This window comes from Pseudomonas versuta, assembly GCF_001294575.1.
In the GTDB taxonomy this organism is placed as follows: Bacteria; Pseudomonadota; Gammaproteobacteria; order Pseudomonadales; family Pseudomonadaceae; genus Aquipseudomonas; species Aquipseudomonas versuta.
Genome location: NZ_CP012676.1, coordinates 2,405,669 through 2,521,011 on the forward strand (window position 1 = coordinate 2,405,669; position 115,343 = coordinate 2,521,011).

Sequence of the window (115,343 nt, forward strand, 5' to 3'; positions counted from 1 at the left end):
TGCAGGGTCAGGCGCGGCGCCGGCGCAGGGTTGCCATGCAGCCCCAGGCGCAAGGCGTCGCCCCGGGCCGGATCGATCTGCTCGTGCTGCCAATAGGCACGGCCCTGGGCCGCATCAGCATCGGCGGCCATGTCCTGGCGCCATTGCACATAGTGTTCGTAGCCCACTTCGCTGACTGTAGGGGTTTCACCACCGGCCAGCGTCAATACGTCAGCGGCCAGTTGCTCCAGGCTTGGCGGGTCCAGGGCCAGGGCGGCGGCAACAAACTCCAGCTCGATCACGCCGTTGGCCAGGGCACGCTGGCTGACCGCCAGCACTTCGTCCGGGGCCAGGTTCAAGGCCGGTGCCATGGCGTCCAGTTCGACCCAGCGCACCGCGCCCCCCTGATTCGGCACCGCCTGGCGCCAGCCACGCAACCCCGTGACTTGCAGCCAGCGTGTGCCGAGGATCGGCTGGCTTGCCCCATAGCGTTGCAGCGCCGCCCGGATGTCCGCCGGCAGCTGTGCCGCGCTCAGCCCCAGGCGCAACCGATGGCTGCCGGCATCAGCCCGGGCCGGATCATGGCCAAGCAGGCAGGCACGCTGCTCGGGGCTCAGGGCCAGGGTCTGTGGTGCGCTCAAATCAAGACTCAAATCGTTCATCGCAAGTGTCCTTAAACAGGCAGCCCGGCCGATTGGCCCGAGCGCTCTGGGTTGTCTTGGGCAGCGCCATCGAACACGCTACGGTCGGTCATTTCGCCCATGGCCACGACGATCCGCCGCGGGCCTTCGAACGGATCGCGGGCGTGGGCCACCAGCATGTTGTCGAGCATCACCACGTCGCCACGCTGCCAGTCGAAGCGCACCGCGCAGGTTTCATAGAGCTGACCCAGTTGTTCCATGACCACGTCGTCGATGGGCGTGCCATCACCGAAATACACCTGGCGCGGCATGAACCCGGCCCCGACGATGCCCAGCAGGTCGCGGCGCACATCGGCTTGCAGGCAATAGTCGTGGTGCAGTTGAACCTGGTTGAAAAATGACTTTTCCCCGGTGTAGGGGTGGCGGATCACTGCCGGACAAGGGGTACGGGTTTGCAGGCCGCCATTGGCCAGCCATTCGAACGCCACGCCCTGCTCGCGGCAGGCCGCCTCGACCACGGCACGCTGGTCGGTCTTGTAGAAATCACGCCAGTCCACATCGAAGCCCGGGGTGAAGGTGCGCACATACAACAGCCCCTTACGCTCGAAGGTCTCGGCCAGACTGGCCGGCAACGCGCGGTACATCGCCCGGCAATCGACGATGGGCGTGGCACCGCCGACCGGCGACGGCTGCTCACAGAAGAACCACTGCTTGCGCGGCCAGCGCCGCAGGTGCGCGCTTTCGTTGTGGAACAGGATCATCTGCCGCTCGGGGTATGGCGTGGAGCGGTAGGTGTTGCGCCCGCCCTCTTTCTTCGGCAAGTCGCCATAGGCGCCATACAGGCCCGGCTGGATGGCCTCGGCGAAAGCTTCGAAGTCTTGCGCGGTGCTCAGGCCGAAGCCACGGAACAGCAGGCCGGCATGGCGGCGCAGGCTGGTTTCAATGAACTCGCGGTTCTGGCTGGCCCACACGCAGGGGTCGAGATCGGCACTGACCGGCTCAATCACCAGCGGCAACTCGCTACCCACATTGAGCGGCCTGCAGCGCACGGCAGCCATCGCCACCGGCGACGTTGCCGGGCGGGTGAAGGACTTCAGCTTGTCGCGTTTGGCATCCAGCCGCGAGCGCCCGCTGACCGGGGCGACGGGCGTGGGCTGCAAGGCAGCGAGGGTCAATGCGTCCAGGGGGCGATCGGGATCGGCGAGGATTTGCCCGAGCAGGTCGACCCAGGCCTCGGCCCAGCAACGCACCCGCGCCTCGTCAAGGATCGACGTGGCGAACACCCACTCGCCGCCCAGGCCACAGGCATTGGGCGTCAGGAACAGGGCCATGTCGAATTTTGAGGTTTGCGCTGGCGCGCCGAGCAGTTCGGCGCTCAGCCCCGGCACCGCGAACTGCCCGCGGGGCATGCTGTGCAACACGAACAGCGCCTGCACCAACGGGTTGCGCTGGCGGGGCACACCGCTGGCCTCGACGATCTGTTCGAAGGGCAAGTCCGCCTGCTCGAGGACCCTCAATGAATCCTCGCTGACCCGGGCCAGCCACTGGTTGAACGATTGCTGGGGGTGTACCCGGGCGCGCAGCGGCACGATGTTGACGAAGAAGCCGATCAGTTGTTCCAGCTCGGTTCGCGGTCGACCGGCGATATCGGTGCCATAAATCAAATCGTCCTGGCCGGTGAGGCGATGCATCAGCCAGTCGAAAGCACCGCGCAGGACCATGAACAGGCTGGCGCCGTGGGCACGGCCCAGGGCTTCGAGACGCCCGACCTGCTCGGCGTCGAGCTGCAAGGCCACGCTGGAGCCCCCTGTGTGCGGGGTCGATGGACGCGCACGATCAGTGGGCAAGGCCAGTTGCTGCGGTGCGTCTTGCAGATAGTTGCGCCAAAAATCCTCCTCGCGCTGGCGCTCGGCACTGCCGGACCGGGCGTTCTGCCAGGCCGCGTAGTCGCTGTATTGAATGCTCAACGGTGCCAGCGCCGACGGGCTGCCCGCCAGTTGCGCCTGGTAGCCCGCACCCAGTTCCTGGACCAGCACGCCAAACGACCAGCCATCGCCGATCAGGTGATGCATGCTCAACAGCAGTCGATATTCCTGGTCGCTCAGGCGCAGCAGCGTGGCGCGCAGGAGCGGCGCCCGCTGCAGGTCGAACGCCTGCCCCGCCGCTTCGGCCTCGGCCACCGCCAGCGCAGTGGCCTGTTCGGCATCGCGCAGGCCACTGAGGTCGAGCACCGGCAAGGCCAGTTCCACCCGGGCGGCACAGTGCACCAGAGCCACGCCATCCGGGCCCGGCACGAAAGCACTGCGCAAACTCGCCTGACGCTGCAGCAAACCCGTCAGTGCCGCTTGCAGGGCCTCCACCCGCAGCTCGCCACACAAGCGCAACTGGGCAACCATGTTGTAGGCCGCGCCACCCTGTTCTGCACCCAACTGCTGCGCCAGCCACAGGCTGCGTTGTACCGGCGACATGGCCTGCGGCCCGCTGGCGTGCAGTGCCTGCAATGGCACCCCGGCGGCCAGACGTGGTGCGGCGTCAACCGAGGCGGCCAGCAGGGCCAGGGGGCTGGCGGCGAACAGCGCGCTCAACGGCAATTCGACGTTGAATTCGCTGCGCACTCGCGCCAGTACTTGCACGGCGGCGAGGGAGTGACCGCCCACCGCGAGAAAGATGTCGTCGCGGCTGATCTCGGTGCCTTCAAGCACCTCGGACCAGATCGCCGCCAGACGCTGTTCGGTATGGCCCCGGGGTGCGGCACCGGCCTGCCCGGCTGCACGCGGGTTTAACAGCGGTCGACGATAGACGTGGTAAGCCCCCAGTTCACCGCTCTCCAGACGCTGGCGGCAGGCCGAGCGCTGCAGCTTGCCGCTGGTGGTCTTGGGCAAGGCGGCCGGTTCGAGCAGGGCGATGACGCTGGCCGGTTCCTGCTGGGTGTCACTGACCACCCGGTCGATGGCTTCGATCAACACTTGGGGGTCGAATTTCTTTTGCACACTGCGCCCGATCTCGGCGGCGATGCCGATGCACTCGCGACCGTCGACCTGCACCGGGAACGCCGCGACACGCCCCTTGCGCACCGCTTCGACGCCCTGCTCCACAGCTTTTTCGATGTCTTGCGGGTAACGGTTCTGGCCGCGAATGATGATCACGTCCTTGGCCCGCGAGGTGATGAACAGACCGCCCTGATGCAGGAACGCCAGGTCACCGCTGCGCAGCCAGCGGCCGTCGGGCAGGTCGAGGAAAGTCCTGGCGGTGGCCTCGGGGTTGCGCCAGTAGCCACGGGCCACGCTGGGGCCGCGGACCCAGATTTCACCCACGGTGTTTTCAGCCACCGGCTGCAAGGTCTGCGGGTTCATCAGGCGCACCTGATCGTCGAACAGCAAACCGCCGCTGCTGACCATTTCGGTGCCGTGCGGATCGGCAACCACCCGGCCCAGGGCCAATTGGTCGTGGTCCACATGCAGGGTGTAGTACGGGCCGCCACGGGTGTTGCTGGTGACCATCAGGGTCGCTTCGGCCAGGCCGTAGCACGGGTGCACGGTGGTCGCCGCCAGTCCTGCCGGGGAGAAGCGCTCAACGAAGTCGGCCAGGGTGTCGGCCCGTACCGGTTCGGAACCGCAAAACGCAACGCGCCACTGGCTCAGGTCGAGCTCGTCAAGCAGGCTGTCGCGCACGCTCTCGGTACACAGGCGGAAGGCAAAGTCGGGGCCGCCGCTGAGGGTACCGCCGTAGCGGTGAATCGCTTGGAGCCAGCGCGCCGGCCGGGCGAGGAAGTGCTGGGTGGTCAACAACACCAGCGGCACACCGGCATAGATCGGCTGCAGCATGCCGCCGATCAGGCCCATGTCGTGGTACAGCGGCAGCCAGCTGACAAATACATCCCCGGGGCGGGTGCCGAAGCCCATTTGCAGCAGGCGCTGATTGTCCAGCAAGTTGGCGTGGGTGACTTCGACGCCCTTGGGTTCGGAGGTGGAGCCGGAGGTGTATTGCAGCATGGCGACGGCATCGCCCGGCACCGTACGCGGTTGCCAGGCCCGGGGCGCTTGCGCCTCAAGGTCCTGGACGCTGGCCACGGCCGGCAGGTGCGCCAGGGTCAGGCCATCGCGCAGCAACCGGGAAGCGTCGAGGGCCGCATGCTCGCAGAGGATCAACGACGGCTCGGCATCCATGGCCATGCCTTGCAGGCGTTCGGTATGGAACTGGCGGTTGCGTTCCGGCGGATAGGCCGGCACTGCAATCAGACCGGCATACAGGCACGCGAAAAAGGCCACGATGTAGTCGGGGCCGTTGGTCAGCAGCAGGAGCACCCGGTCGCCCTCCCCGGCGTGCTGCCCCAGACAGGCAGCCAGGTGCCGGACCCGGGCATCCAGTTGCGCGTAGGTGTACAGCTCGGTGGTCTGGTTGCCGTCACCGAGAAAGCGCAAGGCCAGTTGTTCGCCTTGCTGCTCGGCGCGCTGCGCCAGCATCTCGATCAGGGAGTGGGGTTGAGGCTGATGTGGGATGGCCATGGGGCGTCCTCCTGCAATCGCAAAAAATCAGAAAAGAGTCGAGGGGTACTCAGCGCACATCGGCGCCGTGAGGTTCGGCCATGGCCACTACCACTTTGCGCGGCCCCTGGAACGGCGCGCGACCGTGGGCGGTGAGCATGTTGTCGAGCATCAGCACGTCGTTGTCCTGCCAGGAAAACTCGACCTGCTCGTGCTGCATCACGCCGCGAATGTCTTGCAGCAGGCTTTCTTCCAGCGGGCTGCCGTCGCCGTAATAGACGTTGCGGGGCAAGTCCTCCTCGTCCACCAGATCGAGCAGGGTTTCACGTACCTCTTCGGGCAAGTTGGACACGTGAAACAGGTGTGCCTGGTTGAACCACACGGCGTCGCCGGTACGGGGATGGGTGGCTACCGCCTGGCACACCTGGCGCGTGCGCAGGCCGCCATCGTCTTTCCATTGCAGGCTGATGCCGTGGGCCTGGCAGTAGGCGTGCACGACACTGCGGTCCTGGGTGTTGAACACCTGCTCCCAGGACACGTCCAGGCCGTTGCCGTAGTTGCGGGTGTACATCAGGCCTTTGCTGGCGAAGCGCTGGCGAATCTGTTCACCGACCCGGCGATAAATCGCCCGGCTATCACCAATCGGCGTCGCACCGCCTACGGGCGAGGCCTGCTGGCAGAAGAACCAGATTTTCATTGGCCAGTCGCGGGTATAGGCCTGTTCGTTGTGCAGCGGGATGTGCTGGTGCGGCGGATATTCGGTGGAGGTGTAGATACCGGCGGTGACGTTACTGCGCGGGGTGGAACCGAACTCGTAGGTGAGCAGGTCCGAGCCGAAGCCCGTGGCGAAAGAGCGAAAGCGCTCGGCGGTCTGCACCTCGAAGCCGCGCAGCAATACGCCACCGGCGACCAGCAGTTGCTGGTCGATCAGCGCCCGTAGCGCGGGCAGGCAAGCCTGCAGTTCAAGGCCGGGCTCGCGGGCTTCAATCAGCAGAGGCAAGGGGGTGTCGGCATGGCGCAGGGGCCGGATATCGAAGCGTGAATCAAGCATGGAAGACTCCGCGAAAAAAGGACGGCGCTACGACCCGGATCAACCCAGGGCGTGCAATGAAGGGAGCGAGAGACGCGGTGCCTGCTCGCGTAAATCCAGGCACAGCCTGAGCAGGCGCTCGAGGAAATCGGCGCGCTGGCGGTGCAGGAAAAAATGCCCGCCGGTGCACATTTCAAGATGGAACGGGCCGCTGCATTCGGCTTCCCAGGTCGTCAGGGCACTGACCGCGACACTGTCGTCGCGCCCGCCGAACACATGCAGCGCGCAAGGCAAAGGGCTGCGCTGAGGCGGCCGATAGCGGTCACCGAGGAGAAAATCGGCGCGCAGCACCGGCAGCACCATGGCCAGCATTTCAGGGTCATCGAACACAGCCCGGGGCGTGCCGTCGAGGCGATGCAACTCGGCGATCAGTTCGGCATCGGTCATGGGCCGGGCATCGGGATTGCCATCGCGCTGGCCGGGGGCAGTACTGGCGACGGCGATCAGCGCGCCGGGCGGCTCGACCCCCAGAGCGACCAGGGCATGGGCCACCTCCAGGGCCACCACGCCGCCGATGCTATGGCCGAGCATCAGGTAAGGGCCGTTGATCATCGGCGCCAGCTCTGCCGCCAGGCTTGCAGCCAGGGCGGGCATATCCACCTGCAACGGTTCATCGCCACGCCAGCCGTGGCCGGGCAATTCGACCGGTTGCACATCGAGCCAGGCCGGCAAGGCTGCACGCCACGGAGCGAAAGCCATGGCGCTCGCGCCGGAACAGGCGAAGCAGAAAAGGCGGATGGGATGGGGGGCGACGGACACTGCGGATCTCCTTAAAAGCAGTCGACAAGCCGGACCGGCCTTGCCTGAAACACTGCTAATAAGGACGAAAGAAATACGTAGGGAATTAACTGCCTTTGATAAATATTATTATTTGCAAAGCCCCAGACATGCCCGGAACCCGTAGTCGCTGACGAGCCGTGCGAGGCTGTAATCGGGCAACGCCCGTAGCGGCTAAGACCGCGGTGTACCTGACACACCGGGGTGCATGATTGGCGACGGCTGCGCCGCCGATCGCAGCCTCGCAAAGCTCGTCAGCGACTACAGGGGCGGTTGGGATTTTTGATCGGGCAACGCCCGTAAAACCTCAATCCGTGATGTACCTGACATACCGAGGGGCAAGGATTTGCGACAGCGACGGTGTCGATCTCCCTGCGGCAAGCAATACCTGTAGTCGCTGACGAGCTTTGCGAGGCTGTGATCGGGCAACGCCCGTAAAACCTCAATCCGTGAGGTACCTGACATACCGAGGGGCAAGGATTTGCGACATGGACGGTGTCGACCTCCCTGCGGCAAGCAATACCTGTAGTCGCTGACGAGCTTTGCGAGGCTGTGATCGGGCAACGCCCGCAATCCCTCAACCCGTGAGGTACCTGACATACCGAGGGGCAAGGATTTGCGACAGCGACGGTGTCGACCTCCCTGCGGCAAGCAATACCTGTAGTCGCTGACGAGCTTTGCGAGGCTGTGATCGGGCAACGCCCGCAATCCCTCAACCCAGGATATGCCTGACACACCGGGGTGCATGATTGACGACGGCTGCGCCGCCGATCGCAGCCTCGTTCCTCGTCAGCGACTACCGGCTGACGATCTGGCCGCGCTCGAGTTTGATCAACTGGTCGGCCAGGTGGAAGTAACGGTCATCGTGGGAGATGACCAGCAGCGTCTTGCCCTGGGCACGCAGCTCAGGCAGCAGTTCGCAATAGAACACTTCGCGAAACGCCGGGTCCTGGTCAGCGGCCCATTCGTCGAAGATGATCACCGGCCGCCCTTCAAGGCAGGCAACGATCAACGCCAGGCGCTTGCGCTGGCCCTGGGACAGTTCACGGGTTGAAAACGAACCGTTGCTGACGCTGACCTTGTGGTCCAGGTGCAGCTTGCTCAGCCATTGCGCCGCCTGGCTGTCCAGGCTGGAGTCCGGCGCTTCGAGCAGGGTGTCGAACAGGTGGAAGTCCGAGAAAACCGCCGAAAACAGCTGGCGATAATCGTCCCGCTCTTGCGCTGCCACCGGCCGGCCATCGACCCGCACTTCGCCGCTTTCCGGCACGTACAGGCCGGCAATCAGCTTGGCCAGGGTGGTCTTGCCGCTGCCGTTGCCACCGACCAGAAAGGTAATCTGGCCGGGCTTGAGGGTCAGCGCCACCGGGCCAAGGGTGAATACTTCATCCTCGCGCTCGCTGAAATAGCCATGGGTCAGGCCATTCAGCTCCAGGGTTACACCCTTGGCCTGGACGGCAGGTGCCGGGGTCTGCGAGCAGGTTTCAGCCTGCAATTGCGCAAGCGTCGCTTCAATGCGCGCACTGGCGACTCGCGCCTGGCTCATCTGTGGCAGGTTCAGCAGTACGCCTTCCAGCGGGCCCATCATGTACAGGAAGACCATCACGTAACCGGTGATCACGGCAGTATCGGAAGGCACCCACAGGCGCAGGAACAGCACCAGGCCAATCAGTATCAGAAACAGCAGGCGGCCCCAGCCACCGGTAATGGCAAACAGCATCAGGCCCTTGGCCCGGTTGCGGCGTACTTGCTCGACAGCGCTGACCAGCACTTCATCAAGAAAACGCCGGGCCTTGGAGCGGTTGAGCTTGAGTTCCTTGGCCCCCGAGACCATGGCGTCGAAATGACCGAAGAGTTCGTCCTGGCTGGCACCGGCCTTGCGGAAGTACTGCAGCATGTGGGAATGGCACAGGTGATAGCCCAGGGAGCCAAGGCCGATGGCCAGCACTGAAACCAGAAAAATGACCCAGGACAGGTACGCCAGGTACCCCAGACACCCGAGCACCACGACGGCACTGGTGACCAGCATCGGGAAGCCGGTGAAGAAGTTCGACAAGGTGGTGGTGTCATCGGCCAGGGCCGCCTGGATCCGCCCGCGTCCGGCCTTTTCCAGCCCGCGCAGGGGCGCCGCGACTACATGCCGTGAAATGTGCATGCGCAGGGTCGCCAGGCCTTGTTGACTGAGGTAGGCGAACAACGCCCTGGACAGCACCTGGCTGCCCATCACCAGGGCTATCACCAGCACGAAAGGCAGCGCGTAGCTGGCCAGGCCGTCCAGTGGAGCATTCAGGGCCTGGTTGATCAGCGCCACCAGCAACACGTTGGCCAGGCCGCAGACCAGGCTTGCGCCAATGGCCACGGCCAGCCGTGTGTGCGAGGTGCGAACCAGCATACCGAACAATGACATGGTGTCTCCTTGGGGGTCGGCTGGCGCAGGCCGTCACGCCGGCGCCATCGATAAATTGGGTTCCCGGAATAGACGAAGCCTGTGGCGGATTCTTTAGGACGCGGCATTATTGCAGGTATTGGGAATCAGGTGCTGTTGCTATAGACTCTCATTCTCGCCTGGAGGCGACCTGTCTGCTTCGGAGTCTGTTGCAATGCCCATTACCCGCCGTCGGGCCCTGACCGGCCTCGCGTTGTTGCCGGTCGCGCTGTGCGGCTTGCCTGTGGTCCGCGCTGGCGACCCGACATTGCCGAAAGTCGATATTGTCAGTTTCGAGCCTGCCCTTACCGAAAGCCTGCTCGGCCTAGGGGTGGCACCCCGGGCGGTGGTCAACGCCGGGTTCTATCGCGAGTTCGTCGCCAGCCCGCAATTGCCCGGAGATGTCATCGACCTGGGCCCGAGCATCGAGCCCAACCTGGAGTACCTGCAACGCCTGGCGCCCGAGCTGATCATCGGCACTTCGTGGCAGCTGGAAGGTACCTTGCTGTCGCGCATCGCGCCGTTGCGCACCTTCGATATCTATACCGCGAACGCACAGCCCTATCGCAATGCCGGCCAGGTATTGCTGGACCTCGGGGCTCTGGTGGAGCGGCGCGCCGAGGCACAGGCGTTGCTGGAGCAGACCGACCGCCTGCTGGAGCAGTTGCGCGTCAGGCTGGCACCTGTCAGCCATCGCCCGGTGTACATCGCGCGCCTCAACCCGGACGGTCGCCACCTGTTGCTGTTCGGTGCCAAAGGCATGTATCAGGCAGTGCTCGAGCGCCTGGGTTTACGCAATGCCTATCAGGGCCGGACCAATGCCTGGGGTGGCAGCCCCGCGGTGGGCATCGAGACCCTGCTTGAGCAGCCCGACGCCTCGCTGCTGTATTACACCAACCCCCGCGAAGCTCTGGCCGCGCAGCGCCGGCTGGATAACAGTCCGATCTGGCGCGCCTTGCCGATGATCCGCGAAGGCCGCGCCCTGGGGCTGCCACGGTTCTACCCCAGCGGCGGCTTGCTGACCGCGCAACGCCTGGCCCTGTCCATCACCGAACAACTGCTCGCCATGGAAACCAAGCATGCCTGACCACTCTTCACGCCTGCGCCGCCAACCGGTCTGGCTGGCCCTCGGGCTGCTATTGATTGCCTTGGCCCTGAGCGTCCACCAGGGTAATTCGCTGCTGGCCCAAGTTTCATGGAGCACCGCCATCGGCCCGGCGTCGCCCGACGATCTGCCCGCCCTGCTGGTGCGCTACAGCTTTTTGCCGCGCCTGGTGATCAGCCTGCTGGTGGGCGCGGCGCTGGCCCTGGCCGGGGTGATATTCCAGCAAGTGCTGCGCAACCCCATTGCCGAACCGACCACCCTGGGCGTTGCTTCAGGTGCCTACCTGGCCCTTTCCGCCTGCGCGATCTATGCCCCGGGCCTGCTCGATGGCGGCCAGGAAGGCGTGGCCCTGGCCGGGGCCACCCTGGGCATGCTCGCGGTGCTGGGCCTGGCCTGGAGCCGGCGCCTGTCGCCGGTGGCGCTGATTCTCTCCGGGCTGATCATCAACTTGTATTGCGGGACCCTGAGCACCTTGCTGGTGCTGGCCAACCACGAGGTCTTGAGCAATCTGTTCATCTGGCAATCGGGTTCGCTGAACCAGAACAGCTGGCAGGACGTGTATCACCTGGCGCCGCGCCTTGGCGTGGCCGCACTGCTCGCCGCGCTGCTGGCCCGTCCGCTGCAACTGCTGGGCCTCAACGATGCAGCGGCCGGCAGCCTGGGCCTGTCGCCCAACCGCCTGCGCCTGATGGCTCTGGCCGTGGCCGTGGCATTGAGTGCCAGCGCCATTGCCAGTGTCGGGGTGATCGGCTTCGTCGGCCTGGCCGCTCCCGCCCTGGCCCGCCTGGCCGGTGCCCGCACCCTGCGCCAGCGTTTGCTCTGGGCACCCTTGTTCGGCGCCCTGCTGCTGTTGCTGGCCGATCAGGTGGTGCAGGCATTGGCGCCGCTGCTGGGGGGTGAAATTCCCACCGGCATCCTGACTGCGTTCCTCGGTGCGCCGCTGCTGCTGGTGCTGCTGACCCGCCTGCATGAAACCCGCCTCAACCCGCCAGCCCCGCGCGCCAGCGCTCACGTCGCGCCGCTAAAGCGCATCGGCTGGATATTGCTCGCGGCACTGGCCATTTCCCTGTTCCTCGCACTGACCTGGGGCCGCGGCCCGGATGGCTGGTATTTCAGCAGCGGGGCAGCATTCGACGCCCTGCTGCCATGGCGCGCGCCACGGGTAGCCGCGGCCTTTGGCGCCGGTATCCTGCTGGCCTTGGCCGGTACCTTGATGCAACGCATGACCGGCAACCCCATGGCCAGCCCGGAAATGCTCGGGGTGAGTTCCGGTGCCGCACTGGGCGGCATTTTTGCCCTGCTGCTGGTGCCCGGCTTCAGCCCGCTGGTGCTGTTGCTGGCCGCCACTTTGGGCGCCCTGCTCGCCTTGCTGGCCATCGTCGCCCTGAGCTGGCGCAGCGCCTTCGCACCGGACCGCATGCTGCTCACCGGCGTGGCCCTGAGCACGCTGCTCAATGCCTTTGCCGCGCTGTTCATGGTCAGCGGCGATTCGCGGGTGCTGCTGATGCTCAGCTGGATGACCGGCTCGACCTATCGCATCGACGCCAGCCAGGCAGTCCTTATCTGTGCCCTGGCCGCGCTGTTCCTGCTGGTCACGCCGTTGTGCAACCGCTGGCTGGCGATCATGCCACTGGGCGCCGAACGCACCCGGGCACTGGGGATTTCACTGGGCGGCAGCCGTCTGGTGTTGCTGCTGCTCACTGCGGTGATGACCGCAGCAGCCACCCTGGTGGTCGGGCCGCTGAGTTTTGTCGGCCTGATCGCACCGCACATGGCACGCTTGCTGGGCGCACAACGGCCGGTCGCGCAATTGATGCTTTCGGCCCTGCTGGGCGGCACGCTGCTGGTGCTGGCTGACTGGCTGGGGCGCAACCTGGTGTTCCCGTGGCAAATCCCCGCCGGGATGTTCGCCACGTTCATTGGCGGCCCGTATTTCATGTGGTTGCTGGCGCGTAAACGCTGAGTCGGGACCACGCAAAGGCTGGTTCGAAATAAAATCTAAATAGTTCTGATTCCCATTCGTTACAGTTTTACCTAAGCTTCGCCTGGATGAACTGCTCCGGCCACTGCCGGGCAGTTGTTTTCGGGCCGGCATACGCGAGAAAACACTAACGGAGAAGCATCATGACCACGCCAAACTTCACCCTTCTTCTGGCTGACGGCCGCCGCGTGATCGCCCGGATGGCGGACGATGGTAATGCCAGCCTGACCATCGAGGGTGTTGCCCCCGTGTATTTCCGCCGCCAGGACGCCCATGTGCAACTGGAAAACCTGTCCGAGGCGTTCCCGGTCAGTGGCCTGCTGGCGCTGCTGGGCCAGGTCTTCTGCAATTCGTCTCGCGTCCCGCTGCTGGAAGTCAGTGCCCCGCTCTCCCTCGACCGCGCACGCGATGCCATACGCCAGGGGGTGTTCGACACCCTGCTTGGCCATGACGGCCACACGGCGCGCCTGGCCTGCTCGCGCAGCAGTTTCTGGCAACACCCGCTGCCCTGGCTTACCACCAGCTCCGCCGCCGGCATGCCGCTGCGCTACACCTTCAGCGGCGAAAAGCGCCACCCGCAGCGGCCACCGATCCCCCACGGCGAGGTCTATCGCCGCGAACTGCCCGGCCTCAATACCACCTTCAGCTTGCGTACCGTGGACATCGCTCAGGACCTTGAGCGTTTCAACCGCTGGATGAACCTGGAGCAGGTCGCGTTTTTCTGGGAGCAGACCGGCAGCCTGGATGAGCATGCCGCGTACCTGCAACAGATGCTTGACGACCCGCGGGTGTTGCCACTGATCGGTAGCTACAACGACGAGCCGTTTGCCTATTTCGAGATCTACTGGTGCAAGGAAGACCGCATCGCCCCCTATTACGATGCGCAGGACCATGACCGCGGCTGGCACGTGGTGGTCGGCGAGAGCAAGCACCAGAGCGCGGGCAAGCTCAAGGGCTGGTTCCGCTCGCTCATGCACTACATGTTCATCGACGAGCCGCGCACCCAGCGCATTCTCGGCGAACCGCGGATCGACCATACCCGCCAGATCGGTTTCCTTGAGTCCCAGGGTTTCGGCAGGCTCAAGACCATCACCCTGGCGCACAAGAAAGCCGCCCTGCTGCGCCTGGAACGCGAGACTTTCTTCGACGACTTCCACCCTTGACCGACCGCAATACGGCCGCGTGCTGCCTGATGGGGATCGGGCAGTGCGCGGCTTGCTTCATACCTACTAAAAAAATCACTCCACACTCCGGAACCTCCATGCACGCAAAGAACCTCTTCGCCTACCATCCCTTGGTGCTGGCCCTGTGTCTCAGTGGCCTGCCACTGAGCGCAGCCCTCGCCGCCGACCAACCCAATGCCGTCGCTCCTGGGGGGGCGCTGGAGCTGCAGGAAACCAACATCAATGCCAAAGCAGTCGAAAACCCCACCGGCCATGTGCGCGGCCCGGTGGCGACGCGCAGCACCAGCGCGAGCAAGACCGACGCAGCGATCAAGGAAATCCCGCAGTCGGTGTCGATCATCACCCGCGATGAAATGGACGAACGCAAGGCCGACACTCTGGCCGAAGTCCTGAGCTTCACCCCGGGGGTGATTACCCAGCCAGGCGGTTTCAGCCGTGTGGGGGATGACTTCGTGATCCGTGGTTTCAACGTGGGTTCGGGCACCGGCGGTATTCTGCGCGACGGCATGAAACTGCAAGGCAGCGTGTATGACGGCGGTATCGAACCCTACGGCCTGGAGCGCGTGGAAGTGGTCAAGGGCGCCTCTTCGGTGCTGTACGGCCAGCTGTCGCCCGGCGGCCTGATCAACACCATCACCAAGCGCCCGACGGATGTCCCGCTGCATGAAGTCAACGTGGAATACGGCAGCCATGCGCGCAAGCAGTACAGCTTCGACCTGGGCGGCCCGCTCGACGACGAAGGGCAGTTTTCCTACCGCCTCACGGGCCTGTGGCGCGACAGTGACACCCAGACCGTCGACGCCCCCGATGACCGTCGCTACATCGCCCCGGCCTTCACCTGGCGTCCGGACGAAGACACCTCGCTGACCTTCCTCGCCAGCTACCAGGAAACCCGCACCGGCTTCGCCCCGCCGCTGGACTACGACCTGACGACGTCAGCCAGCACCAGTTACCCCAAGGTCGACCGCGATTTGTTCACCGGCGAGCGCGGCTTCGATCACTACAACAACTACTCGACCACCATCGGCTACCTGTTCGAGCACAGCTTCACGCCTGACCTGAAAATCCTCCACTCGCTGCGCCACTTCGATGCCAACCTGAGCTGGGACTACATGCAAATTGCCGATACCGGCAGTGCCGCCTTGCGCAAGCAGGGTCTTCTGGCCCGCAGGGCGAGCATCCGCCGTGAGCACTCCGAAGGCTGGACCAGCGACAATAACGTGCAATGGACCCTCAACAGCGGCCGCTGGCAGCACACTCTGCTGGCCGGCGTGGATTACTACCACAAGACCTACGACTCGCATCGCTACGCTGGCGCCACGTCCCTGTTCAACCCCGACGCACCGGTATACGACGCGCCGACCACCATTACGTCGGCCGATAGCGGATCAGACCTGCACAGTTCGCAGACCGGTCTGTACGTCCAGGATCAGATCAAGTTCGACGAGAAGTGGATTCTGGTCCTGGGGGGTCGCCAGGACTGGGCCGAGAGCCGCACCTATGCTAATGCCACCGGCAAGCGCACGCCACGCGAAGACAAGAAAGCCACTGGCCGCATAGGCCTGGTGTATGAAGCAGACAATGGCCTGGCGCCGTACATCAGCTGGAGCCAGTCGTTCCTGCCGGCCAACGTGTTCAACGCCAACGCCGATACCTCGTTCGAGCCAACCGAAGGCGAACAGTACGAAATGGGCGTGCGCTACACCCCGCCAGGCATGAATGCACTGTTGAGTGCTGCGGTGTACGACCTCAAGCAGAAAAACTCCCTGAGCACCGACCTCACCGGCAACACCGTGCAGTTCGGTGAGACCCGCTCCCGGGGAGTCGAGCTGGAGGCAAAAGCCGATATCACCGCCAACCTCAGCACCACTGCTTCCTACACCTACACCGACGCCAAGATTACCGAAGACTCCGTGGCCAGCCGGGTCGGGACGCGCATCGACGGCGTGCCTTACCACATGGCCAGCCTGTGGGCCAACTATCGCCTGAGCGCCCTGGGCCTGCCCAAGGTCGTGGTCGGCGGTGGCGCCCGCTACATGGGCACCAGCCGCACCTCCAGCTCGGACCTCGACGAGAAGGTTGACGCCTACACCCTGTTCGACGCGAAAGTCAGCTATGAAGTCGACGACAACTGGACCGTGGCCATGAAGGCGCAAAACCTGTCCAACGAAAAGTACCTGTTCTGCAACGTCTCTTGCCGCTATGGCGACGAGCGCACGTTGATCGGGTCGGTCAACTATCGCTGGTAAACCAGACATCAAATCCTGTAGGAGCGAGCTGTGTGCGTATGGCAAAGCTCGCGAGACAAGCTCGCTCCTACAGGAGGTGGGGTGTTGAATGTGCAAAAAACGCCGCTGCCCATTTCGGGGCCAGCGGCGCTTTTCTTTGTAGGAGCGAGCTTGCTCGCGAGCTGTGTCTGTCTAGCGCCGCAATGTCATCAGGCCCGCATCGCCTCGCGCAGGCTGGCCGGGCGCATGTCGGTCCAGTGGGCTTCGATGTAGGCCAGGCAGTCAGCCTTGGAGGCCGCGGCACCTACCGCCGACCAGCCGAGCGGCACGGCCTTGAACTCGGGCCAGATCGAGTACTGTTGCTCCTCGTTGATCACCACCAGAAACTGCGTGTCTTCACGGTCAAATGCCATCAGTCTTGTCTCCTGCAGATAGTTGGGCGCGCCTGTGTCACAAACACAGGCCTGCCCATGGAAGACGCACGACACAGCCCGCAAATTAGTCCCGCCCCCGTTCCCCTCGTTACATTTCAGCCTTGGCCACCAACCGGCGCTCAACCAGATTGTCTCGATTCAAGCCGTAACGACGGGCCGTCAATACCCCGACCAGGCCCATCATCGCGCAGAACATTACGCACACCCAGGCACTCCAGGGCATCAGTGCAATCAGCAGCAACGGCGTGGTGCTGGCCCATAGCGCGTAGGCGATGTTGTAGGTGAAGGAAATCCCCGAGACGCGGATCGGCGCCGGAAACAGGCCGACCATGACCGAAGGCACTACCCCGACAATCCCGCAGGTCAGGCCGGCGAAGGCGTAGGCCAGGCCGGGCAATGCCCATTGACCGACCAGGCTGGCGTATAGCAGGCCAATACCCAGCGGCAGCAGCACGCTGTACAGCACGATGCTGCGCCAGACGCCGATGCGGTCGACGATCAAACCGGCCAGCACACAACCGACGTTCAAAAACACGATGCCCAGGCTGCTCAGGGCAAAGGTATGGCTGGCCGTCATGCCAAAGCGCTGCTGCATCACGGTCGGGGTGATGACCACAAACACCACCACGGCACTGGTCAGCACGCAGGTGAGCAAGGCCGCCGGCAACAATGACGCGCGGTGATCGCGCAAAACGGTACGCAACGGGAACTCTGCCCGGCCTTCCTTGCGTTCGCGCAAAGCCAGAAATACCGGGGTTTCGCTGAGCCAGCGGCGCAACCACACGCCAATCACGCCAAATACCCCGCCGAGCAGGAACGGGAAACGCCAGGCGTAGTCGAGAATTTCTGCCGGGGTAAACAGTTGTGCCAGCAGGGTCGCGGTCAAGGCCCCGATCAGATAGCCGAAGGTCAGACCGGCCTGTAGAAACCCCAGGGCAAAGCCCCGGCGCCCTGCCGGCGCATGCTCCGCGACAAACACCCAGGCGCTGGGCACCTCCCCGCCAACCGCTGCCCCCTGCAGGATGCGCAGTGCCAATAGAATCAGTGGCGCGAAATAACCGATATCGGCGTAAGTGGGCATGATGCCGATCAGCAGGCATGGCAGTGCCATCATCAGGATACTGAGGCTGAATACCCGCTTGCGCCCCAGATGGTCGGCAAAGTGCGCCATCAGGATCCCGCCCAGCGGACGCGCCAGATAGCCGGTCACGAAAATGCCGAAGCTTTGCAGCAGGCGCAGCCACTCGGGCATGTCCGGCGGAAAAAACAGTTGGCTGAGGGTCAGGGCAAAGAATACGAAAATGATGAAATCATAGATCTCCAGCGCCCCGCCCAGAGCTGCCAGCCCCAGGGTTCTGTAGTCGGAACGGGAAAAACGCACCGTTGTGGCTTGGGTATCGGCAGACATAATTACGCTCAATGTGAACTGGACGCGCCTATGTTGGCGCTTGAGGTCGAGGGCGCGAGCATAACAAATCCGACCCTCTTCTGTGACAGCCACCTTGCCAGCGCTGCTTCAGACACAACGGGGCGTCCTTATCGCTGGCAAGCCAGTTTCCAGCAGCAGACATCTATCCCTGCCAGCCCCCGCCCAGCGCGGCGTATACATCCACCAATGACAACGACACCTGGGCCGTGCTCTCGACCAGCGCGGCCTGGTTGGCCAGCAACACGTTCTGTACGGTCAGCACGTTAAGAAAGTCCACAGTGCCCTGGGCGTACTGCTGGTGAACACTGTCCAGCGCATGCTGGCTATGCTCCACCGCTTGTTTGAGGCTGTCGCGCCGGCGTTGGCCGGCCTGATAGGCGACCATGGCGTCGTCCACTTCGTGCCAGGCACGTAACACGGTTTGGCGGTAGGCAATGGCCGCCTCTTGCTGGCGTCCTTCCTGCAATTGCAACGCCCCTTGCAAACGCCCGCCCTCGAACAGCGGTACGCTCATGCCCGGACCAAAGGCAAAACTGCGCGCCCCCCAGCTGCCCAGATCAGACAGTTGCATCGCCTGAAATCCGAGGCTGCCGGACAGTGTGATGCGCGGATAGAAATCCGCCCGGGCCATGCCGATCGAGGCGGTGGCCCCATGCAGCTGCGCCTCGGCTCGACGGATATCAGGACGCCGTTGCGCCAGTTCGCTGGGCAAACCCACCGGTACATCAGCCACAAAGGCCGGGACCGCCAGCGGTTCGCTCAATTGCTGTGCCATCGCCCGTGGTTCTCGGGCCAGCAGCAGGCTGAGGGCGTTGATCAACTGCGCGCTGCGCTGTTGCAAAGGCGCCGTCCGCGCTTCGATCTCTGCCACCTGGGCAGCCGCTTCGGACACTTCGAGGTCGGTGGCCACACCCTCTTTTACCTGCAACCGGGTCAACTCCAGGCTGCGCCGGGCAATCTGCAGGTTTTGCTGCACCACTGCCAGTGCCTGCTGGGTGGCACGTAACTGGATATAGTGCTGGGCGGTCTGCACGATCACCAGTAACTGCACGCCATGGCGATCTTCTTCGGCCATCTGCACCGATGCATCGGCCGCTTCTACAGATCGTTTGACCCGGCCCCACAAGTCGGCTTCCCAACTGATCCCCAACCCGCCATTCCAAAGGTTGAACGCTTGTTTGCCACTGTGGCCCGAGGGATCGTTCAACCCCTCCTGACTGTTGCGGCTGCGGCTGTAAGCCAGCGACCCATCAACCGCAGGCAGTCTGTCAGCCGCAATTTGACGGCGAATGGCCCGGCTTTGCTCAAGCCGGCTGGCCGCCAGTTGCACATCAAAGTTGCTCTGCCGGGCTTCGCGCACCAGAGCCGACAATTGCGCATCGCCAAAACTGTCCCACCAGCGCGGGTCTACCGCGGACTCGACGGTGCGGCTATGCCCCTGCTCACTTGCCACCGGCGCCCAACGTTCCGCCAGTTGCGGCACGGGCGCCTGAAAATCTGGACCCAGTACACAACCACTCAAACCCAGCACGCTGTAACAGGCCACAGCGCAGACCAGAAAAACAGACTTCATCGCACACTGACCTGTTCATTGGGAGTGGCCGTGGTGTCGATGGATGCATCCACCGACATCCCCAGGCGCAACCGCCCGGCTGACAGCTGCCCCTGGTCCAGGGTGACTTTCACCGCAATGCGCTGCGCCACTTTGGTGAAGTTGCCCGTGGCGTTGTCCGGGGCTATGGCCGAGAACGTTACCCCTGTGGCCGGCGCAATACTGTCGACGACACCTTGCAGGGTTTCGCCGGGAAAGCTGTCGACCTTGATCGTGACCCTTTGCCCGGGGCTCACGTGGGTCAATTGGCGCTCCAGAAAGTTGGCGACCACATAGGCATGGGCCAACGGCACCACCGCCAGCACCGTATCGCCCGGTTTGACATAAGCACCAAGGCGCACACTGCGCCGGCCGACCACGCCATCAAAGGGCGCCACCAGCCGGGTGTGGGACAAGTCCAGCTCGGCCCGGGCCTGCAAGGCTTCGGCATGCTGCACCGACGCCCGGGCAGCGGTGGTTTGCGCCACCAGCACCCGGGTTTGTTGGCGGGCGGCCTCCAGCGCAGCACGGTGTTGAGCCAGTTCGGCACGTGCAATCTGCGAACGGTTTTTTGCCTGCTGCGAGTTTTGCAGCGTGCCCGCGCCCTGCCCGGCCAGATGTTCATAGCGCTGCAATTCATGCCGGGCAAACTCAACCTGGGCCAGATCAGCGTCAACCGTGGCACTGGCCTGCTCGATCAGCGAACGCTGACGCTCCAGCATGGCCAGCGCGTTGGCCAGTTGTGCCTGGGCCGTCGCCACATTGGCCTGGGTCGCTTGCAGGCTGGTCTGGTAGTCCTGCGGATCAATACGTGCCAGCAACTGACCGGCCTTGACCGGCTGGTTGTCTTGCACCAGCACCTCATCGATAAAACCCGCGACTTTTGGCGCGATCAAGGTGTAGTCGGCACTGACAAAAGCATCATTGGTGCTTTGAACTGTGCTGGCGCCAAAGATCAGTCGCCATAACCCGTACAGCACGACTATCGCCACCAGGCCCGCAGTGCCCAGCATCCAGGGCTTGCGCCCGATTGTTGTGGTCATTTCACGGCTCCAACAGGTGTGCCCGGCGGATAGATCCGCGTCGGGCCAAAAGGAATTAATACAATTAACAACAGCGCCAGACCGGCCATGTACAGATAGAGGTCTGAAGATGTCAGGACCACCGCCTGCTGGTGTATCCGGTGCGCCAGGTCGGTACTGCCGGGCACCAGCGGCGCGTTACCCAGACGATCGATCAGCATCGTCGAGTGGAAGTGCTCGCGGTTGAGCGTCAGCACCCCGAGAAGGCTGCCCGCGGCCGTTGCCGAAAAGCCTTTGACGGTATTGAACCAGGCCGAGGCAAAAGGCCCGTCGGCCGGGTTCAGGCCGCCTGTGGCCAGCATCAACAAAGGGATCACCGCCATCGGCTGGGCGATGATTTGAATCGCCTGCAACGGATAAAAATCCTCCCTGCTCCACACCGCCGTCACTTGCGAACCGATGCCACAGGCCAGTGCCAGCAGCCCGAGACCGATGGCCAGAACCCAGCGGCAATCGACCCATCGCAGGTTGCACAGGGCTACCACCAGCGGCAGCGCAATCAATTGCGGCAGCGCCACCAGCAACATCACCGGAGCGGTTTCCAGCGGGCGATAGCCCTGGATCTGGGCCAGATAGACGGAGGGAATCTTGATCACCGCCAGCAGCACAAACAGCACCCCGCCCAGCGTTAGCAAGGCGTGCGCCAGATTGCGGATTTTCAGCAGTTGCAACTTGAAGAACGGCAGTGGATGCGACCATTCGTTGATAAAAAACAGCACCAGCAGTGTGCCGCCGCCGAAGATGAAAAAGCGGATCATTGTCGACTCGAACCAGTTCAGACGCTGGCCCAGCTCCAGCGCCAGAACCAGCATGATCAAGCCCGGCAAACCCAGGAGCAGTCCGCGCCAGTCAAACTGCTTGTACCGCTCAAGGCGCAGCGGGTCCTGCGGCAAGCCCCAGGCCACGCAGATCATTGCCAGCAGGCTTAACGGCACAATCTGCCAGAACGCCCATTGCCAACCGGCATACTCCACCCACCATGCGGACAGCGGCGTGCCGAAACTGGGGCCGAAGGTCGCGGTCAGTGCATAACTGCCCAGACCATACAGACGAATGCCCGGCGGTAAAAACCGCAGCGCCACCGACATCAGCATCGGCGGCAACGCGCCACCGGCAAACCCTTGCAAGGTGCGCAGCACCATCAGTACATCGACGTTAGGGGCAAGCGGACAGAGGATGCCCAGCAGTAAAAAAGCACCAATGGCGCACAGGGTGAATCGGCGCAGGGAGAACGTCGCAGCACACCAGGGGGCAAACGCCATGGCGCTGATGGACGTGGCGCTGTACACCGCCAGCAACCAGGTACTCTCGTCATAGCCAATGCCCATGGCGCCGCGGATATCAGGCATTGCTACCTTGGTCACGTTTTCGTTGAACCCCGAAACCAGTACCGCCAGCAATACCCCCACTAGCCCGGTAAAAATCCGCAGGCCAAATGCAGCATTCGCAAGGGGTGATTTGGCTGGCGCGGCGATCGAGGAACCGGCGGCCAGCGAGGTCATACCAGGCCCCCTGGCGCCGAATTACGCGCACGTTTAAAACGCCAATACATGGCTGACTCCGTCTTCTTAGATGACGAAAAGTTTAACCATCTGGCAATGCTACAAAAATTGATAAATAGCTAACTGTGGAGTGCGTTGAACGCAATCCACAGTCAGTTCGAGGCTGCAAAAGAGACGCGATCAGGCCACGGCGTTATCGCAGAATGTCTTGAGGGTGCGGCGCAACCATCGGTGGGCATGGTCGTTGTCCAGCCGCGGGTGCCAGGCTTGAACGATATCAACCGGTTGCAGGGTGATCGGCAACTCAAACGGACGCAGTTTCAAACCCATTGGGGCCAGGGTTTTGAGCAAAACCTGGGGCATCAGCGGCAAGATCAAATCAGCGCCGGCCAGGGCAAAAATCGCCGAGTAAAAAGTGGGCGTGGTAAAGGACACCCGGCGCTGCAGCCCCTGCTCGGCTAGCACCGTATCAATCGGCCCGCGGGCCCGGCCCCGGCGCGACACGCTGATGTGGTCATAGGCGATAAAACGTTGCGCGGTGATGGGCTGATCGAAGATCGGATGATCTTCGCGAGCCAGCCCCACGAAGGGGCAGGTAAACAGCCGCTGAACCTTGATATCTGAACTGAATTTGTTGGTGGCACAGATTGCCAGGTCGATACGCCCTTCGCTCAAGGCTTCATCATCGGTGAAGCCTTCAGGTACGACCCGCAGCGAAGCCTTGGGCATGTCCAGCGCCATTTGCTGGCGTAACGCGCCGCCGTATACACCGAAAAACACGTCATTGGCGCGAATGCTGAAGGTGCGCTCCAGCAGGCGCAGATCACTGTCCTGGCTCTGGGTGAAGACACCGTGGGCCAACTCCACTACGCCCCGCACCTGCTCACGCAACTCCAGCGCCCGGGGGGTGGGCACCAGCCCTCGTCCCGAGCGCACCAGAATCGGGTCGTTCAAGGCATCGCGTATGCGGGTCAAGGTGCGGCTCATGGCCGGAGCACTCAGGTTCATGCGCCGGGCAGCCCCCACTACCGAGCCCTCTTCGAGCAAGACGTTCAGGGCAACCAGCAGATTCAAGTCAGGTATTTGCATGGGGCCAAAGGGTAGCGTTTAACGCGCAGCATCGCCAGACGGGCAGTTGAGGATTGTTGCATAGCAGGTAAAACTGTATCGCGCTTTGTTAGGTAGCTAACTAAGTTAGGGATTGATACATTGTTTCCCGTCAGGCCTCGGCCTGACGCTCTCTTTGGTTGAGATTTTTGGCCATTACCGGATCCCCATGATGGTAATGGCCTTTTTTATTGCCTGAACCACGCCACAACTCTTCCCCGAATAGTGTCCCTCTTCTTCACCCCGCCACAGCACCCTCCCGCTGTCGGTGGTGGCCCGGCTGTTCCTGAACTACGCTCCGTGCGCATTACATGACAGGGTTTGGGGGCTTTATGCAGCTAGGCAATAAAATTTCGAATCTGGAACGGCTGCTCTGTAAATACAGCCGCTGGATTCATGCTGCGCGAATCAGTCTCGCCTTTCTGACCACCTTCGTGGCCATTCGATATTTCAAGCTCGACGGCGCGTCTTACGCCCTGATCACCATGCTGATCGTGATGGGCCCGCAGCCTTATTGGGGCAATGTGTCTTCCCGCGCCGTACAGCGCACCTTCGGTACCGTCATTGGCGCGCTGTCCGGTCTGGCGGGGCTGTACATGGAGATCTACTCGTTTCCGGCAATGCTCGCGTGGAGCGCGGTCACGATGTTTATCGCCGGTTACCTGACCCTGGGCAAACACCCGTATATGGCTCTGTTGATCGGCGCAACCCTGGCGGTGGTCAGCTGCGCACCGCCCAATGACATGGAGTCTGCAATCACCCGCAGTATTTATGTGCTGGCAGGCTCGGTGCTGGCCATGCTCTTCACCAGTATTTATCCGCAACGGGCCTATACCGACATGCGAATCAAGTTCAGCGAAAGCCTGGGCAAACTCAGTGAGTTGTATGAAGCGTACTTTTCCCCGCGGGTGCTGGAACGGCCCAGTCTGGAGGACAAGTTGAAAGATGAGCTGGATACAGTGATCAAGCTACGCAATTACGTATCGGCCGCCAGTAACGAAAGCAATCTGAAACCCGAAGTCTTCAACTCCCTGCAGACCCTGCACCGCAATCTGTTCACCACCATGAGCCTGATGATTGATGCCTACTGGGCCTCCCATGAAAGCCATAAGCTGATTGAAAGCGAGCCCGCCTTGCGCGACCTTAATCGCTTGATCCCGCAAGCGCTCGAGTCACTGCAGAACAAGCTGTGCAACGGTATTTCGGACAACCAGATCAGTGGTGAACTACGCCAGAAAGCCAACGATTTGAAAGAACTTGTGCTCAAAAGCATTGATGGCAAGGTCAGCGAAACCCAGTTTTATGCCTTTGTCTGGCTCAGCCTGCAAATGCTCAGGCAACTGACCGACCTCAATGACGAGTTGCATGCCGCGCTTTACCAGAAAGGCCATCGGCATCTGTTTTTAAAGGACCCGAGCGCGGAGCCTAAATAGCGTGATGCCGGCCCTTGGGTGCCAGGGGCTTTGCGCGCTGTTGAAAGGCTGCAGTCAGTCTGTGCCGGAAAAATACACTTCATACGCAGTGGTTGACTGGCACAGCACACATTTAAATGACATATCGCAATAAAGATTATGAAATCCTCACTTAAAACAGTGGGATTACTAACATTTTGCAGGACTTTCAAGCCGTAATAACAACTACAACTGATTGTTTTTTAAAAATATTTAAATAAAAACAGCAACTTCATAGAAGTGTTTTCCCTCTTTCGTCCCCTCCTCCTTCAACTGGCCGGCCGCAGATTATGGTCTAGGCTCTGTTCGCGCCCGTCTAACAAGGACTTGAACGGTTGACCCCCATGAAACGAAATCCCGAACTCAACACCCCGACCACCAGTTTTACACCTCTTCGCAAGCGTTCAACGTGCGGAGCGTTTTTGCCTGCACATCCGTCTGACCGGCACTCATGAACTTTAATTTTTTACCGCATTGTAGATAGGAGGGCTTATGCAGCTCACCCCGAGAGAAATCGACAAACTGATGATTTACACCTTGTCGGACGTGGCATTGCGACGAAAGGCTCGTGGCTTGAAGTTGAATTTTCCGGAAGCGGTTTCGATTATCACCGTGACCGCACTGGAAGGCGCGCGGGACGGAAAGTCGGTTGAAGATGTAATGAATGAAGCCAGCAAGGTGTTGACCAAAGACGATGTCATGGAAGGCGTCAGTGACCTTATTCCCAACGTTCAGGTTGAAGCGATTTTCACCGATGGCAGCCGCCTGGTCACGGTCCACGACCCGATCAAGTAAAGGCATGCGCTATATCCGGCTAACGCAAGACAGACCCGTTTTGAGGAATCAGTCATGAGCAACAAAAAAACCGCCACTCCCGCCAGCTCTGCAAGCCCGCATCAGGATACCCATCCGGATCACAAGATCCCCCATGCGAAAAACCCTGGCGGCGTGCATCAGGGTAATGAACAGGACGTGCCGCTGGGTGGCTGCATCTACGCCAGCAGCCCGATTGTGTTCAACGAAGACCGCCCGGTAACCAAGGTCAAGGTGCGTAACACCGGTGACCGTCCGATTCAGATCGGCTCGCACTTTCATTTCTTTGAAGTTAACCGCGCACTTGAATTCGATCGCGCTGAAGCCTTTGGCAAACGCTTGAATATTTCTTCAACCACTGCGATCCGCTTCGAGCCGGGCGACGAAATTGAAGTGTCGCTGGTGCCTTACGGTGGCAAGCAAACCCTGTACGGCTTCAACAACCTGGTGGATGGCTGGGCGCCGGACAAACTGACCAGCAACCATGAGCGCCCGGAAAAACTGCAGGCGATCCAGCGCGCGCGCGATCACGGTTTCAAGTTTTCCAAGCCCGCCAAGTAATCCACGCATTCCCATACTTTGCACTCGCGCCGTTGTGTTATTGACGCCCGTGCGGCATTAGAAAGGAGCCACCGATGCCTACCATTTCACGCAAAGAATACGCCGGCCTGTTCGGCCCGACCACGGGCGACAAAATCCGCCTGGGTGACACCAACCTGTTTGTCGAAATTGAAAAGGATCTACGCGGTTACGGCGACGAGTCCGTATACGGAGGCGGCAAGTCCCTGCGTGACGGCATGGGCGCCGACAACACCCTGACCCGCGATAACGGCGTACTGGACCTGGTCATCACCAACGTCACCATCATTGACGCGATTCAGGGCGTGATCAAAGCCGACGTTGGCGTGCGCGACGGTAAAATTGTCGGTATCGGCAAAAGCGGTAACCCGGGCACCATGAGTGGTGTAACACCGGGCCTGGTGGTGGGTGTGAGCACCGACGCCATTTCCGGAGAACACTTGATTCTGACCGCTGCCGGGATCGACACCCACGTTCACCTGATCTCGCCACAACAGGCCTATCACGCACTGTCCAACGGTGTAACCACCTTCTTTGGCGGTGGTATCGGCCCAACCGACGGCACCAATGGCACCACCGTGACTGCGGGCCCCTGGAACATCCGCCAGATGCTGCGCTCACTCGAAGGCTTGCCAGTCAACGTCGGCATGCTCGGCAAGGGCAACGCCTATGGCCGCGACCCGTTGGTCGAACAAGTCATCGCCGGTGTGGCCGGTTTCAAGGTTCACGAGGACTGGGGCGCAACTTCAAACGCCCTGCGTCACGCACTGCGCACTGCCGATGAACTGGACGTCCAGGTCTCGGTGCACACCGACAGCCTCAACGAATGCGGTTACGTCGAAGACACCATCGATGCCTTCGAAGGTCGCACCATTCACACCTTCCACACCGAAGGCGCGGGTGGCGGTCACGCCCCGGACATCATCAAGGTCGCCAGCCAGAGCAACGTACTGCCAAGCTCCACTAACCCGACCCTGCCCTATGGCATCAACAGCCAGGCCGAGTTGTTCGACATGATCATGGTCTGTCACAACCTCAACCCGAACGTGCCGGCCGACGTATCGTTTGCCGAAAGCCGGGTTCGTCCGGAAACCATCGCAGCCGAAAACGTGTTGCAGGACATGGGCGTGATTTCGATGTTTTCCAGCGACTCCCAGGCCATGGGCCGGGTCGGTGAAAACTGGTTGCGGGTGATGCAGACCGCCCACGCGATGAAAGCCTCGCGCGGCAAGCTGCCGGAAGACAGCGCCGACAACGACAACTTCCGCGTCCTGCGGTACGTGGCCAAAATCACCATCAACCCTGCCCTCGCCCAAGGCATCAGCCACGTGCTGGGCTCGGTCGAAGTCGGCAAGATGGCCGACCTGGTGCTGTGGGACCCGCGTTTCTTCGGGGCCAAACCGAAGATGGTGATCAAGGGCGGGATGATCAACTGGGCCGCCATGGGCGATCCGAACGCCTCCCTGCCAACCCCGCAGCCGGTTTATTACCGTCCGATGTTTGGCGCGCAGGGCAAAACCCTGCAAGACACTTGCGTAACTTTTGTGTCCCAGGCAGCGCTGGATGACGGGGTCAAGGAAAAAGCCGGGCTGGACCGCCAGGTCATCGCAGTACGCGGTTGCCGTACCGTCTCCAAAAGGGACCTGGTGCGCAACGACAAAATGCCGCAAATCGATGTCGATCCTGAAACCTTCGCCGTGAAGGTCGATGGCGTACACGCCACGTGCAAACCGATCGATACGGCCGCGATGAACCAGCGTTATTTCTTTGGCTAAGACTGTGGGAGCGGGCTTGCCCGCTCCCACAGGGAGGTCTCACCCACAAGGGTGGTCTGTAACAATCAAGGAAGGAGTTTGCAACGTGATTTTGATTGAACACATTCTGGGCAATGCTAAGAAAGACCCGGTCTGGAAACAAAAACTCGAAGGCGCCAACGTCGACCTGCTGGTACTGGACCAGCGCGAAGCGCAAAAAAGTCGCTGCCGGCGCACCAGTGTCGGCGGGCTCGACCTGGGAATCTCGCTTGAACGCAACGTGGTGCTGTCCGACGGCGATGTGCTGATGTGGGATGAGCAGAGCAAAACCGCTGTGGTAGTGCAATTGAACCTGCGCGACGTGATGGTGATTGACCTTAAAGAGCTGAAACAGCAGCCGCTGGATATCCTGATCAAAACCAGTTTCGAACTGGGCCACGCCCTGGGTAACCAGCACTGGAAAGCAGTAACCAAGAACAACGAGGTCTACATCCCGCTCACCGTCGAAACCAAAATGATGGACTCGGTGATGCGCACTCACGGCTTTCAACATTTGCCATACGCCTTTATCGGCGGCGCAGAAATCCTGCCCAACCTCACCACTTCCGAAGCACGCCTGCTGTTTGGCGGCGCCGAAGAAACCGACACCCACGTTCACGTCGCCAGCCCGCAAGACAAGCTCGATGCTGCAGCCCTCAAGATCCAGTGCCTGCACAGCCATGGCGACGGCATCAGCCACAGTCATGGGCATGACCACGGCCACACGCACCACGATCACGACCATAAGCATTGAATCCGGCAAGAAGGCGCCTAGATGAACGCATCTGATCTCATTCGCATCATGCAGTTTGGCGATTCGGTATTGCCAGTCGGTGCCTTTTCGTTCTCGAACGGCGTTGAATCCGCCATTCAGAAAGGCATCGTCCACGATGTCGCGACCCTCAAAGGCTTTGTCCTCACAGCACTCAAACAAGCGGCCAGTTGTGATGGCATGGGTGTGGTCGCCGCACACCGCGCGGCCATCAATGATGATCGCGACGGTATTTTACGCGCCGACTGGGCGGTGAATAACCGCAAGCTCAACGAAGAAAGCCGGTTGATGGCCACGCGCATGGGTAAAAAACTGGCAGAAATGTCGATCCATGTCGTCGAGAAACCCCTGGTGCGCTGGTGGCTGGAACAGATCAAGGCCGGCAACGCCGCAGGCACCTACCCCGTCACCCAGGCCGTGGTGATGTCGACCCAGGGCATTGGCGCCCGCGAGGTGGTGGTGATGCACCAGTACGGTGTGGCCATGACCATTCTCAGTGCCGCGATGCGCTTGATGCGGGTCACGCACCTGGACACCCAGCACATCCTGTTCGAACTCAACCATGACATTGAAGCGTTCTGCGACATCGCCGAAATCGGCGATATCGAGCAGATGTCGTCCTATGTGCCGATTGTCGACGTGCTCGCTGCCGTCCACGTCAAAGCCCACGTACGGCTATTTATGAACTGACTCTGCAAGCGAATCCGGATCCACAGCGCTGACCTGTGTCGACGCTCAATCAGCTTCAACTTTTGTTAAGGAACGTATCGTGAAAAAGATTACTCGCATTGGTATTGGCGGCCCGGTCGGCTCAGGTAAAACCGCGATCATCGAAGTGATCACCCCGATCCTGATCAACCGTGGCTACAAGCCGCTGATCATCACCAACGACATCGTGACCACCGAAGACGCCAAACAGGTCAAGCGCACGCTTAAAGGCATCCTCGACGAAGACAAGATTCTGGGCGTCGAAACCGGTGCCTGCCCGCACACCGCGGTGCGTGAAGATCCGAGCATGAACATTGCAGCGGTCGAGGAAATGGAAGAGAAGTTTCCGGACAGCGACCTGATCATGATCGAGAGCGGCGGCGACAACCTGACCCTGACCTTCAGCCCGGCCCTGGCCGACTTCTACATCTACGTAATTGACGTGGCGGAAGGTGAAAAAATCCCGCGCAAGAACGGCCCGGGGCTGGTGCAGGCAGACATTCTGATCATCAACAAAATCGACCTCGCCCCTTACGTCGGCGCGAGCCTGGATGTGATGGAAAGCGACACCAAAGTGGTGCGTGGCAACCGCCCTTATATCCTCACGAACTGCAAGACCGGCCAGGGCATTGAAGAGCTGGTGGACATGATCGAGCACATGTTCCTGTTCGCCCAAAAACCGGCGGCCAAGAGTGAGGTCACTGCATGACAGCCCAGTGCCAGATCGTGAACAACCCTTCACGGCTTCGCGCTCACTCATTAGGTGATGGTGCGCCGGAGCTTGCGCAGTATCAGGACGAGCCAGCGCAGATGAGCAGCGGTTCCGTCGGCAAGAGTGGTTACTTGCGCCTTGGCTTTGAAAAACGCGGCAATCGCAGCGTATTGGCAGACATGGAGCGACGCGTACCGTCGCTGGTGCAACGGGCATTGTATTGGGACGAAGTCATGCCCCAACTGCCCTGCGTCACCATGATTTCGACTTCGGGCTGCATACTGCAGGGCGACCGCCTGGCCACGGATGTCAATGTCGGGGTGGGTGCCTGCGGGCACGTCACCACCCAGTCGGCGACCAAAGTGCACTCGATGAACGCCAACTACGCTTCGCAAATCCAGAATTTCAGGGTTGAAGAAGATGGCTACCTGGAGTTCATGCCCGACCCGCTGATCCCCCATCGCAATGCGCGGTTCATCACCGAAACCAGAATCAGTATCCACCCCACGGCCACGGCGATTTACTGCGAAATCCTGATGTCGGGGCGCAAGTATCACCATGTCGACGAGCGCTTTGGTTTTGACGTGTATTCCTCGCGGGTCATGGCCGAAAACCTTGAAGGCAAGGAACTGTTTGTCGAGAAGTACATTCTGGAACCGAAAAAGGAAAGCCTGGATGCCATCGGTGTCATGCAAACCTTCGACGTGTTCGGCAACGTCGTGTTGCTCACGCCCAAGGAGCATCACGACCGGATTGTCGAGCGCGTCCCGGCGATCTTCGATATGGAGGCAGGCATTGCCAGCGGTGTCACCCGTTTGCCAAACAACTGTGGGCTGATTTTCAAGGTGCTGGGCAATGACAGTGGTGAAGTCAAAGCCCAAGTGCGCGAGTTCTGGAAAGTCGCCCGCGAAGAAATTCTGGGCCTGACGCTGCAACCACAGTTTTTGTGGCGATAAAAATCACCAAGTGGATCCGTGAGGGAGCGGGTTGCCGGCGATAAAGGCAACCTGGTTTGACTGACACTGCCCAGTGATGCTTTCGCAGGCAAGCCAGCTCTCTTTGTATGGATCAGGCCAAGTGCATAATCGGGAGAGTCAATATGGATGCTGCATCAGCCCCTGGTTCCAAGTGGTCGCAACTGACCCAAGGCAACGTCTTCCTTGAGTTTGTGGACGTTACCTTGCGCGGTTGTGCCCAGGTCATGTTCCAGAGCAACCCGCTGACCGGGTTGCTGTTTTTTGCCGCGATCTTTGTCGGTGCTTATGGCGAAGGCAACCCCGCGGTGGCCTACGGTGCGGTACTGGGTACGGCTGTTGCCACCTTTACCGGCTTGAACCTCAAAGACCGCACATCCTGGAAAGCCGGTTTGTACGGCTATAACGGCTGCCTGGTCGGTGCGGCCCTGCCAACCTTCCTGGATGTCACGCCGATCCTCTGGCTGTGCATCATCCTGGGCAGCGTGGTCTCGGTCATCGTCACCATTTGTATCGCCGACATTCTCAAAACATGGAAAGTCGCAGCCCTCACCGCCCCCTTCGTGCTGGTGACCTGGACCATGTTACTGGCCAGCTATGCCTTTGGCGGCCTGACGACCAGCGCCCTGCCGGTACCTAACCTGCCCCACGACCTGATCGCGGTGAACAGCAGCCTGTTCGATGGCATCGATTTTCTCCATGGCTCGTTCTACGGCATCTCCGAGGTGTTCCTGTTCAGCAGTGTGATCGGCGGCGTGCTGCTGCTGGCGGGGCTGGCGGTGTCCTCGTTATGGGCCGCAGTGTTTGCGTTCTTGGGTTCGGTGCTGGCAATCATTGTCGCCTCGGTGCTGCAGGCGGAACACACCAGCATCAATAACGGGATGTATGCATTCAGCGCCGTGCTGACCGCCATCGCACTGGGTTCGACCTTCAACCAGCCAAGCTGGCGCGTACTGATCTACACCCTGATCGGGGTAATTTTCACTGTATTTGTACAGGGCGCATTGAATACCCTGCTGACCCCCATCGGCATACCGACGCTGACCATGCCGTTTGTGCTTGCATCCTGGTTATTCCTGGTCCCGAACAAGGATGTGATGCCGACTCACCGTCAATAAATTCCGACTCTTACAGGGAAGCCCCCCCATGACAGCTATCGCCCGGTTATCGCCCGCCTTCGAGTCGTCCAGCACGACGCGGCGCGCTATCTATTTGTTGATCGGCCTGGTCGCTGCCAACCTCCTCGCCTGGGCCTGGGCTTTTATCGAGTTCGGCGCCAACCCGGTATTGATGGGTACCGCGTTGCTGGCCTACAGCTTTGGCCTGCGTCATGCCGTCGATGCCGACCATATCGCCGCCATCGACAACGTCACCCGCAAGCTGATGCAACAAGGCAAAAAACCGATTGCCGTGGGCACCTGGTTCTCCCTGGGACACTCCACCATTGTGGTGCTGGCATCATTTGCCATCGCCGCCACGGCGATGGCATTCAAGGACGACATGGCCTGGTTCCATGAGACCGGGGGCCTGATTGGCACCCTGGTTTCATCCGCGTTCCTGCTGCTGTTTGGCGTGCTTAACCTGGTGATCCTGATCTCAGTGTACAAAAAGTTCAAACAGGTCAAGGCAGGCCAGCAACTGGCCCCCGAAGAGCTCGACTTGCTGGTCGCCAACAAGGGGGGTTGATGGCGCGGATCTTTGGCCGCCTGTTCAATCTGGTCGACAAAAGCTGGCACATGTACCCGGTGGGGTTTTTATTTGGCCTGGGCTTCGACACCGCCACCGAAATCGGCTTGCTGGGCATTAGCGCCACCAGTGCCTCACACGGCATCAGCCTGTGGTCGATCATGGTGTTCCCGGTGCTGTTTGCAGTGGGCATGGCCCTGATCGACTCACTGGACAACTTTGTGATGATCGGCGCCTACGGCTGGGCCTTCTCCAAGCCGGTACGCAAGCTTTACTACAACATCACCATCACCGCCGCTTCGGTGGTTGTCGCCCTGTTCATCGGCGGTATCGAAGCGCTGGGGCTGATCGCCGACAAGCTTGAATTGACCGGCGGGATCTGGACCCCGATCAATGCCATCAACGAAAACTTCGGTGAAATCGGCTACTGGATCATCGGCATGTTTGTCCTGTGCTGGCTGATCTCGGGCCTCAACTATTATCTGCGCGGCTATGACCAACTGGGAGCCAACACCTGATGACACTTGCCACTGTGCAGGCCTGCTGCGGGCAGCCTGCGGAACCTGACCTACACTTCATCCACCTTTCAACAGACGCGTCGTAGGTACTATGACTTTATTACAGGACGTAAAAAATCGGGCCTCATTTGCTTACGGGGTCGCCTTGCTGGTGGCCATCAATGGCTTTCTTTTATTCTTGCCGGTGTTGCAGCGCGGGGTCGCTCACTCCAATGCTGCCGGCGGCACATTTGACACCTGGAAGGAGGCATTAAGCTTTTTAGCCTTGCTGGAAATACCCGGCTTCGTGGTGGGGTTTGTTCTGGTGCTGATGTCATTGGGGTTGTTGATCAAGTCCCGTATCAGCTGGTTCTTCGCCCTGTTGCTGCTGATAGCCACGGTTTGCGTGGATTTGTTCATTCTGAAAAAACCCAGCGCCATCACCTTCCTCTCGATCTTCAGCATTGCGGTACTGGCCTTTTATTGGCGCCGGTTTGACCACTACAGCCTTGCCACCGGCAGCTTCTTTGCGGTGGTCAGCATCGCCTCGCTGATCGTCTATAGCACTCTGGGCACGCTCTACATTGGCGAAGAGTTCGCACCGCCGGTCACAGACCTGCCGTCAGCGTTTTACTTCGCCATTGTGGTGATGTCGACCGTGGGCTTTGGCGACATCGTCCCGCACACCACCGATGCGCGTTTTTTCACCCTGACGGTGATCATCCTGGGCATCACCATCTTCGCGATCTCGGTGGCGTCCATTGCCGGCCCGCTGATCAGCAATAACATTCAACGAATCGTTAAAGGCAGGATTACCCATATGGCCCGTAAAAATCACTACATCCTTGTCGGCGTCGGTTCGCTGGCGCAAAACGTTTACAAGGGCCTGACCGATCGTGGCGAGCACGTCACCGTGGTGTGTGCCACCGGCAGCCAGCACGACTTGCCGGAAAAGGCCGACATCATTGAAGGTGATCCTTCGTCGGTAGCGACCCTCAAACTGGCCGGGGCTGCCGATGCCAAGTACATCGTGACCCTGTGCGACAACGACGCCGAAAACGTCTTCACCATTCTGGCGGCCAAGGAAATAGCCGGTGACGACACCCAGATCATCGCGCTGGTCAACGAAACGCGGAACATGCCCAAGGTCAAACGTGTCAACCCGACCATGGTGCTGTCGTTGCCACTGCTGGGCAGCGAGTTGCTGGTACGCACCCTTGAGGGTGATGAAATCAACAACAGCCTGATCACCGAAATGTTCTTCGGCAAGCGAACTTCCCTGGCCTGACCATAACCGTAGGAGCGAGCTTGCTCGCGAGCTTTTTCAAGATCAAAAGATCGCGAGCAAGCTCGCTCCTACAGGTTCAGGGCTTTAATCAGTCGCAGGCACTGGTTTGACCTTGCCTCCGGCGAACAGACCCAGCTCAACCGCCGCAAAACCGATCACCAGACTGGTCACCAGATAGCAGATGGAGACCAGCACCCCGCCCGGATCCTTCATCATCTCCACCGCGCCGAACACGAAACTGGAAAAGGTTGAAAGCCCGCCCATGATCCCGGTGCCGATCATCACGTGTACGTATTGATTGATCCGGTTGCTCTTGAACAGCGAAGTGGCGACGCCCAACAAAAATGCAGCGACGATATTGGCGACAAAAATATCCATGGGAAAACCATCGGCCAGACGCGGTATCGACAGCATGACGAACTCGCGGCACATGGCACCGAAGGCGCCACCGACGAAAATCAGAATGATCAGATTCAGCATATTCCCTACTCCATGTCAGCGGGCCAGCCAGGCGCCGAATGCGGCAGCGGCCAGACCGACCAGTACCGAGATGATCAGGTAACCGGCGGCCAGCGCGCGGTCCTTGGCATTTGCCAGTTTGGAGGCGTCCAGTTGCATGCTGCTGAACGTGGTATAGCCACCCAGAATACCGGTGAGAACGGCGGCATTCATGACATCGCCATAGCGGTCGCGCCAGTCCACGGAAAACAGAATGCTCAAATAGCCGATAACGAAGGCGCCGCTGACGTTGATCAGAAACGTGCCTAACGGAAACTTGCCTTTATACAACTGCCCGACCCGTAGCCCTATCCACCAGCGCAGCAGCGAGCCCAGCCCGCCTCCCAGTCCCACCCAAAAAACGTCCAGCGCAGTCATGAATATCCCTCTCGTGTCTGTTGGTCAGTGCAGGCAACTCTAGTTCATAAAGCAGCCCACGAAGGCTACGACCGTACGCACCGTTTTCGGTCTGCCGTCGGGCGTGCCCGCGATGCAGGTAGCGTTGAAAAGGAGTACCCTGCCGTCCGGCTTTAATTCCCGCCCATGGAACCCCTATGTTTCCCAACGCTGAACGCTACAACCACTCCACCGAATATGCGAACAAACTGGTGGACCGCATCGGCCAGACTCCGGCCTGGATCGCCCAGCGCATCGGCGTGACTGAAAAACGCATGCGCTACATCCTCGCTGGCTCGCGCACCATCAAGGGCGATACCACCGAAATCATCATGAGTTATGCCGAACAGTTTTGTCTGGAGTGCCTGGCCGCCGAAGCCAAGGCCGCCAAAGACCGCGCCAAATCCAAGGCTACCCCGGCCAGCGACGCTTAAAACAGCCCCAGCTGACCGCCTACCAGGGCGCTGAAGTCATCGTCGACAAACGCCAGAATCGCATCCGCAACCGGTTGCAGCTGGCGTGTCAGGTAGTGATCGTAATCAAGCTGCGCCGTACGGTTCTCCAGCGGCTGTGGCCCGGCCACGGTGATCACGTAACTGATGGTGCCGCCGTTCTGGTACTGGCGGGGGCGCCCCTGCCGGTCGTTGTACTCATCCGCCAGCCGTGCGGCCCGCACGTGGGGCGGTACGTTGCGCTCGTAGTCGCTCAGTTGCCGGCGCAAGCGCTTGCGGAAGATCAGCAGCTCGTCATGCTCCCCGGCCAGGGTACTGCGCACAAAGTCACGCACGTAATCTTGATAGGGCTGGCGATTAAAGATGCGCAAGTACAGCGCCTGCTGAAACTGCTGGGCCAGCGGCGACCAGTCACTGCGCACGGTTTCGAGCCCTTTGTAGACCATCTCCCGACGCCCGTCGGCGTGCGCGACCAGCCCTGCATAGCGCTTTTTACTGCCCTCTTCTGCCCCGCGAATGGTCGGCATCAGAAAGCGGCTGTAGTGGGTTTCGAACTGTAACTCCAGGGCACTGGTCAGGCCGTACTCGTCACGCACATGGGCCTGCCACCACTGGTTGACGTGCTGCACCAGCTCGTGGCCGATACGGGCAGCATCGGCCTCGCTGTGTTCACTGCGCAGCCAGACGAAGGTGGAATCGGTATCGCCATAAATCACGCTGTAGCCTTTTGCCTCGATCAGGGCCCGGGTCTTGAGCATGATTTCGTGCCCGCGCAAGGTGATCGACGAGGCCAGCCGGGTATCGAAGAAACGGCAGCCGCTGGAGCCCAGCACCCCATAAAACGCATTCATGATGATTTTCAGCGCCTGGGACAACGGGGCGTTTTTCTCGCGTTTGGCCACTTCGCGCCCATTGGCCACCCGCTCGATGATGGCCGGCAAACAGTGCCGGGTTCGCGAAAAGCGTGCTCCACGAAAACCCGGGACTGAGGCCTCGTCACCCGGTTCACGCAACCCCTCCACCAGCCCCAGCGGGTCAATCAGGAAAGTGCGGATAATCGACGGATAAAGGCTTTTGTAATCCAGTACCAGCACCGACTCGTACAACCCCGGCCGGGACTCCATCACAAAGCCGCCCGGGCTGGCCTGTGGCGGATTGTCTCCGACATTGGGAGCGACGAATCCCTGACGATGCATCAGCGGCATGTACAGATGATAAAACGCCGCCACCGAGCCGCCGCTGCGGTCCGCCTCAAGCCCCGTCACCGAGGCCCGTTCCAGCAAGAAAGTTAGCAGCTGGGTCTTCTCGAAAATCCGCGTCACCAGCTCGCAGTCCTTGAGGTTGTAGCGCGCCAGTGCGGGCTTGTCCTCGACGAACATGCGGTTGATTTCGTCCATGCGCTGGTACGGCGTGCTGATGTCCTTGCCTTCACCGAGCAGGGTCTGGGCGACGTTTTCCAAGCTGAAAGAGGGAAATGACCAGGTCGCCGAACGCAACGACTCGATGCCATCAATAATCAGCCGCCCGGCAGCACTGGCGAAAAAATGGTTTTTGCGGCTGCCGTGTTCACGCCACTGCATCTCGCTGCCCCCGCGCCCCAGCAGCAAAGGAATGCCCAGACGCCGGGCATGCTCGTGGAGCACCCGCATGTCGAACTGGACGACGTTCCAGCCAATGATCGCGTCAGGGTCGTGCAGGGCCATCCACTGGTTCAAACGCTGCAGCAACTCACCGCGGGTGGCACAAAACTCAAGATCGAAATCCACCGCCGTATCGGCCTCGGTGGCCTTGCCCAGCATATACACCTGACGCTGGCCGCAGCCCTGCAGCGCAATCGAGTACAGATCGCCGTGGGCGCTGGTTTCAATATCCAGCGACACCAGCTGCAAACGCGGCCGGTAGTCGGAATGTGGCTTCATCCGGGTGTTGCGCAACGGGCCATCAGCTTCAGCGGTGCCGCCGAAGCTCACTGGCGCGGTAATAAAACGCTCCATCAAAAAGCGCTCGGGCGGCCGGATATCAGCCTCGAACACATCGACCCCGGCACGGCGCAGACGCTGAGCAATGTCGATCAGCTGGGCATGCTGGCGACAGTAAATACCGAGCACCGGGCGCGACTGAAAATCCTGTAGCGCCAGTTCACGAAACTCAATACCGCGCTCATCCTGCAACAACGCCTGCGCCTGATCGCGCAGGTCAGCCGGGATAAACATGACTGAAGTCTGATAAGGCAGGCGCACGTGCTGCGGCCCGTCATCGGTGGCCAGCCAGAACTCGACCTCAATGCCCGACGGCGTATCGTGCCAATGCCGGGTCAGGACAAAGCCCTGTCTCAAGTCCACCGTTGCAACCGGGTTACAGACACGTCGCCAGCATCGCCATACGGCGCATGGCTGCACTGTCGTCGGGCTGTTTGGCGTAATAACTGACCGCCGTGCCCGTGCCCTGCGGCACCAGGTCGGCAAAGGAGCCGGCGTCACGGGTGTAAACCGTCAGCTCACCGGACTTGCCGGTGTTGATATAGGCACTGGCATCCACCCCGAACACCCCTTCGTCCTGCCACGAGAACTTGATGCATTCAGCCACCAGCGGAGTCGGTTTGGCCGAGGCCAGTACCCGGGTCGGGGCTTTGCTGCGGGCATCGTTCATGGCAGGTGATACACAGCCGGCCAGCATGGCCACGCTCAGAGCGCCGATCAGTATTCGCATTGGATGTCCCCTCAAAAAGTTCAGCACGATAACACGCCGCCAGCAGGCCTTAGAGAGCGGATCCATATCACGTCAAAAGCCACCCTCATTAACCCGTCAGCGTAAAGGGCAAAACGCTGACCCACATCAATAAACCTGTTGATTTATGCCCCTGCCCTAGCGAAACCGGCAGTTACTGCTAGCGTAATTCGGTGCCAGGCGCATAATCCGATTTTTAGAATAATAGCTCTAAAAAGCATGCCTGTTTCTACTGTGCATTCACCTGCATAGCGCAAAAAAAACATTGGTGCAAAGCGGGCGTCAGCGGAAAAACTGCCAAATAAAATAGCTAAATAGCGATTCAAGGAGCAGTGCAATGGGGTTGACCAACGCCCGCAAGGCCAGTTACACCGCGCTGACATTGGCGATGGTGCCGATACTGGGTTACACCGATAACGCCCGCGACTGGCAAAACCTGCCCACCGATTTGAACATGCTGTTCGGCTATTACAACCGCGTCGATACCAACACCCCCATTGATACTTCCCTGCCCATCGATGGCCTGTCACTTAATGCAGATGTCTACATCCTGCGTTATGCCCGCTCCTTTGCAGTGGACGGTCGCAACAGTGCGATCCAGATTCTGCAACCCTATGCCGATATTTCGGCATCGTTTGACAATGCACGTTTTTTTAGCGGTACCAAGCACAACGGAGGTATGGGCGACACCCAGGTAGTGCTGGTGCACAACATCTTCGGCGGCCCGGCCCTGAGCAAGGAAGAGTTTGCCAAATGGAAGCCCGAAACCTTCCTCACCGGTGCGCTGTGGATCACCACGCCAACCGGGGATTACGATAAAAACCGGGTAATCAACATCGGTTCCAATCGCTGGGTATTCAAACCGGAAATCGGCTTCGGTACGCCTTTCGGGCCGACCTGGCTGGAGGTCAATACCTGGGTCTCGCTATATGGTGACAACGACGAATACCAAGGCAACGGCAAGCTTGAGCAAAAGCCCCTCTATGCCGTCGAAGGCCACTATAGCTACACCATCAACCGTGCACTCTGGGCTTCGCTGGACGCCACCTACAGTGCTGGTGGCGAGACCAAAATCGACGGTGACTGGCAGGACAACAAACAGGCGAACACCCTGGTCGGCGCCAGCATGGGCTTCATGTTGTCACCGCAATTCGGCGGTTTGCTGGCGTACACCGATACCGTCTCCGAGCGCACCGGCTCACCGGATGTTGCGACCTGGACTGTCCGCCTGCAGTACGTCTGGTAGGGATGTCGAACATGCCTATTGTGCGTAACACCCTGCTGGGCCTGCTACTGGCCGTGACCGGCCAGATTCACGCCGCTGAGCCTGTCACCATTGAACCCGCGGCCGTGCAAGCGCTGGAGCGGATGGGCAGTTACCTGCGCAGCCTCAAACAGTTTGCAGTTGAGGCCCGCAGCCAGACTGATCAGGTGCTGGATAACGGCCAGACAATCGAGTTTCGCCATACCACCCACTTGCTGGCCGAGCAGCCCGACAAGCTACAGATTTCGATCGATAACCAGGACCTGCACCGCAGTCTGTTTTACAACGGCAAGACCTTCACCCTTTACCAGAGCCCCGGCACTTACTATGCCCGCGCTCCGGCACCGGCCACTATCAATGCGCTGATCGATCAGCTCCATGACCGCTACGCAATCGAGTTGCCGCTGGCCGACCTGTTTCGCTGGAATGCCGACACCGCCAAACAGGCCGGTCTGCGCTCGGCACTGCTGATCGGCAGCGACACTCTCGATGGGCAGCGCTGTGACCATTACGCACTGCGCCAGGACGATATCGACTGGCAGGTGTGGCTGCGCCAGGGCGAGCAACCCTTGCCGTGCCGTCTGATCATCAGCCGCCGGGACATCCCCGAACAACCGCGCCACAGCGTGGACTTCAGCTGGCAACTGAACCCGCCGCTCAACCCTAAAAGTTTCGAGTTCGTGCCACCCGCAGGTGCTCAAGAAGTACCTCTGCAGTGGGCAACCGGTCAATCCGGAGCGGAGCAACAGCCATGAAAAACACCCATTGGTTGCTCTGTGGCCTGCTCAGCGTCAGCCTGCTGCACACCTCCCTCGCCCAGGCCTGGCAGATGCGTAGCGGTGGCGGCGCACGGACCTTCGTCGTGCCCCACAATTTCCACCAGGGCGGCGGCCACCCGCAGCCGGCTCCGCGCCCCATCCCGCCGGGCCCTCATCCCCAACCGCATCCGCCACAACCGGGGGCCCATCCGCAGCCACATCCCGAACCGGGACCGCATCCCTATCCGCAACCTGGACCGGGGCCCCATCCTTACCCGCCTCCAGGGCCGCATCCTTATCCACCGCCGGGGCCGCATTACGGGCCTGGCCCCTATCCACCGGGGCCGCATCCCGATGGCTGGTACAACCCGTGGGCAGCCGCCGCCGTCATTGGCGCAGCCACGGCAACCGCCATAGCCATCGGCACCTACGTGTCCAGCGTACCTCCCGATTGCGTTTCGGTGGTGGCCAACAACGTGGCGTATCAGCATTGCGGGCCCAATTGGTATCAGCCGCGCTACGTGGGCGGCAATGTGCAGTTTGTGGTGGTCCCCGCGCCCTGGTAAGGGGGCTCAGGCAAGGAATGTCATATGACAGTGCTCAACGATTTGAATGCTCTGCAAGCCAGTGTTGCCGAAGCGGTACTGGGTCAGGAGGAAGTCATCCGCCAGATCGTCGTCGGTCTCTTGGCCAACGGTCACCTGCTGCTCGAAAGCCTGCCGGGGCTGGCCAAGACCCGTACGGTCAAGGCGCTGGCCAAGCATCTGGATGCGAAGATGAGCCGTATCCAGTTCACCCCCGACCTGCTGCCCTCGGACATCACCGGCGCCGAGGTGCTGCATCAGGTGAACGGTCAAAACCAGATCATGTTCCAACCGGGGCCTCTGTTCGGCAATCTGATCCTGGCGGACGAGATCAACCGCGCACCGGCCAAGGTCCAGGCCGCCCTGCTTGAAGCCATGGAAGAACGCCAGATCACCGTGGCCGGCAACAGTCATTCGCTGCCGGAACTGTTTATCGTGTTGGCCACGCAAAACCCCATCGAACAGGAAGGCACCTACCCCCTGCCGGAAGCGCAGATGGACCGCTTTCTGATGAAACTGGTGCTCGACTACCCCAAGCCTGCGGACGAATCCCGGGTGCTGCGCCTGCTGCGCGGCGAAGAACAGGCCCAGGGCACGACCACCGGCGCCGCAGCCGGCTTCGCCCTTGGCCAGGACGCCATTTTCGCCGCCCGCCGTGAGGTCAGCGCAGTGGCCGTGTCCCCGGCCATTGATAGCTACCTGATCGACCTGATCAATGCCACCCGCCACCCCGCGGATTACGACGCTGATCTGGCCCGCTGGATCAGCATCGGCGCCAGCCCTCGCGGCGGTATCGGTCTGGACCGTTGCGCCCGGGCCGATGCCTGGCTACGCGGCCAGGCATTTGTCTCGCCGGACAACGTGCGCGCCGTGGTCCACCCGGTGCTGCGTCACCGCCTGCAACTGAGCTACGACGCGGTGGCCGATGGCGTCAGCGCCGATCAGGTACTGGACCGGATTGTCGATAAAGTCGCGATTCCCGCCTGAGGAGTAAACCGATGCAGGCTCTACAACAGGATGTCGACGGGCTTGTGTATGTCAGCCTGGGGCAATTAATGGCGCTGGAGTACAAGGCGCGGGCGTTGAGTTTTGTCGCCCGCCAGCCCCAGGGCAGCATCCTCTCGGGCAGCCATGCCTCGCGCTTGCGTGGCCGGGGCCTGGATTTCGATGAATTGCGCCGCTATCAACCCGGCGATGATTTGCGCCACCTCGACTGGCGCGCCTCGCTGCGCACTGGCAAACCGGTGGTGCGTACCTTCACCGAGGAACGCGACCGCCCGGCACTGATTGTTGTCGACCAGCGCATGTCGATGTTTTTTGGCTCCAGGCGCAGCTTCAAGTCCGCCATCGCCGCCGAACTGGGTGCATTGGCGGCATGGATGGTATTCAACGCCAGTGACCGGGTCGGCGGGCTGGTTTTCAACGACCAGCGTATCGACAGCATCGCCCCGGTGCGCAGTCGAAAACGGGTCGAAATGCTGTGCAGCAAAATCACCCTGCAGAACCAGCAACTCAATAGCACCATGCCCGACTGTGAAGATGCCGATCAGCTGGACAAGGTGCTGCAACGCTGCCTCGCAGTGGCGGCTCACGACCATCTGATTTGCCTGATCAGCGACTTCGCGGGTGCCGGTACGCGCACCCTGCAGCTACTGCGCCAGCTGGCCGTACACAACGACGTGATTGCGATGCAGGTCTACGACCCGCTGGCACTCAACCTGCCGAACAACGGTCGCCTGCTGGTAACCCAGGGCGAGTTGCAAGTGGAACTGGCAGTGCAGCACCAACACATCCGCCAGCCCTTGGGCGACTTTTTCAGCGGCCGCTTTAAAGACATCGCCAGCCTGCTGCGCCGCAGCCAGGTGCCGCTGATGATGTTCAGCACCGCACTCGATGCACAGAGCCAATTGCGCAGCGAACTGGGCAAACTCGCTGGTCCGGGTCGATGAGCAGCCACATCCCCGATATCGATCAGCTGCAGGAGTTGGACCTGCCCGCACCGGTCAGCTATGTGCCGCAGACCTGGGGCTGGTGGGTGTTGCTCGGGATTCTGATGGCAGGTCTGGTGGTCTGGGCGGCACGGACTTATTGGCACTGGCGGCGCAATCGCTACCGGCGTGAGGCCTTGCAGCGCCTGGCCCAATTGCGTACCAGCGACGCCCCGCTGACGGCCCTGCGTGAACTGCCCACCTTGCTCAAGCGCGTAGCTATTTCCATGTCCGTGCCACAGGCCGCCGGCCCTCTCAAAGGCGATGCCTGGCAAGCGTTTCTGGCGAGTCACAGCCCGCAGCCCTTGCCTGAAGATTTCAGCCAGCAACTGGCAATGCTGGCCTACGCCCCGGACGAGCAACTGCTGGCGCTGCCCGACTCAAAACGCCAGCAGCTATTCAATACCTGCGTACTCTGGGTGGAGCAGCATCATGTGGCAGTTTGATTACCCCTGGCTGCTGCTGTTGCTGCCACTTCCCTGGCTGGGCTATCGCTATTTGCCTGAATACCGCGAAGCCCGCAGCGCGGTGCGGGTTCCATTCTTCAATGCCATGAGCCGCGCCATCGATCAGGCCCCGCACACCTCGGGCGCACGGCACAACCTCTGGCAACGGTTGCTCAATCTGCTGGTATGGGCATTGCTGGTGGTGGCTGTCGCCCGCCCGGTGTGGATCGAAAAACCCATCGAACGTCAGCAGCCGGTACGCGACCTGATGCTGGCCATCGATATCTCGCAATCGATGCAGACCACTGACTTTACCGATGCCGGCGGACACAAAATCAACCGGCTGGCAGCCGTCAAACAGGTGGTTCAAGACTTTATCCAGCGGCGCAAGGACGACCGCATCGGTCTTATCGTGTTCGGCAGCGGCGCCTACCCGCAAGCGCCGCTGACGCTGGATCACGCCAGCCTGTCACTGCTTCTGGAGGACACCGGCATCGGCATGGCGGGGCCCAACACCGCCATCGGCGATGCGATCGGCCTGAGTCTGAAATTGCTCGACCAGGCCCACGAACAGGACAAGGTGCTGATTCTGCTCACCGATGGCAATGACACCAACAGTGCGATCCCCCCAGCCCGGGCTGCCGCTATGGCCGCCGCCAAGGGCGTAGTGATTCATACCATCGGCATCGGCGATCCGACCGCCAATGGCGAAGCCAAGGTCGATCTCGGTGCACTGCAAAAAATCGCCACGACCACGGGCGGCCAGTACTTTCGCGCTGAAGATCGCGACAGCCTGAATCAGGTGTACGCCACCCTCGACCGGATCACCCCGCATCAGGTCAAGACCCTCAGCCATCAACCCAAGCGCGATCTGTTCTGGTTGCCGCTGGCCGCCGCCATCAGCTTGCTGGCGCTCTATCATCTGCTGGCACTGCTGGCTGCGCGCCTCGGCCAGCGTGCGCAACACAAGGAGGCTTGAAATGGAGATCAACCTCAGTGACTTCCACTTCCTACGCCCGGCATGGTTGCTGCTGATTTTTTTCGGCGCACTACTGCCGTTGCTATGGCGCCGCAGCCATGACCAACAACGTCGGTTGCGCGCGATCATTGCCCCGCATCTGCTGGCGCACTTGCTGATTACCCCACAGGACAACCATCGCCTGCGCCCAGTGCATCTGACCGCCGCCCTGCTGATCCTCGGCGCCATCGCGGCAGCGGGCCCGACCTGGGAACAGGACCGCCCGGCGTTTCTGGAAAGCCGTGCCCAGCTGATCATCGCCCTCGATCTGTCGCCCTCCATGGATGCCACTGACATACAGCCCTCGCGCCTCGAAGCCGCCAAGCACAAACTCCACGAGTTGATTGCCCGCCGCAGTGGCGCACACACCGCCTTGATTGCCTATGCCGGCAGCGCGCATCTGGTATTGCCCGCCACTGATGATCCGGCGCTGCTCGACAGCTTCATCCAGGCCCTGGCGACCAACCTGATTGCCAGTCCGGGTAAAAACGTGGCCGAGGTCATTAAGCAGGCCAAACGCCTGTTGCAGGCACAAAACACTCCCGCCACCTTGCTGCTGGTCACCGACGGTGCCGATACCACCCGGCTCGCCGGCCTCAAACAGCAACTGCAGGACAGCGCCTTGCAAGTGCTGGTACTCGCCGTGGGCAGTGCCAATGGCGGCATTATTCGCAATGCCGACGGCCAGCCGCGCACCGACAGCAACGGCCGCCCCGAGCTGGGCAGTTTCGATCAGGCGGCCCTCAAGCAGCTGGCCGCTGTCACGGACGCACCGCTGGGCAGCCTGACCATCAATGATGACGATCTGGACTGGATCGAAGGCCACGCCCGGCAACACTTTCAGGCGGCCAGTGATGAACAGCGCGAGCTGCACTGGAAAGACGCCGGTTACTGGCTGTGCATAGCGCTGCTGATCCTGGCTTTTTTCTCGGTACGACGGGGCTGGAGCCTGAACTGGACCGCCGCCCTGATACTGGGGGTGGGCCTGCAGCCCGCACCGGCTCAGGCCAATGCCTTGAGCGATGCCTTTTTCACCCGCGACCAGCAAGGGCGCTGGGCCTTTGAACACCAGCATTTCCCGGCAGCGGCCAGCCTGTTTGAAGACCCGTACTGGAAAGGCATCGCCGCCTACAACGCTGCCGACTTTGATCTGGCGCTGGCCAGCTTCGCGCAACTGGATACCCCCCAGGCGTACTTCTATCTGGGCAATATTTACGTGCGGCGCTTCAAGTTCGATCAAGCCATTGCCGCCTACACCCGTGCCCTGGCCCTGCAACCGAAATTCCCCGAAGCCAGTGCCAACCTGGCGCTTGCACAGGCCCTACTCAAAGACACGGACAGCGCCGAACAGAACACCCCCGAGGTCAAGCCCGACCAGATCAAACTCGACCTGCAGCCGGGCAAGGGCCAGAGCAAACCGCTACAAACCCGTCAGGCCGCCAGTGACCAACAGTGGCTGGAGAATCTGACCACCTCCCCGGCTAATTTCCTGCGCCAGAAGTTCAGTTTGCAGGACCAGAGTGCCCAAAGTCAGAAGGTGGTGCCATGACCCGCTACTGCCTGGCACTGATGCTGCTCACCGGGCTGGTGCATGCCGATGAACCCCTGCTAAGCGTACAAAGCCGACTGGTGCCCGGCGATGCAGTAGTGGTGGGCCAACCCTTGCAGCTGCAGGTCGACGTGCTGACCAACAGCTGGTTTACCAGTGGTGCCACGCTGCCCCACCTGAGCATCACCGGGACCGATGTCATGCCCCCCAGTGGCGAGGCACAGCACCTGACGCAACAGGTGCAGGGCCAGACCTTTACCGGCCTGCGCTACACCTACCGCATCATCCCTAATCTGGCGCAAGAGTTCACCATTGCCCCCCTCACCATCCGCGCCACCCCGGCGCAGGCCAGCGCCGAACTATCGGCGCAAACCCCGGCCCTGCACTTCACTGCCAGCCTGCCCGATGGCTTCAAGCCCGGTGAACCGGTACTGGTTGCCAGCGCGATGCGCTTTAACCAACACATCAGCCCCGACGGCGGCACGCTAAAAGTTGGCGACAGCATTACCCGCACCATGACCCTGCAGGCTGATGATGCTCAGGGCCTGTCACTGCCCGCCCTGCCACTGGCTACTGTGGATGGACTTAGCGCTTACCCGAAGACTGCACGGATAGAAAACCTGGATGACGGCCGGGGCAACTTCAGTGGCGGGCAACGCATCGACAGCGTGAGCTACCGCATTGAGCGCAGCGGTGATTTTGAGCTGCCGGCGATAAGCGTCAAATGGTGGGACAGCGTCAATCACAAGGCGCAACTCAGTCAGGTTCCGCCAGTCAGCTTCAAGGCCAGCGCCGACAGCAGTTACACGCCGGTGTTTTCCATCGTTCAGGACCTCAAGCAACTGGGCCAGCCAACGCGGTTAAGACTGCCAGAGTCGGTGCTCATCCTCGCCTGCATCCTGTTGCTGGCAGGTATTGGCTACCTGAGCCGTCGTTGGTGGCTACACAGCCTCAGCGTCGCCAGGCACTGGTTGCGCACCCGCCCTCCTCGCAAAACCTACGGCTTGCGCCCACTTAACCCTGGTCACGACAAGGACTTCCCATGAGCAACACAAGCACACAAAACTCTGTGGTCGCTAACGAGGACCGAGGCTGCGAAGGAGTGCACAGCCATCGCCAATCAAACACCCGTAGCGCGGCCCATACCCACTTCGCCCGATCACAGCTGCGAACCTCGCTAGCAACCAGCGCGGCGAAATTTTCAAAAGTGCTGGCCCTGCTGCTGGCCTTGCCCTTGTTAGCGCAGGCGGCAGAACCGCTGCCCTCCTGGAACGACGGGCCGTCGAAAAAAAGCATCATCGAGTTCGTGCAGACAGTGACCAAACCCGACAGCAAAAGCTTTGTAAAACCCGAAGAGCGAATCGCGGTGTTCGATAACGACGGCACCCTGTGGAGCGAACAACCTGGGTATTTCGAGGAGCTGTTCGCTTTCGACGAGATCAGGCGTCTGGCACCGCAGCACCCGGAATGGAAAGACCAGCAACCCTTCAAGGCGGTCCTGGAAAACGACCACAAGGCCCTGGCAGAAGGCGGTATGGAGGGCCTGCTGAAGATCTTCATGGCCAGCCATGCCGGGCTCACCACCGATCAATTCCGCAACAACGTACAGGCCTGGGTCAGCAAGGCCCGCCACCCGACCACCGGCAAACCCTACACCGAGATGGTCTACCAGCCGATGCTCGAAGTGCTCCAGTACCTGCGCGAACAAGGCTTCAAGACATACATCGTGTCAGGCGGCGATACCGGGTTCATGCGCGTGTTCGCCGAAGAGGTGTACGGCATCCCGCCGGAACAGGTGATCGGCTCGACCTTTGTGACCGAGTACCAGAACCAGGACGGCAAGCCGTCAATCCTGCGCACCGCAAAAATCGCCCATAACGATGACGGGCCGGGCAAGCCAGTAAGCATCGACAGCGTGATCGGACGCCGGCCGATCCTGGCATTCGGCAACTCCGACGGCGACCGGCAAATGCTCGAGTGGACCGCCGCAGCCACCGGCCCGCGCCTGATGGGGCTGGTGCATCACACCGACGCCAAACGCGAGTGGGCGTATGACAAGGATTCCAAAATCGGACGCCTGGACAAGGCACTTGATCAAGCAAAACAGCAAGGCTGGACTATCGTCGATATGGCGTCTGAATGGCGCCGGATTTATCCCTTCGAAGCCGCCGCACCTGTGAACCCGCAGTAAGCAACAGCATTACGGACTGCATAAAAGCGGTCGCCACAAGCGATCAAAGCCAACAAGGAGCATGTATGACTCGATTAACCAAGTGGTTGCCCCCTCTGGCACTGGTGGCAGCTTCGATAATGGCCTTCTCGGCCACTGTCGCGGCTGCCGAAAAACCAAACATTCTAGTGATTTTCGGTGACGACATTGGCCAGACCAATATCAGCGCCTACTCCATGGGCGTAGTGGGCTATAAAACCCCCAACATTGACCGGATTGCCAAAGAAGGCATGCTGTTCACCGACTACTACGCCGAGAACAGCTGCACTGCCGGGCGCTCGTCCTTTATTACCGGGCAAACGCCACTGCGTACAGGCTTGTCAAAAGTCGGGGTACCGGGCGCACCTGTGGGGCTGCAAAAACGTGACATAACCATTGCCCAGGCCCTCAAGTCGCAAGGCTACGCCACTGGGCAATTCGGTAAAAACCACCTGGGCGACCGTGACGAATACTTGCCGACCAATCATGGTTTTGACGAGTTTTTCGGCAACCTGTACCACCTCAATGCCGAAGAAGAACCCGAGCGTCCTTACTGGCCCAAAGACGACCCCGAGTTCGTCAAGACCGCTACGCCCCGTGGTGTGATCCACAGCTTTGCCGACGGCAAGATTGAGGACACCGGCGCCTTGACCGCCAAGCGCATGGAAACCATCGACGACGAAACCACCGCCGCTGCACAGGCGTTTATCGAGAAGCAGGCCAAAGCCGACAAACCTTTTTTCGTGTGGATGAACACCACGCGCATGCACTTGTTTACCCACGTCCGCGATTCGATGAAGGGCCAGAGTGGTATGCCCGGCAACGAATACGCCGATGGCATGGTTGAGCATGACGGCGACGTCGGCAAACTGCTGAAAACTCTCGACGACCTGAAAATCGCCGACAACACCATCGTGGTCTACACCACCGATAACGGGCCGAACCAGTTCTCCTGGCCGGACGCAGCGACCACGCCGTTCCGCAACGAAAAAGACTCCAACTGGGAAGGCGCGTATCGCGTTCCTGCCATCGTGCGCTGGCCGGGCAAGATCAAGGCCGGTGAAGTCAGCAACGAGATGTTCTCGGGCATGGACTGGTTCCCGACCCTGCTGGCCGTTGCCGGCGATGCCGATGTCAAAGACAAGCTGCTCAAAGGCTGGGCCCCCGTGGCCGGCGGTACCAACTTCAAGGTTCACCTGGACGGCTACAACCAACTGCCCTACCTGACGGGGCAAGACCCTAAAGGCGCACGTCACGAGTTCTACTACTTCGACGATGACGGCCTGCTGGTTGCGATGCGTTTCGACAACTGGAAAGCGGTATTCTGCGAGCAGCGTGCACCGGGCGGCTTCAAGGTCTGGAGCGAACCTTTCGTGTGCCTGCGGGTGCCGAAAATCTTCAACCTGCGCATGGACCCTTACGAACGTGCGGACGTGGTTTCCGATCAGTATTACGACTGGACCACCAAAAACGTATACCTGACTGCACTGGCAACCATGAAAGGGGCGAAGTTCCTCGAAACATTCATCGATTACCCGCCTAGCCAGAAACCGGCCAGCTTCAGCATCGACCAAGTGCGTGCAGCAGTAGACGCCAAGATTGCCGAGAAAATGAAAAACCAGCCGGCGCAATAAAGGATTCACCTCATTTCTGTGGCAGCCGGCTTGCCAGCTGCCACAGATTGAGTTCATCTCTGATCACACCCGAATTCTTTCTGCACAAGGCCCTGCGCAATGCCGTCTCCCCTCGCTTCTACCGCGACTGTTTTCTCCCCTCTGAGTCGCACGGCATTGTTAATGCCTGCCTTGTTGCTGTTTATTTCCGGCGCTGCGGCGCTGATCTACCAGGTGCTGTGGATCAAGCAACTGTCGCTGGTGATCGGCGTCGAGGTGTATGCCATCACCACCGGCATCAGCGCTTTTTTCGCCGGTCTGGCCCTGGGCGGCCTGCTGTTCGGCCGCTTCGCCGATCGCCTGGGTAAACCCCTGTTGCTGTATGCCGGGCTAGAAATCGGCGTGGCCGTGCTCGGCATCGGCGCTACCCTGGGTCTGAGTCTGGCCGCAGCCCCCTTCGCCTGGCTTGAACAACAGGTCGGCCTGCTGGCCTGGCTGCTGCCTTTGCTGTTGGTGGGCCTGCCGGCGCTATTGATGGGCGGCACCCTGCCGGTGCTGGTACGGGCGCTGGCGGCCGATCCGCAACACCTCGGCCAGGCTGGCGGACGGCTGTATGCCGCCAACACGGCCGGGGCGATTGTCGGCACCCTGCTCACCGCCTTTGTATTGATCGCCACCCTCGGCGTTCGCGGCAGCGCCTTTGCCGCGGCCTTGCTGAACCTGTTGGCTGCGGTTGGCGCATTGATCGTGCAGCGCCGTTATTCGACGCCCCTGGCAACGTCTAAAGCCGTCGAACCGGCACCGGCGCGCCTGGCCATGGTGCTGTATGCCATTGCCGGCGGCGTGGCGCTGGGCTACGAAGTGGTCTGGTCGCAATCCATCGTGCAATTCATGAGTACTCGCACCTATGCCTTTGCCGTGGTGCTGGCCACCTATCTGGCCGGGCTGTTTATCGGCAGCAGCCTGATGGCCCGCCGGGTTGATCGCCTGCGCGATCCCTGGGGCGTGTTCGGCTTGCTGATCGCCGGTGCCGGACTGGTTGCACTGCTGGAGATCGCCCTGCTCGGGCGCTGGCTGATCCTGCTGCAGACCCAGGCCGAAAACCTGGCCCTGGCCATGGGCGGCAGTGTACTGCTGGGCATGAGCGCACGTTTCGCGGTGGCCGCGCTGAGCATCGTGTTTATCCCTACCCTGCTGCTGGGCGCCGCCTTTCCGGTAGCACTGCGCCTGTGTGTCGGCCCGCAGCGGGTGGGGCGGGATGTCGGCGCGGTGGTGGCCTTCAATACTCTGGGCGGGATTGTCGGGGTGGCCCTGTGCGGCTTCGTACTGATCCCGCTGCTGGGCCTGGTACGGACCCTGGGCCTGCTGGCAATCATCGCCGCAGCGGTGGGTTTTATCGCCATACGCCAGGGCCAGCGGGTCAGCAAGGGCCATCACCAGGCGGTGATTGCCGTGGGGCTGGCGGCGCTGGCCGTGGCTTGCCTGACCCCGGTGGACCGCCTCGCCAACCTGCTCCCCGGGGCACGTAAGGGCGAACTGGCGTTCTATGAAGAAGGCCGTGGCGGCACCGTGGCCGTGGTCACCCAAGGCAAAGGCGAACGCCGCTTTCACCGTTTGTACATTCAGGGCGTGTCGAATACCGGCGATGCAATGCCGTCGCTGCGCTATATGCGGATTCAGGCCCTGCTGCCGCTGCTGATCCATACCGGCGAACCGCGTTCAGCATTGGTGATCGGCTTTGGCACCGGGATCACTGCCGGCGCCCTGCTCAGTTATCCATCCCTGCAACAGCGGGTTGTCGCCGAGCTGCTGCCGGCAGTGGTCAATGCATCATCGTTGTTCAAGGGCAACTTCAATGCGGCGCACGATCCCGGCATCCAGGTGCGCTTGCGCGATGGGCGTCAGGAACTGCTGCGCAGCGAGCAGCGCTACGACCTGATCACCCTCGAGCCGCCACCGCCCTCGGCAGCCGGCGTGGTCAACCTGTACTCCCGGGACTTCTACCAGCTGGCTGCGCAACGCCTGCAAGCCAACGGGCTGGTCGCCCAGTGGCTCCCGTTGCCGACGCAAAACATCGACGACTCGCGCTCACTGGTACGCAGCTTTCTCGATGTATTCCCCTATGCCACGTTGTGGACCAGCGAGTTCCACGAAATGCTCCTGGTAGGCTCGATGCAACCCATTGAACTGGACGCTGCGCGCATCAATGCCCGCTTCGAGCAGCCCGGAGTACACAACGCCCTGCAGGACGTGGGCGTGGCATCCGGCGCTGCATTGCTCGCCACCTATGTAACCGACCGCGCAGGGCTGGAGCGCTTTGCCGGTGATGCGCCAGCGGTAACTGACGATCAGCCGCGCATCGAGTACGCCCCGTGGGTGCGGGCCAAGGAGATCAGCCGCGTGCTCCCGGCGCTACTGGACCTGCACACGGCCCCCGTACTGCTCAACGCCGAACCGGCTTTTATCAACCGAATGAACGTACACCGTCAACGCCTCATGCAGTTTTACCGCTCCAGCCTGCACGCCTATGATGGCGACCGCGAAGCATGGGCCCGCGACATCCGCGAAGTGATCAATGGCGATGGCGCCAACCCCTATTACCGCTGGTTTGTCGGCCAATAAACATCGGAAGTTGTAATGCCCAACACTAAAAATAAAGCTGCCCCGACCCAACCTGATTCACACCCTGGCCTGATGAGCCGTTACCTGTTTCCTGCGATCGCCGCACTGTTGCTGGTGGTGATCGCCGGGCTGTGGTTTTTTCTCAGCCGCCCGCAACCTCTCACGCCAGTGGTGTTTGAGCCCAAAGCCGTAGCGGCTGCACCGGTGGCCAGACCGCCGGCGCCGGCACAGATGGTTGACGAGCAACAGTGCCAAGGCTGCCACGGCGCCCAGGTCAAGGACTGGCAAGGCTCCCATCACCAGTTGGCGATGCAGGCCGCAGGCCCGCAGACCGTGCTGGCCGACTTCAACAATGTCAGTTTTAAAAGCGAAGGTGAAAGCAGCCGGTTCTTTCGTCAGGGTGACGGATTCTGGGTCAATACCCCGGGCATGGATGGCAAGCCCGCCGATTTCAAAGTCGCCTACACCTTCGGCATTGCGCCGCTGCAGCAGTATTTGATCGAGGTCGGTGACGGCAAGCTGCAAGCCCTGGGCGTGGCGTGGGATACCGAGAAAAACCGCTGGTTCCACCTGTATCCGGGCCAGGGGGTGAACTTCAAGAACCCGCTGCACTGGAGCAAGCCCAGCCAAAACGCCAACTTTATGTGCGTCGAATGCCATACCACCGGCTACAAGCGCAACTTCGATGCCGCCAGCAACAGCTTCAACAGCCAGTGGAACAGCCTCGGCGTCGGGTGTCAGGCCTGCCACGGACCCGCTTCAAACCACCTGCTGTCGGTGGCCCAAAAAGGCGATTTCGCCCATGACGGCTTCGACGTCGATCTCAAGGACAAGGACGCCACCGTCGAAATCGAAACCTGCGCCCGCTGCCATGCCCGGCGCGCCCCGCTGGGCGATGGTTTCACCGTCGGCAAACGCTTGATGGACGATTACCTGCCCAGCGTCCTGACCCGCGAACTGTATGCCCTGGACGGAAAAATCAAGGACGAAGTGTTCGAACACGGCTCATTCCTGCAAAGCAAAATGTTCGATAAGGGTGTGCGCTGCAGCAACTGCCACAACCCTCACAGCACCGAACTGAAAGCACCGGGCAATGGCGTGTGCCTGCAATGCCACAACACCGCAGGCAAAGCTGCTATCCCCGGCATCGACGGCAAAGGTCTGCAAGCGAAGAACTACGACTCCCCCGAGCACCATCGCCACACGGAAGGCCAGCCGGGCTCACAGTGTGTGGATTGCCACATGCCCGGCAAGTTCTATATGGGCAATGATTTTCGGCATGACCACAGCTTCAGCATTCCCGATCCGGTGCGAGCGAAAATCCTCGGCACGCCGGATGCCTGCCTGAGCTGCCACCAGGGCAAGGCGGGCGACAAAGTGAGCGAGCAATTCAAACTCTGGACCGCCCATGACATGCCCCGGGCCGCCCGTTACGACGAAAGCTTGTGGTTGATTCGCGGCGGCCACCCGGGTGCCGCGCAAGCGCTATACGAGCAACTGCGGCGCAGCAACCTGCCAGCTATTCAGCGCGCAACCTTGCTTGGCGAACTGGCCAGCTACCCAAGCGAGCCCGCATTGAAACTGGCCAGCAAAGACCTGAATGATAGCGCGCCACAGGTGCGCGAGAGCGCAGTGCGGGCAGTCAGCGCCTTCCTGCCGCCGGCTGAACGCATCCCGTTGCTGAGCCCGTTATTGAATGACAAAGTACGCGCCGTGCGCATCATCGCTGCACGCAACCTGCTCGGCGCGGCGCGCAATGGCTTGGGTACGGCGCAAGAGGCCTGGGAAAACGCCATCGCAGAATACGAAACGGTGCAACTGAGCCTGGCCGAACGGGCCGAAGCCAACCTCAACCTGGCCATGCTGTATCAGGCCAGCGGACGCACCGATGAGGTTGAACCCAAACTGCGGGCAGCCCTGCTGCGCGATCCGGACTTCTTCCCGGCACTGGTTACTTTGACCCAATGGCTGGAAGCCGGCGGGCGCAGCGCCGAGGCTGCAGCGCTGCTGGACACGGCGCTCAAGGAGCATCCGCAAGTGGCCTTGCTGCAGCACACCCGGGGCTTGGCGCTGATCCGCGCGGGCGAGCCGAAACCGGCCATGGCAGCCTTGCAAAAGGCCGTAAGCCTGGAGCCAGAGAACGCCCAGTACCGCTACGTATTGGCGGTGGCGCTGCACCAGAGTGGTCAGGTCGAAAAAGCCTGCGCCCAGCTCGAAGAACTGCTCAAACGCCAGCCTTCATTCCGTGATGCACGCTTGTCGTTGATCCAGTTCTACCTCGATAACGGCCAGGAACCCAAGGCCCAGGCCGTGCTGCAGGCGTGGAAGAAAATCAACCCGCAGGATGTGGCTCTGAAGTAGTCGCTGTCGAGGCACGAGGCGGCGATCGGGCAACGCCCGTAAAACAAGCACCCTCATTGCATCTGACACACCCGGCTGCCTGACTTTACGACTGCTGCGCAGTCGATCGCAGCCTCGTGCCTCGTCAGCGACTACAGCGTTTGATCACAGCGCCATTCGCTCCAGGCTGTTGCTCAGGTGCAGCAGCATGGCTGCGCGGGCAGCATCGGGGTCCTGGCGGCGGATGGCGCGCAAGATCGCTTCATGCTCAAGCACGGCCATTTGCCCCAGCTGCATTAAATCGGCATCCCCGCGTTCGTCGGCGTTGATCCGGGTTCGCGGTATGGCCGTTCGGCCAAGCTGGCAGATGATGTCGGTGAAATAGGTATTGCCCGTGGCCTGGGCAATCAGCTTGTGAAAGCGCAGGTCGTGCTCGACGCTGCCATCGTTGTTGGCCAGTGCGTTCTGATAGTCATCCAGCGCCTGACGCATCTGCAGCAATTGTTCTTCAGTGCGGCGCCCGGCAGCCAGGGCGGCGGCCTGTGTCTCAAGGCCCATGCGCAATTCCAGAATGCCGCGCACGCTGGCAGCGGTGGCACTTGAAAGGTGAATGCCCTGACGCTCGTCGCGCTCAAGGACAAAGGTGCCTATCCCGTGCCGGGTTTCAACAAACCCGGATGCCTGCAATCTGGAAATCGCTTCGCGCACCACCGTACGGCTCACCCCCTGCTCGCGCACGATGACCGACTCGGAGGGCAACTTCTCCCCCGGCGCCAATTGACCCAACAAAATCTGCCGGGTCAGCTCGGCCACGATGTCGTGGGCCAGCCCCGGGGTGCGCTTGCGTATCGGCTGATCGTGCATGGGTAATCCCTTCCTCTGAGGCGACGTAATACTAGCACCTGCTTCAATCGGGAGACGCCTCAACTCGTATGACAACCCCATTAAAACCCCTCCAGTTCTTAAAAAGAACAACCCTGTTTTCCATGCACAAGGGCAATCCCCTTAATAAATCCGGGGCTAACTCCCTGTAATTACACTTAAAAGCATTACAGAAAGAGCATTTATAACTTATTGGTTAGTTTTCGGGCATTGCGGGGCGAAAAATCAACTCGTATGATGTCCGTCAACCGGAAGCGTGATCACCGGCTCGAACCACCCGCATAAAAATAATCAGTGGGGTCAGATTTGTGAACACTTCCAGCAACGTGTCTGCTGCGCCCGCCAACGATCCTGTCCTGGCGCGCGCGATACAAAAAGTGAAGAGGCATGTGTTGCCGCTCTTCGTCATCATGTTCATCGTCAACTACATAGACCGCGTCAACATAGGCTTCGTCCGCTCACATATGGAGCACGACCTGGGCATTGGCGCTGCCGCCTATGGCTTCGGTGCCGGACTGTTTTTCATTGGCTATGCCTTGTTTGAAGTGCCATCCAACATGCTGCTGCAAAAAGTCGGCGCCCGCATCTGGCTGACCCGCATCATGTTTACCTGGGGCATCACCGCCACCCTGATGGCCTTTATCCAGAACGAAACCCACTTCTATATCCTGCGCTTTTTGCTGGGCGTCGCCGAAGCCGGCTTCTTCCCCGGCGTTATCTACTATTTCACCCGCTGGTTGCCTGGCGCCGAGCGCGGCAAAGCGATTGCAATTTTCCTCAGCGGATCGGCACTGGCCTCCCTGATTTCCGGCCCGCTCAGCGGACTGCTCCTGCAAATTACCGGCATGGGCCTGCATGGCTGGCAATGGATGTACATCATTGAAGGCATGGCCTCGGTGCTGCTGTGCTTCTTTGTGTGGTTCTGGCTGGATTCCAAACCCCATGACGCCAAATGGCTCAGCCGCCAGGAACAAGATGCCCTGGTCAACGAAATTGACCGCGAACAACGCGAGCGCGATGCCGTCAACACCGTCAAGCCAACCCTGGGCAAACTGCTCAAGGACCGCCAGATCATGTTGTTCTGCGCCATCTACTTCTGCATCCAGCTGACCATTTACGCGGCCACGTTCTGGCTGCCGAGCATCATTAAAAAAATGGGCGACCTGAGCGACATTCAAGTGGGCTTCTTCAACTCCATTCCGTGGCTGATCTCGATCATTGCCATGTATGCCTTCGCCGCTCTGGCCAGCCGCTTCAAGCACCAGCAGGCCTGGATTGCCGCAGCCTTGCTGATTGCCGCGCTGGGCATGTTCCTGTCGACCACCGGCGGTCCGATCTTCGCGTTCATTGCCATCTGCTTTGCGGCCATCGGTTTCAAATCGGCGTCGTCGCTGTTCTGGCCCATCCCCCAGGGTTATCTGGATGCGCGCATCGCAGCCGCCGTGATCGCACTGATCAACTCCATCGGCAACCTCGGCGGCTTCGTTGCGCCCACCACCTTCGGCTTTCTGGAACAAACCACAGGTTCGATTCAGGGCGGGCTCTATGGCCTGGCCGGCACTTCGATCATTGCGGCCATCATCGTGTTCTTTGCCAAGACCAAACCCAAGCCCACGGCTGTGATTCCTGCAGCTCTGCAACCCGCGTAGGCCCCTGACTCTTTTTAAGGAACACGACATGAACAGCGAACACCAGCACCACGCGGCAAAAGCTCCGGTGGTTACCAGCCTGCAAGTGATTCCGGTGGCCGGGCATGACAGCATGCTGCTCAACCTCAGCGGCGCCCACGGCCCTTTCTTCACCCGCAACATCGTGATTCTCAAGGACAGCAGCGGCAATATCGGGGTCGGCGAAGTGCCGGGCGGAGAACGCATCCGCGAAACCCTGGAAGATGCGCGCAGCCTGGTGGTGGGCCAACCCATCGGCAACTACCAGAGCATTCTCAACGCCATGCGCAGCACTTTTGCCGCCCGCGACTCGGCTGGCCGGGGCCTGCAAACCTTTGATCTGCGCATCACCATCCATGCGGTAACGGCAATGGAAGCGGCGCTGCTCGACCTGCTGGGTCAGTTTCTTGAAGTCCCGGTCGCAGCCCTGCTCGGCGAAGGCCAGCAGCGCGACGCGGTCAAGATGCTCGGCTACTTGTTTTACATTGGTGACCGCCAGCAGACCGACCTGGCCTATCGCAGCGAAGCAGACGCCGATGACTGGTTGCGCCTGCGCCATGAACCGGCAATGACCCCCCAGGCCATCGTCCGTCTGGCAGAAGCGGCACAGGCCAAATACGGCTTTAACGATTTCAAGCTCAAGGGCGGGGTATTGCGCGGCGCTGAAGAAATCGAAGCCGTCACCGCCCTGGCCGAACGCTTCCCCAATGCACGGATCACCCTTGATCCCAATGGCGCCTGGTCACTCAAAGAAGCCATCGGCCTGTGCCGCGATCAACACCATGTACTGGCCTATGCCGAAGACCCGTGCGGTGCCGAAAACGGCTACTCCGGACGCGAGGTGATGGCCGAGTTCAGACGCGCCACCGGCCTGCCTACGGCCACCAACATGATCGCAACCGACTGGCGCGAAATGGGCCATGCGATCCAGTCCCAGGCCGTCGATATCCCGCTGGCCGACCCGCATTTCTGGACCATGCAGGGTTCGGTGCGGGTCGCCCAGATGTGCCACGAGTGGGGCCTGACCTGGGGCTCGCACTCCAACAACCACTTTGATATTTCCCTGGCCATGTTCACCCAGGTGGCGGCCGCCGCACCGGGCGAAATCACTGCCATCGATACCCACTGGATCTGGCAGGACGGTCAGCGCCTGACCCGCGAACCGCTGAAAATTGTCGACGGCCACATCAAGGTCCCGGCCAGACCCGGCCTGGGGGTGGACATCGACATGGACGCCGTGGCCAAAGCCCATGAACTGTATAAAGGCATGGGCCTGGGTGCACGGGACGACAGCGTCGCCATGCAGTACATTGTTCCGGGCTGGAAATACGACAACAAAAAACCCTGTCTTGTGCGCTGAGTTCCATAGCGCGTCTAAAGCCTATCTAGCGAGGATTGAACCGATGTCTACCGTAACAGGCCAAAACTTTATCGGCGGCAGCCGTAGCGCTGCCGGCACAGTCACCCTTGAAAGCCTTGATGCCAGCACCGGCGTTGCCCTGCCTTTTCGCTTTCATCAGGCCACGCCCGAGGAAGTAGACCGCGCCGCCAACGCCGCCGATCAGGCCTTTGTCGAATTCCGCCAGCTGAGCCCTGAACGCCGCGCCGAATTTCTCGATGCCATTGCTGACGAAATCGACCAACTGGGCGATGACTTTGTGGCGTTGGTCTGCCGTGAAACCGCACTGCCCGCCGGACGTATCCAGGGCGAACGCGGCCGTACCAGCGGCCAGATGCGCCTGTTCGCCAAAGTCCTGCGTCGTGGTGACTTTCTGGGGGCCCGTATCGACCTGGCCATGCCGGACCGCAAACCGCTGCCACGGGTGGACTTGCGTCAGTACCGCATCGGCGTTGGCCCGGTTGCCGTGTTCGGCGCCAGCAACTTCCCGCTGGCCTTCTCCACTGCCGGTGGCGACACTGCCGCCGCTTTCGCAGCTGGCTGCCCGGTGGTCTTCAAGGCCCACAGTGGCCACATGGCAACGGCTGACCAGGTGGGTTGCGCGATCATTCGCGCCGCAGAAAAAACCGGCATGCCCAAGGGCGTGTTCAACATGATCTTCGGCGCTGGCGTCGGTGAACCGCTGATCAAACACCCGGCCATTCAGGCCGTGGGTTTTACCGGCTCACTGCATGGCGGCAACGCGCTGAGCAAAATGGCTGCCGAACGTGAGCAACCTATCCCGGTGTTTGCCGAGATGTCGAGCATCAACCCGGTGATCCTGCTGCCTCAAGCGCTGGCCGCACGCGGTGACAAAGTGGCAGGCGAGCTGGCCGCATCGGTGACCATGGGCGGAGGCCAGTTCTGCACCAACCCCGGCCTGGTGATCGGTCTGCGCTGCCCCGAGCTTTCGGCTTTTATCGAACACCTCACGCAACAGATGACCGAGCAAGCGCCGCACACCCTGCTCAATGCGGGCGGGTTGCGTAACTACACCAAGGGCGTCGAACACCTGCTGGGTCATAAAGGCATCACTCACCTGGCCGGCCACACCCAGTCCGGCGCTCAGGCCCAGCCGCAATTGTTCAAGGCCGATGTCAGCCTGCTACTGAACAAGGATCCTTTGCTGCAAGAAGAAGTGTTCGGCCCGGCAACGATCATCATCGAAGTGGAAAATGACGCCCAGCTCAAGGACGCCCTGCTGGCCCTGCGCGGACAATTGACCGCCACCCTGATTGGCGAACCGGGCGACCTTGAGCACTACCAGTGGCTGGTGCCGATTCTTGAGCAAAAAGTGGGTCGTATTCTGGTCAATGGCTACCCGACCGGCGTCGAAGTGTGCGATGCCATGGTTCACGGCGGGCCTTACCCGGCCACTTCGGATGCACGCGGCACCTCGGTTGGCTCGCTGGCCATCGACCGGTTCTTGCGCCCGGTGTGCTACCAGAACTATCCCGATGCATTGCTGCCGGCAGCGTTGCAAAATCGCAACCCGCTGGGCCTGCAACGCCTGGTTAATGGCGAGTGGAGCTCCAAGGCGATTGCTTAAGCTTTGATGGCTGGACAACGGCGCCTGCAACGGGCGCCGTTTTTGTTTCTGCGCCCGCAGAAATTGGATCCGATATCAAATTTCAGGCAAAAAAAAGCCCAAGTAGCTGATGGAAACTTGGGGCTTAAAAATGCATAAACCGTGGTAGGTGAACGCAGGGCGATCTTACCCCAGTGTTACAACCAGTAACAAGATATTTTGCAGACTTTTTTTCAATCCAGTACTGACCTAAGTCATTAAATAGTCAAAAGTTTTCGAAACATGACTGATTCTGGATGGCCATCATTCAGAGTTTTTTCGTTTTATTTCAAGGATCTAACTTGCCAATACCGGGTTTATGAGCTTGTTGGCAATATGCCACTACCCTCCCCGTGTAAAAAACTGTCGGCTGATCCATCACCATCGCTGGCAAGCCAGCTCCCACAAGAGATGCATGCAATCCTGGAAACCGCATTCATCCTGTAGGAGCGAGCTCGCTCCTACAGGATGGGGAGAAGCCTATTGATCAACCCGGGAAATTGGCTCGCAACGCAGTGAGGCCAACCTGGTAGACGCCGTTGAACAGTTCCTGCGCCTCGACTTCACTGACACCGACCGGCGTAAAAAGCCCCGACCAGCGCACTCGCGAGCCATCCCCCAGCGCCTCAACGCTCAAGGTCGCCAGATAGTCCTTCACCGGGAACGGTGACTGAGCGAGGGAGTAGCTATAGGTTTTAGCCGCGTTATCGAAGGCTTCCAGGCGCTCGACGATCACCGTGCCATCGTCTGTGCGCAGGGTGCGCAAGCGCCCGCCTTCGCTGAGTTCGCTTCGGGTAACCATCGGCAACCAGTCAGGCAGACTGTTGAAGCCGCCGATCAATTGCCAGACCTGGTCGGACGAAGCCGGGATATCGATTACCGCTGATGCCGTTGCCATGTGATGTGTCTCTCCGGATAACTGAAACAAATGTGAGCCCGACCATACCACCGTCACCGCGCAGGACCACGGTGGCAGTGGCAGCATTGAACCGGATAGTGACCGATCCGCGGTCCAAACCCGAATAAGACTTTAGCCGCCTGCACTCGCGACGATAAAGCAACCCGGGCGAAGTCGATGGGCCCGTCCCACCCGGATTATTCGAATACCGGACGCAAGAAGGTGCGCTCGTAACTGACGATGCAGCGATTGTCTTCGGCCAGTTTGAAAGCCGCGATGCACTCGGCGTCGGTTTTCGAGCGATCGCGGTAGTCCTCATAAGCGGCCAGGGACGGGAACGAAAACATGGCCAGGGCAATATTGTTGGCGCCTTCCGAGGGCAGGAAATAGCCGTGGTGGATGCCACCGAATTTCTCTACCAGCGGTATCCACAACCGCCCGTACGCTTCAAATTCGGCCAGTTTGTAAGGGTCAATCACGTAGCGCAGGTGGCAGGTAATCATGTCATCAGTCCATGGCGTAAAAGGAGGCCGAGACTAATCCGCAGCCTCCTGAAGGGTCAATACGCCATCACTGCCCCCCACGAGCTTGCCTCGCGAGCTTCTCAATATGGCTGCGCTCACTCGCCAGTCAATCCGGATCCAGTAAAAAGCTCGCTCCTACAGTGGGCGGGGTTGGGTCGGCAGGGTTTATCATTAGATCGCTGGCTGAGCAGGTATGAGTTTAGATAAGCTCTGCCTCCCCCATCAGCAACCAGCGGTAAGCGCATGTTTGAAGTCACTGAGGTCCCCATCGCCCAACTGCGCGCCGCGCTCGAGTCCGGCCAGACCACTTCGGTTGAGTTGGTGCAGGCCTATCTCGCCCGGATCGAGGCCTATGACGGTCCCGACACCGCCACGGCGCTCAACGCGGTGGTGGTGCGCAACCCTGAAGCGCTGAGCGAAGCACAGGCAGCCGATGCACGTCGGGCCAAGGGCCAGGCGCTGGGACCTCTGGACGGTATCCCCTATACCGCCAAGGACAGCTATCTGGTGAAAGGCCTGACCGCAGCGTCGGGCAGCCCCGCATTCAAGGATCTGGTGGCCCATCGCGATGCGTTTACCATCGAACGCCTGCGCGGCGCCGGGGCCATTTGCCTGGGCAAGACCAATATGCCGCCCATGGCCAACGGTGGCATGCAGCGCGGGGTCTATGGCCGTGCCGAGAGCCCGTATAACGCCGATTACCTCACCGCGCCCTTTGCCTCGGGTTCATCGAACGGTGCAGGCACGGCAACGGCAGCCAGTTTTTCGGCATTCGGCCTGGCGGAAGAAACCTGGTCCAGCGGACGTGGCCCGGCCTCGAACAATGGTTTGTGCGCCTATACCCCTTCGCGCGGGGTGATTTCGGTGCGTGGCAACTGGCCGCTGACCCCGACCATGGACGTGGTGGTGCCGTTCGCCAGAACCATGGCCGACCTGCTTGAAGTACTCGATGTGGTCGTGGCCGAAGATCCGGACACCCGTGGCGATCTGTGGCGCCTGCAACCCTGGGTGCCGATCCCCGCGGTGGCCGCAGTGCGCCCTGCCTCTTATGCAGAGCTCAACGCCGGCGCTGAAGCACTCGCAGGCAAGCGCTTTGGCGTGCCGCGCATGTACATCAATGCCGACCCCGAAGCGGGTACGGCCCAAGCACCGGGTATCGGCGGCCCGACCGGCCAGCGGATCATTACCCGGGCCTCGGTGATCGAGCTCTGGCAAGCAGCGCGCAAGGCCATTGAGGCCCGGGGCGGCGAAGTGATCGAAGTCGACTTCCCGCTGGTGTCCAATTGCGAGGGAGATCGCCCTGGTGCGCCCACCGTGTTCACTCGCGGGCTGGTCTCCAAAGAGTTTTTGCATGATGAATTGTGGGAGCTGTCGGCCTGGGCGTTTGATGACTTCCTGCGGGCCAATGGTGATCCGAAACTCAACCGTCTGGCTGACGTTGACGGCGCTCTGATCTTCCCCCACGACCCGGGAACGCTGCCCAACCGCGAAGATGAACTGGCGGCGGGCATGGATGAATATGTGCGCATGGCCGAGCGCGGCATTACTCCGTGGGACCGGATCAGTACCTTGCCTGACGGCCTGCGCGGTCTGGAGCAGACCCGCCGGATTGATCTTGAGGACTGGATGGATCGCCTGGGTCTGGATGCGGTGTTGTTCCCCACGGTTGCCGATGTAGGGCCGGCGGATGCCGATGTGAATCCCGATTCGGCGGATATTGCGTGGAGTAATGGGGTTTGGGTTGCCAATGGCAACCTGGCGATCCGGCATCTGGGTGTGCCTACGGTGACGGTGCCGATGGGTGTGATGGCGGATATTGGCATGCCGGTAGGGCTGACCTTTGCCGGTCGGGCTTATGATGATTCGGCGCTGTTGCGGTTTGCGGCGGCGTTTGAAGCCACCGGTAGCAAGCGCCTGATCCCGCCGCGGACCCCGCCACTGGCATAAGCTTTTGGCTTTGGCTTTGGCTTTGGCTTTTAAAGACGATGTTCCTGCGGCCACTCGATATTCGGGGCGACACGAAGGCTCATCAAATGGATATGTACTCGGCGCAAGTAACTGACAGACCGCGTACATATCCATTACAGGCGTTTAACTCGACTATCGGTTTCGCTCTTACAGCGAGTCCCTTTTGTCAAACAGCCACAAAAGGAACCAAAAAGGCCTTGCCGGGAGGACCACTGCGCAGAACCTCCTCTCGGCCTCCCGAAAGGGCTTGAAGATCAAGAGCAGATCAAGATCAAAAACAAAATCCGACCTGTAGTCGCTGCCGAAGGCTGCGATCTGGCGCGCAGCGCCAGCCATCCTTAGCGGGTTTGCGCAACAATCTCCGATGCCGCAAGCATCGCCTTGAGCAACACCGCACAGCCTGCCGCCAGGTCCGCGGGATCGGCATTCTCGATTTCGTTGTGGCTGATCCCACCCTCGCAGGGCACAAAAATCATCCCCGCCGGCCCCAGTTCGGCCAGGAAGATCGCGTCATGCCCTGCCCCGCTGACGATGTCCATGTTGGATAAGCCCAGTTCATTGGCCGCATTGCGCACTGCATCGACACAGTCGGGGTTGAAGTACAACGGCGGGAAGTCCGCAGTCGGGGTCAGTTCAAAGCTCAGGCCGTGTTGCTGGCAGGTGGCTTCGATCACCCCGCGTACCTGTTCGATCATGGCGTCCAGCCGCTCTGGCAGCAGGTGACGGAAATCCAGGGTCATGCGTACTTCACCCGGGATCACGTTGCGCGAGCCCGGATAGGCTTGCAGGCAGCCCACTGTGCCGCACGCATGGGGTTGATGGCTCAAGGCGGCCTGGTTGACCGCGGCCACCACGGCCGCCGCGCCAACCAGTGCATCCTTGCGCAGGTGCATCGGGGTCGGCCCCGCGTGGGCTTCTACGCCGCGCAGGTTGAGGTCAAACCATTTCTGCCCCAGCGCGCCAAGCACCACGCCTATGGTTTTGCGTTCGTCTTCAAGGATCGGCCCTTGCTCGATATGGGCTTCAAAGTAGGCGCCCACCGGGTGGCCGCTGACTTTGCGGCTGCCGGCATAACCAATGGCATTCAGGGCCTCGGCAACCGTCACGCCCTGGGCGTCGGTCTTGGCCAGGGTTTCTTCAAGGGTGAATTTTTCTGCAAAGACTCCGGAGCCCATCATGCACGGCGCGAACCGCGAGCCTTCTTCGTTGGTCCACACCACCACTTCCAACGGCGCCCGGGTCTGGATGTTGAGGTCGTTGAGTGTGCGCAGTACTTCGACGCCGGCCAGCACCCCGTAGCAACCGTCAAATTTGCCGCCGGTGGGCTGGGTATCGATATGGCTGCCGGTCATCACCGGCGGCAAGTCGGGATTGAGCCCCGGACGGCGGGCGAAAATATTGCCCACCGCGTCGACGCTGACCGTGCAGCCCGCTTCTTCACACCAGCGTACAAAGATGTCCCGGGCCTGACGGTCGAGGTCGGTCAGGGCCAGGCGACACACGCCGCCTTTGACTGTGGCACCCAGTTGCGCCAATTCCATCAGCGAGGCCCAAAGGCGTTCTCCATTGACGGACTGCGGGCGTTGCTGCTGAAGGTCTTGTACAGCGTTCATGGTCTTTTCCTCAGGCAGTTTATTGTAAGAGTTGATGGGGTGGCGATTTCAGATCGCACCTTTGACGACCGCTGTTTGCGGGTTGCTCAAGCGGCTCAGGCCGTAGTAAATCGCAGCGCCAAGCAAGGATCCGGTAAACCAGCCGTAGTCGTAGAACCAGCTGAAGGCGCTGCTGCCCAGTGACAACAGGGTCAGTACCACCGGCACCCCGAATGCAATGAAACCGTTCCAGTTCCAGGCCGGGTACACGCCATCGAGGTACAGCCCCTCAAGGTCGAGTTTTTGCTGACGGATAATGAAATAGTCGACCACCATGATCCCGGCAATTGGCCCCAGCAGGCTGGAATAGCCCAGTAGCCAGTTGGAGTACACGGTTTCCAGGCTCACGTCCGAGACCAGCAGGCCCAGTTTTTTCAGCAGTTCATGGGCCATCAAGGCCAGCCCCACCAGGCCGGTCAATATCACGGCCGTGGTGCGGTTGATCAGTTTTGGGGCGATGTTCTGGAAGTCGTTGGTGGGCGACACAATGTTGGCCGCCGTGTTGGTGGACAGTGTGGCGATGATGATCAGGGCCATGGCCAGGGCCACCCAGCCGGGGCTCTGGATGTGGCCAATGAGGCTCACCGGATCAGACACCGTAACCCCCACCAGTTTTTCCGATGCAGCCGTCATCACCACACCCAGCGCGGCGAACAGGAACATGGTCAGGGGCAAGCCGAACAGCTGTCCCAGGATCTGGTCTTTCTGGCTTTTGGCGTAACGGCTGAAGTCCGGAATGTTCAGCGACAGGGTCGCCCAGAAGCCGACCATCGCGGTCAGGCCTGCAAAGAAATAGCCATACACACTGGCACCCTCGGGGCGCTTGGCCGGCTGCGCCAGCAGTTCGGTCATAGACACGTTGGGTAACGCCCAAACCAGCAAACCGATGCCAACCAGTACCAGCAACGGTGCAGACAGGGTTTCAAGCCATTTGATCGACTCGGCACCGCGTAGTACCACCCACAAATTAAGGGCCCAAAACACCATGAAGCCGATCACTTCACCGGTGCCGCCGAGGCTTTTCCAGCCTTCAAATACCGACCCCAGAAACAGGTGAATGGCCAGGCCGCCGAACAAAGTTTGAATGCCGAACCAGCCACACGCCACCAGGGCGCGAATCAGGCACGGAACGTTGGAACCAATGATGCCGAAAGAGGAACGCAGCAATACCGGAAACGGAATGCCGTACTTGGTGCCCGCAAATGCATTGAGGGTCAGCGGGATCAGGACCACCAGGTTGGCCAGCAAAATCGCCAGCAGCGCCTCGCCCACACTGAGCCCGAAGTAAGCGGTCAACACACCGCCCAGGGTATAGGTCGGCACACAAATCGACATGCCGATCCACAGCGCCGTGATATGCCATTTGTTCCAGGTGCGCTCGTGAACTTTGGTGGGCGCCATGTCGTGGTTATATCGGGGACTGTCGAGAACGTCAGTCCCCGCCTCCAGTTCGAACAGCCCGTTACGTTCGGTGACTTGTGATCTGCTTGGCTGCATGCTCGTTCACTCTCTTGTTTTGGTGTTCTGGTAACAGGCGCTGCGCATTAACGCAGTGCGACTCACTTGCCTGGTCCGGTGAATCCGGTAGTGGCAGCGACAATCAAGAACTGTGCCGTGTTAGTTACTTCTCCCAGCACATCGGCTTTGGGTACTTGCAACTGGCTGGTTTAAAAGGTTTTAAACATCAAGACAAATGACACTCATTCCCGTTAAAGGCCGTCTTCTAACTCGTAGCCGTTTTTTCATATAACAAAACGAAACAACTCGGTGCACGCTTATTTATTTTCCGCTTTACGCTCCCGTTGGTTCAGGGCCTCAAGCGCCTGATTTAGCATAAGAAACTTCGCCTATATTTGAATCCTGTCAAGTGCGTCAAAATGGTGATGTCGCGCACTATTTTGGTGATTTAAATAAAAAATCTATATAAATCATTTAGTTATATAAATATAAGCGCTTTAAAAATAAAGTTTGATCATTTAGCAACAACACTCTAGATTTCATTCCTGACACCAGTGACAGGAACCGATCCTGTACAGCGGTCGTAATAACAACACTTAGAACCGGTTCTAGCCGGTCTGCCTGCGAGGAACTCGGTATGTCACTGTTAATCCGTGGCGCTACGCTTGTGACCCATGATGAAAGTTATTGTGCTGATGTTTATTGCGCTGACGGTCTAGTCCGCGCAATTGGAACTGATCTCGATGTTCCGGCCGGCTGCGAAGTGCTCGATGGCAGCGGTCAATATTTACTTCCCGGCGGTATCGATCCGCACACCCATATGCAATTACCGTTTATGGGGACTGTGTCCAGCGAAGACTTTTTCAGTGGTACTGCTGCCGGTCTGGCCGGTGGCACAACTTCAATTATCGACTTTGTGATTCCCAACCCTCAGCAGTCCTTGCTGGAGGCCTTTCATCAATGGCGCGGCTGGGCTGAAAAATCGGCTTCGGATTACGGCTTCCACGTGGCGATTACCTGGTGGAGCGAGCAGGTGCGCGAAGAAATGGCCGAGCTGGTCAGTCACCACGGGATCAACAGCTTCAAACATTTCATGGCTTACAAAAACGCGATCATGGCCACCGACGACACTCTGGTCGCCAGTTTCGAGCGCTGCCTGGAACTGGGTGCAGTGCCCACCGTGCATGCCGAAAACGGCGAGCTGGTGTATCACTTGCAACGCAAGCTCATGGCCCAGGGCATGACCGGACCCGAGGCCCATCCACTGTCGCGCCCCTCCCAGGTGGAGGGCGAAGCAGCCAGCCGGGCGATCCGTATCGCGCAGACCATCGGTACTCCGCTGTACATGGTGCATGTCTCGACCCGTGAAGCGCTGGACGAAATCACCTACGCCCGCAGCCAGGGCCAGCCGGTGTATGGCGAAGTACTGGCAGGCCACTTGCTGCTGGATGAAAGCGTGTACCAGAACCCCGACTGGCAGACCGCCGCCGGCTACGTGATGAGCCCGCCCTTCCGTCCACGCGGGCATCAGGAGGCGCTGTGGCATGGTTTGCAGTCGGGCAACCTGCACACTACGGCCACTGACCACTGCTGCTTTTGTGCCGAGCAAAAGGCCGCCGGGCGCGATGATTTCAGCTTGATCCCCAACGGTACGGCAGGCATTGAAGACCGCATGGCGGTGTTGTGGGATGAAGGGGTAAACACCGGGCGCCTTTCCATGCAGGAATTCGTTGCGCTGACGTCCACCAACACTGCGAAGATTTTCAATCTGTACCCGCGCAAAGGCACGATCCGGGTCGGCGCCGATGCCGATCTGGTGCTGTGGGACCCCCAGGGCACGCGCACGATTTCCGCCAAAACCCACCATCAAAAAGTCGACTTCAACATCTTCGAAGGCAAGACCGTGCGCGGTGTGCCCAGCCACACCATCAGCCAGGGCCGTGTGGTGTGGGCCGATGGCGACCTGCGGGCAGTGCGCGGCGCCGGGCGCTACATCGAGCGCGCGGCCTACCCCGCTGTGTTCGACCTGCTGAAGAAACGTGCCGAGCAGCACAAGCCCGTCGCTGTAAAGCGCTGAATATAAAAACCACTGCCCCATAGAGGCAGGCGATCCCCACAACCGTGAGGCAATCACTGTGATCAAGTCCCTGAACCATTTGCCGCATCCCCATGAAGATGCGGTGGCGCTGGCCAGTCATTTCACTGATCTGGCACCGCCCCTGAACGCCCGACAGGCTGTGCTGGAAAGCTCGCGCTGCCTGTATTGCTATGACGCACCCTGCGTCAATGCGTGCCCCAGCGATATCGACATCCCGTCGTTCATTCGCAATATCCAGCAGGAAAATGTCCAGGGCGCCGCGCACAAGATCCTCTCGGCCAACATCCTCGGCGGCAGTTGCGCCCGGGTGTGTCCGACCGAGGTGCTGTGCCAGCAGGCCTGTGTGCGTAATAACGATCAGGAATGCGCCCCGGTTTTAATCGGCCTGCTGCAGCGTTATGCGGTCGACAACGCGCAGTTCAACGAATACCCGTTCAATCGGGCAGCCCCCACCGGCAAGCGTATCGGCGTGGTCGGCGCGGGCCCGGCCGGGTTGGCGTGCGCCCATCGCCTGGCCCTGCTCGGGCATGAAGTGGTGATCTTTGAAGCCAACGACAAAGCCGGTGGCCTCAATGAGTACGGGATCGCCAAATACAAGCTGGTGGACGATTTTGCCCAGCGCGAGGTGGATTTCGTGCTGCAAATCGGCGGCATCGAGATGCGCCACGGTCAGCGACTGGGCAGCAACCTGAGCCTGAGTGAACTGCACCTGCAGTTTGATTCGGTATTTTTGGGGATAGGTCTGGCCGCCAGCCGGCAGTTGGGCCTGCCCGACGAAGACGCACCCGGCCTGCTGGCCGCCACCGACTACATCCGCGAACTGCGCCAGAGCGATGATCTGACGCAACTGCCTCTGGCCGATCGCTGCATCGTACTGGGTGCGGGCAACACGGCGATCGACATGGCGGTGCAAATGGCCCGCCTGGGTGCTCGAGAAGTGAACCTGGTGTACCGCCGCGGGCTGGAGGACATGGGGGCCACCGGCCACGAGCAAGACATTGCCAAGGCCAATCAGGTGCGACTGATGACCTGGGCCCAGCCGCAGGAGTTGCTGCTGGATGAACAAGGCCGCGTGCGCGGCATGCGCTTTGCCCGTACCCGTCTTGAAAGCGGACGCCCGGTGAACACCGGTGAAAGTTTCGAGCTGGCGGCCGATGCGGTGTTCAAGGCCATCGGCCAGACGTTTGATGAAAGCGCGCTGAACGATCCCCTGGCCCAAGCGTTGAAGCGTGCGGGTGACCGGATTGAAGTTGACGAGCAACTGCGCACCAGCGTCCCCGGGGTCTATGCCGGGGGCGATTGCACCTCTCTGGGCCAGGATCTGACCGTACAGGCCGTGCAACACGGCAAGCTGGCCGCAGAAGCCATCCATGCCCAACTTATGCTTAACCAGGAGGCCGCGTAAATGGCCGATCTCTCGATTGTTTTCGCCGGTATCAAAGCACCCAACCCGTTCTGGCTGGCTTCGGCGCCTCCCACCGACAAAGCCTACAACGTGGTGCGGGCCTATGAAGCAGGCTGGGGCGGCGTAGTCTGGAAAACCCTGGGTGAAGACCCGGCAGCGGTCAACGTATCGTCGCGCTATTCGGCGCACTTCGGGCCTAACCGCGAAGTCATGGGGATCAACAATATCGAGTTGATTACCGACCGCTCCCTGGAGATCAATCTGCGGGAAATTACCCAGGTCAAAAAAGACTGGCCGGATCGTGCGTTGATTGTGTCGTTGATGGTGCCGTGCGAAGAGGAATCCTGGAAGTTCATCCTGCCGCTGGTTGAAGCCACCGGCGCCGATGGCATCGAGCTGAATTTCGGTTGCCCCCACGGCATGCCTGAACGCGGGATGGGGGCGGCAGTGGGCCAGGTGCCCGAGTACGTGGAGATGGTGACCCGCTGGTGCAAGACCTATTGCTCGATGCCGGTGATCGTCAAGTTGACGCCCAACATCACCGACGTGCGACTCAGCGCCCGGGCCGCCCATCGCGGCGGTGCCGATGCGGTGTCGCTGATCAATACCATCAACTCGATTACCAGTGTCGACCTTGAGCGCATGGTGGCGCTGCCAATGGTTGGCAGTCAGAGCACCCATGGCGGCTATTGCGGCTCGGCTGTCAAGCCTATCGCCCTGAATATGGTGGCCGAAATTGCCCGCGACCCACAAACCCGGGGCTTGCCGATCTGCGGGATTGGCGGCATAGGCAGCTGGCGTGATGCCGCAGAATTCATCGCGCTGGGGTGCGGTGCGGTGCAGGTGTGCACGGCGGCGATGCTCCACGGGTTCCGGATTGTCGACGAGATGAAAGATGGTTTGTCGCGCTGGATGGACAGCCAGGGCTACACGAGTCTGGAGGACTTCTCCGGGCGGGCGGTGGGCAACACCACCGACTGGAAATACCTGGATATCAACTATCAAGTGATCGCCAAAATCGACCAGGACGCCTGTATCGGTTGCGGGCGCTGCCACATTGCCTGTGAAGACACTTCGCACCAGGCCATTTCCAGCGTCAAGCTGGCCGATGGCACGCGGCGTTACGAAGTCATCGAGGACGAGTGTGTGGGCTGCAATCTGTGCCAGATCACCTGCCCGGTGGAGTCGTGTATCGAGATGGTGCCGCACGACAATGGCCTGCCGTTCCTGGACTGGAACCATGATCCGCGCAACCCGTATCACGTGGCGTCTTAAAGGACAGGTCTGGCCGGATAAACCGCGTCGTCTGCATCGCGAGGCTCGCTCCTGCAGGTCTGGTCCAGGTTCACAGAACCTGTGGGAGCCGGCTCGCCGGCGATGATAGCGCGGTGATCTGTCTCAGGGTTCCAGCCCGATACCGCGCAGAATCACGCTGGTGACCGTCTGCACTGCCCGCTCGAACTGGATGTCGGACAGTGGCTGGTGGTCGTTGAGAATGTTCACCTGATGGTCGAAGTCGGCGTAATGCTGGGTTGAGGCCCAGATCATGTACAGCACGCTGGCAGGCTCCACCGGCAGAATCCGTTTGTCCGCGACCCATTGGCGGATTTTGGCTTCTTTCATCTTGGCCCAGTCATAGAGGCTTGCATCCAGCGCCCGCCCCAGTGAAGGAGCACCATGGATGATTTCATTGGCCCAGACTTTCGAGCCATAGGGCCGGGTACGGGAGTGATTCATTTTGGCCCGGATGTAACTGCTGAGGACCAGACGGGGGTCGTCGTAGGTCTCGAAACACAGCGCATCCTGCTTCCACACGTCGAGCAAGCCCAGTAACACGGCGCTGTAAAGTTCGGTTTTGGTGCTGAAGTAGTAGTGCAGGTTGGAACGTGGGAGCTGAACTTCAGCGGCGATGTCCGCCATTGCAGCCCCGGCGAAGCCTTTTTCTGCAAAAACTTTCTCGGCGCCGAGAAGGATTTTCTCTACATTCGCGCGACGGATTTCAATTTTATGATTGCTCATTGCTTATTGCCCTTGTCGTCGTGCTTCGTCGATGAGCACCTGACAATTGCGGCACCCCGTGTGCGCATAAAAAAAGCTCGCCAGTGGCGTCGAGTAGTGCCTGTTACGGCTACGCTTACGCAGCTACACGACGCGCAATCAAGTCAATTCGCGACGGGCAACTCAATAATGTTGGTTTCAATGCCGTCGAGTTTGGGCTTGAGTTTCATCTTGTCCTGGGCTTCCCGAGCTTGAGCCTCAGTCGCGAACGGACCGATCAAGAAATGTTTTACGCCTTCACGCTCATAAATATAAGGAGTGAAACCATTGTCAAGAAGCCTTCCCGTGCTATCGGTTATTGTCGCCTGCTGGCCCTCGGTGATCTCTAGCGCCCAATGCGCAACCGGGGCCTGGGCCTGCGCAGACTCAGAAGCTGCTTTAGCCCGCTCGATTTTATCGTTAGACTCCTGCCCGCAAGCCGTCAAGGCCAATATTGCTGTCATCACGATGACTTTACGCACTGCGTTTCCCCTGTCTGTATGTGTAAATCGATTTTATCACTGGGGCGCCAACCATTGCTCACCTTGAACAAATTCGATTCGCCCCAATTTAAGACTCATACGCGAGAAATTTTCCTTTGTGGGGAATTAAACTTCTGGCGATGACGTCAGTAATGAGCGGCGCATTTATGCCCACTTAGCAGTATTCTGTAGTCATGAACTAAGCCGCACCGTCTCAGAGACGTGCCTTACAAAGCCATCAAGGAGAAAAAAATGCTGATTCTCACCCGCAAAGTTGGTGAAAGCATAAACATCGGTGACGATATTACGATCACTATTTTAGGGGTCAGCGGACAACAGGTCAGAATCGGCATCAACGCGCCGAAAGATGTCGCTGTGCACCGTGAAGAAATTTATCAGCGCATTCAGGCCGGCCTGACTGCCGCAGACAAAAACGATCAACCATAAGCATCCGAGGCACCAGCCCTTGGAGTGAGTGTCAGGGCTGCCCGGCCAGCCCTCCTCAATTCAAGACCTGCGGATGACACCGTCACGCCCCCTTCCTTGCTCAATACTCCCTGTTCACTGAAAGATTAATCCTGCCAACTTGACCGTTCCAAGGTTTGCGACCACGCTCAATCCGCGTAGAAAGCTCAAGACAGACTGAGTCACTGCAAAGATGAGGGCTTGAAAAACGCCTCCTAATGTCAGCCCGGCAAAGGGCTGGACCTGTACCGTCAAGGAATGAAAGACATGTCCGATTTAATCGTTGTGGGATTTTCAGATACCGAAGTTGCAGATCGCGCCCTCACCAAAATGGTTTCGCTGAGCAAAGAGCACCTGGTAGAGCTGGAAGATGCGGTCATCGTCGTACGTAACGCCGAAGGCAAAATCCATATCAAACAAAGCGTCAATCTGACCGCCCTGGGGGCTACTTCCGGTCTGGTCACCGGCGGCCTTTGGGGCGCGCTGGTGGGGTTGCTGTTTCTCAACCCGCTGGCAGGCTTTGCCATTGGCGGCGCCCTGGGCGCAGGCACCGGCGCACTCTCAGGTTCGTTGAGCGATTACGGGATTGATGACGACTTCATCAAGTCCCTGAGTGAAACCATCCCGAATGACTCCTCGGCCCTGTTCTTGCTGCTGCGCAAATTCCAGCCGGAAAAAGTGCTGCAGGAACTTGAAGACTCGGATTTTAAAGGCAAGGTTCTGCGCACTTCCCTGTCCCCTGAACAAGAACAGAAGCTGCAGGACGCGCTGTCCAAAACCACGGCCGTGGGCACAACTCTCTAAAGCCTCATTCGGGTTGTATCCGCAATCCGGCAGCCTTCAGGGTGCCGGATTTCAGCCCAGGCGCACTGCCGTCCCGGTGGCAAACACCACCAGCATCCCGCCACGGCCAGAAGGCATGCTGATTTCGAAATCCAGCCCGACAATGGCATCTGCCCGCAAGTCCCTCGCCCTGTCGCGGATTTCATCCGTGACCTCGGCACGCGCTTCTTTCAATGCCCGCTCCAGGGTCTGAGAGCGCCCACCGAAAAAATCCCGCACCCCGGTAAAAAAATCCCGCACTACATTGATGCCGTGTACCGACTCGGCACTGACCACTCCCAGGTACTCGGTGATCTGGCGGCCTTCAACACTGTGGGTGGTGGTGATAATCATGGCGTTCCTCATGGCATTCGCGAGTGAGACAGCGGTCTCACAATCTGCAAAAGATTAACTCATCGACCACTGTCTTTACTGCCTTCACCGCTCTAAACAGGGCGACACTGGCCTTATGCGCCGGCAGTGTTACTGTAGCCACAGCGGTAACCAGCCTCTTCCGGGGCGACTATGCTTAAAGCGAATAAATCTAAAGACGTAAGAGTTGGGACCTCTCGCTCGGCAGATGCAGATGCCTGATATGCACTCAATAGCTGCGCCAAGCCTTATTTCGATCCCGCTTACAGGAAGCCCACAATGGTTCAAAGACAAGTCATCAACGCTTCGGTCAGCCCTAAAGGCAGCCTGGAGACGCTATCGCAACGTGAAGTCCAGCAACTGAGCGAAGTCGGCTCAGGCAGCAGTTACACACTGTTTCGCCAATGCGTGCTGGCGATTCTCAATACAGGGGCCCAGGTCGATAACGCTAAAACCATCCTTGAGGCGTATCAGGATTTCGAGGTGCGGATTCATCAGCAAGACCGTGGTGTTCGCCTCGAGCTGCTCAATGCGCCGGCGGATGCATTCGTTGATGGTGAAATGATTGCCAGTACTCGCGAGATGCTGTTCAGCGCCCTGCGAGACATTGTCTACACCCAAAGCGGCCTGGACAGCCCGCGCATCGACCTGAGTTCCTCTGCAGGCATCACTGACTACGTATTCCACCTACTGCGCAATGCCCGCACCCTGCGCCCTGGGGTAGATCCCAAGATTGTTGTGTGCTGGGGCGGGCACTCGATCAATACCGAAGAATACAAGTACACCAAAAAGGTCGGCCACGAACTGGGCCTGCGCAGTCTGGACATTTGCACCGGCTGCGGGCCGGGCGTAATGAAGGGCCCCATGAAGGGCGCCACTATCTCCCACGCCAAGCAACGTTTGACGGGCGGGCGTTATCTGGGGCTGACCGAACCGGGCATCATCGCTGCCGAAGCGCCGAACCCTATCGTCAACGAACTGGTGATCCTGCCGGACATCGAAAAACGCCTTGAGGCCTTTGTGCGGGTAGGCCACGGCGTGATTATTTTCCCGGGCGGCGCCGGGACTGCCGAGGAGTTCCTGTATCTGCTGGGCATCCTGATGCACCCGGATAACAGCGATGTACCCTTCCCCGTCATCCTGACCGGTCCCAAGGAAGCAGCCCCTTATCTGCAGCAGCTGCATGAATTTGTCGGCGCCACGCTGGGTGAATCGGCGCAGACCCATTACCAGATCATCATCGACAACCCGGCCGAAGTGGCCCGGCAAATGACCTCGGGTCTCAAGGCGGTGAAAAAGTTCCGCCGCGAGCGCAATGATGCGTTCCACTTCAACTGGCTATTGAAAATTGATGAGGGGTTCCAGCGTCCGTTCGAGCCGACCCACGCCAATATGGCCAGCCTGAAATTGCGCAGCGACATGCCTGCCCATGAACTGGCGATCAACCTGCGTCAGGCTTTTTCCGGGATTGTGTCGGGCAACGTGAAAGAGAAAGGCATTCACCTGATCGAACAGCACGGCCCGTACGAAATTCACGGTGACCCTGCAATCATGAAACCGCTGGATAAATTGCTGCACGCATTTGTTGAGCAGCACCGCATGAAACTGCCGGGCGGCGCGGACTATGTGCCCTGCTATCGCGTAGTCAGCTAAACCTGTCCCGAAGGGCACGCCGAGCGAAAAAAGGCGCATGACCACTCGCCTCGCCTGGCTTGCCCGTCAACGGATCATTTCAACGGCGCAAACTGTTTGACCGCCTCCAGCCAGGCAGGATCCAGCCGGGTCTGCTCCGTCTCGATGCCAAGCGCCTCCAGGCGCGCCTTGTGCAGATCAATCTCGTGAACCATCTGGCTCAACGCACTGGAGTTAGCGTCCAGCTGGTACATCTGGGTCACGCCCAGATGATAAAAGCGCAACAGCTTCATGGCCGTCACATCGCCGGCCATGACTCCTGCCGTCACATGGTGCATGACGTTGGTGACTTTCATCAGGCTGCGCTTGAGCTGCCAGCCATACACCGCCGGTGCCATCCAGGGCTGCGACCAGAAATTGAACCTCACCAGGGCAATGGTCATGATCAGGGCCACCATGACGCCTGCCAGATTCAAACGAAAATTATCCCCCCCCTCCACTCCCATCAGCCCCACTGCCAGCCCGGACACCAGTAGCGCCAACGCCGCAAAGGTCAACGCGATGTAGAGAGTGCTGCGTCGGGTTTTCTGGCGATAAACTTCGGGGCTGACCGGTTTTATTTCAAACATCACTGTCTCAAGACTCCTGGCTGATTATGAAAACCGGCATTATGCGCGCCTGAAGGGTCGGGGGACTCAACCATTCGCCGCACGTGATCATTTGCCGTCAGGGCAGCATCGGGATCACTCGATACGGCTTGACCGACTTGAACGAGAAGCTTGAATAGATTTCCTTTACCGCAGGCAAGGTTTGCAATACCTCGCGGGCAAATTCACCGAAGGACTCCAGGTCTTTGGCCACCACTTCAAGCAAGAAGTCGTAACGACCCGAGATGTTATGGCAGGCGATAATCTCGGGTATATCCAGCAAACGCTGTTCAAAGTTCCTGGCCATTTCCCTGGTGTGCGAAGCCATCATCAGGCTCACGAAAGCCGTCACCCCATAACCCAACTCCTTGGGCGAGAGAACCGCCTGATAGCCGCTGATCAGCCCGCTGTCCTCCAGTAACTTGACCCTTCGCCAACAGGGTGACGTGGTCAACGAAACCTTCTCGGCCAGCTCGGCGATGGTCAAGCGTGCGTTGCCTTGCAGGGCGTTGAGCAAAGCTTTATCGGTCCGATCCAGAGCAATTGGCATAATTTGCCTCCAGCTTTCAGCGTGGCTGGCTTTTGTGCCAATAAATCTCTGTTTGGCTGGCCAGTTTGGAATTTTTATCGTTGTTTTTGAGCATAGCATCGGAGGAAATATTGGAGAGTCCGCCATGACTGACAACAAGAATAACTTCGGCTTTTCTACCCGTGCGATTCATCACGGCTACGACCCATTGCAGAATAACGGCGCGTTGATCCCCCCGATTTACCTGACCTCCACCTTCGCCTTTGCCACCGTCGAATACGGCGCGGCCTGTTTTGCCGGGGAACAAAGCGGGCATTTCTACACCCGCATCTCCAACCCGACCCTGGCCCTGCTTGAATCGCGCATGGCGGCCCTGGAGAACGGCGAAGCAGGCGTGGCATTCAGCTCCGGCATGGGGGCTATTGCCTCAACCTTCTGGACCCTGCTGCGGCCCGGCGATGAAATCATCGTCAACCGCACGTTATACGGCTGTACCTTTGCCCTGTTACACCACGGCATCGGCGAATTCGGGGTCAAGGTCAAGCATGTCGACATGTCCGACCTGGCCGAGCTTGAAGCAGCGATCGGCCCGGCAACGCGCATGATCTACTTCGAAACACCGGCCAACCCGAACATGAAGCTGGTGGATATCGCTGCCGTCTCGGGGATTGCCCATCAGCACCCGGACATTGTCGTGGTCATCGACAACACCTACTGCACCCCGTACCTGCAGCGGCCGCTGGAAATGGGCGCCGATGTGGTGGTGCATTCAGCCACCAAGTACCTCAGCGGGCACAGCGACATTACCGCGGGCATCGTCGTTACCAGTCAGGCCCTGGCTGACCGGATTCGCCTGCAAGGCCTCAAGGACCTTACCGGAGCTGTGATGTCGCCCCAGGATGCGTATCTGCTGATGCGTGGCCTCAAGACCCTGGCCCTGCGCATGGACCGCCATTGCAGCAGTGCTCGCGTGATAGCCGGTTTTTTACAGGATCACCCGGCAGTGGAATGGGTCGCCTACCCCGGCCTGCCCTCTTTCCCACAGCACTCACTGGCCTCCCGGCAAATGAAACTGCCGGGGGGCATGATTGCCTTTGAACTCAAGGGCGGCCTTGCTGCCGGCCAGCGCTTCATGAACGCGCTGCAACTGTTCAGCCGCGCAGTCAGCCTGGGCGGCGCGGAGTCACTGGCGCAACATCCCGCGAGCATGACCCACTCCACCTACACCCCGGAAGAACGGACGCGGCATGATATTTCCGAAGGGCTGGTACGCCTGGCAATCGGCCTGGAAGACCTTGCCGATTTGCTGACGGATATCGAGCAGGCACTGAAAGCCTGAACAGTACCTCGTCAGCGACAAGAAATGCCCGTTATCCGTAGCAGTTGCCGCAGGCTACGTCCGATTGCGAAGCGATCGTAATCCACCGTGCAGGGTTTATCTGAAGAACCGCGCCACACCGACGCAGTCTCGTTTCACTCGCCAGCGGCTACAGGATATTTGGCACAGTAGTCGCTGACGAGGTACGAGGCTGCGAGCTATTGCGAAGCGATCATAATCCACAGAGCAGGGTTTTTCTGAAGAACCGCGCCACGCCGATGCAGTCTCGTTTCACTCGCCAGCGGCTACAGGATATTTGGCACAGTAGTCGCTGACGAGGTACGAGGCTGCGAGCTGTTCGGCTCAGCAAACGGCTCGCAGCCTCGTCAGCGACAAGAAATGCCCGTTCTCTGTAGCAGTTGCCGCAGGCTACGTCCGATTGCGAAGCGATCGTAATCCACCGTGCAGGGTTTATCTGAAGAACCGCGCCACACCGACGCAGTCTCGTTTCACTCGCCAGCGGCTACGAAAGCCTCGTGAGATGTGGCCCGGTGCTGGCTCAACCCGGCGGGATCGTCGCCAGGATGCCGATGCCAATGGTCAACACCAAAAAGCCGCCTAAAAACCATGCCATCTTGCCCATAACAATTGCCCTCAAACGTTCGTAATAAAACAGGTGCAGAACTTCAGATGACACCCTCTCAAGTGATCACCGGGGCTGATGTTCTCGCCTGTCTCGAAAAGTTGGTGGGAATTCTGCGCTGCGAACTGCACACATAACAGTCGCAGATAACGTGAAAAAATACGGATCAGTTGCTCGGCAATATGAAGTGCGCCGGTAACACGCTGCGCTGATACTCGGCCACGACTGCCTGGCTCAGGTTTACCACCGCCTCGTTCAGCTCCAGGCCCGCCCCCGCGCGCCAACTGGCGTATACCGAAAAACCCGGCGCAGTCTCGATCGCCAAGGCGATCATCGCCCCGCTCTGCAATTCACGGCTGACCAGTACCGGCGGCAAGGCGCCAATGCCGAATCCGTCGGCGACCAGCTTGATAATGGCTGCCACCGAATTGATGCAGCTGATCCGCGGCGCCGGGATGCCTTGCTGATGCAGAAAGTTGAGCATGTCCTGATGCGGTCGCGAGTGCCGGGAGAAGGTCAGTAGCCGCTCCTGACACAGGTCCGCCAGGCTGGTGTAACTGCGATCCAGTGCGCCATTACGGGCCACGACCCAGCTCAGGGGGTAACTGGCCAGTTGCAGGTTGCGCACCCCGTCCGCCCGTAGCAGATCCGTCTGGAAAATCAGGTCCAGCTGGCCTTTGAGCAATTGCTCGCCCAGGTTCAGCGCGGTATCGGCAGTCAGCTCGACTTCGACCTGCGGGTAGTCGCGGCTAAGGGCGCTGATCAACTCGCTCAGCCAACTGTGAATCACGGTGTCCATGACCCCGATACGCAAGCGCCCGGCAAAGCTGTCGGCCAGGCCAAGGGACTGATGCAGGCGTTGCTGGGTCGCGAGCATTTCCTCGGCGTACCCCAGCACCTTGTGGCCCTCGCGCGTCAGGTTCACCCCACGCGAATCGCGCTGGAACAACTGCACACCCAGCTCGGTTTCGAGCACTGAAATGCGACTGGATATCGCCGCCTGGGTGGTTGAAAGCTTTTCCGCGGTCAGGCGAAAACTGCCAAGACGCGCCACCCAGACGAATGTAAGAAGAAAACGCATATTCATTAAGGGGGTTTTCTCCGGACCGAAACAAGTGCGCCACTCTAAACCTTTGCCGCGAACTCAATCCAGTCGGCTTAAGTCGGTGATTGGCAAAACTTTTTTGTTCAGCCGTGACAACTTTTATTGACTGGACGCGTCGCTCAAAGCCACCAACCATATCGGTCAATGATGCTCCCTCATCGGGCATCAAAAATAAAAAAACACGCTGAGTCCGGCAGCGTACCGATTTTGCGAAAGTGCGCCAGACCGCTTTCGCCTTGCCCGTACCAGCCTGCCCTGGTGCTGCGGCATTCAGCTAAGGGATTTCCCTTCATGCAAACCGTCGTAAATCTATGGCCCCTGATTGGCGTGCTCGTCATCATCGCGGGCTTTGTACTGCGCTTTAACCCACTGCTGGTGGTGAGCGCGGCGGCTATCGTCACCGGCCTTGCGGCCCATTTCCCGCTGGAAAAAATCATCACCCTGATGGGCGAAGGCTTTCTCCAGACCCGCGCCCTGCAACTGATTCTGCTATTACCCCTGGCCGTGATCGGCCTGCTGGAACGTCATGGTTTGCGCCTGCATGCGCAAAACTGGATCGCCAGCTTCCAGCGGGCGACGGTCGGGCGGCTGCTGATCATGTATCTGTTTGTGCGCGAGGCGACCGCTGCGGTGGGCCTGACCAGCCTGGGCGGCCATCCACAAATGGTGCGCCCGTTGCTCGCGCCCATGGCCGAAGGCGCTGCCGAAAATAAATACGGCAAGCTGCCGGACAAGGTGCGACACAAGGTGCTGGCCATGTGCGCCGCCACCGATAACATCGGTCTGTTCTTTGGCGAAGACATTTTCGTCGCCTTTGGTGCAATCGCCCTGATGCATACCTTCCTGCTGGGCTCGGGGCTGGATGTCGAGCCGCTGCACATCGCCTTCTGGGGCATCCCGACCGCCATTTGCGCCTTTATCATTCATGCATTGCGCCTGTATCGCTTCGACCTGATGCTCTCACGCAGCATGGCCGAAGTGGCCCAGGCCGATGCTGACGCGGCGCAGGAGCTGGCACGATGATTATTTCTATCGAGTATTTCTACTGGCTGGCCGGCGTGCTGCTGCTGATCACCGCAGGCATGATTGCGACTGACCGCACCCACCCCAAGCGCTGGACCAGCAGCCTGTTCTGGGCACTGTTCGCGCTGGTCTTTCTGATTGGCGACCGGCTTTCGCCGTTCGTGGTCGGTGTCGGGGTACTGGTCATGGCGGTTATTGCCGGCATCGGCGGTGTCGGTCGCGGGGCCCATGCCGAACTGCATGTCAAAGCGGCACGGGCCAGCGCCGGCCGTTTGGGCCACAAGCTGTTTATCCCGGCGCTGTCGATTCCGCTGGTAACGGTCATTGGCTCGGTCCTGCTCAAAAACGTGCAGATCGGCGGCGTACCGCTGCTCGACCCGAAGAACACCACCTTCGTGTCGCTGGGCATCGGCTGCATGGTGGCATTGCTCCTGGCTTGCATTCTGACCCGCGACACACCGCTACAGGGCTTGCGCGAATCCCGGCGTCTGACCGAAGCCCTTGGCTGGACCATGGTGCTGCCGCAAATGCTGGCCATGCTCGGCCTGCTGTTCAATGACGCCGGGGTCGGCGCCGCTGTCGCCCACGTCACCACCGCCTACATCAACATGGACTATCGCCTGGTGGCGGTGATGGTGTACGTACTGGGCATGGCCCTGTTTACCGTGATCATGGGTAACGGCTTTGCTGCATTCCCGGTGATGACCGGCGGTGTCGGTGTACCTATTCTGGTGGGGATCTACGATGCCAACCCGGCAGTCATGGCAGCGATCGGCATGTTTTCCGGTTATTGCGGCACCCTGATGACGCCGATGGCGGCCAACTTCAACATCGTGCCCGTCGCCCTGCTGGAACTGCCGGACAAATACGCCGTGATCAAGGCCCAGATGCCAACGGCGCTGCTGATGCTGGTGGTCAATATCGTCCTGCTTTATCTGTTGATGTGAGGCCCGCCATGCGCACCGTGCTGCTGACCGGTTTTGAACCGTTCGACCAAGATACGATCAACCCGTCCTGGGAGGCCGTGCGCCTTCTGGACGGTATTTTACTCAGCGATGATGTGCGCATCGTCGCCCGCCAGTTGCCCTGCGCTTTCGCCGAAGCGCCGGCCCGGCTTGCCGGGTTTCTGGATGAGTACAAACCCGAGATGGTGATTGCCGTAGGGCTGGCCAGCGGGCGTGCCGACGTGTCGGTCGAGCGGGTGGCGATCAACCTCAACGACGCGCGGATCCCCGATAACCTGGGCCTGCAGCCGATCGACACGCCGGTGGTGGCGCAAGGGCCTGCGGCGTATTTCAGTACCTTGCCGATCAAGGCCATGGTGCGGGCAATCCAGGCTGCCGGCATTGGTGCCTCGGTGTCACATACGGCGGGCACCTTTGTCTGCAATCAGGTGTTCTACAGCTTGCAGCACGCACTGGCAGGCTCGGGAGTACGCAGTGGCTTTATCCATATCCCTGCGCTGGCGCAGCAAGCGCTGGAAACCGGGGTGCCGTCCATGGCACTGGAGACGATGGTTCAAGGGCTGCGTATCGCGCTGATAACGGCGCTGAACACCGAGCACGACGTGCTCGAAACCGGCGGCCAGGTGAGCTGACAGAGGGTTGCGCGGCTAAAAGTGGAACGCCACACCCGTGGTGACGTTGAACGGGTCACCGGGGAAGAAATTCGCCGAGTCCTGACCCTTGGCGTCATACGTGGTGTTGGCAGCCGTGGCGTAGTGTTGGTTGGTCAAGTTACGCGCATCAACAAACACCTCCCACTTTTTGCTCGGCGCCTCGTAGCCCACCTTCGCCCCCCAGACCACATAGGACGGCGCGCCAAGGGTATTGGTAAAGTCGACGTAATAGCTGGAAGCGGCGCGGGCATTGAGTTGCGCGTAAAAGCCTGCAGATTGCCGATACTGCAGCTCGGCCTGATACACCTGGCGCGGCAGCCCCGGCAGTTGATTGTCACCAAACACCGGATCGTTGCGGTAGTGGAAATCGTTATAGGTATAGGCCTGGCGCAGCGCAATGCTGTCGCCATTCTGATTCTCCCAGAGCAATGCATTAAGCCCTGCTTCTATCCCCTGATGAATCGTCGGACTGGCGTTTGAGGTGGCAATCAACTGATCCTCGGTTGCGCTCGCCGGGCGTACTACCACCGACAGCAGCTCCTTGTGTACCCACGACCGATAGACCGTCAGGCTGCCGTCAAAAATGCCATGTCCGCCGCGAATGCCAAACTCCAGGGTATTGGCCTTTTGCGGCCGGACATCGCGAATATAGGGGGTGCCGGTGCTGCCCAGTTGCCAGGTCACCGGCGGATCAACGGAACGGCTGACGTTGCCAAAGAGTTCAAACTCCGGTGTCAGCTGATAGCGCAAGCCAAGGCGCGGAGCCAGGTCGTATTCGCTGTAATCAACCCCGCTGGGGAACTCACTGGTGTTGACCGCAGTGGTGTATTTGATGTCGGCCTTACGCTTGATATCGATCCACGACAGGCCGCTGGAAAGCCAGGTGCGCTCACCCAGTTGCAGCTCGTTACCCAGCGAAAAGACCGTGTCGCGCGAGCCGGTGTAATCGGTTTTTTGTTGCGTGTTGCCGGTGTCCCTGAAGTGCGATTTAACATCCGCCAGCCAGGCCCGGGTCGTGCTGAAGGTCACGCTGCTGTCGCTGGGCAGGCCGAGGAAAGTATCGCCGGTGCGCAGATAGCGCAGGGTCAGGTTCAGATCCGTGGAGCGCCAGTCCTGGGGCGTAGCGCTGTAGCGCCAGCCGTTCAACAGCGGGTAATCGTTATAGCCCAGCCCTACTTCCAGCTTGGCATTGTCATCAAAGGTGTAGGTGGTTTTGCTGCCCAGCAGGGTCGATCCGTCCTTCTTGCGCCCGGTGGGAACATCGTTGCTTGTAGGGTCATGTTTGAGTTGGTACTTGGTTAAAGGATTGCCCTGGGTCAGGGTCTCTTCGCGATAACGCAGGAAGAAACGGGTCTCGAGTTTGGGACTGAACACGTGACCGAAGTTGGCAACCAGCCCCTGCCCCTTGTTGGAAGTATCGTCCTGATAGCCGTCGCGCTGGTTGTGCAACACACTCACGTAATAGTCGCTGTCACCCACTACCCCGCCGGTGCTCAGTTGCTGTTTGCGATAGCCGAAACTGCCGGCCTCCAGGCGTGCATAGTTGCCCGGGTCGGTACGCCCGGTCTTGCTCACAAAGTTGATCGCGCCGCCCAGCGACAACGCGGAGTACAGATAGGCATTGGCGCCATACAGCACCTCGGTGTGATCCACCGAAGCCATGTCCAGCATGTCCTCCTGGGTACCGCCCGGCCCGGTGAGCGGAAGGCCGTCATAGAGGAATTTGATCCCCAGTACGTACCCTTGATAGAAGGTGTTGAGGCCCGAGCCGCGAATCGAAATCTTGTTCGCTCCCGAGCCGCTGGTGGCCTGGGCGAAGACTCCGGGCTGCAGGGCCAGAACGTCCTCGGCATTGGCCGCACGCCCGCGTTCCACCTCGTGGTTGTCCACCACCGCGGTGTTGCCCGCAACTTTTTTCAACGCCTTTTCAGCCTTCAGCGCCCCGGATGCCTGAGCACCGGTGACCACCACCGTGTCCAGTGTCGGGCCCTGGTTGGCGGCCGTCTCCTGGGCTGCCATAGCCGTACCCTGAACCAGCATCAGCAACATGCCCATGCTGGACGCCGTTGCTAACGTATTAAGACGCTGAGCGCGTTTCTCGAACTTTCGCCACATCAATTCAACACCCCTGACTCAGTTAATTAGTTGGAGCATCTATTGGTATAGTCGCGCTCGAACATCAACTTTGCAGGGTTCATGCCAGCTAAATAACCGGCAAATACGTTAACTAAAGCGGGGTTGAATCCACTCAATCCGACACTTTGTAAAACAACTGTACAGCGCAGAACAGTTGGCACTTCATGCGCTCCGTTGCCCGGGAGTTTGCACAGTACTTATAACGGTCTGAGCCATTGATAGACGACCGCCCGGGGTAGTGCGGGCGGCCGCAGCAGGGTTACAAGTGCACAATATCAATGGCTGTGGGCGTGACCGGCCGTTGCCGTCCCGGCGAAATACTCCTCATCGGTGACCTTTTCCAGCCAGACCACGGCCACGCCGTCCAGCGCCTCCTGAATTGCAATATGAGTCATCGAGGTGGTTGGCGAAGCGCCGTGCCAGTGTTTGTGTCCGGGGGGGCACCAGATGACGTCACCGGCGCGGATTTCCACAATCGGCTCGCCTTCACACTGGGTCCAGCCACAGCCGGCTGTCACAACCAGGGTCTGCCCCAGCGGATGGGTATGCCAGGCGGACCGGGCCCCCGGTTCAAATGTCACGCTGGCCACCGAAACCCGCGAAGGTTCTGGCGCAGTGTTCAGCGGATCGATGCGAACAGTGCCGGTGAACCAGGCCTCGGGGCCTTTAACCGAAGGTTGTGAGCCAACACGTTTGAGTTCCATTGCGGTTTTCCTCTAGCCGATTCAAGTAGGTTGCAGCCCGTTCAGGCCAGTTGATGCCCTTACTGTATAGACCAGCCCGGCCTATGATTAGATGGCAAAATCGGCATGCACTTATGCAATGGAGCATCAATGCGAGAAAACCTTAACGATTTGCTGGCCTTCATGATTGTCGCCCGCGAGCGCAACTTCACCCGCGCCGCCGCGCAACTGGGGGTTTCCCAGTCGGCGTTGAGCCGCACGATCGGCGCGCTGGAAAAAAGAATGGGCCTGCTCCTGCTGACCCGCACCACGCGCAGTGTTTCGATGACAGAGGCCGGGCGCAGAGTGCTGGCGACCGTTGCGCCGCGCTTCGAAGAAATCGATGCCGAGCTTGAAGCATTGAGTGATCTGCGGGACCGACCGGCAGGCACCGTACGAATCACCACGACCGACTATGTTACCCGGGTTTACCTGTGGCCCCGACTCAAGCCCCTGTTACGCGAGTTCCCGGATATCCACGTCGAGCTGATCAACGATTACGGGCTTTCGGACATCGTGCAAGACAGCTACGACATCGGCATCCGTCTGGGCGACCAGGTCGAGAAAGACATGATCGCCGCACGCATCAGCCCCGATCAGACCATGGCCATTGTCGGTGCTCCAGGCTATCTGGCCGCGCAGGGTCCCTGCACGACACCCCAGGACCTGACCCGTCACAACTGCATCAATTTGCGTTTACCAACCCGGGACTCGCTGATGCCGTGGGAGTTGAGCAAAGACGGTCGTGAACTGCAGGTGCGGGTGGCTGGCCAACTGGTATTCAACAGTACCTACGAGATGCTCGAGGCCGCCCTCGACGGTTTTGGCCTGGCCTACCTGCCCTATGAACTGGCCAGGGCCCATGTCGATGACGCAAGGCTGAACTGGGTACTTGAAGACTGGTTCCCGACCTATACCGGCTACCACCTTTTTTACCCGAGCCGGCGACAGGCCTCACAAGCGGTGTCTCTGGTGGTCCAGGCGTTGAAAGCAGATACCCCCTCTGGTCGAAGCCGTGCACGCCAATGAAATTAAAATCCGGCCATACCCTGAATAGACAGTTTTATTTTCTACTTATTGACTTTTTAATCGAATAATATTTTACAAATACACTAGAACAGACAAAAACATTCAATATTTTTCGCTGCAATAGCCGGTACCATTTTCCTCACACTTTGCAGGAAGGTACCGCCGCAATGCATGACGCCATGACTCGCTACATACACGCCGGAAGAACCCCGCAGGCCTTCGGCGGGCTGGTCAACACCCCGATTTTTCGCGGTTCGACCGTCCTGGCGGACAGCTTCGCCAGCTGGGAGGCGAGCAAAAAAAATGGCAATCCTTATTCCAACTATGGACGCTTCGGCACTCCCACCACCCGTTCGTTCGAACAGGCCATGGCCGAGCTGGAAGGGGGTCATGGTTGCCTGGTTTTCCCTTCGGGCCTGGCGGCCTGCACGCATGCCCTGCTGGCTTTTGTCAGTGCTGGCGATCATGTACTGATGACTGACAACATCTACGGCCCCACACGCTCGTTTGCCAGCAACGTGCTGAGCCGCCTGGGAGTTGACGTCGAATATTTCTCACCGCTGATCGGCGCCGGGATTGCTGCACTCATGCGCGCCAACACCCGGGTGGTCTTTGCCGAGTCACCGGGCTCACTGACGTTCGAGGTGGCGGACCTGCCCGCAATCAGCGCGGCGGCCCATGAGGCAGGCGCCTTTGTGCTGCTCGACAATACCTGGGCCTCCCCCTTGTACTTCAAGCCGTTTGAACATGGGGTTGATGTGTCGATTCAAGCGGCGACCAAATATATCGTCGGCCACTCGGACGCCCTGTTGGGCACGGCCACCGCCAACCGCAGGGCCTGGGAAATCCTTAAAGCCGGGGCCCATGATTTTGGACAGACCGCCAGCCCGGACGACTTGTTTCTGGCACTGCGCGGCTTGCGCACCCTGCCGATCCGGCTGCAACAGCACTGGCGCAGCGGCGTGGCACTGGCGCAAAGCCTGAGCGAGCACCCGGGCGTTAGCCAAGTGTTGCACCCGGCCCTTGCCAACGACCCCGGGCACGACCTTTGGAAGCGGGATTTTCTGGGCGCCAGCGGCCTGTTTTCAATACGGGTCAATACCGGGGACACAGCCGTGCTGGGGCGCCTGTTTGATAATTTGAAACTGTTCGGGATCGGGCTTTCCTGGGGCGGCTTCGAGAGCCTGGTAGTCCCGGTTGGCCAGCCTGTGCGCAGTTGCGCCCGACAGGCCGACGAAGGCTATTTGATCCGGGTGCATGCCGGCCTGGAACACATCGACGACCTGATCGAAGACTTCCACCGGGCCCTGGATATCGCCTTTGGAAAATGCTGTGTAGCGGTGGCCTGACCCATACCGCCAAACACCCTGTAGTCGCTGGCGAGTGCAACGAGACTGCGAGAAAGACCGCAGGGCCACGAGGTCTGCTGCGCAGCCCATCGCAGCCTCGTCCCTCGTCAGCGACTACAACTCCCGTTTTTCGTAGCAGTTGCCGAAGGCTACGTCCGGTTGCGCAGTGACCGTCACGCTCGCTACCACCCGAAGCCTGTAGTCGCTGGCGAGTGCAACGAGACTGCGAGAAAGACCGCAGGGCCACGAGGTCTGCTGCGCAACCCATCGCAGCCTCGTCCCTCGTCAGCGACTACAACTCCCGTTTTTCGTAGCAGTTGCCGAAGGCTACGTCCGGTTGCGCAGCGACCGTCACGCTCGCTACCACCTGAAGCCTGTAGTCGCTGGCGAGTGCAACGAGATTGCGAGAAAGACCGCAGGGCCACGAGGTCTGCTACGCAGCCCATCGCAGCCTCCTCCCTCGTCAGCGACTACAACTCCCGTTTTTCGTAGCATTTGCCGAAGGCTACGTCCGGTTGCGCAGCGACCGTCACGCTCGCTACCACCCGAAGCCTGTAGTCGCTGGCGAGTGCAACGAGACTGCGAGAAAGACCGCAGGGCCACGAGGTCTGCTGCGCAACCCATCGCAGCCTCGTCCCTCGTCAGCGACTACAACTCCCGTTTTTCGTAGCAGTTGCCGAAGGCTACGTCCGGTTGCGCAGCGACCGTCACGCTCGCTACCACCTGAAGCCTGTAGTCGCTGGCGAGTGCAACGAGACTGCGAGAAAGACCGCAGGGCCACGAGGTCTGCTACGCAGCCCATCGCAGCCTCGTCCCTCGTCAGCGACTACAACTCCCGTTTTTCGTAGCATTTGCCGAAGGCTACGTCCGGTTGCGCAGCGACAGTCACGCTCGCTACCACCCGAAGCCTGTAGTCGCTGGCGAGTGCAACGAGACTGCGAGAAAGACCGCAGGGCCACGAGGTCTGCTACGCAGCCCATCGCAGCCTCGTCCCTCGTCAGCGACTACGCACCACCAAACATCCACGGGGCGGCAACCCCGCGCCTGTAGTTATGGCGCATAGCGCAGGGGCAATCGCGTGGAATATTTGATTTGTTCCATGGAAAAACTCGAACTGATGTCGGCCAGGCCCGGGATGCGGATCAGCTGTTTATACACCCCGTCATAGGCCGCCACATCAGGGACTGCCACCCGCAACAGGTAATCCGTGTCACCCGCCATCCGGTAAACCTCCACCACTTCATCCACTGCCGAGACGGCGGCGTGAAACTGCGCCAGCCAGTCAGCATTGTGTTGCGTGGTTTTGATCGACACGAACACCACAACCCCGACATTGAGTTTGTGGCCGTCCAGCAAGGCGACCCGGGCGCGGATCACTCCGGACTCTTCCAGCTTCTGAATCCGCCGCCAGCAGGCCGTACTGCCCAGACCGATCTGATCGGCAATCTCGGCCACCGGTCGAGTGCAGTCGGTTTGCAGAATTTGCAGAATTGCCCGGTCAAGCTTGTCCATGGGGGTCTTTACCTTGCGAGGGGACTGTTCAGCCCTTGGCTGCCATTGCGGTCACTTCTACACGCATGCCTGCGACTGCCAGTGCGGCCACACCCACAGCAGCGCGTACCGGCCACGGCTTGGCAAAGAAACGTTTGTAGACCTCGTTGAAAGCCGCGCGATCGGCCATGTCGGTAAGGTAAATGGTCAGATGCATGACCCGGTCCATGGAGCTGCCCGCGCGTTCCAGCGCGACCTTCAGCGCTTGCAGCGTGCACTCGCTCTGCTGGGTGATATCACCCAGCTCCAGGCTGCCATCGGCGCGGGTGGGGATCTGGGTGGAAACCAGCAAACCGGCAAAACCGGCCACGTCGGAGGAGATCGACTGGGTGTCTGGATCGGGGGTAAAGGTGATGTCCTGGTTGGCCATGTAAATCTCTTTTTGTAGGGGGCTGTCACGTTGAAGCGCCACAGTTTACAGCCTCTGCGTGCGTCATTGCTGATTCAGCCCGAATATCCGCATGGCTAAACCCCGGGGCCGGCAATGAACAGCGGCGCGCGGCAGGCCATGTCTGTTGCAGACATGGCCTGCCCTGATCAGGCCTTCACATACACCCAGGCCGTGAGCCCGGACGCCAGCGCTACAGCAACTCGCTGATAGTCCGCCACTTCGTAGGCATCTGCCGCAGCCAGTTCCTGCTCCGATAGCCGGAACACCATGCCCGCCACCCGGTCATCAAGGTTGGTGCTGACACTCACGATGGGATGATGGGTCTTGCCGCTGGTGGCGAGAACCTGCGGGTCGGTGATCTCGACCCATGACTGCTTGTAGCCGGTCATCTGATCCGCCTGGCCTGCCAGTTCGCGACCAAAATTGGCCAGTTGCACGGCCGGGTCCTGCAAGGTGCCATAGGAAAAAAGCAGCACCGGGTTAACTGTGGTTTGCATCATGGGTCTCCAGTAAAAACGGTTGGTCAGGCCAGCAAGTCTTCAAAAAATGCGCCGGAAGGCAGGTCCGGGTGGGCAATCTGGATTTCCAGAATCCACAGCCCTTGATTGGGGTAATGTTCAAAATCCCTCAGGTCACCGCCCCGGTGAACGGCATGGGGGAAATCGCTGACCCGGTGGTCCTTGATATTGAGGTTCAAGACCCAGCCCATCGCCTGAGCAAGACGCATGGACTCAATGTTGTAGCTGGGGCCTACGGCCTCTTTGGGTTGTGCAACCACGGCGTTACTCCTGTATCCACGGGGTCAATCGCTATATCTATAACTATATAGCGATGTCCCTGAACGCCGATATCAGAATGTTTTGCTGCCTACTCGATCAACCCCAATGCCGATCTCTCAGCGCAATGGCGGCAAGCCATAGGCGGCGAGATCAACATCCGCCAGCTGGCGCAAAATCTGGTCGGCGTGATGGTATTTGCTGTCGGCCATGGCCTCATCGGGCACCGCAATGGCGGCCATGTTTGCGGCCTTGGCGGCGGTCACGCCAAAGGGCGAATCCTCGAACACCAGGCAATCTTCAGGTGCAACGCCCAGACGCCGGGCAGCCGTCAGAAAGATATCGGGGGCCGGTTTGGCCGCGCCGACCTCAGGATCGTCGGCGGTCACAATGGTGTCGAACAGTTCAAACCATTCGCGGTGCAAGATGGTCTTGTGCGCAAGGGAATCGCGCGACGAACTGGTGCCCACTGCAATCGGGATCTTATGCGCCTGCAAGTGCCGCACCAGCGCTTCGGCGCCCGGCATGCCCAGGGCCTTGGGGAAACGCTCGCTCAGCAGCGGTTCGCGCACGAGCAGAAACTCGTCCACCGTGAGCGGCAATTCCAGGGCCTTGATCAGAATCGCGGCCAGGTCCCGGGCACCGCGACCGATGATTTGCTGCTTGATGTCCCAGCCGTAGGTTCGGCCGTAACGTGCAGCGATGATCTGTGTCACTTCGCTGTAGATACCCTCGGTATCCAGCAATAATCCGTCCATATCGAAAATCACGGCCTTGATCGGGCCGACAGCAGTGCGCGGTACGTTCATCACAACAAATCCATGGCAAGGGACTAAAAGGATTCAGCACAATAACGGCCCGGCTTGCCCGAATGCCAGCGGCAAGAGAAATAAGTATCGCCCTGGCCGCTAGCAAATTGCGCGCCCCCATCGCTGGCAAGCCAGCTCCTGCAAGGGCGTGGTGAACTCTGGATTTACCTGGCAATGCTGACCTGTGGGAGCTGGCTTGCCAGCGATGGGGGCGTAGCAGTGCTCGTCAGCTAATCACCATCAAGCCCATATGGGCACTGATGGCACCGGCGGATTAATGACTGGCAGGCAAAACAGTAATTCTGCAATCACTGTGTTTCCAGGCATCGCCGGCGCAGACACTACCCTGTTGGCATGCGGCCCGCATTGAACCCATAGAAGGAGTCATCATGAATACTGATTTTGCTGCCTGGGCCTGGAACCCGGGTAAAGGTATCGACGGTTTACAGCTGATCCGCAAACCGCTTTTACAGCCCGCCGCAGGCGAAGTGTTGGTTGCCAACCGCGCCATTGCATTGAACCCGGTGGACTGGAAAATCATTGAGGGCGGTCACCCTGCGTGGCAAACCGGTCGTGTACCGGGCGTGGACGGAATGGGGGTGGTGGTGGCTGCAGGTACCGGTGTAAACATCAAACCGGGCACCCGGGTGGCGTATCACCAGTCACTGGAGCGCGACGGCAGTTTCGCCGAGTACTGCATGCTTGAGGCGGCCAGCGTCCTGCTGGTGCCTGCGGCCCTGGATGACTGCCATGCCGCGGCACTGCCCTGCCCCGGCCTGACCGCCTGGCAGGCACTGGAAAAAATACCGCCAGCCACATCCAGCGACGTACTGGTGGTGGGGGCCGGAGGCGCTGTCGGCCTGTTTCTGGTTCAACTCGCGGTACAACGTGGCTTTCGGGTCTGGGCCACGGCGTCTGCAGCGCACCATGCCAGCCTGAAGACACTGGGTGCCGCCGGGGTGTTTGATTACCGACAGGACACTTGGCAGCACGCCCTGCAAACGACGTTGGGCGAACGCAGATTGCACGCGATATTCGATACCGTCAGCGGCGCGCACGCTGCCACTCTGGCACCGATGCTGGGTTACAACGGGCACCTGGTGTGCATTCAGGATCGTCAGGACGTTGCGCCATTACCGGCCTTCAGCACAGCGATTTCATTGCATGAAGTGGCGCTCAACAGTTTTCACGCCCATGCCGGTCTCAATGATCGCCAGCAACTGCGCCACAACGGCGAACGACTGCTGGGCGCCCTGCTGGAAGGCAGTCTGTCTGGCCCCGGACTGCAGACTTTTGATTTCCAGCAATTGCCGCAGGCCTTGCAGGAACTGAAAAAAGGCGCCGGTGGCAAGTGGATCGCCTGCCTGCCCCCTTCAACGCCTGTTTTGCCGCAGGCGTAAAAGCCGGCTGCTCCCTGTTGCACCTGTGGGCGCTGCAAAGCCGCAGCGCTGGCAAGCCAGCTCCCACAAGGGTTTGTCCTGCCCGGGTCAGGGGCTGGCTGCCCACCGAACCTATTTCTCCAGCTACAGTCAGATACTGCACGTATCTACAGTCAACCGGGGCGCACTTCATGGACACCTTCAAGCACATGCTCAGCAACTGGGAATCTAAAGCCCGGGAATCCGGCGAACGGGTGGAATACACCCTGACCCTCGATAAACATGACCTGGTCAAGATCAAGGCACTGGCACAAGCCTATGGCCTGGATGAAGCGACCATCACTGAGGGGCTTATCCACTCAGCGGTCAAGGAAGCAGAGAAATCGATGCCCTATGTGCAAGGCACTGAAGTGATAAGGGTTGAAGACGGTGAGGAGGTCTATGCAGATGCCGGCAAAACTCCGGCATTCGTCGCAGCAGAACAGACGTTATCCAAGAGTCTGGGCGTCAGCTGATAGCGGCTGCGCTGTCGTTTACCCCGTCAGGGCTGGCAACAGGTCAGTCCTGTACCAGCGGCAGTTTCACCACGAATTCACTGCCCTTGACGTCCCTTTCATTCTTGCCGGTGACTGAACCGTCATGCACTTCAACCAGTTCGCGGACCACCGTCAGGCCAATCCCCAGGCCTGAGCCGCTGAAGCCGACCGCATGCACCTCCTGCATAAATGGCTCGAAGATAACCGGGAAGGCTTTAGTAGAAATACCATAGTGGACAGCCTCAAATTGCCGCCGGCCACAGTCCTGTCGGTGGATGGCCGCAATACAGGGGCTCAGCCGCTACCGCTCATATACCCGCCTGGGCCGAGGGCAGCCCGCAGACTCCGGCTTGCGCGACCAGGCGGATATCCACCCTGCGGTTGGCCGCTCTGCCCAGGGCGCTGTCATTAGCGGCAATCGGTTGCCTGCCGGCCTCGCCCTGAACAACAAAGCAATCGTCAGGCATATCGCCCATGCGCTGCATCCAGTTGCGCACGGCCAGGGCCCGGGCATATGAAAGTTGCAGATTGCGCTGCGCGTCACCCGAGGAGTCGGTGTGCCCGACGATCACCACCCGCCAGCCGGGCTGGGCCTTGATGCTGTCCAGGGCATTGATCAGCACTTTGGTAGAACCGGGCTTGAGCTCGGCACTGCCGGCTTCAAACAACGACAGGCTGTCCAGCCGCACGGGGTCGGGCGCGGTCCGGGCCTGGCTGCTGGCAGCGGCCATCACACTCCACCACCACAAACCGCAGGCCACAGCCAGTGCAGCCACCAGCCCCAGCAGCCACAGAACGATGCGGTACTTGCGGGCCAGCCAGGCGTCAGGCGGCACTTGCGGCATAGGGCTGGCAGGCAGGATTACCACCGGAACCGCCGGCATGATCAGCGCCGGTTCGACCGCCCGGGTCGAAACCGGCAACATCTCCCCCGACAATCCGTTGCGCTGCAGGCGCTGCATCAGGCTGGCAACCTGGTGCCGCAGCGCCTGCAACGAGACCAGCGGCACCTGCCCCAGGCTCTCCAGGCGCCTGGACAGTCGCTGCAGCTCACTGTCCAGGCGCTCAAGCGCGGCCAGCATGTGCCAGGTGATTTCCTGGCGTCGCAGCAATGGCTGCAACTGGTCAAACAGCCAGGCCAGGATATCCATGCGCACCGACACCATTGGCGGCCACAGGGCTGGCCATTCACTGCACAGCGCCTCGATCAGGGCCACGCCTTGCGCCATGCCCTCCAGGCCGTAGCGCTGGCTGCGGGCCAGGGTCAAAGAGACGACAGTTTGCAGCTCTGCGCCATTGTGGTGGAACAACGTCAGGCATAACTGCTCGACCCTGGCCCAGTCAACGTCCGGGCACGCCGGATGGCTCAACTTGGCCAACTCGTCACGTAACGCGGTAAATTCACTGAAACCGCGCGGGTCGCCACCCACACGGATACGCATTTCAAATAACGCTGTCATCGAGCTTCCCTTGCATGAGGTTTACGGCAGCGGCAAATAGTTCTGCCGCTTCAGATGGCGCACCAGCACTTTGCCTTCGGCCCCCAGACTCGTGCCGAAGGTCACCTGCCCGCCCCCTTTGAGCTGCGCATGCAGGGCATATTCCAGATGACCCGGCCGGGTCTGCTCCAGCAGGTCGATATGCAGCGCAGCCAGGCGCGGCTCGTACTTGAGCAAGGTGTTGACCAACGTGCCCATCAGCTCGTGCGCGGCGCCCGGCAGTCCTTGCAGGGTCAGGCCCATGTCCGGCAAGCCGTAGTCCGGCAGGTGGCTGAGCGACCCTGCCCGGCTGTTGAGGATGCGTTGCAGGTTGTCCAGCACTGACAGGGTGTACTGGTCCTCTTCCGGGACGCTGTAAAGGTCCAGCTCGCCGTCGAAATTCTGTAGCAGCGTTTCGTAGAGCGAAGGATTGATCTGGCTCACGGCTCACTCCTGCGCCAGCGGTTGCAAGGTCAGCCGGTTGTTGCCCAGCTCGATCACCCGCGCCCGCTGCGGGTCCAGCTCATCGCGGCCCAGCGTCAGGCGCCAGGTGTGCAGGCGGGTATCGGGGGTGCGAAACAACGCAACCACCGTGACGAACTGCGCATCGTTATCCAGCGCCATGTTCAGGTGCGCGCCCGCTGCTGGCTTGACCACCAGCGCCCGCTGCGCCAGCAAATCGGCACGCAGCAGATTGTCGGCATCGTTCAGCACGCTGTCGTACCCAGCCTTGTTCAGCGCCTTGATGTCGCGCAGCTGATAGACCCGCACCACGGTGGACACCGACACACCACTCATATCCGCCTCGTCAGTGTTCATCCCTGCGCGGGCGCTAAAGTCCAGGTGCAGGGTTTTCACCTGCTTGTAGAAGATCGCCCGGGTCGTAGACGAGCCGGTGTCGGACAGGCTCTGGGTCAGGCCGCAGCCGCCCAGCAGTACACCGAATACTGCCACCGGCAATAGATTAAAAACGGTACGCGACATGCTGTGCTTCTCTGTACTGGGGGTTGCTGTGCAGGCCTTGGTATCGGCCCAGATTGATGGTGACAATTTCGTCTGCCTCGACCGGCCTGGCCTCGCTGCCCAGCACCCCGGTCATGCCCAGCAGCACCGGCGCACCACCGAGCACAGGTTTGGGCAGGCTGCGCAGCGGCAACGACAGCTGCAATATCGCGGTGCATCGCCAGCCCAGATACACCCGCAGCAACACCAGCAAATCACTGTGCAACGGATTACCCGGCAACCAGCCACGCGCTTCGTCCGGGTCCTCGGTGAACAGCGCCAGGTGCAACTGACTGTTGACGTCATGGCCGACGCTGCCCAGCGGCGTGCCCCGGGACAAGCTCACCGGGTCACTGGCCGACAGGCTGGCCGGCTGCGCCAGTGCCACTTTCTGTGGCCAGTTCGGGGTCACCCGGGCCCGGGTATGGGGGCCAGCAACTTGACCAGCGCCATGATCCCTTCGGCGTTGCGGGTGGGCAGACGCATCACCCCCAGTAACGCCAGGAAGCGCGATACTGGCGTTGCGATCTGCTTGGCAGTGCCAGGAATCCCCAGGCCAATCAGCCCCAACAGGCATTGCGAAGTTGCATCACGGCCACCGGCCTCGAACGTCGCCAGGTAGGAGTACTTGCGCCAGATGCGATAGAACTGGGTGAAGATCCGGTGGTTGAAAATATCCAGGAACGCCTCCAGGGCATCATGGCCTTCGCGACGCTGGGCAATATCATCCAGATAGCTCGTCGGCATTGGCGAGTCGATGCCGTACAGGCCCAGCAGACGGGTGCGTACCGTGGCCGGACGGTCAGGATGGTGCGCATCGGTTTCGATGGCCTTGAGCTCACCCGCAGGAAAACCCATGCCGGGGTCGGGGCGAAAACGCACCGGGTCATCCGCCGGGTGCGCAGTACTGCCCAGCGGCGGGTGGTCGGGCAAAGCCTGTTCCAGCAGCTGACAGAAACGGTACATACCGGCTTCGGCGACCCGCCCTTGCAGCGCTTGCAGCACACCGGCGGCTTTCAGCCGGGTATACGCTGACTGTGGTTCTCGTTCCATCGCAGGCACTTCCCTTCAGGTTGCAAGATCAGCGTGAGCTGGTTGAATAAATGAATGTCGGCATACAGGCCAAAGAAGCGATGGAGCATTTCGCCGAACAGGCTGATGTCGCCCTCCCCCGAAAAGCCGCTGCTGTCCAGGGTCACTTCGATATCCACCCCGCGCAGCAGAAAACCTTTCTCGAAGCGCTGCACCAGATGATGGCGAACCCCGACAATCGCCTCCAGTCGACGCCGGTTCAGCTCGCTGGCAGTCCAGTCGTATAACGCCAGCGTGCCGCGCAGCACCTCGGCACTGTCGAGCATCGGCAAGAAGTTCGACCCCAGATGGCTGAGCACGCGCCAATGAAAACGATCCCGGTCAGGGGGGTAGCACGGCAGGCTGGGGGCACACAGATTGCGCACCCGCAGGCCGCTGCGGATGGTCTGCACCAGCGTGTCGAGCAAGGTGCTTTGCAACGCCTTGCGCGGTAACAGACCGTTGGTGCCGGTCAGGCGCAATGACAGGCTTTCGCCGTCTTTGAGCAGGTCCTTGTCGAAGCCCTCCCCCCCCAGGATCAGCCAGGTGTCGTGCAGCCCCTTGGCCGAACGCTTCAAACGGGTATGGAAATAACGCTCCGGCGCGTCGTCGCGCAGCATCCCGCCCTTGTGCCGAAAGCTGGTGAACGGCACATAGTCCTGGCGTACGGCATCCTTTGATGAAGTGACCTGGTCCACCGAATAAATTTCCGTGTGCCCGTCCTGTAACCGCATGGGCCGCAGCAGGTAGTCGCTCTGCAACGGCGCCAGGGTCAGCGGATCGGCCTCCAGCGTGAACAGGTTGATCACCGGCACGCAATGCAGGCGAATATGCTCGCTGCTCACACTGAATGCCTGCGGCCAGGGCTCGCGCAGCACCACCTCCAGTTCGAACCAGGGGGTAGCGGGCGCAAGGTTCAGTTGTTCGAGACCACAGAGGGTGACGAACATGAACTTCTCGCGGAAGGTGAAGTACTCCAGCAACAATTGATAGCCGCTGAACGCGCTGTCCCCTTTGGGCCACAGGCGGTCCTCGTCGGCAAAGCCCCTGGGCGCAAAATGCGCGTCCAGTGGCTGGCGCTCCTGCTCCGGCAGGCGCGAGTACAGCGCCTGCATGTTCAGGGTCAGCGCCTGGTGCAAGGCACTGGCCAGCGGCGCGTCGGCATTGAGGTACAACGCCAGGCGGCTGAGGTCGATCTGGCTCCAGTCGGTCAACCCGCCGCAGCTAAAACGCAGCCGCAGCAGCGAACGGCCATCCGCCTCATGGGCCAGGCGCACCGATTCCAGGGCCAGCGGCTGCACGGCCAGATCCTGGGTGGTGGTGTAACGGCAGCGGGTGCGTTGCGGGCCGATCGGCCGGGATAACACCTCAAAGCCCCTGGCAATCGCCTCGCTGTGCTTCATTTGCGCAAGATCGGGTGCCAGTTCGATGATCGAAAGCGAGGGAATGGTGCGCAAATAATGGGGCCACAGCAGGCTGACGAGCCCCTCGGTCAGCTCCGGCAGATCATCGTCGAGCTTCTCGCGCAGGCGCCCCATCAAGAACGCAAAGCCCTCGAACAGGCGCTCCACATAGGGGTCTTGTGCCCCCGGCTTGTCCAGATTGAGCTGGCTCGCCCGGTCCGGGAATGCTTCGGCGAACTCCTTGCCGGCTTCGCGCAGGTAACGCATTTCGGCGTCGAAGTAGCGCAGTGTCAAATTGTCCATGCTCACAAAAATATTCCACATCACAGAGAGTTAGGCGCACAGCACCGCAGCGCGTACCGGGTCAATCGCCACCAGTGCGCCCAGCAGCGATTCGGTACGACGGGCCAGGGCCGGTTTGTCGGCATCGTTGCGTTGCGCTTTCAACCGCAACAGCTTGAGCAGGCGGGCCTTGACCTCAAAGTTCAGCTCCGGCTCCCACACCGACAAGGCCTGGTGCTGCGCGGTAGCGTCCAGATCGGTCAGCAGGTGCATGGCCAGATCAGCCTTGCCGTATTGCTCGGCCACGCGGGCCATCAGCAGCCGCAGCAGCCAGCGCTGACGCCCGGTCTGGAGCCTGGGCCGGGCCGCCAGCCAGGCCAGCGCCGCGTCCACCCCGTCGCTGTCGGCCTGGACCCGGGCTTCGTCCTCCAGCGCCAGGATCTCGGCGTCCGAGCTGCTCACTTGCACCTTGGGTGCCGGCAGCCATTGCTGCACGCGATTGCCGCTGACGTGGCGGGCGATCCAGTCGCGAGTGGTCTCGTCGGCGAAGGGCGTACCGTCGCTCCATAGCAACAGCTCCAGGCCCGGCAGGCGTTCGAGGAGCATCCCCAGATCACGCTGGACGATATCGGCCCAACCCTCCAGAGGCGCCGGTTGTTTGCTCAGTGCCTGATGCAGGTACCACTGCAAATCCAGCCAGAAATGGTTCACCCCCTCGGCGTATACCCGCTCCACCTGATCGAGCAATTCGCCCCAGCTTTGCTGCAGATACAGGCGTTTGAGTTGCGCCCGATAATCACTGCGCGGCGCAGCCAGACGCGTCTTGCCGCCAGCGTCCTCGGGCGGCACCTGATGCACCGTGTCCCAGCGCAGACTCTTCATCAGGCGATGGGCTGCCAGCCAGCCATGGGGTTGCTCGCGCAAATACCCGGCCAATGCCCGGCCGGTATCCAGCAGGTCGCGGCCGGACTTGATCGCCGTGGCGCTCGGCGCCGCACTTTGCACGACCGACGCGTGACTGACACTGTGCTGCGGCACCAGCGCATCCACCCCGCCGGACCGGTTCAACCGCGCGGACAACGCGCCATACAGCGCCCCCAGCGCCGGTCGCTGATCCTGGGGCCAGGCCTCAAGCCCGCGCTCCAGCCAGGCCAGCGCCGCGACCGTACGCTCGGCCTCGCTGCGCACCACCTCGGGGTACAGCGACAGGCTGTCCAGCACCTTGGTCCCGGCCAGCCATTCCAGAGCCATCTTGCGGCTATTGGGGCGCGGCGGCAGCACCTGCTCGGGGTAACGCTCCAGCAACGCCGCCAACAGACCAAGCCCGTCAGCCAGCCCGGCCTCACCGTCGCGGTGCAAACGCGCCCACAAGTAATACGTCGCCACCCGCAGGTCCTTACAGGTATGGGTGAACAGCTTGTGCGCCAGTTCCACCACCCGCTCGGCATCCGCCCCGGACATCTTGTTGACCTCTTCACGCATGCGCTGGAAGTCATCGTCATAGCCCGGGTCCTGCCCCACCGGCGACTCTGCGCTGACGGGCTCGAGCCAGGGTTACCAGTGTTCGGCCTGACTGCGCGCCACCCCCAGAGGGTCACGCTCGCCCAGGCACTGAGTAATCAAGGTTTGCAGAGTCATTCAAAGCTTCCATTCTGTGCATAAGACATTTTTGCGGCGTTCTCACCAGCACCAAACACCCGTATTGCGTAGCAGTTGCCGAAGGCTACGCCCCGACCATCACACTCATTGCCGCCCACCTGTAGTCGCTGACGAGGCACGAGGCTGCGATGGACTGCGCGGCAGGCCCCGCAATTGAAGGCCCTGCGGCCCTTATCGCAGCCTCGTTCCTCGTCAGCGACTACAACTCCGCTTTTCGTAGCAGTTGCCGAAGGCTACGTCCGGTCGCACAGCGACCATCACGCTCGTTGCCACCCACCTGTAGTCGCTGACGAGGCACGAGGCTGCGATGGACTGCGCAGCAGGCCCCGCAATTGAAGGCCCTGCGGCCCTTATCGCAGCCTCGTTCCTCGTCAGCGACTACAACTCCGCTTTTCGTAGCAGTCGCCGAAGGCTACGTCCGGTCGCACAGCGACCATCACGCTCATTGCCGCCCACCTGTAGTCGCTGACGAGGCACGAGGCTGCGATGGACTGCGCAGCAGGCCCCGCAATTGAAGGCCCTGCGGCCCTTATCGCAGCCTCGTTCCTCGTCAGCGACTACAACTCCGCTTTTCGTAGCAGTCGCCGAAGGCTACGTCCGGTCGCGCAGCGACCGTAATCCAGCGTGCACAATGGCTCCGGTTTCACTCGTCAGCTGCTACGAAGGTTTTCACAGGGTTTTTGCGCCGTTCTCGCCAAGGAATATCTGCCCCGGCAGCGTGAAGTTGCGCAACTTGAGCAAGGCCAGCGGCCCGGCATCCAGTTCGGTGCGCAGGTGCCAGGTCAACCCCAGCCCGTCCGGAGCATCGAGCACCAGCCGGTAGCGGCTCTCTCCATCATTCAGCGGCGTGACCCGGGCTTGTTCCAGCAGGCGGATCAACCCCCAGGTGCCCGGGTAATCACCAAACAAACGTTCGCCGGTGCGCACGCTGATCCAGCTCAGGCTCGCCCCCGGATGGTCGCTGCTGCCCGGCCAGTTGAAGCGCTGCCAGAACTCTCGCTGGTTGAAGTACTCATGTTTGGCCCCGTTGAAAATGAAGGTGGTCTGCACCACATCGCGCACCGCTTTGCCTTGCAACTCAAAGCTCAGGCCCATGCCACCGTCGGTGTAGAGCACATCCGCCAAGTGGCTCAGCTGGTTGATCGCCGCCACAAACTGCGGGGTCAAACGCAGGCCCTGCGCATGCTGAGGGTAGGCCACCCAGCGGCTGCCTTCCTTGCGCAAGACCCCGCTCAGCTGGCTTTGTAAAAAACGTTCGATGCGCCCCGAATCAGCCCGAATCATTTGCCCCAGCATCGCCAGCGAGGCATCGCTGCGGGTGTCGGCAAACGGGTAGCGCCCGACAAAAGCCGCCTGCCAGTCGCTGACAATCGCCCGCTGCCACTGGCTGTTGAGCCCCGCCGCCGAGGGCTGCAGCACCCGTTGCCAGGCTTGCTCCAGCGGTTGCACGAACAGCGTCTGGCCGACGTTGCTCCACTGTTCGCCAAGGCTGGCGGCCACCAGGCTGGCGTAGGACCGGGTGTCGGTGAGGTCGATGCTCTTGCCCTGAAACACGCTTTGCGCCAGCGCCTGGGTCATGGCCTGCGGGTCGGGCGCGGTGCTCACTTGCTGCAGTTTCAAGCGCACCCGGGTGACCCGAGTCAGGTAGGCCTGCAGGCTCAAGCGCTCGGTCTCGGTATTGCCCGCCGGGTCCTTGCCCAGCAAGCTCAGCAGCGGACCGAACGTGGCGTCCAGCGGGCTGCCCGGGCCACGGACTTGCTGGTCGATCGCTTCGACCTTGTCCTGGTTCATCAACTGCTGCGCCGACTTCATCAGCGAGTCAGCCAGGGCCTGGCTGCGGGTGCCGGCCTGGCCCTGATAGGCCAGGGTGTTCATCAGCGCAATCAGCGGCGACTGGCGCACATCGCTGATCAGGGTCAATTGATCGATCACCCCCGGCAAGCTGGCGGCCTGCTGCCAGCGCAGGCTGTTGAGAAAATCCAGCCAGGCGTTGGCGTAGTCCTGAAAGTAGCGTTCGGTGAGGCGTTCGCGCAGTTCGTCAGGGGTCAGTTGTTGGGCGATCTCGGCCTGATTGTCGCTGAGCACCCAGTCGATTTCCTCGCGCCGGGCGTCGGCGATCTGTTCAATCCCCCGGCGCACCTGACCCTCCCAGGCCTGGCGGGTGAACACCCCCGGCACCCGCGCCGCCGTGGAGAACAGCGCCGCCGCGTCGGTTTCAGCCACCATCTGCTGCAAGCTCAAATCAGGGTAATGATGGGCCGCCGCGTCGAGCACCTGACGGTACAAGTGGGTGTCGGCGTTGCGCTGGCCCAACTGGCTGAGCAGGATCTGGCGCGCCTGCGCCACCAGCCCCGGGTCGGCCTTGATGGCCCACTGCGGATTCGCCGCCAGATGCTCACCGTAGAACTGCCACAGGCTCGGCGACAGCGCTTGCCAGAGCCCCGGCGACACCCCGTCGCGCAGCGGGTCGGCGTTGCCCAGCGCCTTGACCAAAAAGCTCGCATCGGCTTTTTCCGGGCGCGCCAGCATCAAGTAGGCCTTCAATTGTTCATAGGCGCCTTGCGCCCGTTCGGCCCGTTGCGGGCTGCCCGCCGGCGAGCGGATCAAGGCATTGAGCTGGCGCTGCAACCTGGCCGTCGTCAGGTCACGCAGCACGCTATTGTTGGCCTCGACATAGCGCGGCCACATGACCTCCAGCAGGTGCTGGTTCTGGCTCAGGCCAAAACGCAGATACCAGGGCTCGCCATGTTCGGCGCGATAATCCAGGCGTCCCAGCTCGCGCACCAGATCGTTGAACGCCCTCAGTTGCTCGTCCGCATTGCCCGGCTGCTGCAACGCCGCCAAGGAGCTTTGCACTTGGGCGATCTGCACCCGGTTGCTGATAAACGACAGCAACAACCCCGCGCCCCACACCAGCGCCAAACCCAGCGCTAGCCCATAAGCAACCCGCGGAGCGCTCCAGCCCAATCGACGGCGCCCGGACTTGTCGCCCAGCACCCCGTGCCACGCCGCAGGTGCCAGCCAGTCATGTTTCGATTCATGGGTCGGGGCCGCCAGCGGCAGGCTGAACCACAACCCGCGCAACGGCACGCCATGGCCGAAACAGGCGGCCAGCCGCGCCAGGGTACACCGCCAGCGGGCAATGCCCCCGACCTGCAAATCCCGCGACAGACGCAGCAAAAAATCGTGACTCCTGTCGGTGTTCATCTGCTCCAGCCCCTCACGACGCAGAGGCTCGAGCAAGGTATTCAGCGCAGTTTCCAGCGCCGCAGCGCTGTCTCGTGCAGGCAACCGGCAACCGACCTCCTGCAGCTTGCGCGAGGGCTGCGGCCAGGCACTCTCGCAGACCTGCCACAGGTACAACGGCAACTGCCAGTGCAGGCTGCGGGCCAGGCTCTGCAACTGCCGCGCACCCGAGGTCGTTGCCCCGTCATCGGCGTACTGGGCTGCAGTCAATGCCCAGACCACCCCGTCCAGCGCACGCCAGCGGCTGAGCCCGGCCCAATTGCGCTGGAACGACTCTGCCGCCAGCAGCGCGCTGCCACCCCACAACAGCACGGTGCCCTGCCCCTCCAGCCACTTCTGCGCGGCCAGGGTCGGAGCCACGGCTTCGATTTCTGCCGGCTCACCCACCACCAGCAACAGCCGGACTTTATAGCGCCAGAAGAGGCCGTATTGGGTTTGCAAATATTGAGTTAACTGCGACTGGTGATCCGGTGTATCCGGCTTCTTGGAAGGTGACAATGGCGACCAACGGGAGCCATATACCAGCTTGCGGATCCCGCGCAGAACAATCTGCCAGGTGATGAGTGCCATACCGAACAATAATGCCCACAGCAATAAGCCCTTAAGCAGCAGTTCCTGCATGACGGCACGACTGCTGACCCGGGGCTCCATCAACCACCACCAGATCATCGCGCCCGTAGCCACCAGCAACGCCAGGATCACCGCAAGCAGTAAGGCCGTACTCCAGGGGGAGATTTTTGGAGAATCAACTGTTTGAGTCATGGGGGTGCACGATTCCAAGGGCCAGAGTGTGATGAGGGTCGTTCGCCAGCCAGGCGCAAGGCACCTGATGCTGCTCGACATACCAGGCAGCCAGCGTTTGTACGACCATGGCTTGCAGACTTTCCAGGGCGCCAAAATTGGCGTCTTGCACGTGCTGCCTGGTGTTCCAGCCGGAAGCAGACAGATCAGGCACCTTAGGCTGAGAAAACGTCACGCAGATTGGCGTCGGTGCCGCCAGCTCGCTCTGTTGTAGCGCTCGCCTGGCCACCGCAGGCAGGGAGTCCGTATCTGCCGCAAACCATTCCCCCCGAGAAAAGCCCACGCCACCTTCCGGGCCGAGCACCCAGAGCACCGCGGCTTCGCCTGCCGGCAAGCGGCTTTCCTGCTGCAAAGGCGAAGACTCGCAACCGGCACAGAGAATGCGGGCAGTTGCAGGAGCACCCTGCAGTTGATCAATAACCGCATCCAGGCTCTGCATCCCCTGCCACGGTTCGGGCTGATCGGGCAGTTGAACCTGCGCCTAACAGCGTGCCATCTGCTCGACAAATGCTTGCCAGGCCGCCATTGAGCCCTGCCAGTAGCAACGTAATGGCTCAACGGCTGAATCTTCAGTGCGCTGCTGTTGCCACTGTAGAGCGAGCAAAATCGCCAGATTGCGCTCACGTTCGGCGACCTCTTTCCCAAACACCTGACCCAGGCGTAACGTCTGACCTTCGTCGGTTTTAGCCGGTGCGGGAGGCTGATGGTCCGGACTGAACAGCCGGCGCCCGTGTTGTGATGTGCTGCATGTCGCGCCCAACAGTACAGACTCGACCAGCGCGACCTTCTCCCGATGGCGCTTCCACCAGACCTCACCTGCTTGCTGCGCCGCCTCGGCATAACACAGTGCGTTATGCCGATTGAAGCGCACGTACAACACGCGCAACAACAGGGCCAGCAGCCATACCAGCACTGCTAAAGCGCCACCGACAACCGCCGTGCGCGGCTCGATAAACGAACCCAAAGCCACACCGGCACTGCCCGACAGCACCAGCAATGCAACAGCCCATGCCAGCCAGCGCGAATACACCGGCGCCGGTGCCACGGGATAGGCGGCAAACTCGGGCGCGGTATTCATGAAGCCACCAGACTGTCTGGCATTGAACTGACCAGCGTGCAGCCACAAGCGCTGCGATGACCGTGCAATGCCGCCGGCCGGTCATTTATATGCAGCAGATCACTGCCTTCGGCGATCTCGGTCCGGCCGTGCAGATTGCAGTGCACCGCATCGCCCTGACAGGCAATCGGCTTGCCGTGACACTCGTAATGTCCCTCCAGCACTTCGCCTCCATATTCTCTTAACGTGTCTCCCTGACGGATCACCGGTTTCATCGCTACACCTCCAGATATAGGCTGCACATTACTGCGGACATGATTGAGGCTCCGGCAAGTGCAGCGGGGTTTTGATCGGGTATTCGGGGCTGCCGTAGGCATCACAGGACGTAGTGACCTGGAGCTCATCGCACGGCAGAAAGTGCACGGTCAGGCCGCAGACTTTTTGACCGGTGTAGTCGGGGACGGGGACTACTTTGCTGTGTTGGCGTTTTTGAGCCTCCATTTTTTCAAGCCAAGAGTTATAGCGGGCTCGATCAGCAAAACCGGGAAAACCTTTAGAACCTGCTACACCCGTTTCCCAATCAACACGCACCGTCAGCCCCGGTTGCCAGCGCGACGGTGCGCTGTAACAGCAACCTCCCCCGCCACCCTGATACGGGCCGATGATGTCGAGGCCCGAACGGCCGTCCACACTGAAGCGGTTAATGGCCCAGTGGGTGTGATTGATGGCTTCGAGTGTGCTGGCCTGAGCGCTTTGCACGAGCACAGCCCCGACCATGGCGCAGATTCTGACGAGCAAACGGCTCTTTATTGCGGACATGACTGAGGCTCCGGCAGGTGCAGTGGGGTTTTGATCGGGTATTCGGGGCTGCCGAAGGCGTAGCAGGACGTAGTGACCTGGAGCTCATCGCACGGCAGGAAGTGCACGGTCAGGCCACAGACTTTTTGGCCGGTGTAGTCGGGGACGGGGACTACTTTGCTGAGTTGGCGTTTTTGGGCATTCACTTTTTGCTTCCATGCAAAATACTTAGGCCTATCGGCAAAACCGGGAAATTCATCCGCAAGTTCACTGACTCCACTTGCCCCCGTTTCCCAATCAACACGCACCGTAAGCCCCGGCTGCCAGCGCGACGGCGCGCTGTAACAGCAACCTCCCCCGCCACCCTGGTACGGGCCGATGATGTCGAGGCCCGAACGGCCATCCACACTGAAGCGGTTGATCGCCCAGTGGGTGTGATTGATGGCTTCGAGCGTGCTGGCCTTGGCGTTGTGCACGAGCAAAACGCCAACTAGCGTACCGAGCAAGACGCTGCGATACCTGCCGTCCCTGGATCTGGGCATAAGGTTCAATTCCTGTTTTGTCCGGGGCGGTGCGCACAGAGCTTGCGCAACCTTTCGAGGGTGTAGGCTTCGCGTTGCGCAGTCAGCAGCAACCCGTCCCGGGTGGCGTCCAGCATTGCCGCGAAGCAAATCTGAAAGCGTTCTTCTGCGCTCCCTTCACACGGCAAGGCATCGGCAAGACTCAGCATCGCCAGCGTGGCATCGCTGGCGCAGCAAAGGGTTTCCAGCTGGCTGTCGCTCAGTTCAATGGGGGCGAAGTCTTCGGGCCAGTCAGGGTTATCGGGGGCTCCCAAAAGCCTTTCGGCAAGACCGTCGCGATCGAGCCAGCTCCAGAAGACCGCCGGACGCAACAATTGCTGCTGCTGTTCGGGTTCAAGCACATGACTGAAAAGCAACGGAAACAGACGCGGATCGTAGTAGCGCAACAGGCCGGAACAGCCACCATTACTCGCTTCCAGGCAGCGTCCGAGATGTTCGGCCACGACCTGAAAAGGCCAGAGGGAGGCCAGCACCAGCAACTGCGAACGGCCACCCAGCGCTTGCACCAGACCCACCAGCCACTGGCGCTGCAGGGGCTGCGCCAGATCGACGCGCACCAGCAACGGCGCCTCATCCTCCAGGCCGGCCTCCGGCAACCCGGTGAATAATGAGTGCCATGGCAACGAAGGCTCGACACTCAGAACACTGGGGAGCAACGCAGAGTCAGCGGCGGCCTGATCAATAATGATATCCAGGCTGGTGATGCTGACTTGTGCGCAGCAAACCTCCAACAGCTCGATCCAGGTATCCCGATCAACAGAACTCATGCTTGCGCCTCTCTGGCTACAAAACCCTGTGCCGCAGCAGTGGCTTTTTTCAGGCACTCCTTGCACACCGAATCGGGCAATTCAGGGAGGGGGAAATCTGCACTGGATGCCGGATTCAGGCGGTGCTGCCCTTTAACGCTGATCAGCCCCGGGCCGTGAATCTGGATCTCGCCTTGCGGGGTAATACGGATATAGGCACCCCCACAGCCCAGGGTGATGCCGTTTTTGGCGGTCACTTGCAGGTGCCCCAGCACCGATTGCAGGGTGATGTCCTGCTGGGCGATCAGGTTCATTACGTCGCCGTGGGATTCGATTGCCAGCGGGCCTTTGCCCGAGACCAGGCGCATGCCTTCTTGCTGGGCCAGCAGCGAGATGGCCTGGTTGGCGTGAAGGGACAGGCGCTGGGCAGCGGCCAGGTTGATTTCGTCATTGCTTTGCACATACAGCGCCTCGCCACTTTTCAGCAGCAGGCTGGCCGGGGTTACCGCACCGATGCCCTTGGGTGCGCTGAGCAGGATCGCCGGGGCGTCGAGCTCTTTGGCGCTGTCCTGAAACTGCTGCAGACCGTCAATCGCGGGCGGGCGGCTGTGGTGGGCCCGGGCGATGATTTGCCAGTCGGCCACTTGCTGTTTCGCTCCCTGCACCAGGCTAGTGGCCGATTGCATGGCCAGAACCTCGCCCTGGGCCTTGAGCTGTTCATCGGCACTGATAAACAGGCCCTTGCCACCCCGAATCGCCCCCCGGCCATCGGTGCGCAGTTCAAAACCTTCGCCGCGCTGTTTGCGCTGGGCATCGACGATGTGCCCCAGGTTCAACTGGCTCTTGCCGCTGTGCTCGGTGCTGAGTTTTACGTGCTCCTGGCCGCGGGTGTCGTCCATGCGCAATTTGTTGTTGGTCGGGGTGCGCAGCACGTTGCGCTTGTAGTTGCGCAAGTTCACAGGGTCCGGGCGCTCGTTGTCGTGCAAAGCGTGGGCGATGTACGGGCGGTCGGGGTCGCCCTGTTCGAAGGCCACCGCCACTTCGGTGCCGGGGATCAGGGGCAGGTGCAGGCCGTGGGTGCCACCGGCGTAGGGTCGGGCCAGGCGCAGCCACAGGCTTTCTACACCGGGCTGCCAGCTGTCGCGGTCGAACAGGAAGTTGACCTTGTAGCGACCTTCGAGGTCGATGTGGGCGTAGGGGTCGTGTTGCTGCGGGCTGGTGACCCGCGCCGCAACGGTACCGGCGATCTGGGGTTTGGCCTCAAGGGGCGGGCGAAAGCACACCGTTTGCGAGTACGGCATGGCTTCAAAGTTGACTTCGAAGCTGCGGTCGCGGGCGGCCCGGGTGGTGACTCGGGTGATGACTATGCGCGGCAGGAAGGCCTGGGGCGGGCCGCCGTTGACGGTCAGTACCTGGCCGGGGGCCAGGGTCGCGCTGCTGCTGACCCCGCTGAGGCCGGTGCGGCTGTTGAGGTAGCGTTCGTGGCGAATGCGCGCGTAGAAGTAGCCGCTTTCGGTTGGCAGGTCGTCGTCATAGGCGTAGCGGTCGCCCATTTCGGTGTAGGGCTCGGCGTAATGGTAGGCCTCGCCGTAGGTGCCGCTGGCGCCACGGGTCTGGTCGAGTTCGCCGTCGAGATGGGCGTGGACGTTGCGCGGGTCATAGGCGCGGATGTTGACGTGGCGTTCCACCACCTGGTGGCTCGATTGCAGGGCCCAGACGCTGTCGTGGCCGCTGCTGCTCATGCCCGAGGGCGGCAGGTAGTCGACCTCGACGCCGAACTGGTAGAAGCGCTGGTGATCGTGAAATTCCACTACGTCGATGTTCAGGCGCTCATCGCGGGTGAAGCGGTACCAGATGCCGACCTCGGCCAGCAGCCGCGTGATGAAGGCCAGGTCGCTTTCGCCGTACTGCATCACTTGCAGGCGCTTGGGGTATTCCCATAGCAGGTTGAAGAAAAAATCCTGGCCGCGAAAGTCGTGACGGCTGCGCAGGATGCTTTCGACAATTTCCGGCACCGTCTGGTGCTGGTAGATCCGGAACTGCCGGCCGCGACCCAGCAGCGCCAGGCGGGGTTCGAGGGTGATTTCGTAGCGGCCTTCGTCGCGTGAACCGGACAGGCGCCTGAAGCTGCTGATCACCCCGTTCAATGCCCGCAAGGGCTTGATCTCGGGCCGGACAAAACCCCGATAAGGCAGCGGTTTAAGGGGGGCGTAGAGGCTGAAACTGGCGTCTTTGCCGAGCATGGACTCGGCCGCGATATCAGTGTCGGTGCAAGTGAATTCAATCCGGTAGTTGAACACCTGGCTCAGGCCTTCGCGGCCCTCGAAGGCGAGGACGTCGAGCTGCGAAGTCACATTGCGTACCCACAGTTTATGGCGGCTGTGGTCAAAAAAAGTGCGCAGTTGAGTGGACATGTTCAGGCCTCCTTGGCGCCGGGTAACTGCGCATCTGCAGCGTCAATGAACTGCAGGACAATGCCGTCTTCAGCGTTGTAGCCAAGGTGCACGCCAAGGGTTTTCTGGCGGCCAGCCTGACGTTGCAACAACTGCTGGCTGAGCACCGGCAGGATCTGCTGGTTGAGCAGGCTGTCGATGTTGCGCGCCCCGGTGTCCGGCAGCAGGCAGGCCTGCACCAGCGCCTGGTTGAGGGCGGGGTCGATGCGGCACTCCAGGGCGTAGTGACGCTGCAGGCGCCGGGCAACCTGGCCCAGCTTGATCGCCACGATGCGCTCCAGTGCGTCGGCTTGCAGGGGGCGGTAGATCAGGGTCTGGAACCGCGCCAACAGGGCCGGCTGGAAGTGCTCGCACAGGATCGGGCGCAGCAACTGATGCAGGGTGCTGTCCGGCGCTTCAGGGGACTGTTGCAGGCAGGCGTGCAGTTGATCGCTGCCCAGGTTTGACGTCATGAGAATCACGGTGTTGCGAAAGTCGATTTCGCGCCCTTCGCCATCGCGCATGCAGCCGCGGTCGAACACCTGATAGAACAGGTTGAGGACATCGCGGTGGGCCTTCTCCACTTCATCCAGCAGTACCACGCTGTAGGGCCGCTGGCGTACAGCTTCGGTGAGCACGCCGCCCTGGCCGTAGCCGACGTAGCCGGGAGGCGAGCCCTTGAGCTGGCTGACGGTGTGGGCTTCCTGATATTCCGAGAGGTTGAGGGTGATCAGCGATTTTTCGCCACCGAACAGCCGGTTGGCCAGGGCCAGGGCGGTTTCGGTCTTGCCGACGCCACTGGTGCCCACCAGCAGGAACACGCCCAATGGCGCTTTCTCGTCGGTCAGACCGGTTTTGGCCGCACGCAGACGCCGGGCCAGGGCGCCAAGGGCGTGATCCTGGCCGATCACCTGCTCACCCAGTTGTTGTTCCAGCTGCAGCAGGCTGGCTTGTTCGTCCTTAAGCAAACTGCCCAGGGGTACGCCGGTCCAGTCGGCAATCACTTCGGCCACGCTGCGCACGTTAACGTCCAGCGACAGCAAGGGCTGGTTGCCCTGGGCTGCGCTCAGCCGTTGTTGCAACTGCAGGCAGGCGTCCATGCGCGGCGGTTGGGCCTGACGGGCATCGAGCAGTTGTCGGGTAAGGTCGAGTTCGTGGCGGTATTGCTCTTGCAGTTCGGCTTGCTGGCGCTGCAGGTCGGCGTGTTGCGCAGCGATGCTGGCCAGGCGCTCGGCGGCGGGGCTGCCAGTCAGTTGGCGGTCTTGTTCAAGGGCCAGGCGCTCCAGCTCCAGGGCGCTGTGCCGGGCCTTGAGACGAACCAGTGCCTGGGGCTCGCAGTCCAGGCTCATGCGCACCCGGGCACTGGCGGTGTCGAGCAGGTCGACGGCTTTGTCCGGCAACTGGCGGCCGGTGAGGTAACGCCGCGAGAGGTTGACCGCCGCCTGTACCGCGGCGTCCTGGATATGCACGCCGTGATGGCTGGCATAGCGGGCCTTGAGGCCGCGCAGCATCAAGCAGGCGCTGGCGTCGTCGGGCTCGTCGACCTTGACCGTCTGGAAGCGTCGTTCAAGGGCCGCATCGCGCTCGAAATATTGCTTGTATTCGCTCCAGGTGGTCGCGGCGATAGTGCGCAATTCGCCACGCGCCAGGGCCGGCTTGAGCAGGTTGGCGGCGTCAGCACCGCCGGCCTGGTTGCCGGCACCGATCAGGGTGTGCGCTTCATCAATAAACAGCAGCACCGGGTGCGGCGCTTGTTGCACCGCGTCAATCACGTTTTTCAGGCGTTGTTCGAACTCGCCCTTGACCCCGGCGCCAGCTTGCAACAAACCCAAATCCAGGCTGCGTACGCTGACCGGCTTGAGGCTGTCAGGGACATTGCCCTCGCTGATGCGCAATGCCAGGCCTTCGACCAGCGCCGTCTTGCCAACCCCGGGTTCGCCCACCAGCAACGGGTTGTTCTTGCGCCGACGGCTGAGGATATCGATGACCTGACGGATCTCGTCGTCACGCCCGAACACCGGGTCGATCTGCCCTGCCCTGGCTTTGGCCGTGAAGTCCTGGGTGAATTTGTCCAGTACCGCCAGCTGCGCTTGCGCCTGATCGCCGGTGGACACCACCGGGATCTCGATGAACTGCGCGGCGGCCTGTGGCTGGAGCTGCGGGCGCTCTTCGGAGTGCAGGTCAAGCAGTGCGGACAAGTGCTGCAACTGGCTGGCGCTGATGCTGAGCAACGGCCAGGCCGCCTCACATGCGAGCAACCCGGGCGTTTCCAGCAGCGCACCGAGCAGGTGGGCCGAACGCAGGGTCTCGCAGTGGCCGTCCAGCGAAGCCAGCAGCCAGCCGTTGCAGATCAGCTGTTGCAGCCTGGCGCACAGCTGCGGCTTGCCTTGCACGCTGCGCGGCAGGCTGTCGAGGTGGTCAAGCAGGCCACGCCAGATGGCATCCATATCCCATTCGTAGCGACGGGCAATAAGAGTCAGGTCGCCCTCGCCCTGCTCGAGCAATTTGAGCAACCAGTGTTCGATGCTGATCAGCCCGTGGCCGCGGCTCTGGCACAAGGAAGCCGCAGCACTCAGGGCCTGGGCGCAATAGGGGTTGAGGCGGCGCAGCAAACGGGTGGCATTGTGGGCCATGGGGTACATCCCTGTTGTGGATTCTCGGCGGGTCGTCAAAGGCACATGCCGTTCGATGTGTTTGGCTCAGCGCCCGCGAACGGAGGCTCAACCCTGCACACCGCAAACCTGCAGGCGGTTACCCGCCCGCAGGTCTTCTGGCGTCAGACGCTCGGACGTTCGCTCCAGGAGTCGGAGTGAATGATGTTGCCGTCCTTGAAGGTCCAGGTGATCTTCTCGTAGCGCAGCTCAACCTGTTCCAGGTGGTTGTGCCGCTCCTTGGCCGGGTCCTTGATGTCGTGCATTTTCGGCGCGACCTTTACCACCTTGACGTTTGCCAGGGTGGTGTTGAAGTACTCGACTTCCTGGCCCGCATCATCAATGCGGTACCACTTGAACTCGGCTGTAGTGAGGGTCTGGCCGTTGCTCACAGCCTTGTACAAATAGGGGCTGGAGGCGTCGATTTCCTTGGTGAACAGGAACGGGGTGTGGATGCGGGTACCGGTCAACTTGCCGGTGTTGTTGTCTGTGGGGATGTACAGGCTGTGGTCCTGGGCCAGCACCTCGATGCTGCCTTCGCGCTTTTGTACGTCCACAGATCCCTTGATATCGTCACCACCGTCATCTTTCAGCCACAGGTAAACGGGAATAGCCATGTGAAGCTCATTTCTCAACATTCAACTGCCGCGGGATGCGACAGATGGGGTTCAGCCCGGCGTCGTCGCGGGCAGCGTGCAGGCCCCCGCTTCCGGCACCAGGCGAATATCGACGCGACGGTTGGCGGCACGCCCGGTCTCACTGTCATTGCTGGCCAACGGCTGGCTGGCGCCAAAGCCCTGGACGGCAAAGCAGCTGTCGGGGATGTCGCCCATGCGCTGCATCCAGTCGCGTACCGCAGCGGCTCGCATGCGGGATAGCTGAAGGTTTTGCTCAGGGTTGCCGGTGGCATCGGTATGCCCGGCAATGACGATCAACCAGTCTGGCTGGACCTTGATGCTGACCAGAGCGCCAATCAGCACCTTGGTCGAGCCCGGCTTGAGTTCAGCGCTTGCGGTGCCGAACAGCGACAGGCTGTCCAGCCGCACCGGGGTGGAAGTCTTGCCGGGCGCCGGGGTTGCGACCTGTGTCGGTGCCGGCAGCCGATGCCTGGCAATGATCGCCAATAGAGGCAGGCGTAAGATTTCGCCACGGTACAGGCCCAGCCCGAGCGCAGCAGGCTCGCCATGCCGGTAGTAGGCGTCCAGGCGCATGGCGTCCTCGCGCAACACGGCAACGGCGTCTTCGCGCAAGGCTGATTGGCTCTGGTCTGCCGGTCCGGCGGGAGCAGTGGCGTGGTAGCGGCGCAGATCATCGCTGACCTGGCGCAACAGCAGCTTGTTTTCCCAGGCCGAGCTGACCATGGCGACCACAGCAGCCACCACGAATAACCACAGCGCCGTGATACCGGCCCGCAACACCGGGGAACGCCGGGGCCCGACCGACAACAGATCGAGCAACGGATCCGCAAATGGCAGCGCCGCATCGGCGCCCACCACCGATTGCCCGGCATCCGTCAGCCCGGTCTTTTTATCTAGCCATTGCTGCCACAGATTGCCCTGGGCCGTGCCTGGCAGCACCGGGACCTGGGTGATGACACAGGCCAGTGGCGGGCCAAGGTCGCGGCTCGCAAAGTGCGCCAGTATGCTTTGCTTAAGCCAGGCGGCCGCACTGTCGATTTGAAGGCTGCGGCACAGGCGGGAGGCGCCGGTTGCGCTGTCGGGGGCCTGGCGCTGCCAGTCGGCCAGGGTGCAGCAGGCACTGGCGTCACGCACCACGGGGCCAGGCCGGGCGCCCTCCCAACTGAACCAGACGCCTTCACTTTTTGCCGCTTGCAGATAGCTCACCAACACCAGCGGCAGGGCAATACCACGCTTGCGCACCAACGCGAGCTGGCTGCATAAGGTCCGCACCCGCCCCGCCAGCTTTTGGCCGTCGCTGTGCTCGCCGGGGTTGGCGATGAACATCACGCTCAGTTGCCCGCCCCAGTCCGGGCGCAAGGCCAGAATGCCTGTGGCCACGGTACAAAGCTGGTCCACGGCCGGTACTCGCACATAACAACCCTGCGCGGTGGTACGCACGGCCAGTTGCCCGGCCGTTACTGCACCAAACAAACCGCCCAGGCCGTCCCCACAGACCAGGATCACCGGCTGACGCCACGCAGCCGGCGGCAGAGATGCCTCGCCGCCCAGCAACAGGCGCCGGCCCCGGTGCGCAAAAAGGCGCCCCGTGCGGCGCCAGGCCAGAGCCACCCCGATCGCGACCATCAGGGCAACCACGACACGGGTCCAGCCAGTAAACGGCATGATCAACAACAGGGCAAAGGCCAGTACACCGGCCCACAGCCACAGGCTTCGTGTCAGCTTGAGGGTCATCAGCGCTCACCCCTGGCCAGGCGCAAGGGTGGCGACCAGTGCACCCAGCCAGCGGTCCAGCCC

The 115,343-nt window shown here is 60.8% G+C and carries 94 protein-coding genes and 5 pseudogenes (2 of these 99 running past the window's edge); 47 read left to right on the top strand and 52 right to left on the bottom strand.

Annotated features, from left to right (window positions below; translation table 11 throughout):
- The 5 genes from AOC04_RS10550 to AOC04_RS10570 form a co-directional block, all read right to left on the bottom strand.
- Nucleotides 1-641: the 5' portion of a non-ribosomal peptide synthetase gene (locus AOC04_RS10550; protein WP_060693126.1), read on the bottom strand. The gene continues 2,500 nt to the left of window position 1, outside the view; 641 of the gene's 3,141 nt are visible here — the first part of the coding sequence; it begins with the start codon at nucleotides 639-641; the stop codon falls past the left edge of the window.
- 11 nt (nucleotides 642-652) lie between these two features.
- Nucleotides 653-5,125 carry a condensation domain-containing protein gene (locus AOC04_RS10555; protein ID WP_060693127.1) on the bottom strand — a complete coding sequence of 1,491 codons (4,473 nt, stop codon included), beginning with the start codon at nucleotides 5,123-5,125 and terminating at the stop codon, nucleotides 653-655.
- A 49-nt stretch (nucleotides 5,126-5,174) separates the two neighbouring features.
- Nucleotides 5,175-6,155 carry a TauD/TfdA family dioxygenase gene (locus AOC04_RS10560; protein ID WP_060693129.1) on the bottom strand — a complete coding sequence of 327 codons (981 nt, stop codon included), beginning with the start codon at nucleotides 6,153-6,155 and terminating at the stop codon, nucleotides 5,175-5,177.
- Between the two features lie 39 nt (nucleotides 6,156-6,194).
- Nucleotides 6,195-6,953, bottom strand: coding sequence for a thioesterase II family protein (locus tag AOC04_RS10565; protein ID WP_060693131.1), 759 nt, complete (start codon nucleotides 6,951-6,953; stop codon nucleotides 6,195-6,197).
- 814 nt (nucleotides 6,954-7,767) lie between these two features.
- Entirely contained in the window at nucleotides 7,768-9,375 is a 1,608-nt protein-coding gene (locus AOC04_RS10570; RefSeq protein ID WP_060693133.1) for a cyclic peptide export ABC transporter, read from the bottom strand.
- Between the two features lie 193 nt (nucleotides 9,376-9,568).
- Here AOC04_RS10570 and AOC04_RS10575 point away from each other — a divergent pair, with 193 nt between their 5' ends.
- The 4 genes from AOC04_RS10575 (at nucleotide 9,569) to AOC04_RS10590 (ending at nucleotide 15,912) form a co-directional block, all read left to right on the top strand.
- On the top strand, nucleotides 9,569-10,480 hold the full coding sequence (locus AOC04_RS10575; RefSeq protein WP_060693135.1) for an ABC transporter substrate-binding protein: 912 nt from the start codon (nucleotides 9,569-9,571) through the stop codon (nucleotides 10,478-10,480).
- Nucleotides 10,473-12,461 carry a Fe(3+)-hydroxamate ABC transporter permease FhuB gene (gene fhuB, locus AOC04_RS10580; protein ID WP_060693137.1) on the top strand — a complete coding sequence of 663 codons (1,989 nt, stop codon included), beginning with the start codon at nucleotides 10,473-10,475 and terminating at the stop codon, nucleotides 12,459-12,461. The genes AOC04_RS10575 and fhuB overlap by 8 nt, the downstream gene beginning before the upstream one ends.
- Before the next feature lie 161 nt (nucleotides 12,462-12,622).
- Entirely contained in the window at nucleotides 12,623-13,642 is a 1,020-nt protein-coding gene (locus AOC04_RS10585; RefSeq protein ID WP_060693138.1) for a GNAT family N-acetyltransferase, read from the top strand.
- 98 nt (nucleotides 13,643-13,740) lie between these two features.
- The gene (locus AOC04_RS10590) at nucleotides 13,741-15,912 is read left to right on the top strand and encodes a TonB-dependent siderophore receptor (RefSeq protein WP_060693140.1); all 2,172 of its coding nucleotides are present in this window, start codon (nucleotides 13,741-13,743) and stop codon (nucleotides 15,910-15,912) included.
- A 188-nt stretch (nucleotides 15,913-16,100) separates the two neighbouring features.
- On the opposite strand, the gene AOC04_RS10595 is transcribed toward AOC04_RS10590, so the two are convergent.
- The 6 genes from AOC04_RS10595 to AOC04_RS10620 all read right to left on the bottom strand — a co-directional run bounded on the left by AOC04_RS10595 (nucleotide 16,101) and on the right by AOC04_RS10620 (nucleotide 23,018).
- On the bottom strand, nucleotides 16,101-16,304 hold the full coding sequence (locus tag AOC04_RS10595) for an MbtH family protein (RefSeq protein ID WP_060693142.1): 204 nt from the start codon (nucleotides 16,302-16,304) through the stop codon (nucleotides 16,101-16,103).
- A gap of 109 nt (nucleotides 16,305-16,413) precedes the next feature.
- Entirely contained in the window at nucleotides 16,414-17,733 is a 1,320-nt protein-coding gene (locus tag AOC04_RS10600) for an MFS transporter (protein WP_060693145.1), read from the bottom strand.
- A gap of 163 nt (nucleotides 17,734-17,896) precedes the next feature.
- On the bottom strand, nucleotides 17,897-19,327 hold the full coding sequence (locus tag AOC04_RS10605; RefSeq protein ID WP_060693147.1) for an efflux transporter outer membrane subunit: 1,431 nt from the start codon (nucleotides 19,325-19,327) through the stop codon (nucleotides 17,897-17,899).
- Complete coding sequence (locus tag AOC04_RS10610) at nucleotides 19,324-20,388, bottom strand: HlyD family secretion protein (protein ID WP_060693149.1); 1,065 nt, start codon at nucleotides 20,386-20,388, stop codon at nucleotides 19,324-19,326. The genes AOC04_RS10605 and AOC04_RS10610 overlap by 4 nt, the downstream gene beginning before the upstream one ends.
- Nucleotides 20,385-21,929: an MFS transporter gene (locus AOC04_RS10615; RefSeq protein ID WP_060693151.1), complete on the bottom strand. Its 1,545-nt coding sequence runs from the start codon at nucleotides 21,927-21,929 to the stop codon at nucleotides 20,385-20,387. Before AOC04_RS10615 ends, AOC04_RS10610 begins: the two co-directional genes overlap by 4 nt.
- Before the next feature lie 180 nt (nucleotides 21,930-22,109).
- The gene (locus tag AOC04_RS10620; protein ID WP_060693153.1) at nucleotides 22,110-23,018 is read right to left on the bottom strand and encodes a LysR family transcriptional regulator; all 909 of its coding nucleotides are present in this window, start codon (nucleotides 23,016-23,018) and stop codon (nucleotides 22,110-22,112) included.
- A gap of 350 nt (nucleotides 23,019-23,368) precedes the next feature.
- On the opposite strand from AOC04_RS10620, the gene AOC04_RS10625 reads away from it, so the two are divergent.
- The 11 genes and pseudogenes from AOC04_RS10625 to kch all read left to right on the top strand — a co-directional run bounded on the left by AOC04_RS10625 (nucleotide 23,369) and on the right by kch (nucleotide 34,309).
- Nucleotides 23,369-24,469, top strand: coding sequence for an FUSC family protein (locus AOC04_RS10625; RefSeq protein WP_060693155.1), 1,101 nt, complete (start codon nucleotides 23,369-23,371; stop codon nucleotides 24,467-24,469).
- Between the two features lie 510 nt (nucleotides 24,470-24,979).
- A complete protein-coding gene (locus AOC04_RS10630; RefSeq protein ID WP_060693157.1) occupies nucleotides 24,980-25,282 on the top strand; it encodes an urease subunit gamma in 303 nt (100 codons plus the stop codon).
- A gap of 177 nt (nucleotides 25,283-25,459) precedes the next feature.
- Nucleotides 25,460-25,756: pseudogene (gene ureB / locus AOC04_RS24560) on the top strand (urease subunit beta); the annotation flags it as partial.
- Between the two features lie 179 nt (nucleotides 25,757-25,935).
- Nucleotides 25,936-27,654 (top strand): urease subunit alpha, encoded by a 1,719-nt coding sequence (locus AOC04_RS10640; RefSeq protein ID WP_060693159.1) that lies wholly within the window; start codon nucleotides 25,936-25,938, stop codon nucleotides 27,652-27,654.
- An 85-nt stretch (nucleotides 27,655-27,739) separates the two neighbouring features.
- The gene (locus tag AOC04_RS10645; protein ID WP_060693160.1) at nucleotides 27,740-28,426 is read left to right on the top strand and encodes an urease accessory protein UreE; all 687 of its coding nucleotides are present in this window, start codon (nucleotides 27,740-27,742) and stop codon (nucleotides 28,424-28,426) included.
- Nucleotides 28,427-28,447: 21 nt separating this feature from the next.
- Nucleotides 28,448-29,134 (top strand): urease accessory protein UreF, encoded by a 687-nt coding sequence (locus AOC04_RS10650; RefSeq protein ID WP_060693162.1) that lies wholly within the window; start codon nucleotides 28,448-28,450, stop codon nucleotides 29,132-29,134.
- A 79-nt stretch (nucleotides 29,135-29,213) separates the two neighbouring features.
- Nucleotides 29,214-29,861 carry an urease accessory protein UreG gene (gene ureG, locus AOC04_RS10655; RefSeq protein WP_003444969.1) on the top strand — a complete coding sequence of 216 codons (648 nt, stop codon included), beginning with the start codon at nucleotides 29,214-29,216 and terminating at the stop codon, nucleotides 29,859-29,861.
- A 101-nt stretch (nucleotides 29,862-29,962) separates the two neighbouring features.
- Nucleotides 29,963-30,820 carry an urease accessory protein UreD gene (locus AOC04_RS10660; RefSeq protein WP_237178906.1) on the top strand — a complete coding sequence of 286 codons (858 nt, stop codon included), beginning with the start codon at nucleotides 29,963-29,965 and terminating at the stop codon, nucleotides 30,818-30,820.
- Nucleotides 30,821-30,963: 143 nt separating this feature from the next.
- Nucleotides 30,964-31,956, top strand: a complete 993-nt coding sequence (gene yut / locus AOC04_RS10665) for an urea transporter (protein ID WP_060693165.1) — start codon at nucleotides 30,964-30,966, stop codon at nucleotides 31,954-31,956.
- Nucleotides 31,957-31,984: 28 nt separating this feature from the next.
- Nucleotides 31,985-33,042 (top strand): annotated as a pseudogene (locus AOC04_RS24375) (HoxN/HupN/NixA family nickel/cobalt transporter).
- A gap of 91 nt (nucleotides 33,043-33,133) precedes the next feature.
- Nucleotides 33,134-34,309, top strand: a complete 1,176-nt coding sequence (kch, locus tag AOC04_RS10675) for a voltage-gated potassium channel protein (RefSeq protein ID WP_060693167.1) — start codon at nucleotides 33,134-33,136, stop codon at nucleotides 34,307-34,309.
- Nucleotides 34,310-34,393: 84 nt separating this feature from the next.
- On the opposite strand, the gene crcB (AOC04_RS10680) is transcribed toward kch, so the two are convergent.
- Together crcB (AOC04_RS10680) and crcB (AOC04_RS10685) are read right to left on the bottom strand one after the other, a co-directional pair.
- A complete protein-coding gene (crcB, locus tag AOC04_RS10680) occupies nucleotides 34,394-34,789 on the bottom strand; it encodes a fluoride efflux transporter CrcB (protein ID WP_060693170.1) in 396 nt (131 codons plus the stop codon).
- A 15-nt stretch (nucleotides 34,790-34,804) separates the two neighbouring features.
- A complete protein-coding gene (crcB, locus tag AOC04_RS10685; protein WP_060693172.1) occupies nucleotides 34,805-35,185 on the bottom strand; it encodes a fluoride efflux transporter CrcB in 381 nt (126 codons plus the stop codon).
- 176 nt (nucleotides 35,186-35,361) lie between these two features.
- Here crcB (AOC04_RS10685) and AOC04_RS10690 point away from each other — a divergent pair, with 176 nt between their 5' ends.
- Nucleotides 35,362-35,637, top strand: coding sequence for a hypothetical protein (locus tag AOC04_RS10690; RefSeq protein WP_003444976.1), 276 nt, complete (start codon nucleotides 35,362-35,364; stop codon nucleotides 35,635-35,637).
- Here AOC04_RS10690 and AOC04_RS10695 read toward each other — a convergent pair.
- Together AOC04_RS10695 and AOC04_RS10700 are read right to left on the bottom strand one after the other, a co-directional pair.
- Entirely contained in the window at nucleotides 35,634-37,997 is a 2,364-nt protein-coding gene (locus tag AOC04_RS10695; protein WP_060693175.1) for a DNA polymerase II, read from the bottom strand. The two genes, AOC04_RS10690 and AOC04_RS10695, sit on opposite strands and share 4 nt — an antisense overlap.
- A 13-nt stretch (nucleotides 37,998-38,010) precedes the next feature.
- The gene (locus AOC04_RS10700) at nucleotides 38,011-38,364 is read right to left on the bottom strand and encodes a hypothetical protein (protein WP_060693177.1); all 354 of its coding nucleotides are present in this window, start codon (nucleotides 38,362-38,364) and stop codon (nucleotides 38,011-38,013) included.
- A gap of 406 nt (nucleotides 38,365-38,770) precedes the next feature.
- Between AOC04_RS10700 and AOC04_RS10705 the strand changes: the two genes are divergently transcribed.
- From AOC04_RS10705 to AOC04_RS10765, 13 genes are all read left to right on the top strand, one after another.
- Complete coding sequence (locus AOC04_RS10705) at nucleotides 38,771-39,628, top strand: transporter (RefSeq protein ID WP_418054946.1); 858 nt, start codon at nucleotides 38,771-38,773, stop codon at nucleotides 39,626-39,628.
- A gap of 11 nt (nucleotides 39,629-39,639) precedes the next feature.
- Nucleotides 39,640-40,401 carry a DUF2092 domain-containing protein gene (locus AOC04_RS10710; RefSeq protein ID WP_082363779.1) on the top strand — a complete coding sequence of 254 codons (762 nt, stop codon included), beginning with the start codon at nucleotides 39,640-39,642 and terminating at the stop codon, nucleotides 40,399-40,401.
- The gene (locus tag AOC04_RS10715; RefSeq protein WP_060693183.1) at nucleotides 40,398-40,970 is read left to right on the top strand and encodes a hypothetical protein; all 573 of its coding nucleotides are present in this window, start codon (nucleotides 40,398-40,400) and stop codon (nucleotides 40,968-40,970) included. The genes AOC04_RS10710 and AOC04_RS10715 overlap by 4 nt, the downstream gene beginning before the upstream one ends.
- A gap of 24 nt (nucleotides 40,971-40,994) precedes the next feature.
- Nucleotides 40,995-41,975: an AAA family ATPase gene (locus AOC04_RS10720; RefSeq protein WP_060693185.1), complete on the top strand. Its 981-nt coding sequence runs from the start codon at nucleotides 40,995-40,997 to the stop codon at nucleotides 41,973-41,975.
- Nucleotides 41,976-41,986: 11 nt separating this feature from the next.
- Complete coding sequence (locus tag AOC04_RS10725; RefSeq protein WP_060693187.1) at nucleotides 41,987-42,937, top strand: DUF58 domain-containing protein; 951 nt, start codon at nucleotides 41,987-41,989, stop codon at nucleotides 42,935-42,937.
- On the top strand, nucleotides 42,934-43,422 hold the full coding sequence (locus tag AOC04_RS10730) for a DUF4381 domain-containing protein (RefSeq protein WP_060693189.1): 489 nt from the start codon (nucleotides 42,934-42,936) through the stop codon (nucleotides 43,420-43,422). The genes AOC04_RS10725 and AOC04_RS10730 overlap by 4 nt, the downstream gene beginning before the upstream one ends.
- Entirely contained in the window at nucleotides 43,409-44,401 is a 993-nt protein-coding gene (locus tag AOC04_RS10735; protein ID WP_060693192.1) for a vWA domain-containing protein, read from the top strand. Before AOC04_RS10730 ends, AOC04_RS10735 begins: the two co-directional genes overlap by 14 nt.
- A 1-nt stretch (nucleotide 44,402) precedes the next feature.
- Entirely contained in the window at nucleotides 44,403-45,989 is a 1,587-nt protein-coding gene (locus tag AOC04_RS10740; RefSeq protein WP_060693195.1) for a VWA domain-containing protein, read from the top strand.
- Nucleotides 45,986-47,035, top strand: coding sequence for a BatD family protein (locus tag AOC04_RS10745; RefSeq protein ID WP_060693197.1), 1,050 nt, complete (start codon nucleotides 45,986-45,988; stop codon nucleotides 47,033-47,035). Before AOC04_RS10740 ends, AOC04_RS10745 begins: the two co-directional genes overlap by 4 nt.
- A gap of 161 nt (nucleotides 47,036-47,196) precedes the next feature.
- Nucleotides 47,197-48,180 (top strand): HAD family hydrolase, encoded by a 984-nt coding sequence (locus AOC04_RS10750; RefSeq protein ID WP_237178907.1) that lies wholly within the window; start codon nucleotides 47,197-47,199, stop codon nucleotides 48,178-48,180.
- Between the two features lie 65 nt (nucleotides 48,181-48,245).
- Nucleotides 48,246-49,832 (top strand): arylsulfatase, encoded by a 1,587-nt coding sequence (locus AOC04_RS10755; RefSeq protein WP_060693200.1) that lies wholly within the window; start codon nucleotides 48,246-48,248, stop codon nucleotides 49,830-49,832.
- 99 nt (nucleotides 49,833-49,931) lie between these two features.
- Nucleotides 49,932-52,433, top strand: coding sequence for a spermidine synthase (locus AOC04_RS10760; protein ID WP_060693202.1), 2,502 nt, complete (start codon nucleotides 49,932-49,934; stop codon nucleotides 52,431-52,433).
- 15 nt (nucleotides 52,434-52,448) lie between these two features.
- The gene (locus AOC04_RS10765) at nucleotides 52,449-54,794 is read left to right on the top strand and encodes a tetratricopeptide repeat protein (protein ID WP_060693204.1); all 2,346 of its coding nucleotides are present in this window, start codon (nucleotides 52,449-52,451) and stop codon (nucleotides 54,792-54,794) included.
- Nucleotides 54,795-54,938: 144 nt separating this feature from the next.
- Here AOC04_RS10765 and AOC04_RS10770 read toward each other — a convergent pair whose 3' ends face one another.
- Complete coding sequence (locus AOC04_RS10770; protein WP_060693206.1) at nucleotides 54,939-55,637, bottom strand: FadR/GntR family transcriptional regulator; 699 nt, start codon at nucleotides 55,635-55,637, stop codon at nucleotides 54,939-54,941.
- Between the two features lie 326 nt (nucleotides 55,638-55,963).
- Here AOC04_RS10770 and AOC04_RS10775 point away from each other — a divergent pair, with 326 nt between their 5' ends.
- Genes AOC04_RS10775 through AOC04_RS10785 form a run of 3 tightly spaced genes read left to right on the top strand, consistent with a single transcriptional unit; the run spans nucleotide 55,964 to nucleotide 60,309 of the window.
- Nucleotides 55,964-57,304, top strand: coding sequence for an MFS transporter (locus AOC04_RS10775; RefSeq protein ID WP_060693208.1), 1,341 nt, complete (start codon nucleotides 55,964-55,966; stop codon nucleotides 57,302-57,304).
- Nucleotides 57,305-57,332: 28 nt separating this feature from the next.
- A complete protein-coding gene (gene gudD / locus AOC04_RS10780; protein ID WP_060693210.1) occupies nucleotides 57,333-58,682 on the top strand; it encodes a glucarate dehydratase in 1,350 nt (449 codons plus the stop codon).
- A 43-nt stretch (nucleotides 58,683-58,725) separates the two neighbouring features.
- Nucleotides 58,726-60,309 carry an aldehyde dehydrogenase (NADP(+)) gene (locus AOC04_RS10785; RefSeq protein ID WP_060693212.1) on the top strand — a complete coding sequence of 528 codons (1,584 nt, stop codon included), beginning with the start codon at nucleotides 58,726-58,728 and terminating at the stop codon, nucleotides 60,307-60,309.
- 505 nt (nucleotides 60,310-60,814) lie between these two features.
- On the opposite strand, the gene AOC04_RS10790 is transcribed toward AOC04_RS10785, so the two are convergent.
- Nucleotides 60,815-61,225: an SRPBCC family protein gene (locus AOC04_RS10790; RefSeq protein ID WP_060693214.1), complete on the bottom strand. Its 411-nt coding sequence runs from the start codon at nucleotides 61,223-61,225 to the stop codon at nucleotides 60,815-60,817.
- 197 nt (nucleotides 61,226-61,422) lie between these two features.
- On the bottom strand, nucleotides 61,423-61,728 hold the full coding sequence (locus AOC04_RS10795; protein ID WP_060693216.1) for an NIPSNAP family protein: 306 nt from the start codon (nucleotides 61,726-61,728) through the stop codon (nucleotides 61,423-61,425).
- 264 nt (nucleotides 61,729-61,992) lie between these two features.
- On the opposite strand from AOC04_RS10795, the gene AOC04_RS10800 reads away from it, so the two are divergent.
- A complete protein-coding gene (locus AOC04_RS10800) occupies nucleotides 61,993-63,696 on the top strand; it encodes an amidase (protein ID WP_060693218.1) in 1,704 nt (567 codons plus the stop codon).
- Nucleotides 63,697-64,055: 359 nt separating this feature from the next.
- Here AOC04_RS10800 and AOC04_RS10810 read toward each other — a convergent pair whose 3' ends face one another.
- Together AOC04_RS10810 and AOC04_RS10815 are read right to left on the bottom strand one after the other, a co-directional pair.
- A complete protein-coding gene (locus tag AOC04_RS10810) occupies nucleotides 64,056-65,330 on the bottom strand; it encodes a Zn-dependent hydrolase (protein ID WP_060693223.1) in 1,275 nt (424 codons plus the stop codon).
- Between the two features lie 48 nt (nucleotides 65,331-65,378).
- On the bottom strand, nucleotides 65,379-66,866 hold the full coding sequence (locus AOC04_RS10815) for an NCS1 family nucleobase:cation symporter-1 (RefSeq protein ID WP_060693225.1): 1,488 nt from the start codon (nucleotides 66,864-66,866) through the stop codon (nucleotides 65,379-65,381).
- Nucleotides 66,867-67,464: 598 nt separating this feature from the next.
- Here AOC04_RS10815 and hydA point away from each other — a divergent pair.
- Genes hydA through preA form a run of 3 tightly spaced genes read left to right on the top strand, consistent with a single transcriptional unit; the run spans nucleotide 67,465 to nucleotide 71,605 of the window.
- On the top strand, nucleotides 67,465-68,904 hold the full coding sequence (gene hydA / locus AOC04_RS10820; RefSeq protein WP_060693227.1) for a dihydropyrimidinase: 1,440 nt from the start codon (nucleotides 67,465-67,467) through the stop codon (nucleotides 68,902-68,904).
- A 58-nt stretch (nucleotides 68,905-68,962) separates the two neighbouring features.
- Nucleotides 68,963-70,330 (top strand): NAD(P)-dependent oxidoreductase, encoded by a 1,368-nt coding sequence (locus tag AOC04_RS10825; protein ID WP_060693229.1) that lies wholly within the window; start codon nucleotides 68,963-68,965, stop codon nucleotides 70,328-70,330.
- Nucleotides 70,331-71,605 carry an NAD-dependent dihydropyrimidine dehydrogenase subunit PreA gene (gene preA, locus AOC04_RS10830; protein ID WP_060693231.1) on the top strand — a complete coding sequence of 425 codons (1,275 nt, stop codon included), beginning with the start codon at nucleotides 70,331-70,333 and terminating at the stop codon, nucleotides 71,603-71,605.
- A gap of 123 nt (nucleotides 71,606-71,728) precedes the next feature.
- Here preA and AOC04_RS10835 read toward each other — a convergent pair whose 3' ends face one another.
- The gene (locus AOC04_RS10835; protein ID WP_060693233.1) at nucleotides 71,729-72,349 is read right to left on the bottom strand and encodes a TetR family transcriptional regulator C-terminal domain-containing protein; all 621 of its coding nucleotides are present in this window, start codon (nucleotides 72,347-72,349) and stop codon (nucleotides 71,729-71,731) included.
- 143 nt (nucleotides 72,350-72,492) lie between these two features.
- Entirely contained in the window at nucleotides 72,493-72,849 is a 357-nt protein-coding gene (locus AOC04_RS10840; protein WP_060693235.1) for an SPOR domain-containing protein, read from the bottom strand.
- Between the two features lie 252 nt (nucleotides 72,850-73,101).
- On the opposite strand from AOC04_RS10840, the gene csrA reads away from it, so the two are divergent.
- Nucleotides 73,102-73,296 (top strand): carbon storage regulator CsrA, encoded by a 195-nt coding sequence (gene csrA / locus AOC04_RS10845; protein WP_060693238.1) that lies wholly within the window; start codon nucleotides 73,102-73,104, stop codon nucleotides 73,294-73,296.
- Between the two features lie 285 nt (nucleotides 73,297-73,581).
- The gene (locus AOC04_RS10850) at nucleotides 73,582-74,118 is read left to right on the top strand and encodes a DUF1269 domain-containing protein (protein WP_060693239.1); all 537 of its coding nucleotides are present in this window, start codon (nucleotides 73,582-73,584) and stop codon (nucleotides 74,116-74,118) included.
- A 51-nt stretch (nucleotides 74,119-74,169) separates the two neighbouring features.
- Here the strand turns inward: AOC04_RS10850 and AOC04_RS10855 are convergent, their stop codons facing one another.
- A complete protein-coding gene (locus AOC04_RS10855; RefSeq protein WP_060693241.1) occupies nucleotides 74,170-74,490 on the bottom strand; it encodes a YbjQ family protein in 321 nt (106 codons plus the stop codon).
- Between the two features lie 297 nt (nucleotides 74,491-74,787).
- Between AOC04_RS10855 and ppnN the strand changes: the two genes are divergently transcribed.
- Entirely contained in the window at nucleotides 74,788-76,161 is a 1,374-nt protein-coding gene (gene ppnN / locus AOC04_RS10860) for a nucleotide 5'-monophosphate nucleosidase PpnN (RefSeq protein ID WP_060693243.1), read from the top strand.
- 74 nt (nucleotides 76,162-76,235) lie between these two features.
- Here ppnN and AOC04_RS10865 read toward each other — a convergent pair whose 3' ends face one another.
- Together AOC04_RS10865 and AOC04_RS10870 are read right to left on the bottom strand one after the other, a co-directional pair.
- A complete protein-coding gene (locus AOC04_RS10865; protein WP_060693245.1) occupies nucleotides 76,236-76,769 on the bottom strand; it encodes a DUF3087 family protein in 534 nt (177 codons plus the stop codon).
- Nucleotides 76,770-76,866: 97 nt separating this feature from the next.
- Nucleotides 76,867-77,337 (bottom strand): Lrp/AsnC family transcriptional regulator, encoded by a 471-nt coding sequence (locus AOC04_RS10870; RefSeq protein ID WP_060693247.1) that lies wholly within the window; start codon nucleotides 77,335-77,337, stop codon nucleotides 76,867-76,869.
- A 124-nt stretch (nucleotides 77,338-77,461) separates the two neighbouring features.
- Here AOC04_RS10870 and AOC04_RS10875 point away from each other — a divergent pair, with 124 nt between their 5' ends.
- Entirely contained in the window at nucleotides 77,462-78,655 is a 1,194-nt protein-coding gene (locus tag AOC04_RS10875) for a methionine gamma-lyase (RefSeq protein ID WP_060693248.1), read from the top strand.
- Between the two features lie 788 nt (nucleotides 78,656-79,443).
- On the opposite strand, the gene AOC04_RS10880 is transcribed toward AOC04_RS10875, so the two are convergent.
- Nucleotides 79,444-80,364: a LysR family transcriptional regulator gene (locus AOC04_RS10880; protein ID WP_060693250.1), complete on the bottom strand. Its 921-nt coding sequence runs from the start codon at nucleotides 80,362-80,364 to the stop codon at nucleotides 79,444-79,446.
- Nucleotides 80,365-80,673: 309 nt separating this feature from the next.
- Between AOC04_RS10880 and AOC04_RS10885 the strand changes: the two genes are divergently transcribed.
- The 3 genes from AOC04_RS10885 to pcp are packed head-to-tail and all read left to right on the top strand — an operon-like array spanning nucleotide 80,674 to nucleotide 83,002.
- On the top strand, nucleotides 80,674-81,405 hold the full coding sequence (locus tag AOC04_RS10885; RefSeq protein WP_060693252.1) for a DUF969 domain-containing protein: 732 nt from the start codon (nucleotides 80,674-80,676) through the stop codon (nucleotides 81,403-81,405).
- A complete protein-coding gene (locus AOC04_RS10890) occupies nucleotides 81,402-82,352 on the top strand; it encodes a DUF979 domain-containing protein (RefSeq protein ID WP_060693253.1) in 951 nt (316 codons plus the stop codon). The genes AOC04_RS10885 and AOC04_RS10890 overlap by 4 nt, the downstream gene beginning before the upstream one ends.
- Nucleotides 82,353-82,360: 8 nt before the next feature.
- Nucleotides 82,361-83,002, top strand: coding sequence for a pyroglutamyl-peptidase I (pcp, locus tag AOC04_RS10895; protein WP_060693255.1), 642 nt, complete (start codon nucleotides 82,361-82,363; stop codon nucleotides 83,000-83,002).
- 15 nt (nucleotides 83,003-83,017) lie between these two features.
- Here the strand turns inward: pcp and AOC04_RS10900 are convergent, their stop codons facing one another.
- Both AOC04_RS10900 and AOC04_RS10905 read right to left on the bottom strand, forming a co-directional pair.
- Entirely contained in the window at nucleotides 83,018-85,138 is a 2,121-nt protein-coding gene (locus AOC04_RS10900) for a TonB-dependent receptor family protein (RefSeq protein ID WP_060693257.1), read from the bottom strand.
- A 296-nt stretch (nucleotides 85,139-85,434) separates the two neighbouring features.
- Nucleotides 85,435-85,863 (bottom strand): (R)-mandelonitrile lyase, encoded by a 429-nt coding sequence (locus AOC04_RS10905; protein ID WP_060693259.1) that lies wholly within the window; start codon nucleotides 85,861-85,863, stop codon nucleotides 85,435-85,437.
- A 129-nt stretch (nucleotides 85,864-85,992) separates the two neighbouring features.
- Here AOC04_RS10905 and AOC04_RS10910 point away from each other — a divergent pair, with 129 nt between their 5' ends.
- Nucleotides 85,993-86,910 carry a LysR family transcriptional regulator gene (locus AOC04_RS10910; RefSeq protein WP_060693261.1) on the top strand — a complete coding sequence of 306 codons (918 nt, stop codon included), beginning with the start codon at nucleotides 85,993-85,995 and terminating at the stop codon, nucleotides 86,908-86,910.
- Between the two features lie 179 nt (nucleotides 86,911-87,089).
- Nucleotides 87,090-88,259, top strand: a complete 1,170-nt coding sequence (gene metC, locus AOC04_RS10915) for a cystathionine beta-lyase (RefSeq protein WP_237178909.1) — start codon at nucleotides 87,090-87,092, stop codon at nucleotides 88,257-88,259.
- A 1,050-nt stretch (nucleotides 88,260-89,309) separates the two neighbouring features.
- Here metC and AOC04_RS10920 read toward each other — a convergent pair.
- The 5 genes and pseudogenes from AOC04_RS10920 to AOC04_RS10940 form a co-directional block, all read right to left on the bottom strand.
- The gene (locus AOC04_RS10920; protein ID WP_060693265.1) at nucleotides 89,310-89,771 is read right to left on the bottom strand and encodes an Lrp/AsnC family transcriptional regulator; all 462 of its coding nucleotides are present in this window, start codon (nucleotides 89,769-89,771) and stop codon (nucleotides 89,310-89,312) included.
- A 28-nt stretch (nucleotides 89,772-89,799) separates the two neighbouring features.
- Nucleotides 89,800-90,180, bottom strand: coding sequence for a RidA family protein (locus AOC04_RS10925; protein ID WP_060693267.1), 381 nt, complete (start codon nucleotides 90,178-90,180; stop codon nucleotides 89,800-89,802).
- Between the two features lie 167 nt (nucleotides 90,181-90,347).
- Nucleotides 90,348-90,701 carry a gamma-glutamylcyclotransferase family protein gene (locus tag AOC04_RS10930; protein WP_060693269.1) on the bottom strand — a complete coding sequence of 118 codons (354 nt, stop codon included), beginning with the start codon at nucleotides 90,699-90,701 and terminating at the stop codon, nucleotides 90,348-90,350.
- A 23-nt stretch (nucleotides 90,702-90,724) separates the two neighbouring features.
- Nucleotides 90,725-90,919 (bottom strand): annotated as a pseudogene (locus AOC04_RS10935) (M24 family metallopeptidase); the annotation flags it as partial.
- A 177-nt stretch (nucleotides 90,920-91,096) separates the two neighbouring features.
- Nucleotides 91,097-91,786: an HAD-IA family hydrolase gene (locus AOC04_RS10940; protein ID WP_060693273.1), complete on the bottom strand. Its 690-nt coding sequence runs from the start codon at nucleotides 91,784-91,786 to the stop codon at nucleotides 91,097-91,099.
- A 389-nt stretch (nucleotides 91,787-92,175) separates the two neighbouring features.
- Between AOC04_RS10940 and AOC04_RS10945 the strand changes: the two genes are divergently transcribed.
- A complete protein-coding gene (locus AOC04_RS10945) occupies nucleotides 92,176-93,186 on the top strand; it encodes a zinc-binding dehydrogenase (protein ID WP_060693275.1) in 1,011 nt (336 codons plus the stop codon).
- A 170-nt stretch (nucleotides 93,187-93,356) separates the two neighbouring features.
- The gene (locus AOC04_RS10950; protein ID WP_060693277.1) at nucleotides 93,357-93,680 is read left to right on the top strand and encodes a hypothetical protein; all 324 of its coding nucleotides are present in this window, start codon (nucleotides 93,357-93,359) and stop codon (nucleotides 93,678-93,680) included.
- A 43-nt stretch (nucleotides 93,681-93,723) separates the two neighbouring features.
- Here the strand turns inward: AOC04_RS10950 and AOC04_RS23475 are convergent, their stop codons facing one another.
- From AOC04_RS23475 to tssL, 19 genes and pseudogenes are all read right to left on the bottom strand, one after another.
- Nucleotides 93,724-93,888 carry an ATP-binding protein gene (locus tag AOC04_RS23475; RefSeq protein ID WP_082363696.1) on the bottom strand — a complete coding sequence of 55 codons (165 nt, stop codon included), beginning with the start codon at nucleotides 93,886-93,888 and terminating at the stop codon, nucleotides 93,724-93,726.
- A gap of 121 nt (nucleotides 93,889-94,009) precedes the next feature.
- A complete protein-coding gene (locus AOC04_RS10955) occupies nucleotides 94,010-95,161 on the bottom strand; it encodes an OmpA family protein (protein WP_060693279.1) in 1,152 nt (383 codons plus the stop codon).
- A gap of 21 nt (nucleotides 95,162-95,182) precedes the next feature.
- Nucleotides 95,183-95,623, bottom strand: coding sequence for a type VI secretion system baseplate subunit TssE (gene tssE, locus AOC04_RS10960; protein WP_060693281.1), 441 nt, complete (start codon nucleotides 95,621-95,623; stop codon nucleotides 95,183-95,185).
- A 3-nt stretch (nucleotides 95,624-95,626) separates the two neighbouring features.
- The gene (gene tssJ / locus AOC04_RS10965) at nucleotides 95,627-96,163 is read right to left on the bottom strand and encodes a type VI secretion system lipoprotein TssJ (RefSeq protein ID WP_060693283.1); all 537 of its coding nucleotides are present in this window, start codon (nucleotides 96,161-96,163) and stop codon (nucleotides 95,627-95,629) included.
- Nucleotides 96,144-97,234 (bottom strand): annotated as a pseudogene (gene tssG, locus AOC04_RS10970) (type VI secretion system baseplate subunit TssG). The gene tssJ and the pseudogene tssG overlap by 20 nt, the downstream one beginning before the upstream one ends.
- A complete protein-coding gene (gene tssF / locus AOC04_RS10975; RefSeq protein ID WP_060693284.1) occupies nucleotides 97,198-98,964 on the bottom strand; it encodes a type VI secretion system baseplate subunit TssF in 1,767 nt (588 codons plus the stop codon). Before tssF ends, tssG begins: the two are co-directional and overlap by 37 nt.
- A gap of 24 nt (nucleotides 98,965-98,988) precedes the next feature.
- A pseudogene (tssA, locus tag AOC04_RS10980) lies at nucleotides 98,989-100,575 on the bottom strand (type VI secretion system protein TssA).
- A 690-nt stretch (nucleotides 100,576-101,265) separates the two neighbouring features.
- Complete coding sequence (locus AOC04_RS10985; protein WP_237178910.1) at nucleotides 101,266-104,604, bottom strand: ImcF-related family protein; 3,339 nt, start codon at nucleotides 104,602-104,604, stop codon at nucleotides 101,266-101,268.
- Nucleotides 104,588-105,082 carry a hypothetical protein gene (locus AOC04_RS24165; protein WP_237178911.1) on the bottom strand — a complete coding sequence of 165 codons (495 nt, stop codon included), beginning with the start codon at nucleotides 105,080-105,082 and terminating at the stop codon, nucleotides 104,588-104,590. Before AOC04_RS24165 ends, AOC04_RS10985 begins: the two co-directional genes overlap by 17 nt.
- Nucleotides 105,083-105,124: 42 nt before the next feature.
- The gene (locus tag AOC04_RS24170; protein ID WP_237178914.1) at nucleotides 105,125-105,721 is read right to left on the bottom strand and encodes a hypothetical protein; all 597 of its coding nucleotides are present in this window, start codon (nucleotides 105,719-105,721) and stop codon (nucleotides 105,125-105,127) included.
- Nucleotides 105,718-105,975, bottom strand: a complete 258-nt coding sequence (locus AOC04_RS10995) for a PAAR domain-containing protein (protein WP_060693285.1) — start codon at nucleotides 105,973-105,975, stop codon at nucleotides 105,718-105,720. The genes AOC04_RS24170 and AOC04_RS10995 overlap by 4 nt, the downstream gene beginning before the upstream one ends.
- Nucleotides 105,976-106,003: 28 nt before the next feature.
- Nucleotides 106,004-106,519 (bottom strand): DUF3304 domain-containing protein, encoded by a 516-nt coding sequence (locus tag AOC04_RS11000; protein ID WP_060693288.1) that lies wholly within the window; start codon nucleotides 106,517-106,519, stop codon nucleotides 106,004-106,006.
- Nucleotides 106,507-107,040 (bottom strand): DUF3304 domain-containing protein, encoded by a 534-nt coding sequence (locus AOC04_RS11005; RefSeq protein ID WP_082363699.1) that lies wholly within the window; start codon nucleotides 107,038-107,040, stop codon nucleotides 106,507-106,509. Before AOC04_RS11005 ends, AOC04_RS11000 begins: the two co-directional genes overlap by 13 nt.
- 5 nt (nucleotides 107,041-107,045) lie before the next feature.
- The gene (locus AOC04_RS11010; protein ID WP_060693292.1) at nucleotides 107,046-107,846 is read right to left on the bottom strand and encodes a DUF4123 domain-containing protein; all 801 of its coding nucleotides are present in this window, start codon (nucleotides 107,844-107,846) and stop codon (nucleotides 107,046-107,048) included.
- Nucleotides 107,843-110,239: a type VI secretion system Vgr family protein gene (locus AOC04_RS11015; RefSeq protein WP_060693295.1), complete on the bottom strand. Its 2,397-nt coding sequence runs from the start codon at nucleotides 110,237-110,239 to the stop codon at nucleotides 107,843-107,845. Before AOC04_RS11015 ends, AOC04_RS11010 begins: the two co-directional genes overlap by 4 nt.
- 2 nt (nucleotides 110,240-110,241) lie before the next feature.
- Entirely contained in the window at nucleotides 110,242-112,890 is a 2,649-nt protein-coding gene (gene tssH, locus AOC04_RS11020) for a type VI secretion system ATPase TssH (protein WP_060693298.1), read from the bottom strand.
- Between the two features lie 143 nt (nucleotides 112,891-113,033).
- The gene (locus tag AOC04_RS11025) at nucleotides 113,034-113,525 is read right to left on the bottom strand and encodes an Hcp family type VI secretion system effector (protein WP_060693300.1); all 492 of its coding nucleotides are present in this window, start codon (nucleotides 113,523-113,525) and stop codon (nucleotides 113,034-113,036) included.
- Between the two features lie 51 nt (nucleotides 113,526-113,576).
- A complete protein-coding gene (locus AOC04_RS11030; RefSeq protein WP_060693304.1) occupies nucleotides 113,577-115,280 on the bottom strand; it encodes an OmpA family protein in 1,704 nt (567 codons plus the stop codon).
- Nucleotides 115,281-115,286: 6 nt separating this feature from the next.
- Nucleotides 115,287-115,343 carry the final stretch of a type VI secretion system protein TssL, short form gene (gene tssL, locus AOC04_RS11035; protein ID WP_060693306.1) on the bottom strand. The gene runs 624 nt beyond the window's last position, so the window shows 57 of its 681 coding nt (coding positions 625-681); its start codon lies beyond the right edge, outside the window; its stop codon occupies nucleotides 115,287-115,289.

Coding starts and splice junctions, on each gene's coding strand:
- AOC04_RS10555 (WP_060693127.1), bottom strand. CDS start 5,125: ATGGCCATCCCACATCAGCCTCAACCCCACTCCCTGATCGAGATGCTG.
- AOC04_RS10560 (WP_060693129.1), bottom strand. CDS start 6,155: ATGCTTGATTCACGCTTCGATATCCGGCCCCTGCGCCATGCCGACACC.
- AOC04_RS10570 (WP_060693133.1), bottom strand. CDS start 9,375: ATGTCATTGTTCGGTATGCTGGTTCGCACCTCGCACACACGGCTGGCC.
- AOC04_RS10575 (WP_060693135.1), top strand. CDS start 9,569: ATGCCCATTACCCGCCGTCGGGCCCTGACCGGCCTCGCGTTGTTGCCG.
- fhuB (WP_060693137.1), top strand. CDS start 10,473: ATGCCTGACCACTCTTCACGCCTGCGCCGCCAACCGGTCTGGCTGGCC.
- AOC04_RS10585 (WP_060693138.1), top strand. CDS start 12,623: ATGACCACGCCAAACTTCACCCTTCTTCTGGCTGACGGCCGCCGCGTG.
- AOC04_RS10590 (WP_060693140.1), top strand. CDS start 13,741: ATGCACGCAAAGAACCTCTTCGCCTACCATCCCTTGGTGCTGGCCCTG.
- AOC04_RS10595 (WP_060693142.1), bottom strand. CDS start 16,304: ATGGCATTTGACCGTGAAGACACGCAGTTTCTGGTGGTGATCAACGAG.
- AOC04_RS10600 (WP_060693145.1), bottom strand. CDS start 17,733: ATGTCTGCCGATACCCAAGCCACAACGGTGCGTTTTTCCCGTTCCGAC.
- AOC04_RS10605 (WP_060693147.1), bottom strand. CDS start 19,327: ATGAAGTCTGTTTTTCTGGTCTGCGCTGTGGCCTGTTACAGCGTGCTG.
- AOC04_RS10610 (WP_060693149.1), bottom strand. CDS start 20,388: ATGACCACAACAATCGGGCGCAAGCCCTGGATGCTGGGCACTGCGGGC.
- AOC04_RS10615 (WP_060693151.1), bottom strand. CDS start 21,929: ATGACCTCGCTGGCCGCCGGTTCCTCGATCGCCGCGCCAGCCAAATCA.
- AOC04_RS10620 (WP_060693153.1), bottom strand. CDS start 23,018: ATGCAAATACCTGACTTGAATCTGCTGGTTGCCCTGAACGTCTTGCTC.
- AOC04_RS10625 (WP_060693155.1), top strand. CDS start 23,369: ATGCAGCTAGGCAATAAAATTTCGAATCTGGAACGGCTGCTCTGTAAA.
- AOC04_RS10630 (WP_060693157.1), top strand. CDS start 24,980: ATGCAGCTCACCCCGAGAGAAATCGACAAACTGATGATTTACACCTTG.
- AOC04_RS10640 (WP_060693159.1), top strand. CDS start 25,936: ATGCCTACCATTTCACGCAAAGAATACGCCGGCCTGTTCGGCCCGACC.
- AOC04_RS10650 (WP_060693162.1), top strand. CDS start 28,448: ATGAACGCATCTGATCTCATTCGCATCATGCAGTTTGGCGATTCGGTA.
- AOC04_RS10660 (WP_237178906.1), top strand. CDS start 29,963: ATGAGCAGCGGTTCCGTCGGCAAGAGTGGTTACTTGCGCCTTGGCTTT.
- yut (WP_060693165.1), top strand. CDS start 30,964: ATGGATGCTGCATCAGCCCCTGGTTCCAAGTGGTCGCAACTGACCCAA.
- kch (WP_060693167.1), top strand. CDS start 33,134: ATGACTTTATTACAGGACGTAAAAAATCGGGCCTCATTTGCTTACGGG.
- crcB (WP_060693170.1), bottom strand. CDS start 34,789: ATGCTGAATCTGATCATTCTGATTTTCGTCGGTGGCGCCTTCGGTGCC.
- crcB (WP_060693172.1), bottom strand. CDS start 35,185: ATGACTGCGCTGGACGTTTTTTGGGTGGGACTGGGAGGCGGGCTGGGC.
- AOC04_RS10690 (WP_003444976.1), top strand. CDS start 35,362: ATGTTTCCCAACGCTGAACGCTACAACCACTCCACCGAATATGCGAAC.
- AOC04_RS10700 (WP_060693177.1), bottom strand. CDS start 38,364: ATGCGAATACTGATCGGCGCTCTGAGCGTGGCCATGCTGGCCGGCTGT.
- AOC04_RS10705 (WP_418054946.1), top strand. CDS start 38,771: ATGGTGCCGATACTGGGTTACACCGATAACGCCCGCGACTGGCAAAAC.
- AOC04_RS10710 (WP_082363779.1), top strand. CDS start 39,640: ATGCCTATTGTGCGTAACACCCTGCTGGGCCTGCTACTGGCCGTGACC.
- AOC04_RS10715 (WP_060693183.1), top strand. CDS start 40,398: ATGAAAAACACCCATTGGTTGCTCTGTGGCCTGCTCAGCGTCAGCCTG.
- AOC04_RS10720 (WP_060693185.1), top strand. CDS start 40,995: ATGACAGTGCTCAACGATTTGAATGCTCTGCAAGCCAGTGTTGCCGAA.
- AOC04_RS10725 (WP_060693187.1), top strand. CDS start 41,987: ATGCAGGCTCTACAACAGGATGTCGACGGGCTTGTGTATGTCAGCCTG.
- AOC04_RS10730 (WP_060693189.1), top strand. CDS start 42,934: ATGAGCAGCCACATCCCCGATATCGATCAGCTGCAGGAGTTGGACCTG.
- AOC04_RS10735 (WP_060693192.1), top strand. CDS start 43,409: ATGTGGCAGTTTGATTACCCCTGGCTGCTGCTGTTGCTGCCACTTCCC.
- AOC04_RS10740 (WP_060693195.1), top strand. CDS start 44,403: ATGGAGATCAACCTCAGTGACTTCCACTTCCTACGCCCGGCATGGTTG.
- AOC04_RS10745 (WP_060693197.1), top strand. CDS start 45,986: ATGACCCGCTACTGCCTGGCACTGATGCTGCTCACCGGGCTGGTGCAT.
- AOC04_RS10755 (WP_060693200.1), top strand. CDS start 48,246: ATGACTCGATTAACCAAGTGGTTGCCCCCTCTGGCACTGGTGGCAGCT.
- AOC04_RS10760 (WP_060693202.1), top strand. CDS start 49,932: ATGCCGTCTCCCCTCGCTTCTACCGCGACTGTTTTCTCCCCTCTGAGT.
- AOC04_RS10765 (WP_060693204.1), top strand. CDS start 52,449: ATGCCCAACACTAAAAATAAAGCTGCCCCGACCCAACCTGATTCACAC.
- AOC04_RS10770 (WP_060693206.1), bottom strand. CDS start 55,637: ATGCACGATCAGCCGATACGCAAGCGCACCCCGGGGCTGGCCCACGAC.
- gudD (WP_060693210.1), top strand. CDS start 57,333: ATGAACAGCGAACACCAGCACCACGCGGCAAAAGCTCCGGTGGTTACC.
- AOC04_RS10785 (WP_060693212.1), top strand. CDS start 58,726: ATGTCTACCGTAACAGGCCAAAACTTTATCGGCGGCAGCCGTAGCGCT.
- AOC04_RS10790 (WP_060693214.1), bottom strand. CDS start 61,225: ATGGCAACGGCATCAGCGGTAATCGATATCCCGGCTTCGTCCGACCAG.
- AOC04_RS10795 (WP_060693216.1), bottom strand. CDS start 61,728: ATGATTACCTGCCACCTGCGCTACGTGATTGACCCTTACAAACTGGCC.
- AOC04_RS10800 (WP_060693218.1), top strand. CDS start 61,993: ATGTTTGAAGTCACTGAGGTCCCCATCGCCCAACTGCGCGCCGCGCTC.
- AOC04_RS10810 (WP_060693223.1), bottom strand. CDS start 65,330: ATGAACGCTGTACAAGACCTTCAGCAGCAACGCCCGCAGTCCGTCAAT.
- AOC04_RS10815 (WP_060693225.1), bottom strand. CDS start 66,866: ATGCAGCCAAGCAGATCACAAGTCACCGAACGTAACGGGCTGTTCGAA.
- hydA (WP_060693227.1), top strand. CDS start 67,465: ATGTCACTGTTAATCCGTGGCGCTACGCTTGTGACCCATGATGAAAGT.
- preA (WP_060693231.1), top strand. CDS start 70,331: ATGGCCGATCTCTCGATTGTTTTCGCCGGTATCAAAGCACCCAACCCG.
- AOC04_RS10835 (WP_060693233.1), bottom strand. CDS start 72,349: ATGAGCAATCATAAAATTGAAATCCGTCGCGCGAATGTAGAGAAAATC.
- csrA (WP_060693238.1), top strand. CDS start 73,102: ATGCTGATTCTCACCCGCAAAGTTGGTGAAAGCATAAACATCGGTGAC.
- AOC04_RS10850 (WP_060693239.1), top strand. CDS start 73,582: ATGTCCGATTTAATCGTTGTGGGATTTTCAGATACCGAAGTTGCAGAT.
- AOC04_RS10855 (WP_060693241.1), bottom strand. CDS start 74,490: ATGATTATCACCACCACCCACAGTGTTGAAGGCCGCCAGATCACCGAG.
- ppnN (WP_060693243.1), top strand. CDS start 74,788: ATGGTTCAAAGACAAGTCATCAACGCTTCGGTCAGCCCTAAAGGCAGC.
- AOC04_RS10865 (WP_060693245.1), bottom strand. CDS start 76,769: ATGTTTGAAATAAAACCGGTCAGCCCCGAAGTTTATCGCCAGAAAACC.
- AOC04_RS10870 (WP_060693247.1), bottom strand. CDS start 77,337: ATGCCAATTGCTCTGGATCGGACCGATAAAGCTTTGCTCAACGCCCTG.
- AOC04_RS10875 (WP_060693248.1), top strand. CDS start 77,462: ATGACTGACAACAAGAATAACTTCGGCTTTTCTACCCGTGCGATTCAT.
- AOC04_RS10880 (WP_060693250.1), bottom strand. CDS start 80,364: ATGAATATGCGTTTTCTTCTTACATTCGTCTGGGTGGCGCGTCTTGGC.
- AOC04_RS10885 (WP_060693252.1), top strand. CDS start 80,674: ATGCAAACCGTCGTAAATCTATGGCCCCTGATTGGCGTGCTCGTCATC.
- AOC04_RS10890 (WP_060693253.1), top strand. CDS start 81,402: ATGATTATTTCTATCGAGTATTTCTACTGGCTGGCCGGCGTGCTGCTG.
- pcp (WP_060693255.1), top strand. CDS start 82,361: ATGCGCACCGTGCTGCTGACCGGTTTTGAACCGTTCGACCAAGATACG.
- AOC04_RS10900 (WP_060693257.1), bottom strand. CDS start 85,138: ATGTGGCGAAAGTTCGAGAAACGCGCTCAGCGTCTTAATACGTTAGCA.
- AOC04_RS10905 (WP_060693259.1), bottom strand. CDS start 85,863: ATGGAACTCAAACGTGTTGGCTCACAACCTTCGGTTAAAGGCCCCGAG.
- AOC04_RS10910 (WP_060693261.1), top strand. CDS start 85,993: ATGCGAGAAAACCTTAACGATTTGCTGGCCTTCATGATTGTCGCCCGC.
- metC (WP_237178909.1), top strand. CDS start 87,090: ATGACTCGCTACATACACGCCGGAAGAACCCCGCAGGCCTTCGGCGGG.
- AOC04_RS10920 (WP_060693265.1), bottom strand. CDS start 89,771: ATGGACAAGCTTGACCGGGCAATTCTGCAAATTCTGCAAACCGACTGC.
- AOC04_RS10925 (WP_060693267.1), bottom strand. CDS start 90,180: ATGGCCAACCAGGACATCACCTTTACCCCCGATCCAGACACCCAGTCG.
- AOC04_RS10930 (WP_060693269.1), bottom strand. CDS start 90,701: ATGATGCAAACCACAGTTAACCCGGTGCTGCTTTTTTCCTATGGCACC.
- AOC04_RS10940 (WP_060693273.1), bottom strand. CDS start 91,786: ATGAACGTACCGCGCACTGCTGTCGGCCCGATCAAGGCCGTGATTTTC.
- AOC04_RS10945 (WP_060693275.1), top strand. CDS start 92,176: ATGAATACTGATTTTGCTGCCTGGGCCTGGAACCCGGGTAAAGGTATC.
- AOC04_RS10950 (WP_060693277.1), top strand. CDS start 93,357: ATGGACACCTTCAAGCACATGCTCAGCAACTGGGAATCTAAAGCCCGG.
- AOC04_RS23475 (WP_082363696.1), bottom strand. CDS start 93,888: ATGCAGGAGGTGCATGCGGTCGGCTTCAGCGGCTCAGGCCTGGGGATT.
- AOC04_RS10955 (WP_060693279.1), bottom strand. CDS start 95,161: ATGACAGCGTTATTTGAAATGCGTATCCGTGTGGGTGGCGACCCGCGC.
- tssJ (WP_060693283.1), bottom strand. CDS start 96,163: ATGTCGCGTACCGTTTTTAATCTATTGCCGGTGGCAGTATTCGGTGTA.
- AOC04_RS10985 (WP_237178910.1), bottom strand. CDS start 104,604: ATGACTCAAACAGTTGATTCTCCAAAAATCTCCCCCTGGAGTACGGCC.
- AOC04_RS24165 (WP_237178911.1), bottom strand. CDS start 105,082: ATGCAGAGCCTGGATGCGGTTATTGATCAACTGCAGGGTGCTCCTGCA.
- AOC04_RS24170 (WP_237178914.1), bottom strand. CDS start 105,721: ATGAATACCGCGCCCGAGTTTGCCGCCTATCCCGTGGCACCGGCGCCG.
- AOC04_RS10995 (WP_060693285.1), bottom strand. CDS start 105,975: ATGAAACCGGTGATCCGTCAGGGAGACACGTTAAGAGAATATGGAGGC.
- AOC04_RS11000 (WP_060693288.1), bottom strand. CDS start 106,519: ATGTCCGCAATAAAGAGCCGTTTGCTCGTCAGAATCTGCGCCATGGTC.
- AOC04_RS11005 (WP_082363699.1), bottom strand. CDS start 107,040: ATGCCCAGATCCAGGGACGGCAGGTATCGCAGCGTCTTGCTCGGTACG.
- AOC04_RS11010 (WP_060693292.1), bottom strand. CDS start 107,846: ATGAGTTCTGTTGATCGGGATACCTGGATCGAGCTGTTGGAGGTTTGC.
- AOC04_RS11015 (WP_060693295.1), bottom strand. CDS start 110,239: ATGTCCACTCAACTGCGCACTTTTTTTGACCACAGCCGCCATAAACTG.
- tssH (WP_060693298.1), bottom strand. CDS start 112,890: ATGGCCCACAATGCCACCCGTTTGCTGCGCCGCCTCAACCCCTATTGC.
- AOC04_RS11025 (WP_060693300.1), bottom strand. CDS start 113,525: ATGGCTATTCCCGTTTACCTGTGGCTGAAAGATGACGGTGGTGACGAT.
- AOC04_RS11030 (WP_060693304.1), bottom strand. CDS start 115,280: ATGACCCTCAAGCTGACACGAAGCCTGTGGCTGTGGGCCGGTGTACTG.